The organism is Pseudomonas extremorientalis, assembly GCF_001870465.1.
Lineage (GTDB): Bacteria > Pseudomonadota > Gammaproteobacteria > Pseudomonadales > Pseudomonadaceae > Aquipseudomonas > Aquipseudomonas extremorientalis.
In genome coordinates, this window is the sequence record NZ_MDGK01000024.1 from 56798 (window position 1) to 167845 (window position 111048).

Genomic DNA, 111048 nt, shown 5'->3' on the forward strand with positions numbered 1-111048 from the left:
AGCGCGGCACCGCCACCAGCTCCACTTCCAACCCGGGGTAGCGCTCGAACAGCCCGCCCATGCGGCTGGCCAGGAACATCACGCCCAGGCCTTCGGCCACACCCAGGCGGATCTTGCCCAGGGGCGCGGCAGCATGAGTCAGCTCGTCTTCGGCCAGCAGTGCGACGTTTTCCATGGCCTCGGCATGTTTTAGCAGGGCCTCGCCGGCGGGGGTCAGTTCGTAGCCCTGGGCATGCTGCACGAATAGCGCGGTGCCGAGACTTTTCTCGATCGCCTCGATATGCCGGGCCACAGTGGCGTGGGTGGTTTTCAGGCGTTGCGCGGCGGTGAGCAAGCGACCGCTGCGCTGCAGCTCGAGAAAGTACCGCAGGTCATTCCAGTCGAACATGACGCCTCCATTGCCTATCCCTGGGCTACGCTGTTTAAAAACGCACAGCAGCTGGGTAAAAACTAACATTTTTAAGACGAAAACTAACAACTAGGATGGGGCCAATAAGAAAAACAAGCGAGACCTTCAGATGCCCATTGCAACTGCTGAATACGATTACATCGTCGTAGGCGCCGGCCCAGCGGGCTGCCTGCTGGCCAATCGACTGTCCGCCAACCCCGCCCACCGCGTGCTGCTGCTCGAAGCCGGTGGCCGCGACAATTACCCCTGGATCCATATCCCCGTCGGCTACCTGTTCTGCATCGGCAACCCACGCACCGACTGGTGCTTCAAGACCGAAGCCCAGGAAGGCCTGCAAGGCCGTGCGCTGAGTTATCCACGGGGCAAGGTGCTGGGCGGCTGCTCCTCCATCAACGGCATGATCTACATGCGTGGCCAGGCCCGGGACTACGACGGCTGGGCGGCCGCAGGTAATGAAGGTTGGGCGTGGAAGGACGTGCTGCCGCTGTTCAAGCAGAGCGAGAACCACTTTGCCGGCGGCTCGGAATTTCACAGCGACGGCGGTGAATGGCGAGTCGAGCAACAGCGTCTGCACTGGCCGATCCTCGATGCGTTCCGCGATGCGGCGGCGCAGAGCGGCATCGCCAACATCAGCGATTTCAACCAGGGCGATAACGAAGGCTGCGGCTACTTCCAGGTCAACCAGAAGGCCGGGGTACGCTGGAACGCGGCCAAGGCGTTTCTCAAGCCGGTGCGCCAGCGCCCCAACCTCACCGTGCTGACCGAAGTGGAAGTGGACCGCGTGCTCCTGGAAAACGGCCGTGCCTGCCAAGTGGTCGGGCGTCAACACGGCCAGCAAGTGAGCTGGAAAGCGCGCAAGGAGATTGTGCTGTGCGCCGGTGCAGTGGGTTCGCCGGGCATCCTGCAACGGTCAGGGATCGGTCCCGCCAACGTGCTTAAGCCACTGGGCATCGAAGTGCTGCATGAACTGCCCGGCGTCGGCGGCAACCTCCAGGACCACCTGCAACTGCGGCTGATCTACAAACTGGAAAACGCCCGCACCCTCAACCAGATCGCCGGCACCCTGTGGGGCAAGATGGGCATGGGCCTGCGCTACCTCTACGACCGCAGCGGCCCGCTGTCGATGGCGCCCAGTCAACTGGGTGCGTTTGCGCGCTCGGGTCCGGAACAGACCTCGGCCAACCTGGAATACCACGTACAGCCACTGTCCCTGGAGCGTTTCGGCGAACCGTTGCACGGGTTCCCGGCGTTTACCGCGTCGGTCTGCGACTTGCGTCCGCAGAGCCGGGGCCGTATCGACATCCGCTCGGCCAACCCGGCGGACGCACCGCTGATCCGCCCCAACTACCTCAGCCATCCGGAAGACCTGCGCGTGGCCGCCGATGCGATCCGCCTGACGCGCCGCATCGTCGCCGCACCGGCCCTGAGCCAGTTCAAGCCGGTGGAGTATCTGCCGGGCGATTCGCTGCAGACCGAAGCGCAATTGCACGAAGCCGCCGCACGCATCGGAACGACGATCTTCCACCCGGTCGGCACCTGCCGCATGGGCAACGATAAAGACGCAGTGGTCGACGCCCAACTGCGGGTGCACGGCGTGCCCGGCTTGCGCATCGCCGACGCTTCGATCATGCCGCGCATCACCTCTGGCAATACCTGTTCACCCACGCTGATGATCGCGGAGAAGGCCGCGCAGCTGATCCTTTCGCCGAATACAAGGAGTCTCGCCCCGGAGAAAGAACTGGTTCATGCAATCTGAATAGCGGCGCCGAACCTGGCGCCGACAGTGGAACAACAATAAATAATCACTGTGAGGGCTACCCGATGTCAGAACATGCTCAAACCCTGGGCTCGCCGGTCGACGCGAGCACCAGCAACGACTCAAAGAAAGTCATCTTCGCCTCGTCCCTGGGGACGGTGTTCGAGTGGTATGACTTTTTCCTCTACGGCGCCCTGGCGGCGGTGATCAGCAAGCAGTTCTTCGCCGGGGTCAACGACACCACGGCATTCATCTTTGCCCTGATGGCCTTTGCGGCCGGCTTTGTAGTGCGGCCCTTCGGTGCGCTGGTGTTTGGTCGGTTGGGCGACATGATCGGGCGCAAGTACACCTTTTTGGTCACCATCATTCTGATGGGCGTGGCGACCTTCTGTGTCGGGTTGCTGCCAACCTACGCCAGCATCGGCATCGCAGCGCCGATCATCCTGATCGTACTGCGCATGCTGCAGGGCCTGGCGCTGGGCGGCGAATACGGCGGCGCCGCAACCTACGTGGCCGAGCACGCACCGGCCGGCAAGCGCGGCTTCCACACCAGCTGGATTCAATCCACGGCGACCATCGGCCTGCTGCTGTCGCTGCTGGTGGTGCTGGCCTGCCGTTACTTCACCGGTGACCAGTTCGAAGTCTGGGGCTGGCGCATTCCGTTCCTGTTCTCCATCGTGCTGCTGGGCATTTCCACCTGGATCCGCATGAGCCTGCACGAATCGCCCGCGTTCCTGAAAATGAAAGAGGAAGGCAAGGCCAGCAAGGCGCCGATCCGTGAGTCCTTCGGCAAATGGGAAAACCTCAAGGTGGTGCTGATCGCGCTGTTCAGCATCAACGGCGGGCAAGCGGTAACCTTCTACGCGGCGCAGTTCTACGTGCTGTTCTTCCTCACGCAGTTCCTGAAGATGGACCCGGCCCTGGCCAACATGCTGTTGATCATCAGCGTGGTGATCGGTGCACCGTTCTTTATCTTCTTCGGCTGGCTGTCGGACAAGATCGGGCGCAAGCCGGTGCTGATGCTCGGCCTGCTGCTGGCCACCGTGCTGTATTTCCCGATCTTCAAGAGCCTGGCGCACTACACCAACCCGGCGATGGACCAGGCCAGCACCCAGGCGCCGATCACCGTGATGGCCGACCCGGCCACCTGCACCTTCCAGTTCGACCCGGTGGGCAAGGCGAAATTTGACAGCCCGTGCGACAAGGTCAAGACCTTCCTGGTCAAGCAAGGCCTGCCCTACAGCAGCGTCGCCGCCCCCGCCGGCAGCCCCGTGCAAGTGAGCGTGGGCGACGTGCGTATCGATGGTTTTGACGAAAAAGCCCTGCGTGGCGCGGTGACCCTGGCCGGCTATCCGTCTTCGGCGGACGTGGCCCAGGTCAACAAGACCATGGTGGTGGTGCTGATCGTGGCGCTGATCCTGATTGCCGCGATGTGCTACGGCCCGCTGGCAGCGCTGATGGTGGAGCTATTCCCGACGCGTATCCGCTACACCTCGATGTCCCTGCCCTACCACATCGGTAACGGCTGGTTTGGCGGGTTCCTGCCGACCGTATCGTTTGCCCTGGTGGTCTACACCGGCGATATCTTCTACGGCCTGTGGTACCCGGTGGTGGTGACCGGGGTGAGTTTGATCGTGGGGATGGTCTGCCTTAAAGAGACCCGTCACGTGGATATCGATAACAACTAACCCGATCTCCTGAGCACAGAAGATCCGCTGTGGGAGGGGGCAAGCCCCTCCCACATTTGCCTTCAGGCGCCTACATAAATTGCTGTACATCCATACAGATAATGGTTGATCAATGCGCGCCGACTGAGCATCCTGCACAGCATCAACCCGATCTGTGTGACGACCATGCGCCTGTACCTCTGTGAAAAACCCTCCCAGGCCAAGGACATTGCGGCCGTGCTCGGCGCCAGCCGCCGTGGCGAGGGGTGCTGGCTGGGCAATGGGGTCACGGTCACCTGGTGCATCGGCCACCTGCTGGAAACCGCCCCGCCGGATGCCTACGACGAAAAGTACAAGCGCTGGGTACTGGCCGACCTGCCCATCGTCCCGGAAAAATGGAAGATGCGCGTCAAGCCCAAGACCGCCAGCCAGTTCAAGGCGGTCAAGCGCCTGCTGGGGGAAGCCCAGGAGCTGGTGATCGCCACCGACGCCGACCGTGAAGGCGAGATGATCGCCCGCGAGCTGGTGGAGCATTGCCGTTATCGCGGGCCGATCCAGCGGCTGTGGCTATCCGCGCTGGATGATGCCTCGATCCGCAAGGCCCTGGCGGCGCTCAAGCCGGGCGCCGAGACGTTCAGCCTGTATCACTCGGCCCTGGGCCGCTCCCGCGCCGACTGGCTGATTGGCATGAACATGAGCCGCCTGTTCACCTTGCTCGGGCGCCAATCCGGTTACCAGGGCGTGTTGCCCGTAGGCCGGGTGCAAACGCCAACCCTGCGCCTGGTGGTGGACCGCGATCGCAGCATCGCCGATTTTGTGCCGGTGGCTTACTGGGCCATCGATGTCGACCTGCGCCACGGGGGCATGACCTTTACCGCCCAATGGCGCGCGCCCGAGGACGCCTGTGACGACCAGGGCCGCTGCCTCAAACCGCAGTTGGCGCGGGACGCGGCCGACGCCATGACCAACGCCGCCACCGCCCTGCTGGTGAAACTGCGCACCGAGCGCATGCGTGAAGTGGCGCCCCTGCCCTTCGACCTGGGCACCCTGCAGGAAATCTGCTCCAGGAAGCTCGGCCTTGGCGCCCAGGAAACCCTGGATATCGCCCAGTCGTTGTATGAAACCCATAAAGTCATCACCTACCCGCGCAGTGATTGCGGCTATCTACCGATGAGCCAGCACCCCGACGCGCCGAAGATCCTGGCTGCGTTGGCACGTGCGGATACCGCAGTGAACGAGCTGATGCCGCATATCGATGCCCAGCGACGCTCGCGGGCGTGGAACGATGCCAAGGTCAGCGCTCACCACGGCATCATCCCTACCGGCGCCGGCAAGGATGTGGAACAACTCACCGGCAAGCATCGTGCGGTGTATACCCTGATCCGCGCACGCTACCTGGCGCAGTTCCTGCCCAACCATGAGTACGATCGCACCCAGGCGGATTTCGACTGTGCGAATCAGGCGTTGCGTGCAGTGGGCAAAGTAGTGATCGAACCGGGCTGGAAACGCGCCCTGCCCGAAGCCCTGGCGCCAGCCAAGGGACGTGAAGCGCCGGCTCCGCAAGCCCTGCCGCCATTGGTACAGGGCCAGGATTATGGGGTGGCCAGGGTCAACCTCAAGGACCTGTGGACCCAACCGCCCAAACCCTTTACCGAAGGTGACCTGATCAAGGCGATGAAAAACGTCGCCAAGTTGGTGGAAGACCCGCTGCTCAAGCAAAAGCTCAAGGACACCACCGGCATCGGCACCGAGGCCACCCGCGCTGGCATCATCCAGGGGCTGTTGGACCGTGGTTACCTGGTGAAGAACGGCAAGGCGCTATCAGCTACACCGGCGGCATTCAGCCTGATCGACGCCGTGCCCCGGGCCATCGCCGACCCAGGCACCACCGCCATCTGGGAGCAGGCCCTGGACATGGTGCAAAGCGGCGAAATGAGCCTGGAAGACTTCGTCGCCAAGCAGGCGGCCTGGATGAGCAAGCAGGTCGCCCGTTGCAATGGCATGCGCATGACCATCACCGGTCCCGCCAGCCCGGCAGGCCGAGGTGCCACGCCATGGAAAAAGAAACGCAAGAGCACGCCACGCAAGACGACGGCCAGTCCCAAGCGGGCCAAAAAACCGACAAATGCCGGCTAAACACCCAAAAAAACCGGCGAATGACGTTTTTCGACGGGTTTAGCGCCGCTTTGGACCTTGCAGCGCGGTGGCCGGTCTAGGATTCTGTAGTGGGACCCTGACTAACCAACAACAACACCGGAGTGGCCGCCATGAAGACCGTTGCAGAAGTGCTCAAAGCCAAGGACCAGAAAAACCAGGAAGTGCATGTCATCAAACACGACCACACCGTGTTTGAAGCCTTGGTGCGGATGTCGGAGAAAAACGTCGGGGCCTTGCCGGTGGTCCAGGATGACGTAGTGGTCGGGATCATCAGCGAGCGTGATTACGCCCGCAAAATCATGCTCAAGGGGCTGTCGTCGGTCACCACCAAGGTCCATGAGGTGATGAGCTCCCCGGTGATCACCGTCGACACCCATAAAAAGGTCGATGAGTGTATGAATATCATGACCGACAGTCACCTGCGCCACCTGCCCGTGGTCGAAGACGGCAAGCTGTTGGGGCTGCTGTCCATCGGCGACCTGGTCAAGGAAGCCATTGCCGACCAGGCTGACCTGATCAAACAGCTGGAGCAGTACATCCGCGGCGAATAGGGGAGCCCATGCTCGACACGCTGAAACACCAAGAGAACCAACTCGATACCTTGCATCGGGCCATGGCCGAACGGCACTTTCTGGTGTTGACCGGTGCGGGGATCAGCACGTCGTCGGGCATTCCCGACTACCGCGACAGTGACGGCGTGCGCCGGGGCAAGGCGCCGATGATGTACCAGGAGTTCCTCGCCACCGCGCAGGCACGCCGCCGTTATTGGGCGCGGGCGATGCTCGGGTGGCCGAGGGTCCGCATTGCGCAGCCGAACAAGGCGCACCTGGCATTGGCGACATTGCAGCAACGCGGGCGTATCAGCGGGCTGATCACACAAAACGTCGACACCCTGCATGATCAGGCCGGCACCCATGATGTAATCGAACTGCACGGCAGCCTGCACCGGGTGCTGTGCCTGGATTGCCAGTTGCGCAGTGCACGCGATGCAATTCAGCGGCAGATGGAAATCGACAACCCCTACCTGGCGCAGGTCCATGCGGTGCAGGCGCCCGATGGAGACACCTTGCTCGACCCTGCTTTTGAAGAACACTTTCAGGTCCCCCACTGCCCCCATTGCAATGGCGAGCGCCTGAAGCCGGATGTGGTGTTTTTCGGTGAGAACGTAGCACCGGCGACAGCAGCCAGGGCAATGGCCGCCGTCGGCCATGCCGAGGGCTTGCTGGTAGTCGGTTCGTCGCTGATGGCCTATTCGGCATTCCGCCTGTGCAAAGCCATGGTCGAACAGGGCAAACCCGTCATCGCCATCAACCTGGGCAAGACCCGCGCAGATGAGCTGTTGCAGGTGAAGATCGAAGCCGAGTGCGAGCGACTTTTGCCGCGTTTGGTCGAACGGTTACGGTAACTCAATCAAGCGCAGATCCTTTGTGGCGAGCGGGCTTGTCCCGCGTTGGGCTGCAGAGCAGCCCCAATCCAGGCGCTGAAAAGTTCCTGATGCTGCGCAGTGTTCTTATTGGGGCCGCTTCGCAGCCCAACGCGGGACAAGCCCGCTCGCCACAACAGGCGTTATACAGCCTGACCTGCACTTCCAGAAAATGACGCCCAAGTCACGTTTTCCCGCATTCTCCCGTCCCCACGGCAATTTATGTAGTGAGCAAAAATAATCACTACATAAGCGTTGACGTAACCATTTTGTCCTTGCATTATCGAGACGTCTCCCGGATCGGGAGCGTTGGCAACAAGCGTTTTGAACAAGTTCGTCTGACCGCCGAGCTGTTTTTTCCGGATGTGCACTGCCCACAAGGCAGATTGATGAAGCTGACCGGCCCTAAGGGCTCGGTACAAGGCGCTCAAATGCGGCTTGTCTTCGTTATGAATGCATTGCGTAGCAGTTCATCAGCAAGACTACATGCATCAGGTTCAAGACCCTGCCCGTATTCGGCAGACCGTCGCTGACGCCCGGTTTTCGCAACCGGAGACAACTTACGAAGTATTAACGAACCAACTGATAGATCGCCAACTGGTCAAGGGGCTTACACATGAATCTGAACAACCAACCAACTATCGATGAATTGGCTGAGATGTTCGCAGCGCAGAAAGACACACTCGACGACCATATCCTGTGGATTGGCAAATCGGGCGAAGTGCAAATTGACTGCCTGGCGCCCCACACCGAAGAAGCCGAGTTCGACCGCAATAACCGTGAACTGGCGGCGCGCCTGAAGATGTACCGCCGTGGCCAGGGTTATGTCGGCAAGAAAGCAGCCGCCGATCGCAACTTTATCGAGCAGGTCTTCCACACACTTAATACCGAATGGCAGAATCTCAAGGGCCAATCGCAAGTTAAAGTGATTGATAGATACTGCTGATAACACCGCATTAAACATTTAAGCCCGCTTGTTGATTCGAGCGGGCTTTTTAATTGCGGCTCTACAACACTGCGGGAAATCGTCCCTTCTTCGCTTCGTCGCAAAAGATATCAAACAACACCTGCGCTGCCGCCGAGAGTTCATGGCCGGGTTTGGTCAGCACCCCAATCGGTCGTTCAATGACCGGATCGGTCAAGGTGATGCAATGAGCCCCCGCCTCCTCCATCTGCCGCGCACACAATGCGGGGACGGCGCTGACACCCAACCCCGTCGCTACCATCTTGCCTACAGTCGCCAGTTGATGGCTTTCCAGCGCCACCGGCAACTTCATCTGCCGCGCCCCCAGATGCTCCTCCAGCATCACCCGCACCGTCGAAGGTCGCTGCAACGTGATGAACGGCTGCTCCAGCAAGGTTTTCCAGTCGATTTCATCAAGCTCGACCAACGGCGAATCCCCCGGCACCACGGCAATGAAGCGATCCAGGTACAACGGCGTGAACGCCAGCGACGAACCGTCTGAAGGCTCGAACGCCACGCCCAGCTCCACCTGGCGGTCGCGCACCATTTCCAGCACCTGCTCGTTGATCAAGTCGTGCACGGTGACATTCACCTGCGGGTAACGCGCGCGGAATATCTTCAGGATCGGCGGTAGCAAGTTGCCCGCGAACGATGGCATCGCCGCCACCGTGACCCGCCCGCGTTGCAGGGTAAAGCGCTGGCGCAGTTCGTCCTCGGTGTTGTCCCAGTCGGCAATCAAGCGGCGCGCCAACGGCAGCAGGGATTCCCCCTCGGGTGTCAACGCGACGTTGCGCGTATTACGGCTGAACAGGCGCCCACCCAGGCCTTCTTCCAGACCCTTGATGGTCAAGCTCAGTGCCGACTGGGAAAGGTGCAGGCGTTCGCAGGCGGCGGCGAAACTCAGGCTCTGGGCCACGGCGAGAAACGCGCGCATCTGTTTAACTGTCATGACGCTACTCCAAATGGCCAGGCGACTATGCTGTTTTTTAAATCAATCAACCTTAAAAAACAACTTAACAAATCAATCCGTCGGAGCAACACTCGGTTCATTGGCTGGCCCACAAACAATAAAAGAGGTGCATATGGCAGGTTTCGATAAACGCGTGGCGTCCTACGAGGAAGCACTGGCGGGCCTGGAAGACGGCATGACCGTACTCTCCGGCGGTTTTGGCCTGTGCGGCATTCCGGAAAACCTCATTGCCGAGATCAAGCGCAAAGGCACCCGCGACCTCACCGTGGTATCCAACAACTGCGGCGTCGACGGCTTTGGCCTGGGCGTGCTGCTGGAGCAGAAGCAGATCAGCAAGGTGATCGCCTCCTACGTGGGTGAAAACGCCCTGTTCGAGAAGCAGTTGCTCAGCGGCGAAATCGAAGTGGTGCTGACCCCCCAGGGCACCCTGGCCGAAAAAATGCGCGCGGGCGGCGCCGGCATCCCGGCCTTCTTCACCGCCACCGGTGTTGGCACTCCGGTGGCCGAAGGCAAGGAAACCCGTGAATTCAATGGTCGTCCGTACCTGATGGAAGAATCCATCACCGGCGACTTCGCCATCGTCAAAGGCTGGAAAGCCGACCACTTCGGCAACGTCATCTACCGCCACACCGCCCAGAATTTCAACCCGCTGGCTGCCACCGCCGGCAAGATCACCGTGGTCGAAGTCGAAGAAATCGTCGAACCGGGCGAGCTGGACCCGGCGCAGATCCACACCCCTGGCATCTACGTCGACCGGATCATCTGCGGCACGTTCGAGAAGCGCATCGAACAGCGCACCGTACGCAAATAATCCGCCCCCAGCCCGAACAATAAGGACACATAAAATGGCTCTTACCCGCGAACAAATGGCTCAACGCGTCGCCCGCGAAATGCAGGACGGTTTCTACGTCAACCTGGGCATCGGCATTCCGACCCTGGTGGCCAACTACATTCCGGAAGGCATGGAAGTGATGCTGCAATCGGAAAACGGCCTGCTCGGCATGGGCCCGTTTCCGACCGAAGACACCATCGACGCCGACATGATCAACGCCGGCAAGCAGACCGTGACCGCGCGTATCGGCGCGTCGATCTTCTCGTCCGCCGAGTCCTTCGCGATGATCCGCGGCGGCCACGTCGACCTCACTGTACTCGGCGCGTTTGAAGTCGACGTACAAGGCAACATCGCCTCGTGGATGATCCCCGGCAAGCTGGTCAAGGGCATGGGCGGCGCCATGGACCTGGTGGCCGGTGCAGAAAACATCATCGTGATCATGACCCATGCCTCCAAGGACGGTGAGTCCAAGTTGCTCAGCCAATGCAGCCTGCCGCTGACCGGCGCCCACTGCATCAAGCGTGTACTGACGGACCTGGCGTACCTGGAAATCGAAAATGGCGCTTTTGTCCTCAAGGAACGCGCACCTGGCGTCAGCGTTGAAGAGATTGTGCGCAAGACCGCCGGTAAACTGATCGTCCCGGACCACGTTCCAGAAATGCACTTCCAGTGAGGACAGATTCCATGCAAGACGTCGTGATTGTTGCTGCCACCCGCACCGCCGTGGGCAGCTTCCAGGGTTCGCTGGCGAACATTCCGGCACCGGAACTGGGCGCCGCCGTGATCCGTCGCCTGCTGGAGCAGACCGGCCTGGACCCGGCCGAAGTGGATGAAGTGATCCTCGGCCAGGTCCTCACCGCAGGCTCAGGCCAGAACCCGGCGCGCCAGGCGTCGATCCTGGCCGGCCTACCCCACGCGGTGCCCAGCCTGACCTTGAACAAGGTTTGCGGCTCGGGCCTCAAGGCCCTGCACCTGGGCGCCCAGGCCATCCGTTGCGGTGACGCCGACGTGATCATCGCCGGCGGCATGGAGAACATGAGCCTGGCTCCGTACGTACTGCCCGCCGCGCGCACCGGTTTGCGCATGGGCCATGCCAAAATGATCGACAGCATGATCACCGATGGCCTGTGGGACGCGTTCAACGACTACCACATGGGCATCACCGCCGAGAACCTGGTGGACAAGTACGGCATCAGCCGTGAAGCCCAGGATGCGTTCGCCGCCGCCTCCCAGCAAAAAGCCGTCGCTGCTATTGAAGCGGGCCGCTTTGTCGATGAGATCACACCGATCCTGATCCCCCAGCGCAAAGGCGACCCGGTGGCCTTCACCGTGGATGAGCAACCCCGCGCCGGCACCACCGCCGAATCCCTGGGCAAGCTGAAACCGGCGTTCAAGAAAGACGGCAGTGTCACCGCGGGCAACGCCTCCAGCCTCAACGACGGTGCCGCCGCGGTGCTGCTGATGAGCGCCGACAAGGCCAAGGCCCTCGGCCTGCCGATACTGGCGCGCATTGCCAGCTACGCCAACGCCGGCGTCGACCCGGCGATCATGGGCATCGGCCCGGTGTCGGCCACCCGCCGTTGCCTGGACAAAGCCGGTTGGAGCCTGGGCGACCTGGACCTGATCGAAGCCAACGAAGCCTTCGCCGCGCAATCCCTGGCGGTGGGCAAAGAGCTGGAATGGGACGCCGACAAGGTCAACGTCAACGGCGGCGCCATCGCCATCGGCCACCCGATCGGCGCCTCGGGCTGCCGCGTGCTGGTGACGCTGCTGCATGAAATGATCAAGCGTGATGCCAAGAAAGGCCTGGCGACGCTGTGCATCGGTGGCGGCCAGGGGGTAGCCCTGGCGCTCGAACGCATCTGATTCAAAGAGCAACATGGAAAGGGCCTGGTTCCACGAAAACCAGGCCTTTTCTTTACCCTTCAACCTCGCGTCTGCGGCACCGCTTTAATCCCCGTCAAATTCCCCCATACCTCCCAAGGAACCGCAATGCGCCATCTGGACGGCAAGCCAAAATCCTATCTCCTGTTCCTGCTGGCAGCCCTGGCCGTGGCAGGCTGTTCACCCAAGGATCAGTCCCGCGCACGGGCGATCAACGGCGAACAAAGCTCGTTCCTCTGATGGTGCGAACCTGTGGCGAGCGGGCTTGCCCCGCGTTGGGGTGCGAAGCAGACCCGCAACGAGCCGCCGAGTGGTATGTGATACACCGCATTGTGCTTGATTGGGGCTGCTGCGCAGCCCGACGCGGGGCAAGCCCGCTTGCCACAACAAGCCCGGTCATCACAACAAGCCTGCTTGCCACAGCAAGCCCGGTCACCACAGCAAGCCTGCTCACCTCGACGCTGATCAGCGCTTCAGGCAGCGCTGATAACGCTCGTCGACCCGCTGGGCAAACCACGCCGTGGTCAGGTTACGGGTGATCTTGGGACTCTTGAGCACGATGCCCGGCAGGATGGCCCGTGGCATCGGCTTGCCGGCGGCCTTGTCGGCCAGGGCAAATACGCGCTTGTAGAGGGTGGTGTCCTCGAAATCCAATTGCTCGCCCTGCTCCAGCTGACTGCGGATGCTGGGGTTGCGCATGTCCAGCCTGGCCCCCAATGAACGCACCGCCAACTCGGTGGTGCCGGGCAGCAGCGAGCCGTAGCGAATCAGATCTCCGTCCAAGGCCAACTCGGTGCCCGAAGCACGGCTGACGGCAGCCTGGAACGCGGCATTACGGCTGGCGTACCACCCGGCATTGAAATCGGCAAAGCGATACAGCGGCCGGTCGTAGCTCACCGGGTAACCCAGCAAGTGCGCGATGCCGAAGTACATGCCGCCACGACGGGTGAAGATTTCGCGACGAATTGTGCCATCCACCGTGTAGGGATAACCCCGCGCCTGTTTCTGCGCAAAGTCGATACTTACCTGCATCGGGCCTGCGGTATGCACCGGGTTGAAACCACCAAACAACGTGTTGCCCAGGGGCACCATGCTGATGAAGTCATCGAAGATGCCACTCAGGTCCTTCTCCGTGCGCGCAGCATTGAGGCGGTCGGCGTAGGTCTTGCCGCTGGGCGAGCGCAGTTGCAGGGCGCTGCGCACGACAAACGCCGGCACATGGACTTTGCCGGCACGCCGCAGGATTTCATCCTGGGCGATCTTGCCCATGTCTGGCACCGGTGGGTCGACCTGATAGGTCGACTCCTGCTCGGTCACCGCCAGCACGGCGCAGATGTTTTCCGTGCTGGGGTAGATGTTCTGGGTGTCAAAGGCCGTGTAGATGTCCTGGGCCCAGCCCTCGCGGTCAGCCACCTTGGTCGGCAGCAGGCGCACGATCTGCGCTTTCACCTCGGCCTCGCTGCGCTGCGGCTGTTGCGGGTTGCGCGTGGTGGAGCAACCGGCCAGTACCAGCAAAGTGGCAAGGCACAGGATCAGGCGGCTTGAATACATGGGGCTTCCTTGGCGACGATGGGCCGGGCATTGTTGATGTGGGAGGGGGCAAGCTCCCTCCCACATTTTACCTGTTGTGGTTCTAGATCCCCGCCAACGCCAGGTCCATCGCGAAGTAGGTGAAGATCAAGTCCGCACCCGCGCGCTTGATCGAGCCCAAGGTTTCACGCACCACACGGTCCTCATCAATCGCCCCGGCCTGGGCACCGAACTTGATCATCGCGTACTCGCCGCTCACCTGGTACGCCGCCACCGGCAGGCGCGAGGCTTCGCGGATGTCGCGGATGATGTCGAGGTAGGCACCGGCCGGCTTGACCATCAGCGCATCCGCGCCTTCCTGTTCATCCAGCAGCGATTCGCGTATGGCTTCGCGGCGGTTCATCGGGTTCATCTGGTAGCTCTTGCGGTCGCCCTTGAGCGCACTGCCGCCGGCTTCGCGGAACGGTCCGTAGAGGGCCGAGGCGAATTTGGTCGAGTAAGCCATGATCGGGATATGGGTGAAGCCCGCATCATCCAGGGCGCGGCGGATCGCCTGGACCTGGCCGTCCATCGCCGCCGAAGGGGCAATGACATCGGCACCGGCACGCGCGGCGGCCACGGCCTGCTTGCCGAGGTTGACCAGCGTCGCGTCGTTGTCGACATGGGCGCCGTGCATCACACCGCAGTGGCCATGGTCGGTGTATTCGCAGAAGCAGGTGTCGGACATCACGATCATTTCCGGCACAGCGTCCTTGATGATCGACGACATGCGCGAGACCAGGCCGCGCTCTTTCCAGGTGTCGCTGCCGCTGGCGTCCAGGTGGTGGGACACGCCGAAGGTCATCACCGACTTGATGCCGGCACGGGCATAGCGCTCGATCTCGCCGGCCAGTTTCTTCTCAGGGATGCGCTGCACGCCCGGCATGCTGGTGATTGGCACGAAGTCGTCGATTTCTTCTTCGACGAAGATCGGCAGCACCAGGTCGTTGAGGGTGAATTCGGTTTCCTGGAACAGGCCACGCAGCTCCGGGGAGCGGCGCAGGCGGCGTGGGCGGGCTTGGGGGAACTGGCTGGTCATGGTGGTCCTATCGCAAGGCAGAAAATCTTTGGGGCGAAAGCTTATGCCCCCAGGCCCCGGCAGCACAAACGCCGAGGGGCCAATAGTGTATTGCGGGGGCGGTAATAATTTATTGATCTAGAGCTGTACACGCCCGTCGATGCACACCGACACGGCGCCACCCATCCATATTTCAGTGCCCTGGCGCTCAACGTGGATCCGCCCTGCCCGGCCAATTGCCGTGCCCTGGCTGACCACATAGCGCTCGGGGGCCAGGCCCTCGCCGAGCAACCATTGCGCAAGCCCCGCATTCAAGCTGCCGGTGGCCGGGTCTTCCTGCGCGCCATCGCCTGCGATAAAGGCACGCACCTCAAATTGCGCATCCACATCGTCGCGACCGCCGTCACAGGGGGCGATCACGCCCACGGCCAGCCCCAGCAGTTGCGAATAGTCCGGCTGCAACGCCAGGACCTGGTCACGGTCTGCCAGCATTACCGCGAGCCAGCCAGCGCCATTGTCCACCCACTGGCTGCGCACGATGGCCCCGGGCTCCAGGCCCAAGCCCAGGCGCACGCGCTCCAGCAACGGCGCGTCCACGGCACCGGCGCGCAATAATGGCGGCGCGATAAATGCCAGTTCATCGCCTTGGCGACGGATACGCACCAGGCCGATTTCGCACTCCTGGATTATCTCCTCGCCCTTGGGAATACCACCTGCCTGCAGCCAGGCATAACAACTGCCGAGCGTCGGGTGTCCAGCAAAAGGCAGCTCCGTCAAGGTGGTGAAAATTCGCACCCGGTAGTCAGCCCGAGGATCACGCGGCGTCAGTAAAAACGTGGTTTCACTGAGGTTGGTCCAATTGGCGAAGTCCGCCATCTGTTGGTCGCTCAGGCTGTCGGCGCCAAACACCACCGCCAGCGGGTTGCCTTTGAGCGCCACGCGGCTGAACACGTCCAGCTGTTTGAAATCGAATGTCGGCATGCTTCAACTCGGAATATTAAGGCCACGGATCACCGCCGGCCGTGCGACGAAACCGTCCAGAGCGCGCAGTACATTGGGAAAGTCGGCAATGCCTACAAGGTCACCGGATTCGTAGAAGCCGATCAGGTTGCGGACCCACGGAAAGGTGGCGATGTCGGCGATGCTGTACTCGTCGCCCATGATCCACGTACGGCCCAGCAGGCGTTTTTCCAGCACGCCCAGCAGGCGCCGGGATTCGGCGGCGTAACGGTCGCGCGGGCGTTTGTCTTCGTAGGCCTTGCCGGCAAATTTGTTGAAGAAGCCCAACTGGCCGAACATCGGGCCGATACCGCCCATCTGGAACATCAGCCACTGAATAGTTTCATAACGTGTCGCCGGATCCTCGGAGAGCAACTGGCTGGATTTTTCCGCCAGGTAGATCAGGATCGCGCCGGACTCAAACAACGCCAACGGCTGGCCGCTGGGGCCATTGGGGTCGATGATCGCGGGGATCTTGTTGTTGGGGTTCAGCGACAGGAACTCGGGAGAGAGTTGGTCCTGGGTCTCGAAGCTGACCTTGTGCGCTTCATAGGGCAGGCCGAGCTCTTCGAGCATGATCGACACTTTTACCCCGTTGGGGGTCGGCAGCGAGTACAGTTGCAGGCGCTCCGGATGCTGGGCAGGCCATTTGCTGTTGATCGGGAAAGCAGCGAGTGGGTTCATCGGGAAGCCCTGTGTGTGTGTGCTGAAAGCCCCCATGATAGTCATCCGGCGAGCGTCCTGCATGGGTCATCAATACGCAACAACCGCCAGCTATTATGTCGTCAGGGCGAACCAATACGCCCTCGTGCACTCTTAACTGAGCTCAAGCGGTGAATGGAGGCACCTCGCTATCTCGACAGGGAACACCGCAGGCGCCCCAGGCGTCATAGTGGCCAGGCGTGTCTGCCTTAACGTGACGCATGAAGACTCGAACTTACAATGACGATCAAGCCTCTGCGCCTTGTGCAACGACTGAAACGCTATTCATACATCCTGTTGCCGCTCTTGTTGGTTGGCGGCGCTATCGATCTGAGCCTGGAGTCACGGATCAGCAACGCCGACCAGGTTGACGGCGTGCAAACCCTGGTCTTCCTGCGCCACGGTGAAAAACCCGCCGGTGGCCTGGGCCAGCTCAATTGCCAGGGCCTCAACCGGGCGATGAACCTGGCCACGGTTTTGCCAGAGAAGTTCGGCAAGGCCAATTTCGTGTTCGCCGCCAACCCGACACGCAATGTGGAGGAAGGCGAACTAGACAATTCCTACAGCTATATTCGCCCGCTGATGACCATCAGCCCCAGCGCGATCAAGCTCGGCCTGCCGGTGAACATCAAGTTTTCCGCGAATGACACCAGTGCCCTCGCCGACGAGCTGGTGGAAGACAAGTACCACAATTCCATCATCTACACCGCCTGGTCCCACGGCTATCTGCCGGAGCTGATCAACAAGGTGGCGAGCGAAGCGTCCGGCGAAAAACACACCATCACCGACGACTGGTCCGGCAGCGACTACGACACGCTGTATGTGCTGACGCTGACCTGGCACAACGGCAAAGCCTCGTTGCTGAGCCGCAACTATAAACAGGGCCTGAACAACGGCGAAGAAACCTGCCCTGAACCTACCCAGGTGAGCGCCGAGAGCTGAGGGCGTATGATGCGCCGCTATTGACTCACCTGCGGATCATCACCATGCCCAACCTCGCCTCCACCCAGCCCAACCGGGGCTGGTCGTTCTGGTGGAAACCAGCGCTGTTCCTGCTGGTCGCCTGCGTCGGCCTCTACTACGTGAAGTGGTCGCCTTACTACCTCAAGGCCTTCGTCGCCGCCGATAACCACAGCATTGGCGCCTCGATTCTCAACGATCAGCAAAGCTCGCCCCTGGCGGCCGCGCTGGCGTACGCCCAGGTGTACTTCCTGGCGATCTGGAAAGCCGCTGTGCTGGCGGTGATCCTGGGCTCCCTCCTGCAAGTGCTGATCCCCCGCGACTGGCTGCTGCGCCTGTTCGGCCGCGCCGGGCTGGGGTCGACCCTGCGGGGCGGGCTGTTCGCCCTGCCGGGGATGATGTGCAGTTGCTGCGCGGCACCGGTCGCGGCCGGCATGCGTCGGCAGCAGGTCTCGGTGGGCGCGGCACTCGCGTTCTGGATCGCCAACCCCGTGCTGAACCCGGCGACGCTGGTGTTCATGGGCTTCGTGCTGGGGTGGGGCTTCACCGCATTGCGGCTGGTGGCGGGCATTGTGCTGGTGGTGGGCGTGTCCCTGATCGCGCAACGTATCGCCCGCCCGGACCAGGTGCCGGAAGCGGCTCTGGGCGCGGTGGCCGAGGTCAGTGTGGTTGAGTCCCAGCCGTTCCTGGGCCGTTGGCTGCGGACCCTGTGGCAGTTGTTCTGGAGCACGATCCCGGTGTACATCCTGGCCGTGCTGATCCTGGGTGCCGCGCGCGTCTGGCTGTTCCCCCATGTCGACGGCGCCATGGCCAACAGCCTGGCATGGCTGGTGCCTCTGGCGATTGTCGGCACGTTGTTCGTGATTCCCACCGCTGCCGAAATCCCCATCGTACAAACCATGATGACCCTGGGCATGGGCACCGGCCCGGCCGTGGCCTTGCTGATGACCCTGCCGAGTGTGAGCCTGCCGTCGCTGCTGATGCTGCGCAAGGACTTCGATGCGCGGGTGCTGGTGACGGTGGCGGGGTTGACGATGCTGGTTGGGGTGGTGTGTGGGTTGATCGGCGCGGCTATCCTCTGATCGGCGCGCGTGCGCGCAAATATTCCACCACGGCGCCCTGCTCCCCTGCGAACTCGATCCGTGCGCCTTTGTTTTCGCGCTGGAAGGCGTACATCGGGTCGTAATACTCGCGCAGAAGCCCTTCGATCCAGGCGCGATGCAGGTCCACATCACCGCTGCGCGCCTGCTCCGCCAGGGCCGCCTGCAAGATCGCCTGCAACCGCTGGAAGCGTTCGCCGCCCAGGCGTTTATGGATATTGCCCAGGCTCTGGGTCAGGCGCTCGGCAAACAGCGCCTGGCCGGTGTCGCCAAACACCGCGATAAATTCGGCGCACAGGTCCACCACATAGTCGCGCAGGATGCGCTCGACCCGCCCTTCTACGCTGTCCTGCAGCCACACCATCGGGAACGTCTGCATGCCCTTGTGCAACGCCAGCGGCAGCGCGCAACTGCCGATCATGCGGCTCTCATCCTCGACCACGAACTGCTCGATACCCGCAGCACGCTTTTTCAGCAGGTCCACGGCCAGGCGGTTTTCGAAGTCGATGTTGGACGGCTGCGCCGTGGCGCGTTTGCCGAAGCTGGAGCCGCGATGGTTGGCATGACCTTCCAGGTCCAGGGCATTGCGCAACTGGCCGAGCACCTCGGTCTTGCCGGTGCCAGTCATACCGCCCAGCAGCACGAAGTCACACTGCGTGGCGGCGTGCTCGACGGTCTCCAGCAAAAAGGTGCGCATGGCCTTGTAGCCGCCACCGACACGGGGATACTCGATGCCGGCTTCGGTCTTGAGCCATTGCTGCACGATCTGTGAACGCAGCCCGCCACGGAAACAGTAGAGGTAACCCTCGGGGTTGGCCTGGGCGAACCGCGCCCACTGCTCGATACGCTCGGCCTTGATAGCGCCGGACACCAGCTCATGCCCGAGCACGATGGCGGCCTGCTGGCCCTGCTGCTTGTAGCAGGTGCCGACGCGCTGGCGTTCGTCGTCGGTCATCAGCGGCAGGTTGATCACCCCCGGGAACGCGCCCTTGGTGAACTCGATCGGCGCGCGGGTATCCATCATTGGCCGATCATTGAGGAAAATGTCGCGGTAGTCGGTGATATCGGTTGCCATCAAATCACCTCAACCGCGTGGGTCTGTCGTTCGAGCAGCTCGCCGATAGGTTCCAGGACCAGGCCCAGTTCAGCCGCCATGCGGTGGAATTCGGCGTCGCCCTCGGGCGTGACGGCGATCAACAGGCCGCCGCTGGTCTGCGGGTCGCACAGTACGCGCTTGTGCAGCTCCTGCAGGCGTCCGAGCTTGCTCGAATAGCTGTCGAAGTTGCGCAAGGTGCCGCCGGGCATGCACCCCTGGTCCAGGTAGTCCTCGATCCCGGCCAGGCGTGGGACCTTGTTGTACTCGATGCGCGCCGTCAGGCCGCTGCCGTCAGCCATTTCCACCAGGTGGCCCAACAAGCCGAAACCGGTGACATCGGTCATTGCGGTCACCCCCGCCAACTTGCCGAAACGGCTGCCGGGCTTGTTCAGGGTGCACATCCAGTCCCGGGCCAGGCCGATATCCGCCTCGCGCAATTTGCCCTTCTTCTCGGCGGTGGTGAGGATGCCGATGCCGATGGGCTTGGTGAGATACAACCGGCAACCGGCGGTGGCTGTGTCGTTGCGCTTCATATGGCGCTTTTGCACGATGCCGGTCACGGCCAGGCCGAAGATCGGCTCCGGGGCGTCGATGGAATGCCCGCCCGCCAGAGGAATCCCGGCTGCGTCGCACACCGAGCGGCCGCCGCGGATCACTTCGCGGGCAATCTCCGGCGCCAGTACGTTCACCGGCCAGCCCAGAATGGCGATGGCCATCAGCGGATCGCCACCCATGGCGTAGATATCACTGATGGCATTGGTGGCAGCAATCCGGCCGAAATCGAAGGGATCATCGACAATCGGCATGAAAAAGTCGGTGGTGGAGACCACGCCGCGCTCGTCGTCGATGGCGTACACCGCCGCATCGTCACGCGAAGCGTTGCCCACCCACAGCTTGGGGTCGAGGTTCTGTGCGCCGCTGCCGGCAAGGATCACTTCCAGCACCTGGGGCGATATCTTGCAGCCACACCCCGCGCCGTGGCTGTACTGGGTAAGACGAATCGGCTCGTTCATGTAGGACCTCACGCTATCAAGTGCGCGAATTCTAACAGACAGCAAAAAGCCGGCTGGGCTCATCTGAGCGCAGCCGGCCGTTTGGTTTCAGCGGTTACTGCCGGGCAGCGAGCAAACGCTGGTGGCGGTTACGCCGGGCAATGTTCAAGCATTCGATAGCCGCCGAGAACGCCATGGCCGCATACACGTAGCCTTTCGGTACATGGGCGCCGAAGCCCTCGGCGATCAGGGTCATGCCGATCATGATCAGGAAGCCCAGGGCCAGCATCACCACGGTCGGGTTGTCGTTGATGAACTTGGCCAGCGGTTCGGCCGCCACCAGCATCACGATCACCGAGGTCACCACGGCAATGATCATGATCGGCAAGTGCTCGGTCATGCCCACGGCGGTGATGATGCTGTCGATGGAGAACACCAGGTCGAGCAACAGGATCTGCCCGATGGCCGCGGCAAAACCGATGGCCACCACGTTGCCAGCATTGGTTTCCTTCTCTTCGGGTTCCGGGTCCATGCTGTGATGGATTTCGGTGGTGGCCTTCCACACCAGGAACAGGCCACCGGCGATCAGGATCATGTCCTTCCACGAAAAGGCCTGGCCGAACACTTCGAACACCGGCGCCGTCAGCTGCACGATGAACGCGATGGTGCTGAGCAGGCCCAACCGCAACACCAACGCCATGCTGATACCGATGCGTCGCGCCTTGGCCCGATGCTTCTCCGGCAACTTGTTGGTGAGGATCGAGATGAAGATCAGGTTATCGATGCCCAGCACGATCTCCATCACGATCAGGGTTGCCAGGGCAATCCAGGCGGTGGGGCTGGCGGCCAGTTGTAAAAGGTAATCCATAGGTCAGTCCTGACGTTGAGCGGAAATTAGGCTTCTTTACTGTTCGATTCGGTTTCGTTCTCTTCCTGATCATCCTTTTTCTGCGGGTTGATCAGGCCGTTGGTCGCTTCACTCAATGCCTGTTCGGCAGCCTTGTGGGTGTCATCGATGGCTTGCTTGGCCGATTCGGTGGCCTTGCCCAGTACCTGCTGCGCGCTTTTCTCGACCTGATCGCAACCGCTGATCACTACCAATGAAAGCGCAAGCAAGGATGCCGCGCCCAGGGAATTGAGTTTCATGATGTCTTCCTCGTTAGAACCCTTGGGTCCAAATAGTGGCCCCGCGATAGCGACGCATTCTATGCAGGCAAACAGTTCAGGAAAATTCGTATTTTTCTCGCGTATACTTCGTTTTTTACGAAGTGAAGGCTGCCATGCTCAATTACCGACAACTGCACTACTTCTGGGTGGTGGCCAAGACCGGCAGCATCGTGCGTGCGTGCGAGCAGTTGAACCTCACGCCCCAGACCATCAGCGGGCAGATCAGCCTGCTCGAGCAAACCTTCGGTATCGCGCTGTTTCAGCGCGTCGGCCGCCAACTGGAACTGACCGAAGCCGGGCGCCAGGCCCTGCCCTATGCCGAGCAGATGTTCCAGACCGGTAATGAACTGGAGGCCATGCTGCGCGCGCAGCCCGACGAACAGCAGATCCTGTTCCGCGTCGGCGTGGCGGACGTGGTGCCCAAGTCCATCGTCTACCGGCTGATCGCACCGACCATGGAGTTGAGCGAGCCGATCCGCATCACCTGCCGTGAGGACAAACTCGAACGCCTGCTCGCCGACCTGGCGATCCAGCGCCTTGACCTGGTGATTTCCGACAGCCCCATGCCCACTCACCTGGACATCAAAGGCTACAGCCAGAAGTTGGGCGAATGCGGCATCAGTTTTTTCGCCACCCAGGTGTTGGCTGACGAACACCGAGGGGATTTCCCACAGTGCCTGCACGGCGCGCCGCTGTTGATTCCGGGCGCGGAAACCGTGGTACGCAGCCGTTTGCAGCGCTGGTTTGCCGAACAACAGATTCAACCGAAGATCATCGGCGAGTTCGACGACAGCGCCTTGATGCAGGCATTCGGCCAATCCGGCAGCGGGATCTTTATCGCCCCCAGCGTGATTGCCGACGAGGTGGTGCGCCAGTACGGCGTGGCGCTGATTGGCCAGACCGTGGCCGTGACCGAATCGTTCTACGCGATCTCGGTGGAGCGCAAGGTCAAGCACCCCGGCATCGTGGCGATTACCGAAGGCGCCCGGCGCGAGCTGTTCACCACCCTGCCCTGACGGCTCAGGCGCCGGAGGCGAGCGGTTGCCTGGCGGTCATCAGCCACAACGCCAGCAGGATCGACACCAGGATAAACCCGGACGCCGCAAAGCCCAGGCTGCCCAGGCCGAGGGTGTCGATCACGTGCCCGCCAACCATGGCGCCCAGGCCGATGCCCAGGTTGGCCCCGGCGATGTTCAGCGACGCGGCAAACGCCGGCGCATGGGGTGCAGCCTTCATCAGGCGCACATGGCTGACCAGGAACATCGCCGCCTGGGTCACGCCCCACACGGCCATCGCCGCCGCCAGGCCGATGGTCGAATGAATCGCCGGGACCAGCGCCACCATGCCTGCGATCATGAAGCCGCAAAACACCATGGAGGCGATCAACGGGTGACGATCCACCGCACGCCCGCCCAGCGAATTGCCAATCAGACCGACCGCACCGAAGCCCATCAGGCACCAGCCCACCAGCGTACCGTCGAATCCGGCCAGGCGCTCGAGGATGTCCGCCAGGTAGGTGTAGGCGGTGAACATGCCGCTGAACACCAGGATCGACAGCAGGATATGCCCCTGCATCAGCGGGTTGCGCAGGATCTTGAACTGCGAGCGCAACGTCACTTCATCGTTCTTCGGTTGGGTCACCGGCAGGTAGATAAACAGCAGCAAAGCCTTGGCCAGCGCGATCACCGCGAGGATGGCAAACGCGCTGCGCCAGCCGAACATATCCGAAATCAGCGTGCCCACCGGAATGCCGAACACCGTGGCACAGACAATACCGAAGCCGATTTTTTCAATCGCTCGGCCAGCGAACTCAGGGCCGACGATGTCCACGGCGGTTTCACTGGCCAGGGCCCAGAACACTGGCAAACCCAGGGCCGGGATCAACCGTGCCAGCGCCATCACCCAGATATTCGGTGCCAGGGCCGCCACGGTATTGGCCACACCGAACAGGATCAGGATGCTGATAAACAGGCGCTTGCGTGGGAAACGTGCGCAATACGCCGTCAGAAACGGACCAAACGCCGCCACGGTAAATGCGAACAAGGTCACCAGCAGCCCGGCTTGGGACACAGTGACGTTCAAGTCGCGGGCGATGGACGGCAACAGGCCGACGATCACGAATTCTGTGGTCAGCACGGTAAAGCCGGCGGCCGACAGCAGGAGGATGGGAAACAACATGAAAACTCCAGAAACGACGACATCAACGACAGCCCGAAGGGCCCGCTGACAGAGAGGAAAGATGAGAGGACAGAATCTTAACAGAGTATGTCCGGATTTGGCCAAGGCCTGGGCAAGCGGGTGACGCAATGCCGCACCGCCAGGGACTTTTCCCACAGCATGCTAGACTTCGCGATCCGCGTCCTACAGCCCTTTCCGAGTCAGTAGCTGCGCCCTAAAAAAAACCAGAGACAAGTGTTTATGACTACTGCCCCCTCTCTCCTGCAACGACTGGCCCGCGTCAGCCTGGTCACGCAAATCGTCATCGGCCTGATCGCCGGCATCCTGTTGGCCTTGCTGTTGCCCGAGGCGGCCAAGGCTACCGGGTTCATCGGCAAGGTATTCGTCGCGGCACTCAAGGCCGTCGCACCGATCCTGGTGTTTGTGCTGGTGATGGCATCCATCGCCAACCATAAACATGGCCAGGAAACCCATATCAAGCCGATTCTGTTCCTGTACCTGCTGGGCACCTTTGCCGCCGCGGTGGTGGCGGTAGTTGCGAGCATGTGGTTCCCCTCTTCGCTGGTGCTGGCGACCCATGACGCAGCGGTGACCGCGCCCGGCGGTATCGGCGAAGTGTTGCAGAGCCTGTTGCTGAGCGTGGTGGACAACCCGATCAGCGCGCTGATGAATGCCAACTTCATCGGCATCCTGGCGTGGGCCATCGGCATGGGCATTGCCATTCGCCACGCCGCGCCGACCACGCGGGCGGTGCTGGAAGACCTGTCCAACGGCGTGACCCTGATCGTGCGTGTGGTGATCCGCTTTGCACCGCTGGGCATTTTCGGCCTGGTTGCCTCGACCCTGGCGACTTCCGGCTTCGGCGCCCTGCTCGGCTACGCCCACCTGCTGGTGGTGCTGATCGGCTGCATGCTGTTCGTGGCGCTGGTGATCAACCCGGCCATCGTGTTCTGGAAACTGCGCCGCAACCCGTACCCGCTGGTGCTGATGTGCCTGCGCGAAAGCGGCATCACCGCATTCTTCACTCGCAGTTCGGCAGCGAATATCCCGGTGAACCTCGCATTGAGCAAACGCCTGGGCCTGCATGAAGACACCTACTCGGTGTCGATCCCGCTCGGTGCCACCATCAACATGGCCGGCGCGGCGATCACCATCACCGTGCTGACCCTGGCCGCCGTGCATACCCTGGGCATTGCCGTCGACCTGCCCACTGCCGTGCTGCTCAGCGTGGTCGCGGCCATCTGTGCGTGCGGTGCTTCCGGCGTGGCCGGCGGTTCGTTGTTGCTGATTCCGCTGGCGTGCAGCCTGTTCGGCATTCCCAGTGAGATTGCGATGCAGGTGGTAGCAGTCGGTTTCATCATCGGTGTGTTGCAGGATTCGGCGGAAACCGCGCTTAACTCGTCCACCGATGTGTTGTTCACCGCCGCCGCGTGCCTGGGCAAGGAAGAACAGCCGGCTTAACAGTCGCGCACAAAAAAACCGGGACGGTTCCTTTAGGAATCGTCCCGGTTTTTTTATGCGTGCTTAGAAAGCGCCCATGTAATCGCGCTTGCCCACTTCCACGCCGTTATGGCGCACCAGCGCGTAAGCGGTGGTGACGTGGAAGAAGAACTGCGGCAGGCCGTAGGTCAGCAGGTAGGACTGGCCGCTGAAGCGTTTCTCTTTCGGCGTGCCAGGGCGAGTGACGATCTCGATGCCTTCATTGCCGTCGATCTGCTCCGGGGTGATGGTGTCGACAAAGGCCAAAACCTTGGCGATCAGCGCTTGCAGGTCGGCGAAGGTCACTTCGCTGTCTTCGTACTTAGGCACTTCGATCTCGGCCAGGCGCGCGGAAACCCCCTTGGCGAAGTCGACGGCGATCTGCACCTGGCGCACCAGTTGGAACATGTCCGGAAACAGGCGCGCTTGCAGCAAGGCGTTCGGTTCGATGTTCTTGGCGCTGGCGTGGGCTTCGGCCTTGGTCAACACACCGCTCAGGGCGGTGAGCATTTGCTTGAAGACCGGGATGGAGGCGGCGTACAGGGAAATAGTCATGGCAGTCTCATGGTTATGGCACGGTTTGAACCAGCGGCGATTATAGACATGCCGGGCGCTTGTCTTTTAATTTTTCAGGATTACGCTAAGGACCTCCACTGCATAGGGAACGCGCGATGACCGCCGAGCACGACACCGACACCCCTGAGCCGCGCCTGAACAGCACGGAAATCCGCATCCTGGGCTGCCTCATCGAAAAACAGGCGACCAACCCGGAAACCTACCCCTTGACCCTCAACGCCCTGGTGCTGGCCTGCAACCAGAAGACCAGCCGCGAGCCGGTCATGAACCTGAGCCCGGGCCAGGTCGGCCAGAGCCTGCGCGCACTCGAAGGCCAGGGTTTCACCCGCCTGGTGATGGGCAGCCGCGCCGACCGCTGGGAACACCGCGTGGACAAGGCGCTGGAACTGGTGCCGGCCCAGGTGATCCTGACCGGGCTGCTGTTTCTACGCGGGCCGCAGACTGTCAATGAGTTGCTGACCCGCAGCGGGCGCATGCACGATTTCGAAGATGCCGAGCAGGTCGTGCACCAGCTGGAACGCCTGATTGCGCGGGGGCTGGCGTTGCTGGTGCCGCGCCAGGCCGGCCAGCGCGAAGATCGTTATACCCATGCATTGGGCGATCCGCAGGATATCGAGGCGATTATCGCGGCGCGAGGCAATTCGATGGAGCGCGGGGGTGTCAGTGGCGTGTCTGTCGAACGCATCGAAGAACTCGAAGCGCGCATTGCACTGTTGGAAGAACGGCTGGCCAAATTGGAACCGCTGTAACGCGGAAAAAATGTGGGAGGGGGCTTGCCCCCGATGACGGTGTGCCAGTCAATAATTTCATTGTTGAGCTACCGCTATCGGGGGCAAGCCCCCTCCCACATATGATATTCAGGGTTCTTCAGGTTCGGGCGAACGCCACGGCTTTGGCGAACTGCTCCGGCGTCGGTCGCACCCCGGTATAGAGCACAAACTGCTCAAGCGCCTGGATCGCAATCACTTCGAGCCCGGTAATCACGCGTTTACCCTTGGCACGTCCACGCACGATCAACGGCGTTTCAGCGGGGATCGCCACCACGTCGAAGATCGTCTCGGCAACATCCACCGCTTCGGCATCGAAGGCCAACGCATCTGCCTCAGGCCCTCCCGCCATGCCGATGGGCGTCACGTTGATCAGCATCTGTGGGCGCAGGTCGCCCAGTTCGGCCAGCCATTCATACCCCAGGTTCTGCGCCAGCGCCCGGCCCGCTGGCTCGTTGCGCGCCACGATCACGCCCTTGGCGTAGCCGCCATCGCGCAAGGCACTGGCCACAGCCTTGGCCATGCCGCCGCTGCCACGCAGGGCAAAGGTCGATTCCTTTGGCACCGCGTGCTTCTTGAGTAACTGCTCGATTGCGATGTAGTCGGTGTTGTAGGCCTTGAGGTGCCCATCGGTGTTGACGATGGTGTTCAGGGAGTCGATGGCTTGAACCGAATCGTCGAGCTCGTCCACCAAGGCAATGGCGGCTTCCTTGAACGGCATGGAAACCCCGCAACCGCGTACCCCCAGCGCCCGGATACCACCGATCGCGCCGGGCAAATCCCGGCTGCTGAAGGCTTTATAGTAGAAGTTCAGGCCCAGCTGTTCGTACAGATGGTTATGAAAACGCAGGCCGAAATTCCCGGGGCGCGCCGACAGCGACATGCACAGTTGGGTGTCCTTGTTGGGGTGCATCTGCATGGGTAACTCCTTTGAGTAAGCAAATCGGTACAGACCTTACACAACCTTTACCTAGCGGCTGTGCTGTTTTTCAGAAATACGTTGTCTTAAAAGTATCCCCGCGACATTACTTGAGTCTATTGATTGCAGACCACAAGCGCTGGGGCTAACCGAGGAATGACCATGATTCGTACAATCCCCAAGATCGCCTTGCTGGTTGGCGCACTCGCGATGGCAGGCCAAGCCTCCGCCCACGGTGGTGGTTGGGGTGGCCCGGCTGTATTGGGTGCTTTAGTCGGCGCTGCAGTCGTGGGCTCCGTGGTTGCCAGCCAGCCGCGTGAGGTCTATGTGCAGCAGCCGGTGTATGTGCAACCGCAGCCGGTATATGCCGCTCCGCCGCCGGTTTATTACGCACCGCCACCGCCGGTGTATGTGCAGCAACAGGTTTACTACCGCCCGGCGCCGGTCTATTACGGCCCACCGCGTGGCTATTACGGGCCACCCCGCGGCTACTACGGCCCTCCCCACGGTTACTACGGTCGCGGCTGGTAACCGCACCGTCTGAAACAGGCCTCGCGTGATCGCGGGGCCTTTTTTTGCCTGGAAAGTCCGGATTCAGGGCGTCAAGGTCGCTCTGAGGACAATGCCCGGCGCGCAATCGCACATCATCAACACCAATGTCTACTTGCCCGAACAGGCCTTGCGCTGTCATGTTTGTGTCACGAAACACTTCCACTATCGAGACTGTCCACCCAATAACAACAAGGACGACTGACCATGCCCACGCAAAACCCGCACCGCGCCGCCGGCCTCTGTACATCCAGCAAGGTCTACAGCGCCCTCACGGAACTCAAGCACCTGGAAGGCCACCGCAGCGCCAAGTTCCTCGCGTTGCTCGCGGAAAACCTGGTGCGCAAGGGGCTGCTCAGTGAGCAGGAAGTGGTGAACATGCTCGATCAGGTCGTGGACTGACGCCTCGCGTCGATGTCGACTATCGAGACGGGTGATTTTTCCTGCGCCAGCCCGCCCCGTAAAGTGACCCCCATAGCGATTGGAGGTCTTTATGCCCACTGTACAAATCATGTCCGTCATCGGCAGCGCCGTCCCCGCCCCGCTTCGCAAGTCGGGTCTTCTCGCCTGCTGGTACCTGGTACGCGATGGTGAAGCCATCAGCGGCCCACTGACATCCCTGTCGGATGCCGAAAAACAACTGCAACACGTATCGAACTTCAGGCTCCACGCCTGAGGTCAGGGCAATGGCAGTTTGACTCGCGGCTTGCTCTCCACAAACAACGCCCAGCTGGACATGAACAGCGCCGCCACCAGCGGCCCGATCACAAAACCATTGAGGCCAAACACCGACAGACCGCCCAGGGTCGAGATCAGGATCAGGTAGTCCGGCATCTTGGTGTCCTTGCCCACCAGGATCGGGCGCAGCACATTGTCCACCAAGCCAATCACAAACACGCCGAACAGCCCCAGCACCACGCCCTGCCAGATCGCACCGCTCAGCAGGAAGTAAACGGCCACCGGCCCCCACACAATCCCGGCGCCCACGGCCGGCAGCAACGACAGAAACGCCATCAGCACCGCCCAGAGCAACGCACTGGGAATGTCCAGGAACCAGAAGATCAGCCCGCCCAGCGCACCCTGGGTTACCGCCACCAGCACATTGCCCTTGACCGTGGCGCGCACCACCCGGTTGAACTTGAGCTGCAACCGCCGCTTCTGCGGCTCGGCCAGCGGCACCGCCGTACGCACCTTGCGCACCAGCTCCGGGCCGTCGCGCAGCAGGAAGAACAGCAAGTACAGCATGATGAAAAAGCTCACCAGGAAATCAAACGTGCCCTGGCCGAAGCTGAACGCCTGGGTCGCAAAGAACTGGCTGCCCTGCATCGCGCTCTTGACGATCTTCTCGCGCAAACCCTCCAGGTTGCCCATGCCGAAACGGTCCAACAGGTGCTGGAAATACGGCGGCAGCACGTTCTTGAATTGCTCGATGTACCCCGCCACATCCAGCTTGCCGCTCTCGACATTCTTGTAGAGCGTCGCGCCCTCTTGCACCAGCAAGGCACTGGTGATGATCACCGGCAGGATCGCGATGACCAGGCAGGCGCTCAAGGTCGCCAGGGAAGTGAAATTGCGGTTCCAGCCAAAGCGCTGCTGCAGGCGGCGCTGCATCGGGGCAAAGATGATGCCGAGGATCACCGCCCAGAACACGGCGCCGTAGAACGGCAGCAATATCCAGATAAACGCGACGGTCACCAGGCCCAGCAACAACAGCAGGGTCTTGAATTGCAGGTTGGTTTGATTCATGTCCGGTCCATGTCAGAAAAGCACAGGGCCGGTATAGGCCCTGTTGCTTAGTCCGCAGCGATTCCTGGGAGTGCCGTTGGTTATCGAACAAGCGTAGACCCTATCACTGCGTGGCCTTGGCCTCATTCAACAACGTCTGGATCATCTGCTCCTGGGCCTCGTACCGGCCTTCACCAAAATGCGTGTCGCGCACCTGCCCGTTGGCATCGATCAGGTAATGGGCGGGCCAGTACTGGTTATCGAAGCGGCGCCAGATCGCGTAGTTGTTGTCGATCGCCACCGGGTACGTAATACCCAACTTGCGCACCTGCTCCTTGACGTTGCCGATGATGCGCTCGTAGCCGTATTCCGGAGTGTGCACGCCGATCACCACCAGGCCGTCCTGCGCGTACTTTTTCGCCCAGGCCTTCACGTACGGCAGGGTGTGCTGGCAGTTGATGCAGTCGTAGGTCCAGAAATCCACCAGCACCACCTTGCCTTTCAAGGATTCGCGAGTCAGTTCAGGTGAATTGAGCCACTCGACCGCGCCGCCCAGCGACGGCATGGCACCCCGTGCATTGTCCTGCGGGTCGGCCTTGACCTTGCTCACCACGTAATCCACCACCTTGGGCACGTTTTCCAGCAGCCCTTTTTCCAGGCTGCTGACGCCTTCGGACGAAGTGCCGGCGAGCAGGGTCTTGTCAGCACCGGTAGAAATCACCACGGCCGCGGCCAGTACCGCCACCCCTGCCCCACGGCGCAGCCAACCGGTCAGCGGAATGGAGGCCTTGAGTCGATTGACCAGGCCGCGCCCGGCAACGATCAGGGTGCCCAGGGACAGCGCACTACCCAGCCCGTAGGCCAGCAGCAACAGACTGGTCTGCGCATTGGCGCCTTGCAGCATCGCACCGGTCAGGATCACACCCAGGATCGGCCCGGCGCACGGTGCCCATAGCAGGCCTGTGGCGACACCGATCATGAGCGACTTGAGCGGACCGGACAGCGCACGGCTGTCAGGATCGATACGGTTGCCCAACAACACGAACGGCCGCGCCAGCCAGCCACCGACCCGCGCCGAGATCAGCGACAGCGCAAACAGCCCCATCACGATCAGCGCCACATGACGGCCGGTGTTATTGGCCTGTATCACCCACTCCGAGCTGACCACCGCCAGGCTGGAAACCAGCGCGAAGGTCAGCACCATGCCGCCGAGGGTCAACAGGATCGAACGACGACTGCGGTCGACACCGGCGAACAGAAACGGCACCACTGGCAGGATGCAAGGGCTGAGGACGGTCAGGATGCCGCCCAGGAATGCGACGAAGAGCATGGTGATCACCTTATGGATACGGGAAGCCCATTAAGACCGGATGAGGTATCGCGCCTGTGTCGGAAAACCGTGCGGATAAATCGATACGTATCCACAGCCCCCGTCGATACACAGCGATACAAAAATGCGCAAAGCACGATCTGGATCAATGAACCGCCCTCGCCGCTCGGCTACCTTCGCGACCTTTTGCGACCCGTGCCCATGCCTCCCATCCTCGCCCCCGAACTGCTCGCCCCTGCCGGCACCTTGAAAAACATGCGCTACGCCTTCGCCTATGGCGCCGATGCGGTGTATGCCGGCCAACCGCGCTACAGCCTGCGGGTACGCAACAACGAGTTCGACCACGCCAACCTGGCCCTCGGCATCCAGGAAGCCCATGCCCTGGGCAAGCGTTTCTACGTGGTGGTGAACATTGCGCCGCACAACGCCAAGTTGAAGACCTTCCTCAAGGACCTCGCCCCGGTGATCGCCATGGGTCCGGATGCGCTGATCATGTCTGATCCCGGGCTGATCATGCTGGTGCGCCGGCACTTCCCGCAGATGCCCATCCACCTGTCGGTGCAGGCCAATACGGTGAACTGGGCCAGCGTCGAGTTCTGGCAGCAGCAAGGGATCTGCCGGGTGATCCTGTCGCGGGAGTTGTCCCTGGAAGAAATCGATGAAATCCGCCAACAGGTGCCGGCCATGGAGCTGGAAGTGTTTGTGCACGGCGCCCTGTGCATGGCCTATTCCGGGCGCTGCCTGCTCTCGGGCTACATGAACAAGCGTGATGCCAACCAGGGCACCTGCACCAATGCGTGTCGCTGGAAATACCAGGCGACCCCGGCGGTGGAAAACGCCACCGGCGATATCGTCCAGCACTGCGAGCCGACCCTGGGCATTGGCGCACCGACCGACCAGGTGTTTCTGTTGCAGGAAGCCAACCGCCCCGATGAACAGATGCCGGCCTTCGAAGACGAACACGGCACCTACATCATGAACGCCAAGGACCTGCGCGCGGTGCAGCACGTGGAACGCCTGACCCACATGGGCGTGCACTCGCTGAAGATCGAGGGCCGCACCAAGTCGCACTTCTATTGCGCGCGCACCACCCAGGTGTATCGCCAGGCCATCGACGATGCGGTGGCCGGTCGTGTCTTCGACCGCAGCCTGATGATCAACCTCGAATCCCTGGCCCAGCGCGGCTACACCGAAGGGTTCCTGCGCCGGCATGTGCACGATGAGTACCAGAACTACCAGAACGGCAGCTCGGTGTCGGAGCGCCAGCAGTTCGTCGGCGAACTGACCGGCGAGCGCCGGGGCGAACTGGCCGAGATCAAGGTGAAGAACCGCTTCGCCGTGGGCAATCACCTGGAATTGATGACCCCCGCCGGCAACTTCCACTTCGACCTGGCCACCCTGCACAACGCCAAGGGCGACGCCATCGAGGTCGCGCCGGGAGATGGGCACACGGTGTATCTGCCACTCCCGGCGGCGATGGACCTGCGCTTCGGCTTGCTGATGCGCGACCTCTAGCGCATCGCCGCCCAGCCCCTCAGCGCTAGATCCTGAACTGGCCGACCAGCTGCCCCAGGCGCTGGCCCAGGTCCGCGAGGCTGCGGGAGGTCTGGGCGCCCAGCTGGGTCTCGTCGGCCACGCTGTCCACCGCCACGGCAATCTGATGCACGCTGCGGTTGATCTCTTCGGCGACGGCAGTCTGCTCTTCGGCGGCGCTGGCGATCTGGGCGTTCATCGAATTGATGGTGCCGATCAACTGCGCCATGGTGTCCAGGGACGCGCCGGCTTGGTTGGCCTGGGCCGAGGTGCCGTCGCCAGCGTCGCTGGAGCGGCGCATGGCGTCCACCGCGGCTTCGGTGCCTTTTTGCAGGCGGTCGATCATGCCCTGGATTTCCTGGGTGCTGGTCTGGGTACGGCTGGCCAGGGCGCGCACTTCGTCGGCGACCACCGCAAACCCACGGCCGGCCTCCCCGGCCCGTGCGGCTTCAATTGCGGCGTTGAGCGCGAGCAGGTTGGTCTGTTCGGCGATGGAGCGGATCACGCTGAGCACACTGACGATGGAGGCCACGTCCTGCTGCAGGCTGTCGAGGGACACGCCGCTGCTGCGGATGTCGTTCACCAGCGCATGGATCTGCGCGATGCTGCCGTCCACCACGCGCTTGGCGGCCTGGCCTTCGGCGTCGGTCTGCTGGGCCGCGACCGACGCGCCCTGGGCACTGCGCGCCACTTCCTGGGCGGCCGAGGACATCTGGTTGATCGCCGTGGCAACCTGGTCGGTCTCATGGCGCTGGCGCTCCATGGCCTGTTCGGAGCGCTGGGCCTGCTCGGACACCTGGCTGACCAGGCCGGTGAGTTGGCCTGTCATCTCGGTGATCTGGCGCACCAGGCCGTGGATCTTGTCGACAAACCGGTTGAACGCGCCCGCAAGATCGCCCAGCTCGTCCTGGCTGGTGATGGCCAGGCGGCGGGTCAGGTCGCCTTCACCGGCCGCGATATCGTCGAGGTTGGCTTTCATCAGGTGCAGCGGACGCAGGATGGTATTGGCCAGCAGCATGCCCACGGCGGCGATCACCAGCAGCACCACCACGGCCACGCCGAGGATGCTCAGCAGCACGCCTTCCATGCGTTTCTCGACCTTGGCCTCGACCACCGCGACCCGGGCTTCGATGCCGTCCAGGTTCACCGAGGTACCGATGACCATGTCCCACTTGGGCAGGTATTCGGTGTAGCCCATCTTGGGCACCAGTTCGGTCTGGCCCGGTTGGGTCGAGCTGTATTGCAGGTAATGGGTGCCGTCCTTGCCGACCTTGACCAGGTCGCGGTTGACGTACACCCCGTTGGGGTCGCGGTTGTCCTTGAAGCTCTTGCCCACGCCGTCGGGGCTGTTGCCCTTGAACAGGCGGATGGTCTCGGAGTCATAGCCGAAGAAGTAGCCGTCCTTGCCGTAACTGGTGTTGGACAGCAGCTTGACCACCTCGGCGCGCGCCGCGTTATCACCGGGGGCTGCCGCGTCGTAGAGCGGCTTGATGGTGGTCATGGCCACTTCGACGTAGCTTTGCAGGGTGGCCTTGGCGTCGTTGAGCAGGCGCTGGCGGGTCTCTTGCACCTCATTGCGCGCCTGACCCTGCAGGATCCACACGGTGGTCAGGCTGATGACCACGGCAAACAACAGCACCGGCACTACGGCGAGGGACAGGACTTTGGCCTTGAGGCTCAGACGCATGGGTTTTCTCTCTTATTAGTGGCGACTTGAGAGGTTAACGGCCGCGTAGGATGTTTCTGTAGTAAGCCCGCTGCGGTCAGAGGGTCATGGCAGCCAGCCAGCCGAATGCCAGCAACGGGAGGTTGTAGTGCAGAAAGGTCGGCACCACGGTGTCCCAGATGTGGTGATGCTGGCCATCGATGTTCAGGCCGGAGGTGGGCCCCAGGGTCGAGTCCGAGGCCGGCGATCCGGCATCACCCAAGGCGCCGGCCGTGCCGACGATGCACACGATGGCCATGGGGCTGAAGCCCAGTTGCACGCACAGCGGCACAAAGATCGCCGCAAGGATCGGCACGGTGGAAAACGACGAGCCGATGCCCATCGTCACCAACAGCCCCACCAGCAGCATCAACAACGCCCCTACCCCACGGCTATGGCCGATGAAGGCTGCCGAGGTTTCCACCAGCGAACGCACATCGCCGGTGGCCTTGAGCACTTCGGCAAAGCCCGAGGCGGCGATCATGATGAAGCCGATCATCGCCATCATCTTCATGCCTTCGGTGAACAGGTCGTCGGTGTCGCGCCAGCGCACGATGCCCGACACCGAGAAGATCAGGAACCCGGCCAGGGCGCCGATGATCATCGAGTCCAGCCACAGCTGAATGATGAACGCCGAGGCAATCGCCAGCCCGGCTACCAGCAGGGTCAGTGGGTTGTACTGCACCGCCACCTGCTCGACCCGCTCGATCTTCTTCAGGTCGTACACGCGTTTCTTGCGGTAGCTGATGAACACCGCCACCAGCAGGCCGACGACCATGCCCAGCGCTGGCAGGCTCATGGCGTGAGTGACGTTGACCTGGCTGATGTCCACGCCGCTCTTGGCCACGTTGGCCAGCAGGATCTGGTTGAGGAAGATATTGCCGAAGCCTACCGGCAGGAACATGTACGGCGTGATCAGGCCGAAGGTCATCACGCAGGCGATGAGGCGGCGGTCCAGTTGCAGCTTGGTCAGCACGTACAGCAGCGGCGGCACCAGCAATGGAATGAACGCGATGTGGATCGGCAGGATGTTCTGCGAGGCAATCGCCACCCCCCAGAGCAGGCCGATCAGCAGCCATTTGACGTGGCTGCCACCGCTGGCTTCCTGGCGGTCTACCAGCAGCAGGGCCTTGTCGGCCAGCGCGTGAGCCAGGCCGGACTTGGCAATCGCCACGGCGAAAGCGCCGAGCAAGGCGTAGGACAACGCCACCGTCGCCCCTCCACCCAAGCCGCCATTGAAGGCCTTGAGCGTGGCCTCGATCCCCAGGCCACCGGTCAGGCCGCCCACCAGGGCGCCGAGGATGATGGCGATGACCACATGCACGCGGGACAGGCTGAGCACCAGCATGGTACCGACCGCGGCAATGACTGCGTTAATCATGGTTACCTCAAGCAAAAAACATAAAAAACAGGCATGCCCGCGCCCGGGCGGCCATTGGGTGGCAACCGGCGTGCAGGCTTGAAGGAGGTCTTATTAGAGGGCGCGCACTTTGCAGCAGGCGGGCGCGCATGTCAAAAAACGGCGCCGCTTTCAGGTTTAAATCGATCGTTTGAATAAAGAAAAACCTGAAACCGCCGATACAGGGGCTCTCTGTGTTTTCAGGTAAGGATGTACCGATGTCGCTCAGGCAGCTCTCCATTCAATGGAAAATCACCCTGCTCGCTGGCTTGTGCCTGCTGGGAATCGTGACCCTGCTGGTGGGTCTGTCGCTGTATCGCATGGCGCAGAGCTCGCAGCAGGTCAAGGCCTCGAGCATGCAGATGCTGGATGAAGCCGCCCAGGCGCGCATCGAAGCCCAGGGTGAGGTGCAGGCGCTGGGCATCCGTCGCCAGTTCATGGACGCCTATCAGTACGGCCATGGTTTTTCCCGCCAGGTACTGTTCCTGCGCGAGCAGGCCGAGAAGCGCTTTCTCGACGCCTTCGACACCCGTGAAGACCTGACCCGCCAGGTCAAGGCCGCGTTGCAGGCCAACCCGGATCTGCTCGGTCTGTCCCTGGTGTTCGAAGCCAATGCGCTGGACGGCAAGGATGAGCTGTTCGCCGGCCAGGCAGAGTTGGGCAGTAACGACAAGGGGCGCTTCGCCCTGTACTGGTCGCAGCCGACACCCGGCAAGCTGGAGTCAATGGCACTGCCGGAAAGCGACATGTCCGACACCCGCGTCGGCCCCAGCGGCGAAAAGGCCAATGCCTGGTTCACCTGCCCGCGCACCACGCTCAAGCCATGTGTGATCGAACCGTACTTCTACACGATCAACGGGCAAAACGTGCTGATGACCAGCATTGTCTTCCCGTTGATGGCCAACGGCAAAGTCATCGCCTCGCTGTCGGTGGACATCAACCTCAACAGCCTGCAGGCCGTGAGCCAGCAGGCCAGCCACAAGCTGTATGACGGCCAGACCCAGGTCAGCATCCTCAGCCCGACCGGTTTGCTCGCCGGCTACAGCCCCGACGCCAGCAAACTCAGCCAGCGCCTGGACCAGGTCGACACTGCCAACGGCGCACAGTTGATCAGCGCCCTGGCCGGCAGCTCGCAGATCCGCAGCCTGCGCACCGATCACCAGCTCAAGGTGCTCGCGCCGTTCGCACCGATCCCGGACGGCAAGCCGTGGGGCGTGCTGCTGGATGTGCCGGAGAAGGTCCTGGTGGCCCCCGCCGAAGCGCTGAAAAACCGACTGGATGCCGACAATGCCAAGGGCACCCTGCTGGAGCTGAGCCTGGGCCTGCTGGCCGCCGTGGTCGGCTTGATCCTGGTGTGGTTGATGGCACGTAGCGTGACCCGGCCGATCCTCGGCGTGGCGCACATGCTCGAAGACATCGCCAGCGGCGAAGGCGACCTGACCCGGCGCCTGGCCTACGACAAACAGGACGAGCTGGGCCAATTGGCTGGCTGGTTCAATCGTTTCCTCGACAAGCTGCAACCGATCATCGCCGAGGTCAAACGCTCGGTGCAGGACGCCCGTGGCACCGCCGACCAGTCCGCCGCGATTGCCACTGAAACCAGCGCCGGCATGGAGCAGCAGTACCGCCAGGTCGACCAGGTGGCCACCGCCTCCCACGAAATGAGCGCCACCGCCCAGGACGTGGCCCGCAGTGCGGCGCAAGCAGCCCAGGCCGCACGCGATGCCGACCAGGCCACCCGCGACGGCCTCACCGTGATCGATCAAACCACACGCAATATCGGGGAGTTGGCGGCGGACATGAGCACGGCCATGTCCCAGGTCGAAGGTTTGGCGGCCAACAGTGAAAAAATCGGCTCGGTGCTGGAAGTGATCCGCGGCATCGCCGAGCAGACCAACCTGTTGGCGCTCAACGCCGCCATCGAAGCAGCCCGCGCCGGTGAAGCCGGGCGTGGCTTTGCGGTAGTGGCCGATGAAGTGCGCAACCTGGCGCGACGGACCCAGGAATCGGTGGAAGAAACCCGCCTGGTCATCGAGCACCTGCAAAGCGGCACCACCGACGTGGTCGGCGCCATGGGCAACAGCTACCGCCAGGCCCAGGGCAGCGTCGAACAGGTCGGACAGGCGGTGACCGCCCTGCGCCAGATCGGCGATGCGGTAACGGTGATCAGCGACATGAACCTGCAGATCGCCAGCGCCGCCGAAGAGCAAAGCGCGGTGGCCGAGGAGATCAACAGCAACGTGGCGACCATTCGCGACGTGACCGAGTCACTGTCCGAGCAGGCCAACGAATCGGCGCGGGTGAGCCAGGCGTTGAACAGCCTGGCGAATCAGCAGCAGGGGTTGATGGATCAGTTCCGCGTCTGAAAATGCAAGGCTATCCAATGTGGGAGGGGGCTTGCCCCCGATTGCGGTGTATCAGCCAATCTGTTTTTTGACTGGAATACCGCCATCGGCGGCAAGCCCCCTCCCACAGGGCAGTTCGATCAACACTTTCAGGCCGCCCAGTTCAGACGCCTGCAACTGCAACACCCCACCCCACACCTCGACAATATCCCGCACGATCCCCAGCCCCAGGCCATGGCCATCGATCTGTTCGTCCAGGCGTGCGCCACGGCTGAACACCTGGTCTCGCTGGCTTTCAGGAATGCCGGGGCCGTCATCTTCCACCGCCAGCAGGTAATGGTGCTCAGTCTCGGTGACGCTCAGGCGCACGTCGGCATCCGCCCATTTGCAGGCGTTATCCAACAGGTTGCCGAGCAGCTCCAATAGATCTTCGCGGTCCCAGGGCAGTTGCAGGCCGGGCGCGGCGCGGTAGCTCAGGTCCAGGTGTTCGCCGTGGATCATGGTCAGGGTGGCAAGCAGGCCGGACAGTTCTTTATCACAATCGAACAACGCGCCGGGCAAGGTTTCCCCGGCCAGGCGGGCGCGATTGAGTTCGCGGTTGAGGCGTTGCTGTACCTGCTCCAACTGATCACGCAGCAGTTTGCTCAGCTCAGGATGTTGCTTGAGCGTCTCGCTCGATGCCGCGCTCAACAGCACCGCCAAGGGCGTCTTGAGGGCGTGGCCGAGGTTGCCCAGGGCATTGCGCGAACGCTTGAGGCTGTCTTCGGTGTGCGCCAGCAGGTGGTTGATCTGCGCCACCAGCGGCTCCAGTTCCAGGGGCACCTGGGTATCGAGTTGCGAGCGTTGCCCCTGTTGCAGCTGGGCAATCTGGTTGCGCGCGGTTTCCAGCGGGCGCAAGGCGCGGCGCACGGTCAACCGTTGCAGGATCAACACCAGCAGCAACGCCGCCAGCCCCAATACCAGGCCGATCTGGCGCATCAGCCGGAAGCTTTCGCGCACCGGGGTGTAGTCCTGGGCCACGCTGATGGAAATCGATTGGCCAAACCGCTTGTAGTCCGCACGCAGCACCAGCAGTTGCTGGCCTTCCGGGCCGAGTTGCAGGTTGCCCTTCAGCCCCGCCTCGGGCAGGCGCGGCAGTTCCTGGTCCCACAATGAGCGGGAGCGCCAGTGGACGTCGGCGAAATCAATGCGGAAGTAATGCCCGGAAAAAGGCCGTTGATAGGCTGGCGACAGGCGTTGCTCATCCAGCTGCACGCCGTTCGGCCCACGCACCAGCGCCACCAGCAGGTTCTCGGCGTCGTTGCGCAAACCGGCTTCCAGGTAGCGCTGCAAGCCGGCCTCGAACAACCACAGGCTGGTCTGGGCCAGCACCACGCCGACGATCACCATCACGCTGATCAGCCCCAGGCTCAGGCGCCGCTGGATCGACCTCATGCAGGGCTGGCGCCAAACCGGTAACCCTGGCCGCGCCGGGTCTCGATCACGCTGCGGCCCAATTTGCGACGCAGATGGTTGACGTGAACTTCCAGCACATTGGAGTCGCGTTCGGTCTCACCGTCGTACAGGTGCTCGGCCAGGTGGCTTTTCGACAGGATCTGTTCGGGGTGCAGCATGAAATAGCGCAACAGGCGGAATTCGGCGGCGGTCAGCTGGATCTCATCGCCATCACGCAGCACGCATTGGCGACCTTCGTCCAGATGCAGGCCGGCCGCCTGCAACGTCGGTTGGTTCGCCTGGCCGTGGGAACGGCGCAACAGCGCCTGGATGCGCAGGTGCAGCTCTTCGGGGTGAAAGGGTTTGGCCAGGTAATCGTCGGCGCCGGCCTTGAGCCCTTCGATGCGCTCGGCCCAGGAGTCGCGGGCGGTGAGAATCAGTACCGGAACGGCCAACGCGGCGGCTCGCCATTGGGCCAGCACCTCAAGCCCAGGCAGGCCCGGCAGGCCGAGGTCGAGGATGATCAGGTCGTAGGGCTCGCTGCGGCCCTGATACACGGCATCGCGCCCATCGGCCAGCCAATCGACCGCATAGCCCTGGCGCTGCAGGCCAGCCATCAGTTCATCGGCCAAGGGTACGTTGTCTTCCACCAGCAGCAGGCGCATCAGTCTTCCTCGTCTTTGATCAGCACACCGGTGCGTGCGTCCAGCTTGATTTCGCGCACCACCCCTTCGGTGGTCACCAGTTCCACTTCATAGGCATATTGGCCGTGTTTCTTCTCCAGCTCGGCCTCCAGCAGGCGCGAGCCGGGGTAACGCGCCATGGCCTGCTGCAACAATTGCTCAAGTGGCAGGATCACCCCCTGCTGGCGCAGCGCCAAGGCTTCATCCTGGTTGAGGTCGCGGGCCGCCAGGCTGGAGCAGAATGCCAAGAGCACCAGCGCCACTCGACTGCCGACGCGTAAATTTACCTTCATTACGTATCCTGATGATTCTTGAGGACCTGCCCGGTGAGCGCGTCCAATTCAACGTCCCATTCGATGCCGTGGGCATCCTCCAACTCGACCTCATACACATACTTGCCGTAGGCCTCGTCCAGGTCGGTGTCCAGCAATGTCGAACCGGGGTGCAGGGCCAGGGCCGTGGCTTCCAGTTGATCGAAAGCGACAATAGTAACAGTGGCCGGCACTTTCAGTGGTTTGTCGGGGTCCACGGCTCGGGCCTGGGTCGCCGTGAGGGCGATGATACCGGCGGCGGCCAGCGCGGTAAGGCGCTTCATGATAAGTCTCCGTTACAGGATGTTTTCCTACGCCGGCCACCGTACGCCCTGCAACTTAACTGAAACTGAATTGCCACCATGGCAATTCTCACCCAGGCCTTTGCCCCACATTCCACGAGATTTTCTATAATGCCCCGCTCGCTCGGACAGAGACCGGTATGACAGCCATCCATATCAAGTTTCCCGCCTTGACCCTCAAGGCCGGCAAACGCGCCTTTGCGCGCATTCGTGAACAAGGCCTCACGCCTGCCGAGGTGGGCATCCTGCCCGGCGCGGCCGGCGGCCCGAAGGCACTCGGCATCCAGGGCCTGGACCTGGCGCTGTTCGGCGACTGGCTGCCCCGCGCACCACGGGAACGTGCGCTGATCGGGGCCTCGATTGGCTCCTGGCGGTTTGCCAGCGCCTGCCTGCCCGACCCGGTGCAAGGCTTGCTGGACCTGGGCCGCCTGTATAACGAACAGCGTTTTGCCAAAGGCGTGACCATGGCCGAAGTCACCCAGAGCTGCCAGCGCATGCTCGACGACTTGCTCGTCGGCCGCGATGCACGGGTACTGGACAACCCGGATTACCGCCTGAACATCATGGTGGTCAAGAGCCACGGCCTGCTGGCCGACGACCATCGCGGGCGGCTCGGGCTGGGGCTGTCATCGGTGATTGCCGATAACCTGCGCGGCCGCGCACGGCTGTCGCGGCACTTCGAACGGCTGATCATCCACGACCCGCGCCAGGCGCCACCGGTGCATCCGCTGAAGGACTTCCCCTCGCGCTTCCTGCCCCTGGAACTGGGCAACCTGCGCCAGGCACTGCTGGCATCGGGGTCGATCCCCATGGTGATGCAAGGCGTGCGCGACCTGCCGGGCGCAGGCGCCGGCACCTACCGCGACGGCGGCCTGCTGGACTACCACCTCGACCTGCCCTACCACGGCGATGACATCGTGCTGTACCCGCACTTCACCGACCGGGTCATCCCCGGCTGGTTCGACAAGGGCCTGCCGTGGCGACGCAGTAACCCGCAAGGCTTGCAGGACGTGTTGCTGCTGGCTCCCTCCAGGGACTACCTGGCCCGCCTGCCCCACGGCAAATTGCCGGACCGCAGCGACTTCAAGCGCTTCATGGGCGACGACGCGAGCCGCAACCAGTACTGGCAGACCGCGATGAGTGAAAGCCGAAGGCTGGGCGATGAGTTTCTGGAGCTGGCGGATAACGGCGGATTGGGCGAGCGACTGCAGGTCCTGTAGACGCGGGCCGGAATCCGGCAGGGGTTTGGGGGGGACCACCCGATTAAGTGTGAACACTGCGACTGTGCCGAGCGGGCTTGTCCCGCGTTGGGTTGCGAAGCGACCCTGGAAGGAGGAATGCGGTGAGTCAGGCACTCTTCGGCTGCTGGTTGTGGGGCTGCTTCGCGGCCCAACGCGGGGCAAGCCCGCTCGCCACAGGCAATCTTTATTCGCCGGCAAGCCGGCGTGTACAGAGGGACGGTATGCGCGGCGAGGGATCAAGCTGTTAAACTCGCCGGCTGCCAGATACCTGACCGAGCTGAAAATACCGTGGAAATCTTCAAAGAGTTTACATTCGAATCCGCCCACCGCCTGCCCCACGTACCGGAAGGCCACAAATGCGGGCGCCTGCATGGGCATTCGTTCAAGGTGGCGATCCACCTGAGCGGCGACCTGGATCCCCATACCGGCTGGATTCGCGACTTCTCGGAGATCAAGGCGATTTTCAAGCCGCTCTACGAACGCCTCGACCACAACTACCTCAATGACATCCCCGGCCTGGAAAATCCCACCAGCGAAGTGCTGGCCAAGTGGATCTGGAATGAGTTGAAACCCCTGCTGCCTGAGCTCAGTGCGATTCGTATCCACGAGACCTGCACCAGCGGTTGCATCTATCGCGGCGAATAAGCCTCCGGTAGGAAAAAGCCACCCTCGCGGTGGTTTTTTTGTGCCTGGTATTGCACCCTTCGATCTGCCCGCCTTTCGCACACCGATGAGGAATGTATGGAAAACACCTGGCTGGCCCAGGCCAAACGCTTGCAGGCATTGGCCTCCACGGGCCTGCACTTCTGCACCGATGATTTCGAGCGTGAACGCCTGGAGGAAATTGCCGAGATTGCCCACAGCATGCTTGCGCAACTGGGCAATGTGCCCCTGGAGCGTATCACCGGCTTGGTCAGCGACTTCGCCCAGCGTTACTCGACGCCGATGATCGACGTGCGCGGCGCGGTGATTGAGGGTGACCGGATTCTGCTGGTGCGCGAATTGACCGATGGCTGCTGGGCGTTACCAGGCGGTTACGCCGATATCGGCTTGTCGGCGGCGGAAAACATCGTCAAGGAAATTCGCGAGGAAGCCGGGCTGACGGTGACGGCCCGGGCGTTGTACAGCGTCACGCACAAGGCCAAGGGCTTGTATCGGCCGGACGTACGGGATTTCTACAAGCTGTATTTCCTGTGCGAACCCGTGGATCAGTCGGCACCGATGGCAGGCTTCGAGACCACCGAGGTGGGTTTTTTCCGCCTGGACGAGCTGCCGCCGCTGTCCCGCGGGCGCACCATCGAAAGTGATCTGGAGGCAGCGTTCGCCTTCCATCGTGGCGAGACCACCCACACGCTGTTCGACTGATCCAATTTGTATCACTGCTGCACCGCTTTCGTGCCCGATTGGGCACTGCGACCGTTTCTCGAGGCATTTGCCCCCTGTTTGGCTATAAATACTGTGCACGGTGCACAGCGCCCATCGTGCGCTCGCCACTGCTGCCGCCTTGGCACGCACGGTGCAATAGGCCTGCGTCACTCATTCAGGGAGCAAGGCACATGACGCAGCAAGAACCGGGCAACGATTACCCCCTTAGCGAAGTCCCGATGCATGCGCGCAAAGGCCTGGCGTCGACCGCCATGGTGCTGTTGGGCTTTACGTTTTTTACCGCGACCATGTTTGCCGGCGGCAAGCTAGGAGTGGCGTTCAGTTTCACCGACATGCTCGGCGTCGTGGCCCTGGGTAACCTGCTGTTGGGCATCTACGCCGCAGGCCTGGGTTACATCGCGTTCAAGAGCGGGCTGAACTCGGTGTTGATGGGGCGTTTCTGCTTTGGCGAAGTGGGCAGCAAGCTCAGCGATTTGATCCTCGGCTTCACCCAGATCGGCTGGTACGCCTGGGGCACGGCCACCGCCGCAGTGGTGCTGGGCAAGTATTTCGAACTCAGCCAGGGCAGCGTGCTGGCGTTGATGGTGGTATTTGGCCTGGTGTTCTGTGCCACGGCCTACATTGGTTATCGCGGGCTGGAGATTCTGTCCTACATCGCGGTGCCGGCCATGGGCATCCTGCTGTTTCTGTCGATGTGGGTAGCCACGGTAAAGGTCGGCGGGCTGGATGGGCTGCTCGCGGTGGTGCCCACCGGTGAGTTGGACTTGTCCACGGCAATCACCCTGGTGTTCGGCACCTTTGTCAGCGGTGCGACCCAGGCCACCAACTGGACACGCTTTTCGCGCTCGGCCAAGGTGGCGGTGCTGGCCAGCCTGATCGGTTTTTTTATCGGCAACGGCTTGATGGTGCTGATCGGTGCCTACGGCGCCATCGTCTATCAGCAACCGGACGTGGTCGAAGTGTTGCTGCTGCAAGGCTTTGCCATGGCGGCAATGGCCATGTTGCTGCTCAATATCTGGAGCACCCAGGACAACACCATCTACAACTTCGCCGTGGCCGGCTGCAATCTGCTGCGCACCAAACGCCGCAAGACCGTAACCCTGGCCGGTGCGGTGATCGGCACCCTGCTGGCGTTGCTGGGCATGTACGACATGCTGGTGCCGTACCTGATTCTGCTGGGCACGGTGATCCCACCGATTGGCGGGGTGATCATGGCGGACTTCTTCTACCGCTATCGCGGCCACTATCCACGCCTGGCCGACGCACGCCTGCCAGCGTTCAACTGGCCAGGGCTGGTGGCCTACGCGGTGGGCACGGTGCTGGCGTTCAACTCGCCCTGGGTCGCGCCGTTGGTGGGTATCGTGGCCGCGTCGCTGACCTACATCGCGCTCACCGCCGTGCTGCGCGTGCGGGCACCCTTGGTTGACGCCCAGGCATGAGCCTGACCATCGCCGATGTGCTGGCCCTGCCGGGCCTGGAATCCATGCGCCTGCGCGCCGGCACGGCCGGCCTGGAGAACGGCGTGCGCTGGCCCTACGTGGCGGAAAACAGCGGGATTGCCGAGTGGGTATTGGGCGGCGAGCTGGTATTCGTCACCGGGATCAACCACCCGCGCGACGAAGGCAACTTGATGCAACTGCTGGAGGAAGCCTGCGAGCGTCAGGTGGCCGGGTTGGTGATCCTCACGGGGCCGGCGTACATCCAGGCGATCCCCCAGCGTTTGCTGGAGGCTGCCGAAGCCGCCGGCATGCCGCTGATCGAACAGCCCTACTCGCTGAAAATGGTGCTGGTGACCCAGGCCATTGGTTCGGCGCTGATCCAGTCCGAGCAGTTGGGTCGCTCGCGGGACGATGTGCTGGAGCGTTTGCTGACGGGCGATTATCAGTCCCTGGATTTGCTGCTGCACCGTGGCGGACAGTTGGGTCTGTCGTTGGCCGGGCATTGGCAGGTGGTGCAACTGCAGTTGGAAGGCAGTGAGTTGCTGTTTGCCCAAGGCGACGCGGCGGCGGTCGAGGTACAACTGGCGCGGCAACATGACGCCATCAACCGGCGCTTGCGCCAGGTGTCGGCGGGGTTGCCGGTACTTGGGCGGGCCGGCCAATGGACGCTGCTGCTGCCGGCCTCGGACGCCGTCGCCGCCTTGGTCAACCGCCAGCACCTGGCCAACTGGCTCAACCCGTTGAATCTGCGACTGGCGCCGCTCAAATTGTTTATCGGCCTCAGCGCCGCCGCGCATCCACCGGCACGCCTGGCCCAGGCGCAGGATGAAGCACGCCAGGCACTGGCGGCTGCGCGGCGTTTCAGCGAGCGCGCCGGTCTGTGCGTGTACGACGAATTGGGCGTACTCAAGTTACTCAGTGGCGTGCGTGATCGCGCCCTGCTCGATCAATTCCTCCATGAACGCCTCGGCCCCTTGCTGCGCCACGACGCGCAGCATGGCCCCAACCTGATGCCGACCCTGGAAGCCTGGTTTCACGAGAATGGTAACCTGGTGGCCGCCGCCCAGCGGCTCGCCGTGCACCGCAACACCCTGACACACCGTGTCCAGCGCATCGAAGCCTTGTGCGGGCTGACGCTGGATAATTCATATGATCGCCTGGACATCGGCATTGCGCTGATGATCTGGCGACTGTCTGCCTGATTGTTTTTAGCCAAGAGGAACTTGCCCATGCACATCATCAACGCCCGCCTGCGCAACCGTGAAGGCCTGCATGATCTGCACCTGGAACATGGCCGGATCGCCAGTATCACCGCGCAATCGACAGTACCGCACCTGGGCGCGGGGGACCTGGACGCCGCCGGCAACCTGGTGATCCCGCCCTTTGTCGAACCGCATATCCACCTTGACGCCACGCTGACCGCCGGCGAACCACGCTGGAACATGAGCGGCACCCTGTTCGAAGGCATCGAGTGCTGGGGCGAACGCAAGGCCACCATCACCCAGGAAGACACCAAGACCCGCGCCAAAAAGACTATCCAGGCCCTGGCTGCCCACGGTATCCAGCATGTACGCACCCACGTCGACGTCACTGACCCGGACCTTACCGCGCTCAAGGCCATGCTGGAAGTACGCGAGGAAAGCACACACCTGATAGACCTGCAGATCGTCGCGTTCCCCCAGGAAGGCATCGAGTCGTACCGCAATGGCCGCGAACTGATGGAAGAGGCCATCCGCCTGGGCGCCGATGTGATCGGCGGCATCCCGCACTTTGAATACACCCGCGACCAGGGCGTGAGCTCGGTGAAGTTCCTGATGGACCTGGCCGAACGCACCGGCTGCCTGGTGGATGTGCACTGCGACGAAACCGACGACCCACATTCGCGCTTTCTCGAAGTACTGGCCGAAGAGGCCCGCAGCCGCGACATGGGCGCCCGCGTCACTGCCAGCCACACCACCGCCATGGGCTCCTACGACAACGCCTACTGCGCCAAGCTCTTTCGCCTGCTGGGACATTCCGGTATCAGCTTCGTTTCCTGCCCCACCGAGAGCATTCACCTGCAAGGTCGCTTCGACAGCTTCCCAAAACGCCGTGGCGTCACCCGGGTCAACGAACTGCTCGAGGCCGGCATGAATGTGTGCTTCGGCCAAGACTCCATCGTCGATCCCTGGTACCCACTGGGCAACGGCAACATCCTGCGGGTACTCGAAGCCGGTTTGCACATCTGCCACATGCTCGGCTATCGCAACCTGCAAAGCGCCCTCGACCTGGTCACCGACAACAGCGCCAAAGCCATGGCCCTGGGTGACCGCTACGGTCTGGAGCAGGGACGCCCGGCCAACCTGTTGATCCTCTCGGCGGACAGCGACTACGAGGTGATCCGCAGCCAGGGCCTGCCGCTGTACTCGATCCGCAACGGCAAAGTGTTGATGACACGCCGGCCAGCCCAGGTAGAGTTTGCGTAAACACCTCGGTCAGACGATCGAGTCGATATCCAGCGTATGTGCCCTCCCCCTGTCGTTATCCAGGGCGGGAGGGATACGGGCGACCTGCGACAGCTCGCGATTTTCACGGTGGCTGAACCAGCGCTTGAGGCTCGTTGCCAAGTGGGCACCATGGGCATGACTGCCATAGACATCACGGGCTTCAAGACGGCGCCAACGCAGGGTCGCAAGGCGCTCGCGACTGCTGTGCAAACGGTCGATTTCGGCGTTCAAGGCTTCGTTATGCTCATAGCCCCGGTCGTTGGCCGCCTTTAGACGGGTCAACTCCCTACGCTTGTTGCGCAATTGCTCGCGCATGCTCTCGAGTGCACGGTCGAGCAATTCGAATTCCCTCGGCGTTACCAAGGGCCCATTGCTTTCCTGGGTTTGCTGCCAGCGCCGGAGTGTTGCCCAGGCGGCCGGAATGTAGCTGGCGGTCATGAAGTGCTGGCTGGCCTGGAACAGCTGCTTGAGCAGGTTGTCACGTTCAGGCATGTCACCGCTGAGTTGCAGCGCCCGGTTGCAGCCGGCCTCCTGGATGGACTCACAACCGGGTTGCCACAACACCGAAGAATGCGTGCCGTCCGCGAGCGTGATTGGCATGAAATGGTATTGTTCGCCATGGTGCTCGTAGGGGTTGCCACCGAAACGTACCAGGCCGGCGGCGAACAGCAACCCACCCGGCGCGGGGGCGCTGAACAGCGTGACGGCACCTGGGACCCAGAGCTTGGCGGTGGTGTTCATCCATGGGGCCGGGACGCTGGGGACGGGGTCGTTGTGGTTGACGATGCGGTGGTGGACCAGGGTTGAGGCACCTGCGGTGAATTCGGAATCGGCGGCGCGGGGGGCGCCGTAGGTGTAGAGGAGGATGTTGTAGTTTTGATCAGGAATACGACGTAGCCCTTCTGCCAATAACAACGCAATCGCGCCGCCCAGGCTGTGTCCGCAGATGACGATTCGTTGCCCTATATGAAACTGAGTGAGGTAGTGCAGCACGAAATCACGCATCGCCCGGTAAGCCTGATAGAAGCCCTCGTGTGCCTTGCCGACACCCTCGGCAAAAGCCACCTGATGGGCGTTTGCATCCCGTAGTCCATCGGCGGCGCTGGCGGTACCTCGCACAGCAATCAGGATCACCTCATCGTGATGACTGATAAATGCCTGCGTATCAGTACCAAACGCTTCATCATCAAAAAAATGCAAACTCGCTGGGTGCTCCTGCTTATCACCCAAGTCCGGTCGATTTTTTGGATACAACACAGGATCGAAAGGCAAAATCTCGAAGCGTCGGGAATACGGGACCTCTTCGTAGATCGGATAGAAACGTTGCTGTTCCTCCGAATCGACTCGCCAGGCCTCGTGATAACCCGAAAGTTTCTCAGCAAAAAAATGACCGACGCTGGGGTCGAGTGGAAAATGAACCTCCTCTTGAGGCTGTTGAGGTGGCTCCTGGCCGAAATTGCAGTAACTCAAGGTGGCCATCAACGCTAGCTGATACAGGTTCAAGGCACAGAAGCTGTCTTCGGTTGAAAGCATCGGGCGCAAAGCCCGCAGCGGTCTAACCTCAAGAGCAGTATGGCTGTTGGGGAATAGCACGATCCCTGCCAAGGTTGTTTCGGGTGGCCCAAATCCAAGGTCGGCCAACATTTTTAACGCATGCCGTCGAGGTTGATGAGCTCTCTGTTCAATCGGGGGTAAATGGGCGGCGTGGCGGACTAAATCGCGAACCTCAACTTGATAAAAATGGCTGGCTTTTTGTTGAGCAGGATTACCTTCGGTACGGCGACCATCATAGGCCGCAAATCTAGTCTGTTCAGCCCGTCGTTGAAGCTCGGTAATAGGAAGTTTGTAAGCGCTGCGCCCCCTTAGATACTTATACGGTTGCTCAACTCCCGAGTAAGGCTCGTCAAAAACAAGGACCACAGGTCCGCAGTAAATATTGGATAGCTTGGCAAAGCCCTCACCGTTCAGCCTGCCCTTGTACTCTTGCCCTGCGCTATCGTGGATTGTGTAAGGCAATCCACCGTACGCCCCACCAACACCGAGTTCATCGACCAGACAAAAGCTTACCCAATGCCCGCGCAATGCACAGGCCGGCTTGATATCACTGAAAAAAGCTTGCTTCCTTGCATCCATCTTCATGAACTTGCTCCCTGCTACTTGCACGATGGGTAGACATCACAGATGCGGCCATCCGGCATTTTTATAGGTTTAAAGTCGCTAGTATTGCCGTTGCAAAACGCATACAGGTCCTCATGGTTTTTACCTTTGCAACGCCGCCATCCACCGGGAACGACCACCCAGCTATCGTCAAAATAGGGTTCCTCATCATCAGTCAATGTCAGAACCAGCCTGAGAGTCTTCCCAGGTAACTGATCCCTTTGCACAACTACGCCTGCTCGTTGTTCTTTCGGCTGACTCGCCCCCCCAAAAGCGCTGCATGTAAGGACCTTAATGATTGCGTGCTGTGGGCCCGCAGTCCGAAACATCCACTGACATTGTCGGTGTAGTTCCTGAACTCCCGTCTCTGGCATCCCCGGTACATCAGGATCCGAATAATCTCGCACTGAAAAGCTTGAATTATCTCCTCCAACGTCTGAATCTCGAGGCCCCCACTTTGCATAAGTTCTGAAATCCACACTCCGCAAAACCGTAGGGCACCCTTCAATGACTTCAGTCAGCGGCAGTTCAAAACTCACGCGTTCAGCCACCGGTTTGTAATGCGCAATAAAGATCTTTCTCTCGGGCCTCTTGCCTCGACGCCTGGGCAACGTGCAGGTTTCCCCCGTCGCTGGACCGTAATTGGCGCCACCGATGAAGCGGAATTGCGCCGGCAAATCCACCTCCAACGTAAATCGATCCACAGGCTTGCCCCCACACCCCGTCAGCCCGAGTACCCCCAGCACCATCACCCCCGCCCACCTTCGCCTACTCATGCTTTCCCCCCATCAATCGCCACTGTTCCACTACTCGCTCAAAGTGCTCCCCAGGCGCTTCACCGACCCTGGGCTGCCACTGCAAAACACTGCTCCGAGTCGCCTCTTCCAGTCTTCGCACCACCAGAAACTCAAGCTGCTCCGGCCCCTGCCACTGCCAGGCACGCGCCTGCTCCAGTACCTGTGCCAGCCAGGTTCGCGGGTCCTGGAATTCCACCAATGTCGCCAGGTCCTCACTGTGTTCGGTCAACAGGTAACGCAGGATATTGGCGTGCAGGATGGCCGCTGCGTTTGGGTTGGGCGCATCCAGCCAGGGCGCGGGATCCGGCACCGGATACTCGCCGGGGGCCTGGTTGTCAGCCGTGTGCCAGCGGTTTTCGTGCCAATAGCACACGCTGATCAATGGCCCGAGAAATGCCGGCCAGCGGTCCTGGCCCAGATGGGCCAGGGCACGCGCCAGGGTACGGTTGTCGTGGAAGCGGTACAGCGATTGAGCGCCTTCAGGGCCCACCAGCAGCCTGTCACGCCAGTGTCGAGTCACTGCCGTCAGGTCTTCGCCGGGTAAACTGCCCAGCCAGCCCCAGTTCGTCTCGGGTTGCTGCAATAGGCCAAGCAAAGCGTGCTCGTTCAGCGGGCCCAGCAGCACAATCAATGGGCCTTCTGCCGCCAACTCCGCTACGGCAGTCTCGGCGTAAACACTGCGGTACGCCGGCAAGTCGCGTACCTCCAGCAGCGGTGCGCGCGCGTCGCTCTGCCCTTCAAGGATCAAGCACAGTCGCCGTCCCCGCTGTTGCTGTTGGTCCATCCACTGGCCTGGCATGCTTGGCATCAAGCGGCCCTCCCTGGCAGTTCACACCGTCCTTCACGGCAGCGCTCGCACACCGGGCAGTAATCGGCCCCCAATTGCTTGGCCAGGTTCATGAGGCTGCCTTGCACCAGGGAGATCCTGGGTGTGTCGATCGCCGCCGAGGCATTCGCCGCCAGGGTGACGGACGGCGCTCCACCCAGGGTAACGGGGCGACTGCTGAAGATGCCGCCGGCCTGGATGACCAGATGCTCGCCCCCCGCCTTGAGGCTCAGTTGCGCCCCGGCGTCGATCACCAGGCTGGCACCGGACTTGAGATGAAACTGCTGCCCGGCCTCCAGGATCAGGGTCTGCCCCACATGGGTCCGGCTGTCACCTTGTACATCGAGGTAGTCGCTCGCCTTGAGCACGATCCTGCGATCGCCGGTGATGTGACGATGCTCCTCGCTGGCCAGGTGAGCCGTACTCAATCCATGAATGACTTCCCGTCGCTCCCCCGCCACTTCCAACCGACTGTCATGGCCGACCTGCTGCTCCAGGTCCCGCTGTGCACGAAGGTAAATGAGCTCCTCGCCACGACGATCCTCCAGGTACAACTCGTTGGCGCCCTCGCCCCCCTGCGTACTGCGGGTGCGCAAGACGCTGCGGGTCTTGTGCTGCGGCAAGGGGTAGGCCGGCCGGTGCGACGCGTTGGGCAGGCAACCGTTGATCAACGGCTGGTCCGGGTCCCCTTCAAGGAAGGTCACCAGCACTTCCATGCCCACACGCGGGATCATCGTTGTACCGAACCCGTCACCGGCCCATCCGGATGCAACCCGAACCCAGCAACTGCTTTTATCATCCGCCTTGTCCAGGCGGTCCCAGTGGAAGCGCACCTTTACCCGGCCATAGGCGTCACAATGCACGTCTTCCCCCGGCGGCCCGGTCACCGTTGCGGTCTGGCTGCCATGGATGGTCGGCTTGGAATGTTTGAGGGGCGGTCGATGCACCGCTTGCCAAGGCGTCGCGGTGAAGCGATTGCGATACCCCTGGAAGCCATCAGTCGTGGGCGTCGCCTCCTCCAGCACCTGCGGCTGATGACCTTCGTGACGCACCGAGGTGATCAGCCACAAGTCATTGCAGGACGGATCGGGGTGATCGCGCAAGTCAAGGAAATGCCCGCTGCGCAGCGCCGGTTGATCACTGCGGCCCAATGCGCGAAGACGGTCGCGCTGGTGACGCTCCAAGCCCCGCCGCGCCAAGCGCTTGCCCCGGGCATGACCCGTGAATCCCGCTGGGTAACGATAGTCCTCGAGAGGTTGCGCCGGAGCCGAGCCGGCGCAGTCCTGCAGCAGCAATGAAGGTTGTTCGAAGTCATGATCGCGACGCACCGTCTTCTGGGTGCGCGTGGCCAGGCGCACATCAAAACGCTGGACGACCTGCGTAGCGGCTTGCGGCCCGCCAGCAGGGCAATAGCGTTGCTGGGGCAAACGGCGAAACACCGTCTGGTCATCACCGAACACCAGCAGATGGGCATCCGCGCTGTGACGGAAATGGTAATGAATGCCCTCCTCTTCACACAGCCGCTGGATGAAGTGCAGGTCGCTCTCCGCATACTGCACACAGAACGTGCGTGGCGGATACACCACGGGACCAAGCTCGAATGCATGGGCGTCCGCCAGGATGCCATGCCGCTCAAGCACCGCCGCGATAATCTGCGGCACGCTGCGTTGCTGGAAGATCCGCTGGTCGCGCCGGTGTGCAAGGTAGGCCAGGCGCGGTGCCAGGGTCAGGTGGTAGAGCGTGATGCGCCGGCCAGGGTCGTCCCGGCCGATTGCGTAAACCTGACCATGCAGCCCTTCGCCCATTCCGAAATCCAGGTAGGCGGGTTGATGGAGCAACCTCTCGAGGTCAAGGGAAGGATTTTCACTCACCACCTGCACCTGGATGAAAAAAGGCTGGTCAAGGCGCTCGCGGCCGTTGAATGCCAGCACCTGAAAGTCCGTTTCCATGCAGGGAAGAATCAGTTTGAAACGTGACGAAACAAACGCGTTAACCATCCGTTGTTACCCGCCATAAATGAATGAGCACGCAGGAATGCTTTGCCTCGTTAAGTGTGCGAATAAACTGCCGAGAAAAAGCCCCTGAACGCCTCAAAGCTTAGCGATTACGGGCGAAAATCGGCTGTTTTAAAATAAAAAAGAAGATTCGTACAAAGAAGTTGGAAGTGTCTTTTACAAAATAATAAAACGAGTCAATGCGCCACTTCTTAACAATAAGAAATGCCCTACATCAACCTTCTTAATAACAACTAACTGACAAAGAAACAGCCGACACTGAATCACAGCGTCGGCCGTTAAAAAACCTCAGGCCTGCAGCCGTGCGGTCCCGAACAGACTGACGCCGAACAGCGTCTCGCCCTGGGTGTGCAAGCGTACCGGCGCAACGCCACCCGGCATCACCACCGCGACATCACCGCTCTCGACCCAGCCCGCACGCCATGCCGCGCAGGCGACGGCGCTGGCACTGGTGCCGGAAGACGCGGTCGGCCCCTCACCGCGCTCGAACACCCGCGCTATGACCCGGTTGCCAGGCTGGCGCGCCGCCCATTGCAAGTTGACCCCCGCCTCACAAGGCAGGCCACCGCCCGCAGGGGGCGCGAAGGCGATCGCCTTCAAGGGCTGGAACAGGTTTGGCAGCAGCATCTGTGCGTTGTCCGGCAACGTCGAGAGCTGCTGGACCAGCGTCACACAATGGGGGTTGCCCACCCGCACGAATTGACTGGCAGCCCACTGTGGACTGATCGCCGCCAGCTCGGTGACATGGCTCAGTTCAGTGCCCTCCTGAAACACCTGGCCAACCCCCTGCGCGCCCACCGCCGCAGGTCCGAAGGCGGGCACTCCGAGGTCAAGCCAGAACCCTGCGACGTCGTCACGAACGGCTGGCTCCACCCGAGTGGCGACTGGCGAGACCGCATCCGATTTGTCGTGATGCACCCGTAACTCGCAGGCTTCGGTCATCAAGCCCCGGTCGGTGAGGGCCTGGGCGAAAATCGTCAACCCATTGCCGCTGCGCTCGGCCAGAGTGCCGTCGGTGTTAACGATCAACAGGTCGAACGGCGGCTCGTCCTGAAACGGCCCCACCAGCAGACCATCACAACGGTGGGCCTTGCCATCGACCGGACGCGGCAACAAGCCCCAACTGCATTCCGAGGCGACGGCCGACGCTGCCCAGGCACCACGAGTGCGCGCGGCACACTCAGCGCTCTCGGGTACATTAATGCCCTTGCTGCTCAATGAAGCCGGGCTGACCACACCATAGATATTGCCGCGAGCGTCGTAGAACAGAGTCATGAGGTCATCCACCGAGGTATGCGCTGATCGCAAAAAAGGAGTTGCTCGATTGTGTGGGATCCCGCCGTTGCACACCACCCGCCTGACGCAGTTTCAGAAGCGGCCTGGAAGGTGGTAATCCACCGCGAGAACCCTGGGGTTCAATCGTTCCCGCAGGGATTACACACCTTCCAGACCGCCTCCTACAAACTCGATACGACTTATGTGGCTGCAACCCGCCCTGGCGTTCCAGCTTGTAAAAATAAAATTCAAGGCAGCTCGAATCCCAACGGAACCCGGCTCGCACACCAAGGCCTGATGTGCAAGGATGTCGCGCCGGACATCGTTCGTTGAACGCAAAACCAAGGACTTTTCATGACTGCCATCCCCACCTCAGCGCCCGTGGTTCCCGGGCGGCTGGAGCAAATGTCGACCCGTATCGCCTTCTTCATTGCCGGCTTCGGCATCGCGGCCTGGGCGCCGCTGGTACCGTATGCCAAGGCTCGCGCCGGTCTGAGCGAGGGCACGCTGGGGCTGTTGCTGCTGTGCCTGGGGGTCGGTTCGATCATCGCCATGCCCGCCGCGGGTGCCTTGGCCTCACGTTTCGGCTGCCGACGCGTACTGAGCGCCGGGACGATCATGATCTGCCTGGCATTGCCGCTGCTGGCGACGGTCAGTTCGATTCCGCTGCTGATGGCTGGGTTGTTCCTGTTCGGTGCCGGCCTGGGCACGGTGGATTCCACGGTCAACTTGCAGGCGGTGATCGTTGAACGCGCCAGCGGCAAAACCATGATGTCGGGCTTTCATGGGCTGTTCAGCCTGGGAGGGATCGTCGGTGCAGCGGGTGTCTCGGGTCTGCTCGGGCTGGGCCTGTCGCCGTTGCAGGCGACCCTGGTGGTGATTGTCATCACATTGGCAGCACTGCTCAAGGCCGCGCCGCATCTGCTGCCTTACGGCAGTGAGAGTTCGGGCCCGGCGTTTGCCGTACCTCACGGTGTGGTGCTGTTCATCGGTTGCCTGTGCTTTATCGTGTTCCTGGCAGAAGGTGCGGTACTTGACTGGAGCGCGGTGTTTCTCAGTGCCGAGCGCGGCCTCGATGAAGCCTATGCAGGTCTGGGTTACGCAGCCTTTGCCCTGACCATGACGGTCGGACGATTGACCGGAGATTCCATCGTGCGCCGGCTGGGTGCTACCCGGGTGATTGTGGGCGGCGGTGCACTTGCGGCCGCCGGCACATTCCTGGCTACCCTATCCCCCGCCTGGGAAATGGCCTTGCTGGGTTACACATTGATAGGCGCCGGTTGCTCCAATATTGTTCCGGTGCTGTACACAGCCGTCGGTAAACAGACTGTCATGCCAGAACATATTGCCGTACCGGCCATCACTACCCTGGGCTATGCCGGGATATTGGCCGGGCCGGCCGTGATCGGCTTCATCGCCCACGGCAGCAGCCTGGCAACCGCCTTCCTGTTGGTCGGTATGTTGCTGGCGGTGGTGGCAATCAGTGGGAAAATACTGCGGGTATGAGAGCGAAGCGGCATGGGCCGTTTGAGTATTTCAAACCGCTCATGCTCGCCTGCAGGGCCTATCGCCCTTTTTCTTCCTTGTCGTTTTTCAGCCAGCGATCAAGGCTGTAGTTTTTCAACCATCCATCGTCGTTATGGCTGCCGAAAATGTTGTGACCATTGGCTTTGGAACTGTCTAGAGAGGCCATCAACCCTGGCCTCTCCATAAGATTCTTGGCAAGGTATACCTGTTGCTCGCTGTATTTCTTTAAAGGAAACCCAGTACGCGCATCTCGTAAAGGCTCACCGTTCTTATCGGTTTGGTCTGGGTCCTTGCTCATTTCGATGATCGTGTCTTTTTTCACGTAGCGATGTTTTTCGAAGAAGAACGTCCGGTCTTCCGACTTGTCGCGTAAATCGTCAAACATGCCCCTGAAAATCTGGACGACCTGCGCATCGGTCTTCGCATGGAACGGGTCCGCGCTTTGGGTGTTGGGGTTGGTGTTGCCAACCTGCAAGTCGGCGGCTTTGCCGAGGCTGTCATGCGTGATCTTACCGCCCTTTTCCAAGATAGCTTCGTTCAGCCGAGGACGGTTGAGTATCTCTCGCGCCAACATGATGGTGCGCTCCGAGACCTTACTGCTGCTGGGTTCCTCTTTAGCTATCTCCAGCAAGGAAGCCTGGGTCAACTGACCATCTTTCTTGAACGCGTCCAGTAATGACAGGTTGTTCTTCAGGTCCGTCGCCAACAGGTGGTCGTCTGAACTGACAAAGGGGTTGCCGGCCTTCGTCATGCCGCCATACAAATTCTGACCGTCAAAGTGCCTTGAGGCGCCATTCAAAAAACTGGCGCCGAATGACGGCGCCGCCGGCAGCGGCTTGCCCAGCGCACGCGTATCGATTGCATCGCGAGCCTGACCGTTGCCCGTGCGCCGCCCCGCGCCTGCCGAAGAAGTATTCAGTGTACTTGACACTATCGACTGCAAATAGTTATTGACACTACCGACCATGATTAACCTCCACCCTATCTAGATTACGTAACCCGTGCCTTGGTCGACTGATCCTCGAAAACACCTTGAAATCAACGTGGCACAAGCTCTGGTTGAGTGGCTCCGAGAAAACGATGGTTCCGAAGACCGCCGTCCAAAACGCCGCATATACCCGAATGAATCTTGAGCGTTTGTAACCAGTTCACCTTGTCGAGCCTCCATGCCCTAAAAAATTGTGTCGATGTGAAACTGCAAGGCCTAGCGGCGGACCAACTTGTTCCAAAGACTGGAAAACATTGAAATAACCGAACCGGGGGTCGACTCTTCCATGAGGGCTCGAGAGCCTTTGTCAAAATCTTCCGCGGTGGGCGCCTTGAAGCTGAACCGGGGCGAGGATGTGAGATAGAGTCCCAGAGGTTCTCTCGGGTTTTCCGCCTCCTGCGCAGGTGCGGCCAACGTCGAGATTTTGTACTGAGCATGACGGGATTCAAAAGATGTCGAATTCATAGTCCAGATCCGGTCCGGTATGATGAAGGCTCCATCGGCAGGCAATGACCGATGGATATCTTCTTTGTGATACACACTCGCATACAGCTCTTGCATGACTGGATTGTATGGGCTGCGCCGAGCGCTCACCAACCTCTGCTGCGCGGTGCAGCAGAGGGCAGCCTCAGGTCTAACGAAGCAATGCGTTCAGTTCCTGTCGAGAAATCTTGCCATCGCGCCGCCAGCTTTCAACGTTGTCCATAGTCGCCATCAGGTTCGAGCGCGCCATGACTTCCCGTGCCAGGAGGGTGAGATGGTCGTTGCGGGAGTTACCGGTCAATGGTTGCATCGCGCGGGCGTGAAGGTCCCTGAGCTTGATCGTGCTACTGAAATACCCTCCTTTCAACTCATTGAAATGGTTGAGCATTTCCTGGACGAGTTGCTTATCGTCCTTCGATTTCAATGGATTATCGGACTGAATGAAGCTCTTGATGTCGTCCTTGGACAAACGACCGTTCAGTTCACCGGTGCTGCCATTTCGATCGAGCGCTTGCAGCAGCCCAGGACGTCGCAGCAGTTCCTTCGCCAACCGAATATTCGCGTCTTTGGCAGGATCACCGGTCAACGGTTGATTGGCCATTTTCTGCACACTCTTTCGCGTGACAGAGCGCGAAGGCCAGCGGCCCCTGAACGCGTCATAGCTGTTCAAAAGCGCCTGGGCCAATTGCTCGTTGCTTTGCTTTGAAAGATAAGGGTCCGGCAACGCAGGGTTCGGACGTGGAGGTGGGCCTGGGTTCGGGCGCACATTCTCGGGGAGTGGGCGCGGCGGCGGGCCACCGAATACCGGGCCGCAATGACTGGACTGCGAGGCGAAATGGATCCCTGCCGAGACCAGGGCCCTTGATGTGATGGCAGACCGTTCGCTGCTGCGCGTTTCTTCCCCCGGAGAGGCATTATCAAGGTTAGGGGCGACGCTGTGATTGTATGGCGATACCGACATTCCTGTTCTCCAGTTCGGTCTATTCAGGCGCCTGACATCACTGCTCCAGCGTCCTTGGGCTCTATTAGTCGTCAAGGAAACCAGCGCACGCAGGCCTATCCTGTGTGGCAGAACTGTGGGAGCCGGTTCCTGAGAAGGCTGAAAGTTTCCAGAAACCTGGTAGGAGGAACATTTGAAGGCATGAAAAACAAACCCCTCTATCGGTAGGTTTTGCCGCTCAACCCGGGCAGGAAGAGCGGCAGTGTTTCGATCAGAACCCGACGCTGGCCTGTACAAAGAACGTTCGCGGCTCGCCAAGGTACAGTCCAGCATTGTTGTCACTGGAACGGGTGTAGTGCTGTTGGTCGAAGACGTTTTTCACACCAACGCCCAGTTTCAGGTTGGACAACTGCTCGCCAAAGTCATAGCCACTGCGCACGTTGACCGAGACGTAGCCCGGAATATCACCGTACTGGCCGTCAGCCGTACCTTGGGTGATATAGGTGCTGGTTGTACCTGGCGCACGCTGGCCGGACTGGGCGTATACATCCAGGTTATGGGTCCAGCGGTTGACGTCGTAACGCAGGCCCAAGGTGGCCACCTCACGGGAATACAGCGGCAGGTCACGGCCCTTGAACGGCACGTCACCTTCGGACGTGGCCTTGGTGTAGGTGAAGCCGGCATTGGCGGTCAGGCCATCCAGGCGCGGGTCCAGGTTCGACAGGTCATAGTGCGCCGAGGCTTCGATACCGGTGTGCTTGGTGGCGCCGAGGTTTGTCCAGCCCACGTCGTTGCTGACGTATTGCAGCTCGTCCGAGAAGTCGATGTAGAAGAACGTCAGCTCACCGCCCCAGACATTGTCGTTGTAGCGCGTACCCACCTCGTAGGTCTTGGCTTTTTCCGGGTTCAGGCCGTTGGCGGTCTGGTCGCCGGTGCCGCCCTGGCCCAGTTGGAAGTACTGCAGGCTGCCAAAGGAGGTCTCGTAGTTGGCGAACAGTTTCCAGGCGTCGGAGACGTGGTACATCACGCTCAATGCAGGCAGCGGTTCGTTGTTGTGGACTTCGCGGCGTTTTTCCTGGGTGCGGGTGCCGTTCAACGCGATCACCGGACGGTCGTGCCATTCGGTGCGGATATCTTCGAAACGGATCCCCGGAGTCACCGTCCACTTGCCGATATCGATCTTGTTATCGATGTAGAACGCGTTGGCCTCGGTACCCCCGGTGCGATCCTGATAGACATGGCCGTCACTCTGTCCGCCCGGCGTCGGTACATTGTTGACCAGATTCAGGCTGGTCGCCTGCTCATGCATGCCTTCCTTGAGGTAGCGATAGCCCAGGCTGACTTCCTGGGTGCTCGGGCCTACATCGAATACACGGGAGACGCGTGGCTCGATGCCGAAGGTGTAGTAGGTGCGCGGGTAGGAACCGAGGGTCTTCAGGTCACGGTTGGCGATGTTGCTGCCGCGAAAGCTGTCGGAATAATAGGTCAGCACCTCGGCCTGGGTACGGTCGTCGATCTGGCGGATGTACTTGAACGATACGTCCTTGCGGCGCCCGCTGAAGTTGTCCCAGTCGCGTACCGATTGGTACGGGTTGGCGTCGAACTGCTTCTGCGTCAGGCCGCCGGGCATGTCGGCGCTGGCGTCGTAGTAATGGAAGTTGAGCGAGAAGTCGTCCTGATCGGTCGGCGCCCAGTGGGTCTTGAAGATCACGTCGTCGATGTCGTTGGAATTGTTGCTGTTGCGGTAACCGTTGCCATTGACCCCGGAGTACAGCAAGGCGGCGCCGATGCCGTTGTCGGCGGTGCCGCCGATAAATGCATTGTCGATGTGCTTCCAGCCGCCATGGGCGGAGGTTTGCAGGGTGGTGCCGACTTCACCGGAGAATTTCTCGGGGATGGCGCGGGTCACGAAGTTGATTACGCCGCCGACGTTTTGGGGCCCGTAGCGTACGGAACCGGCACCGCGCACCACGTCGATACTGTCCAGGTTACCGGCGGATATCGGCGCCATCGACAATTGCGGTTGACCGTACGGCGCGAACGCTGCCGGTACACCGTCGATCAACACGGTGGAACGTGGCGACAGGCGCGACGTCAGGCCACGTACGCCAACGTTGAGGGAAATATCGCTGCCGCCGGTGCCGTTGGATTCCTGCACCTGCACACCCGGCACACGGCGCAGCACGTCGCCGACGTTCATCGCGCCCTGCTCCACCATGGCTTCGCGGCGGATCACCGTACGTGCGCCGGGGTGGTTCTGCACCACTTCGGCGTTGGCGTCGCCGAGCCAGTCGCCCACCACCTTGATATCGGTGGCGCCCAGTTCCAGCGGCGAGCCGGCTTCACCGGTGCCGCTGTTCAGCGGGCGCAGGGTCACGGAGCCGGCATCGATCTGGTAGTCCAGGCCGCTGCCTTGCAGCAACTGGCGCAGGGCTTGTTCGGGGGAAAGGTTGCCGTCGACCGCCGGCGCTTGCTTGCCCGCAACCAGTTCGGGGCTGAAGAACACTTGCAGGGACGTCTGCTGGCCCAACTGGCTCAGCGCTGTGCCCAGGGACTGGGCCTTGATGTGGATAGCCTCGGCGGCATAGGCCACAGGCAGCGCGGCACTGACCGCAAGCGCCAGGGCCAGCGGCGCCCAGCGGGAGATTTTATTGTTGTTCACGGCGAGTTTTTTCACGTCGAACCTAGTCCTGTGATCGCAAGAGTGTGCGGCTGTTAATGCAAACCAGTTGCAGTTGCAGGAGAAGACGAAGAACTCGAAAAAAACCTGAATGTCAGCGTGAAATAATTTCCTGGCTGCCGTCCGGCAAGGTGCGCAAGGCTACCGGCAGGATGTGCGGTAACGCCTTGAGCAAGGCATCGGTGTCGTTGGACTTGAATACGCTGGTCAGGCGCAGGTTGCCCACGGCCGGCGTGCTGACCCGCAGCGGTTGCTCCCGATAACGCGAGACTTCCCGGGCCACTTCGCCCAGCGAAGCGTTGTTGAAGACCAGTTTGCCGGTACGCCAGGCGGTCAATTCTTCGGTGTTCACCGCGTAGGCCGCGGCTACCCGCCCCTGGTTGTCGACATGGCTGCCCAGGCCCGCTGTCAGCGTCACCATCTTGTCCGGCGCACGGCCTTGTACTTTCACGGTGCCGGCTTCGACCATGACGCGGGTCTGGTCGTCATCGCGGCGCACATCGAATCGCGTGCCGGTCACGGTCACCTGCCCTGCCCCGGCCGCCACGACAAAGGGCCTGCTGGTGTCATGTTCGACGCTGAACATCGCTTCGCCCTGCTTGATCTCGACGCCACGCCGACCTTTTTCGTAATGCACCGTGACGATGCTGCGGCTATTGAGGTCCATCACCGAACCGTCGGGCAAGGCCACCTGGCGATGTTCCCCCAGACGCGTACTGAACTCGGCGCTGTAGGGCTTGGGATGATCCAGCCCGCTGAACAGGCCCAGCCCCAGCGCGACTGCAACCACACTGGCGGCCACCGCATAACGCAGGATGGCTCGGCGCCTGGGACGTTCCGCGGGCGCTTCGCACAGCGCCTGCAGGCGGGCGTTGGGCAGCAAGTCAGCGGCGCTCCACACGCCCTGCAATACATCGAACTCATACTGGTGATCGGGATGCTCAGTGCGCCATGCGTCGAAACGCTGGCGTTCGGCAGCATTCAATTCGGCGTCTTGCAGGCGCACAAACCATTGCGCGGCTTCGTCTCGGGCACGGTTATCCATCATGGATGATCCTGTTTCAGAGCGGGCGATCATGGCGCCATCGCGTCCAGGCGGTCGCGCAGATGCCGCAGGGTGCGGATCATATACTTTTCCACCATGTTTTTAGACAGCCCCAGGCGGTCGGCGATTTCCTGCTGGGTCAGGCCCTCGATTTTCTGCCAGATGAAAATCCTGCGGCAATTGAGCGGCAGCTCGGCCAAGGCTCGCTCGATAGAGTTCGCCAACTGGATCGCGTGCATGAAATGTTCCGGGTCGCCGGTGTGCGGCGAACGCTGATCAAAGGCTTCCAGGGTCATGGCCTCGCGACGGTCTTCGCGTCGAAAGGCGTCAACGGCGATATTGCGCGCCGTTTGATGCAGATAGGCGCGAGGTTGCTCGACCTCGGAGGATTTTGCCTCCAGCACCCGCACGAAAGTGTCATGGGCCAGGTCTTCGGCCTGCTGGCGATTTCTCAGGCGGCGCGTCCAGGTCCCGATCAACTCTTCGTAGTGTTCGAAAAAGCCTGTTCTGCGGGGCGGCTGAGGGATCATCGCGGGAGCACTGGGGAGGCGGGGCGTGAATAGTAATGCTTCCTATTAAGCAGGGCAATTGCTACTCGCCATGGGCCCTCAATGCGCCGTTTTGCCACCCACCTGTCTGAGCCGGCTGAGTTTCTCCCGGCTGCCGCACACGCTCATCTGGCACCACTTGCGCTGTTTGTTCTTGGAGATATCCAGGAACACCCAGTCGCAGTCGGTAGCGCTGCAACTGCGCAATGCGTGCAGATCACCGGATACCAGCAATTGCGTGGCCTCGATGGCCAGGCGACCCAGCACCATGGCCGTGAGCTCCTGCGCCGTGGTGCAAGGCATCCACGCCCAGGCAGGTTTGCCCTCGACAGAACGCAGCACCCGCCGTGCTGCGCCTTGCTGGAAGGCCTCGTTGATCTGCTGCAAGGCGTGGTCGGGCGCGGCAGCTTGCAAGGACAACGGATAAAACACTGCGTACAGGCATTCCCTGAACGCAATGATCGCGTCGAGGTTCGGTTGGTAGGCCATCGATGACTCAAACACCATCGGCTTGTAGTCATCGAACTCCCGGGCGGAGATCAACGACGCATGCAGGGCCCATTCAAAGAAGAACTGAAAACTGGTGAGCCGTTCTTCCATGACCTTGAGCGAAGTGCCGGGGCGACGCCCATTGGTGGTATTGATGAAGTCCAGGACCCGGGCCCCGCCAATCAGGCGAATTGATTTTGCAGTGCCCGTAAAATGTGTCATGCCTGCTCCCGAAAAAACGCGTTCTCCCTGCGATGGCGCAGATTACCCTGTTTTTTCGAGTTACAGATATTGTCATCCCGGCGCAAAGCCGACGCAAAGACAGACGGCTAACCGCGACTGTCGTTGTGCCCCACCCAATCCAGAATCGCCTCGACCGACTGCTCCACCGAAAGCGCCTGGGTATTCAAATGCACTTCAGGAAACACCGGCACGTCGTACTGGGAGTCGATCCCGGTGAAGTGTTTGATCTGGCCCGCACGGGCTTTTTTATACAGGCCCTTCGGATCACGTTGTTCAGCAACTTCCAACGGTGCATCCACATGCACTTCGACAAAAAACTCATTGCCGATGATCGAACGTGCGTAATGCCGACTGGCCGACGAAGGTGAAATCAGCGCGACAATCACCATCAGCCCCGCCTCCATCATCAAGCGGGACACTTCGGCGACCCGCCGGATATTCTCATCGCGGTCGCTGTCGGTAAAACCCAGGTCGCGGCACAACCCGCCACGCACCGAGTCGCCATCAATGATCGCGGTCATCCGCCCCTGTTTCTGCAAGGCGATGTCCAACGCATCAGCGATCGTCGATTTGCCGGACGCCGAGATACCCGTCAGCCAGATGACCGCAGGCTTGTGCCCGTGTCCGGCGCGCCGATGGCTGAACGCAAACGCGTGCAGGTTCTGGCTTGGACTGTCTGGAAAATAACTCATGGCCGCACGCCCTCCTTCGCCGCAGTCGGCGGTTTACCCAACATGAACACCATCACGCATTGCACGAACAGCAACAGCGCAACCACCCAGTAGACCGTCGAGAACGACCCAGTGAGGTCCTTGGAAAAGCCACCCAGGAAGTTGCCGCACATCCCGCCCAAGCCGATCAGCACATTGGCGATGCCAAAGGCCTGGGTCAGCCGGCTGACCGGCACGATCTGCCCGATGTAACTGGGGACCAGCCCGAAAATGGGATAGAACGCCAGCGCAAACAGGAACGCGGCCAGGTAGAACGGCGGGAGGCTGTTGAAACTGAACACCAGGGTGGCGGCCAGTCCTGCACTGAGGAAACACATCGCCAGCGACGCCCGCACACCGACCTTGTCGGCAATCCACCCCACCAGAAAGCCCGAGGCCATGCCCACCGCACCGATGGTGGTCCAGATAAACCCGGCGTCTTGAACCGATACGCCCAATTCATCGCGCAGGAAGGGCGCCAGGTAGGTCTGGAACGGCAGCAATGCCATGCCATTGAGAAACGCGATGGCCCAGGTCAGGTACAGCGAGCGGCTGAGCCACGGCTGATGGCTGTCAAACGCTACGGCGCGCTCGCCGGCAAACCCGGTGTCCTGGCTCGCGGCCAGGTTGCGCAACAGAAACCAGGCCACCAGACACAGGGCCACCGAGATCAGGCCGGCAGTGAGCCAGATCGAGCGCCAGCCACCATTCAAGGTCAGGAACGACACCAGCAAGCCATTGATGAACACACCGTAGCTGGTGCCACTGGAGATCAGCCCCATGACCCGCGAGCGATTGCCCGGGCTGAAGCCCTTGGTGACGATTTCCGCCAGCGGGATGTACACCGAGGCGGAGCAACCACCGAGCAGGATCAACAAGGCCCCCGACAACCAGATGCTGTCGCTGACGCTCAGGCCCAGCAGCGCCAGGGACGTCATCACGGTGGACACCAGGCTGATTTTCCAGCCGTCGAAGAAACGGCTGATGTAACTGGTCACCGACGAAAACAGCAGGAAGCCAATCTGCGCGCCGCCGGTGATCAGGCCCACCGTGGTGTAGTCGAATCCGATGTCGCGGCGCATGTCCACGACAAGGTTGGCGAACAGGTAAACCCCAAAGCCGTAGGTACTGGCCACGAACCCGGTGAGGACGATCGCCAGCACGACACTGTCCAATGGGCGGGCATTGCTCTGTACGAGTGTGCTCATCAAGCCTCCCTATTCGGCGCGCGCAGTGTGGATGACAAAATCACAATCCATCATGTCGTAGTCACGCTCGAAATCACCGTAGCTTTCATGGTCGGTAAATCCGGACTTGAGCACTTCCCCCTTCAATTCCCCCGGCAACAGGGGGTAAACCTGCAGCCTGTACTGCTGCGCATCATCGAAGGAATAGATGAACTCACACAGGCGTTCATCGACCTGGCCCAAGCTCACCGAAGCGTTCGTACCGCAGTAATAGTAATGACCGCTGGCTTTGAATTTACCGGCACGGATGGCGAAGAAATTGCGCTGGTCCACAATCAGCAACCCGCCCGGCTTGAGCAAGGCCCTGAATTTCGCCAGCACCCTCAATCGATCATGGGCTTCAAACACATGGCACAGCGAACTGCCCAGGCACACCACGGCGTCGAATTGCCCCAGTTCCTGTGGATCCAGTGAATGCCAGTCACGGTAATGGGACTGGATATCCAGGCCATGTTTGCGAAAGTTCGCCCGCGCCTTGGTCAACATGGTGCTGCTGCCATCGGTGGCGACCACGTCAAAGCCGGCCTGCTTGAGCTGGACGGCATGAAAACCACTGCCGGTCGAGACGTCGATCACCGACTGCACGCCGTGGCTTCGCAACAGGTTTTCAAAGAACCCGCCCTCCCCCGCCTTACGCTTCTCCCAATCGATCAACTCATCCCAACGTTCGACAAATTCCGTCGAGTACTGCGCGGAGTAACTGGCCACGTCGTTGTGCTTGTTTCTGGTCATCTGATTCATGACATACCTACCAGGTCGAATTCTTGAAGGACAGGTACTTGCTCGCCAACTCACGGGCAAACTCGGCGGACTGTTCGATGGACATGCTGTGCTTGGAGTAGCCCAGCATCGATTGCATGACGGCCATGCACTGCGGGTTGTACGTGACGGAACCATCGCAATGGATTTCGTCGATACCGTCCTGGCTCTGGCAGATGCTGTTGATGCGCACCGCCTCATCCCGTGGGCAGGCCTCGGAGAACTGCACCTCGATCCGCCCCTCATGCAGCCGCACCGGATAGCCACCCGGAAGCCCAAGTGGGCCAGGCGCATGCACCCACGCCGGCGTGGGTGAAAACAGCCCTTCGATAACCGTGACGGCGGAGCACGCGGTCAGGAACTGCCCATCCACCCCGCCCAGGCGACGGAACTCGGATTTCACCGTAGAAAAAATCGCCTCGGCCGGCAGGCGTGCCACCTGTGGGCGGTCGCGCACTTCATACAGCAGGCGGTAGCTGGCACGCGGTGGCAGGCCGCCGCGCGGCACGTAGTGGCTGAAGTAGTGCTGGGCATACAACTGCACCTGCACATCGGCGGGCGAACATTCGAGCAACCGCGCAATGGAAAGACGCACGGCGGGAATCAGGTTGGCCACGTTCCCCACACCGATATCGGGTGCCAGGCCGACGCGAGCCAGGATCGGGTTGACCGCATCGGGGAACGCCGCGTTGACGGTTTTGGCCGAGATGCCGGAAGCCTTCACCGCCTGCATCAGGCAGTGCATCAACGTCAGGTGCATGGGCAGCCATGGCCCGAACTGGGCCTGATCGAGCTTTTCGAACGACAACTTGGGCAACCCGGTAATCACCCGCCACGACTGCAGCGACGCGCAGTTCACCAGGATATCCGGAGCTTCTTCACGCAGTAGCTGCGTCACCCGGCCGATGTCCGTGAGGTCAGCAATCACCGGCTTGATAGCAATGAATTGCCCCAGTTGCGCGCACGACAGCGCCACCAGGTTGCACAGCCGGATCGTCGCCTCTTCATTGCGCCCCAACACCACAAACTCGAACGCGTTTTTCGGCCCGAGAATCTTGAGGATCTGCAGGCACAGGTTGCCGGCGCCCACCAGCAGCAGTTTTTTCTTGCGCATCGAATGACTCACCGTGGGTAGGCTCCGTTGTCGACCGAAATCACCCTGCCGGTGCTGTGACGCAGGGCATCGCCGACCAGCAGCAAGATGACCTCGGCCACGCCGCCAGGCTGGATCGGATCCTTGAGGACTTCCTGGCGTGCGTACTCGGCGCGGCGGTATTCGGGGATGGTGTCGTAGATGGCGGTGTCATGGATCAGCGCCGGGGACACCGCGTTTACCCGTACGAACGGCGCAAAGTTCCAGGCGTTGGCCTTGGTCAGGCCGATCACCGCCGCCTTGGTGGCACCGTAGAGGGCATCGCAGCTGCCCACTTCACCGGCCACCGAAGCAATGTTGACGATGCTGCGCGGGGCTTCGTGGGTCATTTCCCGTTCGGCGAAGTCCTTGGACAGATACACCAGTGCCTTGAGATTGACGGTGAGGATCTCGTCGATCTGCTCATCGGAATAGGCGTAGACACTTTTACCGTGGTAAAGCCCGGCGTTATTGACCAAGCCATAAATGGTTGCATGACGCTTATACAGTTCAGGAATAAAACCCTTGATAACCGCCATATCGGAAAAGTCGGCGATATGCGCTTCAAATACTTCAGCACCGTAAAGCCGCTGCAATACGTTGAGGCCTTCGGCATCCTTGTCGGCGCCGATAACGAAGTAACCCTGTTGAATCGCCATTTCCACCGTGGCCCGACCAATGCCATTGGCCGCCCCGGTAACAATCAACTTCTTCATACAACCATCCTTATTGGCAAAATTCGTTCATGCGCGCGTAGAAAGTCCGATGGTATTCATACATCGCTTTTAACTTCGGATATTGGTCGAAGGCTTTCATATCGATGTGGTGTTTATCCGGCGTCACAATGCGCTCACTGTTTTCCGCCGCCGCATGCCAACGACGCCAGGTTTTCCATTGTTGCGGACACTCTCGCTTCCACGTCATGGCATGCGGCAGAAACTCAATGCCCAAGTAATCACACAACTTACGAATCACCCGTTCCGGTTCAGCGGCCAGATCATCAGCGTTAATCACATAAGGCACTTTGCCCGTGAGTTTTGTGACCACGCAAAAGATCTCGTAGAGCGCTTTATGCCCAATGGCCTGCAATGGCATATCCGGGTGCACCCGATGATGGGAAATAATGCTGCTGGCCGGCTCGCGGATAAGAAAGATATTGTCCTGTTGCGCGAGAAACTCACTGTCAACTTTCAAATTATCCAGACAGTGGTAACACATGTCTTTATGAACTACGTGTGTGCGCTCACGGGCGGTCAACAGATGCTGTTTTATATCCTGGTACGTCGTGGGCAAACTGTGATCCCACTCATCCGACGGGATCGCCGAGTCCTCGTAAAACGCCATGTGCGCAAAGGGCTCATGGAAAACCTCAAAATCGCCCCTCTCGATAAACACACGTTCCAGCACGGTGGAGCGCGAACGTGGGTGGGCCCACAGCCCGATCATCCGGTTCATGCGACCACCCCGAATTCAGCGGCCAGCAGTGCGTTGAGCGCGCGCTTGAAAGGCTTGGTCACCGGGCAAAGCCGCACGCAGTAATCGGTCAGGCGCCGGTGCGCGCTGTTGGCTTCGTTGCAGGCGTTGATAAACGCCTCATGATTGCCAAAGTCATACGGCTCGATGCTGTCGACAAAGTAGGCCTCGTAGAAATACGGGATACGGATCAGCTTGGCGAAGGTCGACGCGGGCGGTTTCTGTGGTTTCAAGGCGGGCACCACCGGTTTGCCGTGGCTTTCGCGCTCAATGAGGAACTCCACCACATCCGGCGTCAGCGTGTAGCAGGTTGCCGCATGCCCGGTCTTTTCCAGGTGCCAGCAATGCTTGTTGCCTCGCTCGTCCACATCGACTTTGATGCTGGACAGCAAGGTTTTGACCGGCACGCTCGCGGCCGCCACCAACGCCTGGACCTGCTCGTAGATCATCAGCTCGGCCCAGCGCAGCTCCTCGGCGCTGAATGCCAGGCCACGCTCCGCGGCCTGCAGCGTGAGTTCGGGCTGACAGGCGAAACGCCCGATCATGAAGGTGATCACGTACTTGCAGTGGGCAGTGTCGATACCGTTGCTGCGCGCGGTCGCCATGCCCCGCTCGATGGCCTGGATACCAGCCTGGAACTGCGCAACCGTGAAGCAGAAGGTGATATTGATCGACGCGCCCTGGGCGACCAGTTGCTCGACGGTCACCAACCCCTCCAGGCTGCCCGGCACCTTGACCATCACATTCGGTGCGAGGCGATGCAGTTCCAGGCCCCTGACGGTCATGCGCTCGGTGCAGCGCACATCCACCGGGTCGACCTGGGCGGAAATCCAGCCTTCGACCTGTGCCGATTGAACCCACAACGGCTGGAGCGCCGACGCCCCCTCAACGATGACCTCGTTGTACAACTGCTTGTGCAATTCGCTGGGAGTCAGGCTCGCCAGGTTGAAGCGCGACGACCAGTACTCGCGTTTTTCAAGGATAACGGCGGTCACCAGCCGGGGATTGGTGGTCACACTGCACAAGCCCCGGGGCTGGGAGAAATCGTCTGGCATCAACGCATCTATATAAGCTGCGGCGGCCGGGTACTTATCCAGCAGATGCTGTTTGTAAGGCAGGTAAACGGCAGGCGATGAATCCCACCATAGCTGTGAAGATTGATCGTTGCGTTTAAGTCTTTCCAGGTAACCCAGTGTGTTCACAACGCCTCCTCCCTGAGTAATAAGATCAATTAAAAATCGCCAGTACTTCACGCATGTCGGCGATCGGTAATGCGCCGGCAGCCGCCAACTGTGCACGCCGGTGCGGTGGACCAAAACCCAAAACCCTTATATTGGCAGCGACGGCCGCCTGAATACCCGTAACACTGTCTTCAATAACCAGCGCATCACTCACGGCAATATCGTAAGTGTCACAAGCCGTCAAAAACACCAACGGATCTGGCTTCCAGCGACCCAGTTCATAACAACTGAATATTCGCCCTTCGAAATAAGAAAACAGACCGGCAATACGCAAGCAGTGTTCTATCTTGCTACGGGGTGCGCTGGAGGCAACGCAGTACGGGACCTGCAAACTGTCCAGCACTTCAACAATCCCATCCGTCGCTTTTAAATCAAGCGTCAAGGCATCCAGCGCGCGCTGACGAAAGTGTTGCTCAAACTCATTGTCCAAATGAATATCTAAAATACATTCAGCTTCCCGCAAGCACTCCGCAATTCTGCGTCCGCGGAAGTGTTCGATAAAACGTGTCACATCAAGTGTCGCACTGCCAGGTGCACGTGCATTTAACATGGAGATCAACACAGACAGGGTGATCTCTTCACTTTGGACGAGTACCCCGTCGCAATCAAAGATCACTAACTTCGGCATGCCAACTAAGGCAGCGGTTTTTCCCTGAACTGGTAGTTCCCCTATATCGGCCGAAAGGCACATAGATACCTCTTGTAAGTGGCCCCGCGATGACTTCCGAACTACCAACGGAGCGGGTTGAGGTGTGCCTATAAGACACGGGCACAAAAAGCCTGTCAAACGCTTTTAAGCGGTTTTTTAGTATCTTATGGTTATTTTTTATAGTTCTGTTATTCCATTTTCCACCATGGTTGTAGTCGCTAAATTCACACGGCTGAACTTCCCTTGCGCACCGTCAGTCAGCTACTTGAACTCACGAAATAAAGGTCGGTGAGCAATGCGTATCTCGTTGGAGCAACAAGTGGCGCTGGTAACCGGCGCCAGTTCCGGAATCGGCGCCGGCGCGGCCAAGGCTCTGGCACAAGCCGGAGCGGCCGTGGTGCTGAATTACAACAGCCAGGCTGCCCCGGCCGAGGCATTGGCCAAGCAGATCAACGCCGAGGGTGGCCGGGCGATTGCCATCGGCGCCAACGTCTCTATAGAAGAAGAGGTAGAACAGTTGTTTGCCCAGGCCCTCGATGCCTTCGGCCACCTGGACATCCTGGTGGCCAACTCCGGCCTGCAGAAGGACGCCAACCTGGTGGACATGAGCCTGGACGACTGGAACACGGTGATTGGCGTCAACCTCACCGGCCAGTTCCTGTGTGCCCGGGCGGCCGTGCGCATTTTCAACCGCCAGGGCGTGCGCGAGGGTGTGTCGCGGGCAGCCGGCAAAATCATCCACATGAGCTCGGTGCACCAGCTGATCCCCTGGGCCGGGCATGTGAACTACGCAGCGTCCAAGGGCGGCGTGGACATGCTGATGCGCACCCTCGCCCAGGAAGTCAGCGAACAGCGCATCCGCATCAATGGCATTGCGCCGGGAGCGATCCGTACGGCGATCAATCGTGCGGCCACTGAAGGCGCCGCAGAGACGGAACTGCTGAAGCTGATTCCCTATGGACGGGTCGGCGATGTGGAAGACGTGGCCAACGCCGTGGTGTGGCTGGCCAGTGATGCGTCCGACTACGTCGTGGGCAGCACACTCTTTATTGATGGCGGCATGAGCCTGTATCCGGAGTTCCGTGGCAATGGTTGATTTGAAGAACGAGCAACAAAGCCCCATCGATGCCCACGGCATCATCGGCGACATGCGCAGCGCGGCACTGGTGAACGACAAAGGCAGCATCGACTTCTTCTGCTGGCCGGAATTCGACAGCCCGTCGATCTTCTGCTCGCTGCTGGACAGCCCCGATGCCGGCATCTTCCAGCTCACCCCGGACCTGCCCAACGCGCGCCGCGAGCAGATCTACCTGCCCGACACCAACGTGCTGCAAACCCGCTGGCTCAGCGACGACGCCGTGGTAGAGATCACCGACCTGCTGGCCATCAGCGAAGAAATCGACGACCTGCCACTGCTGATACGCCGGGTGCGGGTGGTCAGCGGCACGGCCGAGATTCATCTGCGCTGCGCCGTGCGGCATGACTATGCGCGCACGCCCACACACGCGACCGTCGACAACGGCACCGTGTGCTTCAGTGCCGACGGCCAGCCCGGCCTGCGCCTGTCCGGCAGCCATCCGCTGCAGATCCAGGACGGCGCTGCCATAGCCCGCTTCACCCTGGACCAGGACGAAGGTGCCGAGTTCGTCCTCGGCGGCCAGGACGACGAACGCGTAGACAGCGGTTGCACCGACCTGGCCCTGGCCCACACCTTGAAATTCTGGCGCGGCTGGATCGCACAATCGAACTACCGTGGGCGCTGGCGCGAAATGGTCAACCGCTCGGCCCTGGCCCTCAAGCTGCTGACGTCGCGCAAACACGGCGCGATCATCGCCGCCGCCACCTTCGGCCTGCCGGAAAGCCCCGGCGGAGAGCGCAACTGGGACTATCGCTACACCTGGATCCGCGATGCGTCGTTCACCGTCTACGCCTTCATGCGCCTGGGTTTTGTCGACGAAGCCAACGCCTATATGCGCTGGCTCAAGGGCCGCGTCAGTGACTGCTGCGGCCAGCCGACCAAGATCAATATCCTGTACGGCATCGACGGTCGCCAGGAGCTGCCGGAAGCCGAGTTGGAGCACTTCAAAGGCCATGGCGGCGCGAAGCCGGTGCGCATCGGCAACGGCGCGTTCGACCAGATCCAGCTGGACATCTATGGCGAGCTGATGGACGCGGTGTACCTGGTCAACAAGTACGGCGAAGCCATCTCCCACGAGGGCTGGAAGCACACCGTGGAAGTCACTGACCAGGTCTGCGAAATCTGGAATACCGAGGATGTGGGTATCTGGGAAATGCGCGGCGAACAGCACCACTTCCTGCACTCGCGGCTGATGTGCTGGGTGGCGCTGGACCGTGCCATCCGCCTGGCATCCAAACGTTCGCTGCCGGCGCCGTTCGCGCGCTGGGACCAGACCCGCCAGGCGATCTACGCAGATATCTGGAGCAACTTCTGGAACGAGGAACGCGGGCATTTCGTGCAGCATATCGGCAGCACGGCGCTGGACGGTTCGATGCTGCTGATGCCGTTGGTGCGCTTTGTCGCGGCGACCGATCCGCGCTGGCTCTCGACCCTGGAAGCGATCCAGAAAAGCCTGGTGCGCGACGGCATGGTCTACCGCTACCGCAACGACGACAGCCAGATCGATGGCCTGCAAGGCACCGAAGGCGCGTTTGCGGCCTGCTCTTTCTGGTACGTCGAATGCCTGGCCCGCGCCGGCCAGGTGGAAAAGGCCCACCTGGAATTCGAACAACTGCTGCGCTACGCCAACCCCCTGGGGCTGTACGCCGAAGAGTTCGACAACCAGGCCCGGCACCTGGGCAATACGCCCCAGGCCCTGAGCCACCTGGCGTTGATCAGCGCGGCGACGTTCCTGGACCGCAAGCTCAGCGGGGAGAAAACCACCTGGCAACCCTGAAAAGCCCTGTGCACAATGAGCAACTCTCCCGGCCACGGACAGGAACATCATGACCAACCCGTTCCCGCTGCTGTACGCACGCACGCCCCTGCTTGACGTGGCCTATGAAGCCCATGGTCCCATCGACGGCAAACCGGTGATCCTGCTGCACGGTTTTCCCTACGACCCACGTGCCTATGACGCGATTGCCCCGGTACTGGCCGGGCATGGCTGCCGTGTGCTGGTGCCGTACCTGCGCGGTTACGGCCCGACACGGTTTATCAATGCGCAGGTAATGCGTTCAGGCCAGCAGGCGGCGCTGGCCAAGGACCTGCTGGACTTCATGGATGCATTGGCGATCCCGCAGGCCACGCTGGCCGGGTACGACTGGGGCGGGCGCGCCGCGTGTATCGTCGCGGCGCTGTGGCCCGAGCGCGTGCATGGGTTGGTGACCGGGGATGGCTACAACATCCAGGACATCGCCCAGTCGCTGAAGCCCAGGGCACCTGTGACGGAACATCGCTTGTGGTACCAGTACTACTTTCATACCCCGCGCGGTATGGACGGCTTGACCGCCAACCGGGGCGAACTGTGCAAGCTGTTGTGGTCGCTGTGGTCGCCGTCCTGGGCCGAGGGGCCGGGGCTGTATGCGCAGACGGCAGCTTCGTTTGATAACCCGGATTTTGTCGAGGTGGTGATTCACTCCTACCGCCACCGCTTCATGTACGCACCTGGCGACCCGGCGCTGGAAGCCATCGAGCAGGCACTGGCGTTGCAGCCGGCGATCTCGGTACCGAGCATTTCATTGTGCGGTGCCGATGATGGCGTGGGTCCGCCGCCTGAAGTGGATGACGACGTGGAGCATTTCAGCGGGTTTTACCAGCGCCGGGTGTTGCCAGGCGTGGGTCACAACATCCCTCAGGAAGCGCCGCAGGCCACACTGGACGCGGTGTTGGAATTGCTCGGCGAAAAACGTTCACGATAAGCCTGAGGCGTCACCGACAAGGCGCGCAGAAAGCTGCGACGCAGGGTTTCCTCGCAACCGAACCCACATTGCACCGCAATGCGTTTGACCGACGCCGTGCTATCGGCCAATTGCCGACGCGCGGTTTCGACGCGGATGAGCTCGACGGCACGTGCCGGGGTCTGGCCGGTTTCGGCGCGATAGTGGCGTACAAAGCTACGCTCGCTCATGCCGGCCTGGGCGGCCAGGGTCGAAATGTTCAAATCCAGGGTGAGGTTTTCGGCTATCCAGGCGTGCAGTTCGGCGAAGCGGCTGTCATCTTTTTGCAGGGACAGCGTCACGCTGAATTGCGACTGGCCACCGGGGCGCTTGAGAAACACCACCAGGTGCCGCGCCACTTCCAGGGCCACGGCGCGGCCCAGGTCCTCCTCCACCAGCGCCAGGCACAGGTCGATACCGGCGGTGACACCGGCGGAGGTCCAGACGGCGCCCTGCTGGATGAAGATCGGGTTGGACTCCACCGTCAGCGCAGGGAACTTGCGCGCCAACTCTTCACAACGCGTCCAGTGGGTGGCGACGCGGCAGCCGTCGAGCAGACCGCTGGCGGCCAACAGGAAAGCGCCGGTGCACACCGAGGTCATGCGCCGGGTGTATCTGGCTTTCTCACGCACCCAGTCCACCAGCGCCGGGTCTTCGGCAGCGCCGTACACGCCCCAGCCGCCGGCAATCACCAGCGTATCGCACGGCGCATCGACAGCGGGCAGCGGCTCGGCGACCAGCGCCAGGCCGGCGGAGGTCAGCACCGGCTGCGATTGCGCGGCGATCACCGATACCGCGTAAGGCAAAGGTTCGCCGCGCTGGCGCGCCAGGTCATTGGTGGAGGCGAACACCTGCAGCGGCCCGGTGACGTCGAGCACCTGGGCGTTATCGAAAGCGAGTACATGGACGATTCGAGGCATGATTGGCGTGTTTCGTGGGCTTAATGGCGTATCCGCCAAAGCCTAGGCCTCTACAGTGAAGCCGTCCACCCCTTTATCGGAGCTTCATTCATGACCTTGCAGATCGGCTTTCTGTTGTTCCCCGGCATCCAGCAACTGGACCTTACCGGCCCCTACGACGTGCTCGGTTCCCTGCCGGACGTGAAGTTGCACCTGGTTTGGAAAGACCTGGCCCCCGTCACCTCCAGCACCGGCCTGGTGTTCACCCCGACCATGACCTATGCCGACTGCCCGCCCCTGGATGTGATCTGCGTGCCCGGCGGTTCCGGCGTCGGCGCGTTGATGGAAGACCCGCAGACCCTGGATTTTCTCAAGGCCCAGGCACAAACCGCACGCTACGTGACCTCGGTGTGTACCGGCTCGCTGGTGCTCGGTGCGGCGGGTTTACTGCGCGGGCGCAAGGCGACGACACACTGGGCCTACCACGACCTGCTCGCCCCGCTCGGCGCCATTCCTGTGCAAGAGCGCGTGGTACGCGATGGCAACCTGCTGACCGGTGGCGGCATCACTGCCGGGATCGACTTCGCCCTGACCCTCGCGGCAGAGTTGTACAGCGAAGCAGCGGCGCAGTTGGTGCAACTGCAGATTGAATACGCGCCGGCACCGCCGTTCGATGCCGGTCGCCCGGACACCGCCCCCAGGCATGTGCTGGACGAGGCCAACAAGCGCACCGCCGAATCACGCAGGGTACGCGGGGAGATCGTCGCACGGGCGGCTGCTCGGTTGGGTTGATACGCTTTCTGTGTGGCGAGCGGGCTTGCCGCAAAAAGCTGGCCCAACACGTTTAGTCAGGCCGGACGCGACATCACCGCCAGGCGCACCGCCAGCACTGTCAGCACCGTCGCCAGTCCCCATTTCTGCAACCAGGCGCCTTTCGAGCGCCTGGCGAAGAACCGGCTCAGCGCCCCGCCAAACATGCCCAGCAGCAGATGAAACACGCCCGCAATCAGGGTCAACACGCCCCCCAGCACCATCAACTGCACAGCGATGGCCCCCGCCTCGGGCCTCACGAACTGTGGCAGGAACACCACAAAAAACAGCAGCGCCTTAGGGTTGAGCAAACTGTTGAGCATGGCTTGCAGGAACACCCGGCCCAGCGGTACCCGGCTGACGGGGCCAGCATCCAACCCAGGTTTTTTCTGCAAGGTCTTGAACACCAGCCACAGCAGGTAGATCACACCCGCATACCGGATCACGTCAAAGGATGGCGGCCAACTGGCAACCAGCGCCGTCACCCCGGTGGCGGTCAAGGCGGTCAGCAGCACGTCGGCCACGCCAATGCCCAGGGCAGACGCCATCCCGCCGCGCCAGCCGTGGGTCACGCCGTGGCTGATCACAAAGGCCATGTTCGGCCCCGGGGACAACAGCAACAGCAGCACAGCACCGGAAAAAACCGCCAGGGTCGCCAGGTCGATCATGCTCAAGCCTTCCACCGGGAAAAGCCTGCAGATTAGTCGGTGCACCGGCGGCAAACAAAAAATTGTGCTGGATACAGTGCGCGCCGGGAATTGCGAAGGGCCACGACCAACGTCTAGAATGCGAAACATTATCAATTAAGACAGCTGTGCCAGGATGCCCATGTCGAGCGATCACCCACTGGACCACGCCGCCATCGGCCAGCTTTACCACGCCCATCATTCCTGGCTGCGCGGCTGGTTGAGCCGGCGCACCGGGTGCCGTGAACACGCCGCCGACCTGGCCCAGGAAACCTTCGTGCGCCTGCTCAACGCGCGCAAACAGCAAACCTTGCAGCAGCCGCGCGCCTACCTGAGCAGCATCGCCCGCAGCCTGATGATCGACCAGTACCGCCGCCGCGAACTGGAGCGCGCCTACCTGGAAAGCCTCGCGCATTTTCCGCAACTCGAAGTGCCGTCGGAAGAAACCCGCCTGCTCATTCTCGATAGTCTGGAACGCATCGACCGCTTGCTCGACCAGCTCAAGCCGCGGGTGCGCGAAGCCTTCCTGCTGGCGCAACTGGACGGCCTGACCTGTGCGCAGATCGCCCTGCGCCTGGGTGTGTCCAAGGCCACGGTGGAGCGTGACCTGTCCAAAGCGCTGCATGCCTGTTACCGCTTGCGTTATGCCGAAGGCTGACCCGCGCCTGGTGGACCAGGCCATCCAGTGGATGATCACGCTGCGCTTCAACGTGGCCGACGACGCCAGCACCGCCGCGTTCGAACGCTGGCTGCACACCAGCGCCGAGCACCAGTTGGTGTGGCAGCGGGTGGCCGCAATGAATGACGATTTCAGCCAACTGCCGCCCCAGGTCGGCCGGCACGCCCTGCACGGCGCGCGCCGACACATCTCCCGTCGTGAAGGCTTGAAACTGCTCGGCCTGGTTGCAGGTGCGGCCGGTTTGACCTGGCTCGGCCGCGACTACACGCCACTGCCTGCACTGATGGCCGACTACCGCACGGCCACCGGCGAGCGGCGCTGGGTGGCGCTGGACGATGGCAGCCGGATCCAGTTGAACAGCGCCAGCGCCCTCGACACGGCCTTCGATAAAGAGCGTCGCCTGGTGCGTTTGCGCCAGGGTGAAATACTGGTCAACACCGGCACCGATCACCGACCGTTCTGGGTACAGACCCGCGACGGCTACCTGCGCACCCGTGGCGCGCGTCTGCTGGTCCGCGAAGAAGCCCAAGGCACACAGCTGGCGGTGCAACAGGGCACGGTGGCGGTGTTTGCCGACAGCCATGCGGGCAATGCCCGCCAGGTACTCAAGCCTGGCGAGCAGGTGCTGTTCAATCGCAGCGGCATTCGTCCGGTTGTCGGCAACGGCCTTGACCCCTGGGCCTGGAGCGACGGCGTGATCAGCGCCCAGGCGATGCGGCTGGACGACTTCCTCGCCGAACTGGCGCGCTATCGCAACGGCCTGGTGCGCTGCAGCGAGGCGGTGGCTGGGCTGCGGGTGTCGGGGACTTATCAACTGGACGACACCGATCAAGCGCTAGGCCTGATCGCGCAATCACTCAAGCTCGATCTCACGTACCGCAGCCGCTATTGGGTGACAGTTTCCGCGCGCGCGTAACACTTCAAAAATAAATGAGGTGAATTCTCATTGCCGTTCGACCTGTAAGGAAAGGCCGATCAACAGGCCGGTTCTGTCCCACTTCCTTCAGGAGCACCCCGCGGTCATGCAAGCGTTCCCCTCCCAAGTTTCACCCCTCAAGCGCGCCATGCAGGCCGCCTTGCTTGGCGTCTGCCTGAGCAGTGCCCTGCCCCTGGCCGTGATGGCCGATACACCGTCCAGCGACACCCAGGCCCGTGACTGGAACATCGCGGCCGGCGCCCTCGCCGCTGCATTGGATCAGTTCGCACGCCAGGCCGGTATCAGCCTGTCCTACGACGCCACCAGCGTCGCCGGCAAGACAAGCCCGGGCTTGAGCGGCCGCCTGGATCCTCAGCAAGCGCTTGAGCAATTGCTGCGCGGCCAGGGCCTTGAAGCCCAACGCCAGGGCAACAGCACCTGGATGCTATTGCCGCAAGTGGCCGACACCGGCGCGCTGAGCCTGGGCGCTACCCTTATCAACGGCGAACGCCTGGGTGCCACCACCGAGGGCACCGGGTCATACACCACCGGTGCAGTCACCATCGGCAAAGGCGAACACAGCCTGCGGGAAACCCCACAATCGGTGAGCGTGATGACCCGCCAATTCATGGACGACCAGAACGTCACCACCATCGACGACGTAATGGAGCGCACGCCCGGCATCACTTCCTACGAGTCGCCCATGGGCGGCAAGTATTTCTACTCCCGTGGTTTCAAGATGCTCGGCCAGTACCAGTACGACGGCGTGCCCCTGGACATGGGCAAGGACTATGTCCAGGCCGACAGCTTCAGTGCGAACATGGCGATTTATGACCGCGTGGAAGTGCTCAAGGGCGCCGCCGGCATGCTCAAGGGGGCCGGCACCGCCAGCGGCGCGGTGAACTTTGTGCGCAAACGGCCACAGGCCAAGCCCACCACCAGCCTGTCGCTGTCGGCCGGCACCTGGGACAATTACCGCGCCGATCTCGACACCGGCGGCCCGCTGAATGACAGCGGCACGCTGCGTGGCCGCGCGGCGGTGAGCCAGCAGGATCGCGGGTCCTACATGGACATCGCCAAGCGCAAGGACCAGGCGTTCTACGGTGCGCTGGATTTTGACCTCACACCTGACACGACCCTGGGCGTCGGCGCCAGCTACGAGGATGTCGATGCCTCCCCGTGCTGGGGTGGCCTGCCGCGCTACGCCGACGGCAAAAGCGCCAACCTCAGTCGCTCGACCTGCCTGGGCCAATCCTGGAACGACTGGCAAAGCCGGCGTGCCACGTTCTTTGCCGACGTCACCCACCACTTCAACGATGACTGGAAACTCAAGGTCTCGGCAGTGCACAGCCGCAACCTGCAAGACACCAAATACGCCGCCAGCGAAGGCACCATCAACTATGGCGACCCGGCGCCGACGGCCAACTCCTATGCAGCGCTGATGGACTACGACCACAGGGACTACGGCCTCGATGCCTATATCGACGGCAAGTTCGAAGCCTTCGGCCTGGAACACGAAGTGATCCTCGGCGCCAACGGCAGCCGCGGAACCCAGGACGACGTCTATGCAATCCAGAACCTGCCCAAACGCCAGAGCATCTACCAGCCCGACCACCACTTCCCGGAACCGGCCAACAGCACCTTCTGGCCGAACATGTACCGTGGCGGCACGGTCAAGGAAACCGCCACCCAATACGGTACTTATGCCACCTTGCGCCTGCGCCTGGCCGAGCCGTTGATGTTCATCGTCGGCAGTCGCGTAAGCTGGTACGACAACCGTCGCGAGTCCTATAACCTGGGCTGGGGCGAGTGGTCCCTGCAAGATGCGCACACCAAGGAAACCGGCGAGGTCACACCGTTCGCCGCACTGATCTACGACCTCAATGAGCACCTCTCGGTGTACGCCAGCTACGCTGATATCTTCCAGCCGCAGAGTGCCTACGCTACGGCCGATGGCGCGGCGCTCAAGCCGAAAATCGGCGACAACTACGAGCTGGGTATCAAGGGCGAATGGTTCGATGGGCGCTTAAACAGCTCCCTGGCATTGTTCCGTGCCATCGAGAAAAACGGCGCCGAAACCGACTACAACAGCTTCTGCCCGACCTCGGCCGATGGCTATTGCTACACCGATAAAGGCAAGGTGCGCGCCCAAGGCGTGGAGGCCGAAATCAGCGGTGAAGTGCTCGAGCGCCTGCAACTGTTCGGCGGCTACACCTACACCCAGACCAAATCCCTGAACACCATTGACAGCACAAAAGAAGGCGGCGTCTCCAACACCTATGTGCCTCGGCACATGCTGCGCGTGTGGGGTGACTACCAGCTCGACGGCGCACTGTCGAAATGGAGCGTGGGCACCGGCGTCAACGCCCAGAGCAGCAACTACCGCGTGCAAACCATCAAACTGGAACAGGCCGGCTACGCCACCTGGAACGCGCGCGTGGCGTATCGTCTCGATGACACCTGGACCGTGGCGCTCAACGGCAACAACTTGTTCGATAAACGTTATTACAACACGGTCGGCACCGCCTCTTGGGGCAACTTCTACGGTGAACCGCGCAATTTTACCGTCAGTTTGAAAGGCAACTTCTGATCCGGTGAAAGCCCCGGTGGCAGGGTACTTAGTGCGCCCTGCCCCTCCCTTTTTGTCCCCCTTTCCTACCTCGCATTGAAAAAGGTTTTTCCTTTAAGCAGGAAAAATCTGACATTTGTTCCTACACTCAAAAACACACCCAATCACCGAGTGTTCGGACAAGGAACGTCAATAAAATGCCTAAGAAAAAGCCAGTTAACCTGTCTAACACGCCACCTCCGCACCATCGTCAATTCATTGACTGAACACATATCAAAGGAACACTCCTTTAGTCACTACCCCGCAAAACCCACTCAAATGGATAGCTGCATTTGGAATGGCTAGTTGCGTATTACCCAGCGTAGTCGTTCGACCCTAGTTCTAAAGCCAGTCACCGCTTATTGAACAAACCGTCGAACAGTGAAGCCTGGAGTGCAATGAGGGATGTTTGTATGCGAGAGAAGTCGTCCGTCGACAGCCTGTTCTTAACGCGCGCCGGTTTTGTTGAGTTCTTTGTTGTTTTCGTCAAGTTGGTCCATGGCCTGACGGCCATTCTGCCCCCCCTGGTCCTGGTGCTCTTGCTGGACCCGATGGCCCCTGAGCTGCGCGCCCACTTCCTGGGCCTGCTGGTATTTTTTGCGGTCCTCACCATTATTTTGTTCCAGGCGCTGGGCATCTATTCCGAAGAACTGTTCAGCAATCGCCTGCGCCTGAAAACCAAGATCAAGGCCTGGTCGGCGGCGTTCTGCATCCTGCTGTTCATGTACCAGATCCTGCAAATGTTCCCGCAGTTGACCCCGCGCAACCTGGTGACCTGGTACGTCGCCAGCCTGGCACTGTTCTGCCTGGAGCGCCTGCTGATGCTGCGCCTGTATCGCAAGCTGATGCGTGCCGGCAAATTCCTGCAACGCACGGTGATCCTGGGTTTTACCGACACCGCCGTACACGTTGCCGATCACCTGCTGCGCAACGGTGACATCCGCTCCGGCCTGGTCGGGTTCATCGACGACCGCACCGAACGCATTCCCAAGGAACTGAGCAACCTGCCCCTGCTGGGCAACACCCGCGACCTGGAAAAGCTGATCCGCGCCGAGCAGGTCAACCAGGTGATGATCTGCCTGCCCTGGGCCGCCGAGCAGCGCATCCATGGTTTGGTCAACCGCCTGCGGCAGCTGTCGGTGAACGTGATGCTGGTACCAGACATGGCCGCCCTGCGTTACGGCCACAGCAAGATTACCGACGTGGGCGGCATCCTGATGTTCAACACCTCGCAATTGCCGTTGCGCGGCTGGTCGCCGGTAATCAAGCGCTGCGAGGACTTGCTGCTGGCCAGCCTGGCGCTGGTATGCCTGTCACCAGTGATGCTGATGACGGCGATTGCGATCAAGCTCGATTCCAAAGGCCCGGTGCTGTTCCGCCAGAACCGCTATGGCTACAACGACAACGAAATCCGCGTGTTCAAGTTCCGCTCGATGTACACCGACCAGAGCGACTTCACCGCGGAACGCCAGACCACCCGCGAAGACCCGCGCATCACCCGCGTCGGCCGCGTCATCCGCAAGACCAGCATCGACGAGCTACCGCAACTGTTCAACGTGCTGCTGGGCAACATGTCCATGGTCGGCCCGCGCCCGCATGCCACTGCGACCAAGGCTGCGGGCATTCCCTTCGAAGTGGCGGTCAGCGAATACAGCTCGCGGCACCGGGTCAAGCCGGGCATCACCGGCTGGGCGCAGATCAACGGCTACCGGGGTGAGACCGACACCCTGTTCAAGATCCAGAAACGGGTCGAATACGACCTGGAGTACATCTCCAAGTGGTCGGTGTGGTTCGACTTGTACATCGTTTTCATGACGGTCCCGGCCGTCCTTTCCACCAAGGAAGTCTATTGATGAACACACTCAACGGATTGATTCCCTGCATTATTTCCGGTGGTTCGGGCACGCGGCTGTGGCCGGTGTCCCGGCAGAACATGCCCAAGCCGTTCATGCGCATGCGCGACGGCCAGAGCCTGCTGCAGAAAACCTTCCAGCGCGCGGCCAAGCTGCCGGGTGTGGAAAGCGTGCTGACAGTGACCAACCGCGACCTGCTGTTCCGCACCCTGGATGACTACCGCCTGGTCAACAAGGCCCATCTGCCCCTGGACCTGCTGCTGGAGCCGTTCGGCCGCAACACGGCGGCGGCGATTGCCGTGGCGGCGTTGCATGTGCAGGAGCATTTCGGCGGTGACGCACAGTTGCTGGTGATGCCCGCCGACCATCTGATCCTCAATGAAGTGGCGTTCGCCGAGGCCGTGACCCAGGCCCGCGACCTGGCCGAAGCCGGCTACCTGGTGACCTTCGGCATTCAGCCGGATCATCCGGAAACCGGCTTTGGCTACATCGAACAGGGCGAGGCGCTGGGCACCGGCCATCGGGTCAAGCGTTTCGTGGAAAAACCCGACCTGGCCACCGCCCAAGGCTACCTCGACGGCGGCAAACACCTGTGGAACGCCGGCATGTTCTGCTTCAAGGCCAGCGCCCTGGTAGACGAACTCGCCGCCCATGCACCGGACGTACTGGACGCTGCCCGCGCCGCGCTGGAACACAGCCAAAGCCTGCAGAACAAGACCTCACGCCAGCGTGAGCTGGACGCGGACGCCTTCGGCAGCGCGCCGGATGTGTCCATCGACGTGGCGCTGATGGAGAAATCCAGGCAAGTCGCCGTGGTGCCCTGCGACATCGGCTGGAGCGACATCGGCTCGTGGGAAGCCCTGCGCCAGCTCACCCCCAGCGACGCCCATGGCAACCAGGTCAACGGCGAAGCGATTTTGCACGACGTGCATAACTGCTACATCGACTCGCCCAAGCGCGTACTCGGTGCCGTGGGCGTGCGCGACCTGATCATCGTCGACACCCCCGACGCCCTGCTGATCGCCGACGCCCAGCGCAGCCAGGACGTGCGCTACATCGTCGCCGAGCTCAAGCGCCAGAACCACCCGGCGTACAGCCTGCACCGCACCGTCACCCGGCCATGGGGCACCTACACCGTGCTGGAGGAAAGCAGCCGCTTCAAGATCAAGCGCATCGTGGTCAAGCCCCAGGCGTCGCTGTCGTTGCAGATGCACCACCACCGCAGCGAACACTGGGTGGTGGTCAGCGGTGCGGCGCAGATCACCAACGGCGAGCGCGAATTCCTGATCAACGCCAACGAGTCCACCTACATCCCCGCCGGGCACAAACACCGCCTGACCAACCCCGGCATCATCGACCTGGTGATGATCGAGGTGCAGAGCGGCGAGTACCTGGGCGAGGACGACATCGTGCGTTTCGACGACATCTACGGGCGCGCGCCTGCAGAAGTGAAGAAATGACATGCTCACCTCACTGATCATCCCGACCCGTAACGCTTCCAGCCATCTGGGCCGCCTGCTGCCGGCGCTGAAGATGCAAACCCTGCAACCCGACGAGATGCTGGTGGTGGACAGCGCCTCCAACGATGACACTGTGGCGCGCTTTCGCGAATTCGGGGCGCGGGTCGAGGTGATCGACGCGCGTGACTTCAACCACGGCGGCACCCGGCGCTGGGCCAGTGGGCAGGTGAGCGGCGACGCGCTGATCGTGATGACCCAGGATGCGATCCCCGCCACCCCGGAAACCTTCGCCAACCTGCTCGCCGAATTGCAGCAGGACCCGCTCAACGGCGTGGCCTACGGTCGTCAGTTGCCACACCCCGACGCCGGAGTACTGGGTGCGCAATCGCGGCACTTCAACTACCCGGAGCAAAGCCGCAGCAAGAGCCTGGCCGATGCGCCGGAGCTGGGGATCAAGACCTGCTTCAGTTCCGACTCGTTTTCCGTGTACCGGCGCAGCGTGCTGGAGGCGGTGGGCGGTTTCCCGGCGGATGTGATCGGCAGCGAGGACGCCTATGTGGCGGCGCGCATGCTGCTCGAAGGCTACAAGGTGCGCTACGCCGCCACGGCGCTGGTGCATCACTCGCACGATTACAAGCTCATGGATGAGTTTCACCGCTACTTCGATATCGGCGTGTTCTACGGCCGCGAACCGTGGATCAAGCAGGCCTTTGGCGATGCCGGTGGTGAAGGCAAACGCTACGTGCTGGCTGAACTGGCGGCCTTGCGCAAGGCCGGTGCCTTGCACCGTGTTCCCGAAGTACTGGTGCGCAGCGCGTTCAAACTGCTCGGCTACCGGCTGGGCCATCTGGAGCGCCGCCTCCCCCTCGCCCTCAAGCGGCGCATCAGCATGTTTCCCGGTTATTGGAGGTGAGCATCATGACCCACAGGAAGTCCCCCTTGATGAAACGAACCCTGCTCGTCGTGGCCATGGTGGCCCTGGCCGCCTGCAATACGCCGGCACGCATCGTCCCGCCCGACAGTGACACCGTCGAGGCCGGCAAACGCGCCCTCGACCAGCTGGCACAATTGCCGCCGGCGGTGGAGCGCATCCGCATCGGCGACCAGTTGCGCATCGTCCGCGATGCCGGCGAGATGCCGACACTGTCGGCGTTCAACGTCAGCACAATCTATGAGCTGACGCTGTACACGGTGCAGACCGACGGCAAGATCAACTACCCGTTCCTGGGGCCGGTGCAGGTCGCCGGTCGCCAGCCGTCGGAGCTGGCCACGGAGTTGACCGGCAAACTCGCGCCCATCTACCGCGAACCGCGTGTGACGGTGAACATCAACCAGGCGCCGAGCGGCTCGATCATCGTCGGCGGCGCGGTGAACAACCCGACGGCGGTGCAGATCGCCACGGCCAACACCCTGGAACAAGCCATCATCGGTGCCGGCGGGGTCAGCCCGGCGGGCAACGCCAGCATGGTCGCCCTGCTGCGCGAAGACGCCCAGGGTGCCTATCGCGCGTACTTCCTGGATTTCAGCCAGTTGCTCAAGACCGGTCCCAACGGGCGCAAACCCGTGCGCCTGCAACGCGGCGATGTGGTGTTCGTGCCCAAGTCCAACGTGGGCGAACGCATCCAAGGGGTGGATACCTACATGAACCAACTGATCCCGTTCACCAAGTCGATCGGGGTTGGCTACAACTACACCCGAACCAGCGGCGGCAACAACTAAAGGAGCGACATCCCAATGATCGAGATCCGTTCTTTTCGTGATCTTCTGCGCTTGTTCTTCATCTTCCGGCATGAGTTCAAGCTGGCGGCGATTGCCGCGCTGGTGATCATCCTGCTGGGGGCGTTCCTGCTGCCGGCCAAGTACGAGTCCACCGCGCGCCTGTTGGTCAAGCCTGGGCGTGATTCGACCTTGCCCATCGAGATCAGCAACCGCCAGGCGCTGGTAATGCCCAGCACCCAACGCGACCCGATTGTCGACGAAGAACGCCTGCTCACCGGCCGGCCGATCGTACGCGCGGTGGCCGAGCATTACCTGGAAGTGATTGAAAACGCGCCGCCGCCGGAAGGTTTCTGGAAGCGCACCAAGTACTACGTCAAGAGCGGCGTGGGCGCGGTGTTCGATGGCCTGCGCGTAGTGCTTGAAACCGTCGGTATCGTGGAGAAAACCACGCCGGTGGAACGCCTGGCCGCCAGCCTGGAGAAAAACTTCGAGGTCAGCCACGCCGTCGGTTCCACGGTGATGGACATCAGCTTCAAGTGGGGCGACCCCGAGATCGCCCAGGCGGTGGTCAAGGATTGGGTCGAGACCTACATCAACGAGCGCACCGAGGCCCTGGGGCGCAAAAGCCTGTACGCGTTCTACGAAGGCCAGGTGGCCAACAGCGCCACCGAGATCAAGAGCTACAAGGAGCAGATCCTCACGCACCTGAACCAGATCGGCGCGGCGAGCATCACCGACCGCCTGGAGGATCTGTCCGAGCGCATCAACGTGCTGCGCGGTGAGACCTTCAACACGACGCGGTTGATCGCCTCGTCCGACAGCGCGATCCAGAGCACGCGCACCCAGCTCAAGGGCCAGCCCAAGGAAGTCACCACCGTACGCCAGATCGCCCTGAACCCGCAGCAGCAGGATTTGCGTCGCCTGCTCAACCAGAAGCTGCTGGAAAAGGCCGACATGATGCGTACCTATACCGACAATGCGCCGCCGGTCAAAGCCCTGGACGCGTCGATCCGGGCCATGCAGATGCAGGTCAACAGCGAGAGCAACACGGTGCAAGCCTCGGAGAACCGTGCGCCGAACACCCTGGAAATTCACTTGCAGCGCGTGTTGCTGGATGAAACCAGCAACAACGTGGCGCTGCGTACCCAGTTGGTGCAACAACAGAAACAACTGTTGAACCTGGAAGAGCAACGCAAGCAGGCCCTGGAGATCGAGCCGGAGCTGGCTCGCCTTTCCCGCGAGCTGAACACCACCGAGCGCAACTACGCGCTGTACGTGGATAACCTGGAAAAATCGCGCATCGATCGTGAGCTGGACAACAGCCAGATCAGCAACATCGCCGTGATCGAAGAAGCCACCCTGAACCCGGGCCGCATCTTCCCGAAAACCCTGGTGATGCTGGTGTTGGCGATCCCGTTCGCCATCGTGGTCGGCCTGCTGGTGATCTACCTGTGCTACCTGCTCGACCAGCGGATTCACGACGGTGGCCTGGTGGAGCGCAAGTTCGGCCTGCCGCTGTGGACCACCCTGCCGGAGCTGGACACCTCCACCGCGCAAAGCACCAACGCGTTCAATGCGAGCATCTACCGTTTGTACAGCCTGCTGCAGCCCGAGCGCATTGCCGAACAGGGCGTGACCCTGGGCCTGACCTCGGCGCGTCACGGCGAAGGGGTGACCTTTGTGGTTGAACAACTGCGCCAATTGCTCAGTGAAAACGGCATCAACGTGCGCGTCGGCGGGCCGCACGCTGCTGCGCCGGGTGAAGTGGTGCTGCTGGATGCCTCGGCCCTGCTGGACAACCGCGAGGCGTTCGTCGATCTGCGTCGCGCCGACCTGATCGGGCTGGTGGTGGAAGCGCGCAAAAGTACCGTGCCGGTGGTGGAGCATGCGCTGTCGATCCTCAACACCGCGTTCGGCAAGGTGGACGGCATTATCATCAACCGTCGCAAGTTTGAAGTGCCGGGCAAAGTGCTGCGCACCATCGGCAAGTACCGGGGAGCGTTCTGATGCGAATCGCCCTGCTCGCCCCTTTGCCGCCGGAGAAAAACGGGATCGCCGACTACGCGAACCATTTCCGCACGGCCTTGGAACACCTTGGTGTGACGGTGCTGACGCCGTTGGCCGGGGTGACGGGCAACTCCGGAGCGATCAAACAGGCCATCAACGCGTTCGACTGGCAGGCCGTCGACCTGGTACACGCCGAACTGGGCGGCGGGCGCCTGGGGGAATTCCTGGCCTTGCGTGAATTGCGCAAGGCTTATCCCCAGTTGCCGCTGACCGCCACGGTGCATGACCCGGAACGCATCGTATGGCGCCGCGAGCACCTGCCGTTCCCCTTGAACCTGATGGAAAGTTTGCCCAGCCCGCTGCCGCAGGCTGCCGTGGTGCTGGCCGACCCGCTGACCCTGCGCGAAGAGCGCCAGGTCGCCAAGGGGCTGACCCGGCTGGTGACCCTCACCCGCCTGGGCGCCGACTGCCTGAGCCAGCGCATGCACTTGCCGGCCGGCAAAGTCGCGGTGATCAACCATGCCAACCTGCCGATCCCGGCGGCACCGTTGCCGCCCCTCGCCACGCTGCGCCTGCTGTATTTCGGGTTTATCTACCGAGGCAAAGGCATCGAAGACCTGGTACAGGCACTGGCGGATGTGTTCAAGCAAGCCCCCGAATTGCGCGACCGCGTGCGCCTGACCCTGGCGGGCGGCACCGCCGCGGAAATGGCGTTTGGCGCAGGCGGTAACTACCTGGAGCAGTTGAACGCACAGATCGCTGCGCTGGGCCTGACCGACGCCATCGACTGGCGCCTGAACCTGCCGGCGGATGACATCGCCCAGACCATCCAGGCGCACCACGTGATGGTGCTGCCCTACCGTGAATCGAAAAAACTCGGCCTGCTGGGGCGCCAGCGTGGCACCAGTGGCGCACTGTCCTGGGCCACCGCCTGCGGGCGCGGCGCGATCACCTCCGACGCCCGCGCGTTTGCCGAGGAAGTCGCCAGCGGCAACGGCGCGATCTACCCCGAGGGTGATGTAGCCGCGCTCGGCGAACAGCTGCTGCGCCTGGCGCGTACGCCGCTGCTGGCCCGGGATTGGGCCGAACGCGCCGGCGAAATCGGCCGTGAGCGCGTGTGGCCGTTGACCGCGCAGAAATTCAAGCAGCTCTTCGAGCAGGCCATCACCGGAGCCCCCTATGGCGCGTAAACGCACCTACCTGGCCACCCTCGCGGTGGTCGCCGCCCTGGGCCTGACCGCATTCTTGTGGGGACGCCAGGCGGATGCCGAAAGCCATGTGCTCAAGGGCAGCAAGGAGGTGGTCTGGAAGGACTTCCTGGGGGTGAATGCGCAGTTCCTGTGGTTCAGCCCCGAGCGCTACCAGAAGCAGATCGACCGCCTCAAGGCCCTGGGCCTGGAGTGGGTGCGCCTGGATCTGCATTGGGATCAGCTGGAAACCGCGCAGAACCAATACAAGCTCGCCACCCTCGACGAGTTGGTGGGCAAGCTGCAGCAGAACCAGATCAAGTCGGTGTTTTACCTGGTGGGGTCGGCGCGTTTTATCAGCAGCGCCCCGCCGCTGTCGATGTACCCGGACCAGTACCCGCCGAAAGACCCCAATGTGTTTGCCAACCGCATGGCACTGCTGTCGCAGCGCTACCCCAGCGTCGAGGCCTGGCAAGTCTGGAACGAACCGAACCTGCTCGGCTTCTGGCGCCCGGCGGCAGACCCTGCCGGGTACGCGAATCTGTTGACCGTCACCACCAACGCCTTGCGCGCAGTGAACCCGAGCAAACCGGTGGTGGCCGCCGGCATGGCGTTCTTCAGCGAAATGCCCAGTGGCCAGACCATGTTCGACGCCCTGGGCGCACTCGGCGTGGCCAGCCTGAATACAGTGATCTCCTACCACCCCTATACCCAATTGCCCGAAGGCAACGACCCGGCCAACCTGGACTTCATCGCCAAGACCACCCAGCTCAACCAGGCCCTGCGCCACGGCGGCGTGAACACGCTGTGGAGCACCGAGTGGGGCTGGTCAACCTACAAGGGGCCAAAAGACGCCCAGGACATCATCACCCTCCAGGCCCAGGCCGACTACGTGGTCCGCCGCCTGGCGCTGATGAGTGCGATGGATTTCGACAAGATTTTCCTGTTCACCTTGAGCGACCTCGACCAGCGCGCCAGCGTGCGTGACCGCTCCTATGGCTTGCTGGATATCGACACCAACCCCAAGCCCGTCTACACCGCCTTGAAGAACTTCCTCGACGTCAGTGGGCCGACGCTCACGCCGGGCGATCCGCCGGTTGCCGACCAGTTGCCCGACGGCCTGTTCAGCATCGGTTGGACCCGCGCCGACGGGCGCAAGCTGTGGTTCTTCTGGTCGGCCCAGGGCGGCAACGCCCACTTGCCGGGCCTGGCCAGCGCCACCCTGTACGACCCGCTGCGCGGCACACAAACCCCGGTAAGCGGCACCAGCGGCCTGACCGTTCCGGTCAAGTCGAACCTGCAAATTCTGTTATGGGACTGAGGCCTGCCATGCGCATTTTATGGATCCTGCCCTACTCACCCTGGCCCGCCACCAGCGGCGGCAAGACGCGCCAGTTCCATCTGCTGCGCAACCTCGCCGCGCGCGGGCATCGGATCACCCTGCTTTTGCATGACAAACACCCGGTGTCGCTCAGCGACCGCCAGGTGCTGGAAGCGTTTCTCGAACAACTGATCATCCTGCCGCGCCGCCCTCTGCGCAGCGTCACGACCCTGTTGGCCGGGCTGTTTGCGCCGTACCCGCTGCTGGCCAGCGTGAATGGTTTGTCGGGTGAATTGCAGGACACCTTCAATTGGTTGCTGGGTGACCCTTGGGACGTGGTGCAAATCGAACACAGCTACAGCTTCCAGCCGTATGAAGAGGTGCTGGCGCGCAAGTCCCAACCCTTTGTGCTGACGGAACACAACGTTGAATCGGCCCTTGGCGCCGCCACGTATGACCGTTTGCCGGGCTGGTCGCTGCCGTTCATTCGCTACGATCAATGGCGCTACGCCCGCTGGGAACGCCGCGTGATGCGCCAGGCCGCCCAGGTGGTCGCGGTGACCGACAGCGATGCGCAGGTGCTGGAAAAAATCGCCGGCAAGCCGGTGTCGGTGGTGGTCAACGGCGTGGATTGCGATCACTTCGCCGCCGCCCGTCCAGACCCCAGCACCCAACGCGTGCTGTTTCTCGGCAACTACGAATACGCGCCCAATGTGGACGCCATCGAATGGGCCCTGGATGAAATCCTGCCCCAGGTCTGGGAACGCTGCCCCGACGTACGCATGAGCGTGTGCGGCTTCGGCATGCCCGATAGCTGGCGCGCACGCTGGCCGGACCCGCGTATCGAGTGGCAGGGTTTTGTGCCCGACCTGCTGAGCCTGCAATCGAGCTGCTCGGTGTTCCTGGCGCCGTTGCGCCATGGCGGCGGCTCCAAGCTCAAGGTACTGGAAGCCTTGGCCGCCGGCTTGCCGCTGGCAAGTACCGAGCAAGGCGTATCGGGATTGGACCTGGTGGAAGGCCTGGATTACCTCGGCGGGCAAACCGCTGCGAGCCTGGCGGATGCCGTGGTGCGCCTGCTGCAATTTCCCGATGCCGCCACGACCATGGGTGAAGCCGGCCGCGCCTATGTGCGTCGTGCCCATGACTGGAACGTCGCAGCCAGCCAGCTGGAAAAGGTCTACACGACCCTTTTGCCCCAGAATCAAAAGGAGCCCGCATGCGTGTAGGCCTGGATTACCGCACCGTCGGCACCTCGCCGCAATCGGGCATCAGCCGCCAGGTGTACGCGCTGGAAAGCGCCCTGCACGGCCTGCCCGGCATCGAGCTCGAGCGGTTTACCGTGGCGCCCCTGGGCGATGAAACCCGCTTGCAGGCGCACTGCCCGGCCTGGGGTTGCGCCAAGACCGCCATGCACCAGCCGCAGAATCGCCTGCGCTTCGAAGCCGGGTTTCTGCCACGGGCGCTGCGCGAGCACCACATCGACCTGTACATCAGCACCTTCAACATGGGCCTGCCGTTGCCGCCCAAACCCAAGGGCCTGCGCACCGTGGTGCTGTTGCATGACCTGTTCCAGATCACCTTGAACAACTACCACGCCAACCGCTTGAAGGCGCTCATCTATAAGACCAGCGATCGCCTGTCGATCACCTACGCGGTGCACAGCGCCGACCGGGTGTGGACGCCGTCGCAGTACAGCGCCGATGAAACCGCGCGGTTGTTTCCCAAGGCCGCGGGCAAGATTCGCGTGCTGCCCAATCAGGTCGACGGCTTTACCGAACTGGCGGCGGACCTCGGCCCGCGCCAATTGCCCGAGCGCTATTGGTTGCTGGTGGGCACCCGCGAGCTGCGCAAGAATGTGCCGTTCCTGGTGGAGGCCTGGCACCAGGCGCGGCGCCAGTCCCCCGGCGTGCCGGAGTTGGTGCTGGTGGGCAGCCTCGATCATTTGCCTGAAAACCAGCGCAGCCTGCCTGGGATTCGTGCACTCAGTGGCGTGTCGGATGCCGAACTGCATGCGCTGTACCGCCAGGCGTCGCGCCTGTGGCAACCGTCTTACGCCGAAGGTTTTGGCCTGCCGGTGATCGAAGCCCTGAGCGTCGGCACGCCGGTGGCGGTGGCCAGCGGCACGTCGCTGGATGAAATCACCCCGCCGTCGGCACCGCGCTTTTCGCCCACCAATGGTCCAGCGCTGACGCAGCTGATGATCAGCCTCGGCGAGCGGGCCGCCGAGGAATCGCCCGAACAATGCCGGCAGTGGGCAGAACGCTTTAACCATCGCGCCTATCGCGGGCGCCTGGCCGAACTGATCGAGGAGCTGAAGTGAACGTGAACCTGCCCAGCCTCGTCGCCATACTGTTCGGCCTGTTGTTCGGCGCCGCCGCCCTGCTGCTGTCGCCGGCCAAGGCGTTCCTCGCCGTGATCGGCCTGGCCGGTGCGGTGACCATCCTGCGTTTTCCGTTCTGGGGCCTGGTGCTGTTCGCCCTGGTCGCCACGTTCATGCCGTATTCCACGGTCAACCTGGGCATTCGCAGTACCGTCAGCGAAGCGATCCTGGCGCTGACCTGGGGCGCGGTGCTGTGGCACAACTTCCTGGCGCGCCTGCCGGATACGCCGAGCCTCGCCCGTCGGCCCACCGACCAGATGCTGTTGTGGCTGATGCTGTTCAGCGTGTTCCCGTTCATCGTCGGCCAGGTCACTATTCACGCCGACACCAGCGGCGTCGCCAACTGGCTGCGCTGGTTGCTGAGCCTGTCGGCGGTGTTCCTCTGTGCCAAGTTGCTGGTGGACCGCAAGCACCGTGAATCCCTGGTAATCGCCCTGCTGCTGGGCAGCCTGGCGATGCTGGTGCTGTCGATTGCGGTGTTCGTGCGCACACGCTCCGGGGCCGGTATTGCACCGGTGCTGGCGCTGTTCAACTACGGCAACTTCGACATGCTCAAATTCGGCCTGGAGGCGATGTCGTCGCGCATGGGCTCGCCGTGGATGCACCCGAATGCCATCGGCGGGATCATGGCGTTGCTGCTGCCCCTGGCGTTCTGCTTCGGCATGACCGAGCAAGGCTGGAAACGCGCACTGGGCCTGGGCGTGGCGTGCCTGGGCGCCGCCGCCTTGCTGTTGGCCAGTAGCCGTGGCGCGATGGTCAGCCTGGCGCTGGTGCTGCTGTGGATGGCCACGCGCCGGGTGCCGTACACCGGGCGCCTGCTGATGATCGGCGCGGCGCTGACGGTGGCGCTGGTGATCGCGTATCCGCCGTTGCAGGAGCGCCTGGCGACGATTTTCTCATCGAGCAACGCCAGTACCGAAGTGCGTTTCGACGAGTACCGCATGTTCCCGCAGGCGGTGATGGCGTACCCGTTCGGCATCGGCTTCAAGGTCGACCCGCCCGTACCCGACACCCACTTGCTGGGCATTTCCAACCTGTGGCTGAACTTCATCTACAAGACCGGCATCGTCGGCATGCTGTTCTTCGTGGCCGTGACCGTGCGCTGGTGGCGTGAAGCCCGCCCGGAACGCGGCCCGATCCGCCTGACCAAGGACAACGCGCTGTGGCTGGGCACCACCGCCGGGATTCTCTCGGCACTGGTCAGCGGCCTGTTTGACCACTACTTCAGCTTTGCCGTGGTGATGGTCGCGCTGTTCTGGCTGATGGTGGGCATCAATGTGCTGGAAGCGCGGCGTCTGTTTCCGGCGCGCCTGCCGCAGGTGAAAAGCATAACGTCGCGCAAAACGCTGCTCGACGGCGTACAGCGCTGATGCTGGGCTCTGCCGCATGGCTGACGCTGGCGACGCTGCTGGGGCTGTGCCTGGGCTTTGCCCGTGAGTGGTTGCTGGTGGCGGCCTGGGGCGCGGGCGAGCGCAGTGATGCGTTCCTGATCGCGCTGTTCTTGCCGGAGGCGCTGCGCATGTCGTTGGCCGGCGGTGTGCTGAGTGCAGCGGCGCTGCCGCTGTACCTGGCGCGCCAGGACGACGAGCGGCTCGGCTGGCTGGCGGTGTTGTTCCCGGCGTTGCTGTCGATCGCGCTGGTCACCAGCCTGCTGTTGACTGTATTGGCGCCGTGGCTGGTGCAACTGCTCGGGCCCGGCCTGGCGGCCAGTGCCACGGCGCTCGCCAGCAGCAACTTGCAGATTGTCGCCTGGTGTGTGCCGGGGCTGATGCTGCATGCGCTGTTCAGCATTCCGTTGCAAGCCAGCGAGCGCTTTGTACTGGCGGGCCTGGGCTCGTTGCTGTTCAACCTGCCCCCCGTGGCCTACCTCGCCTTCGCCGGCACCGCCACTCAACCTCACTCATTGGCCCTGGCCTGCCTGGCCGGCAGCCTGTTGATGCCGTTGGCGTTGCTGCCGTCGATGTGGCGCCAGGGCTGGCGGCCGTGGCATTGGCAGCGGTCGTGGGCACCACTGCGGGAGCTGGGCCAACGCATCGGCCCGCTGCTGTTGAGCAACGGCGCCAGCCAGGGCCTGGCCTTGATCGAACGGCTGGTGGCGTCCTTGCTGGGCGAAGGTGCGGTGACCTGGGTCAACCTGGCGCGCAAGCTGATGAACCTGCCGCTGATTGCGCTGATGAGCCTCAACCAGGTGTTGCTGGGCATGATGAGTCGGCGCCAGGGCGACGCGCGCCTGGCCCTGCTCAAGCGTGGCCTGGAAACCGCCAGCGTGCTGACCCTGCCCGCCGGAGTCGGCCTGGTGGCGGCGGCGCCGAGCCTGGTGGCGTTGCTGCTGCCCAAGCAATCGCTGGACTCGCCGTTGCCGCTGCTGCTCGCCTGGTTTGCCGTACCACTGGTGTTCGGCGCCTGGAACGCCCTGCTCGCGCGCTACGCCTACGCTGCAGGCGATACGCGCCAGCCATTGCGTTGTGAACTGCTCGGCAGCCTGGCCAATGTGCTGTTGCTGGGCGTGCTGCCGTTTGTGTTCGGCCTGGCCGGGATTCCGCTGGCTGCGCTGGCCGGCGTGCTCTGCACCGCGTTGTTGTTGATGCAACGCCAGGCCTTGCTCGGCGCCCTGCCCTGGGCTCGGAGCTGGCTGCTCAGCGCGGTGCTGATGGGCGTGGCGGCGTTGGCGCTGTTTCGGATTGAAGGCGTGTGGCTGCAACTGGGGCTGAGCACCCTGGCTGGCGCGGTGGTATTGCTGGGCATGGCACTCTGGCTGAGACCGTGGCGCAAGGCATGAATGATCGATCAGGACAACTCATATGAAACATCGCTGGATTCAAATGGATATCGCCAAAGGCATCGGCATCCTGGTGATCGTGTTTGCCCACAGTTGGTTCGTCGCCACTTCGCCGGACTTGCTGTACCCGGTGCTGGCGTCGTTCATCTTGCCGCTGTTCTTTTTTCTGTCGGGCGTGTTCTTCAAGCCCGAGCAGCCGTTCGTGGAGATGGCGATACGCAAGGCCGATGGCCTGCTCAAACCGTTTTTCTTCACCATGCTCACCTATGTGATCGTGCGCAGCATTCTGCGTGGCCAGCCGCTGTTGCCGGATATCGGCGGTGTGCTGTACGCCTCGGTGGATACCATTCCGTGGCAGGCGCTGTGGTTCCTGCCGCATTTCTGGGTGGCGATCCTGTTCAGTTGGGTGATGCTGCGCCTGATCCAGCGCCTGAAGCTGTCACTGTTGCTCAGTTGCGCGCTGGTAACGCTGCAGTTGATTGTGGGCGTCTGGATGCTGCCGTGGTTCTGGCAGTTGCCAGTCGCGTTCGGCGGGCATACCTGGGTGCTGCCGGGCCTGCCGTTCAGCCTGGATATCACCTTGATCAGCAGCACTTATTTCATTGTCGGCTACCTGCTGCGTGATTGGCTGCGCACCCACGCGGGCTCCTGGCTGACCCTGTTGATTTCGATTGCATTGTTCGTTGTGGTATTCACCTTCACCTGGGACACCATGGACCTGGCGCAGCGACGCTACGACCACTGGTTCTGGACCACCCTGCCGGCCGTGATCGGCGTGTACGCTTGCTGGGCGCTGGCGCGCGTATTGATGGTGTCGACCTGGGTCACGCGGGCCATGACCTATATCGGTCAGAACACCTTGATCCTGCTGATCTTCCACGGCGAGATCCAGCACAAGACGGTCGACCTGCTGGAGCGCCTGGGGCTGCCCGCGTTTGTCGCGGCCTGCGTGGGGTTTGTGGTGGCGGTGGTGGTGCCGTTGTTGATCGGGGAAGTGATCAAGCGGGTGGCGTTCCTGCGGTTTTTCTACTTTCCGTTTCCGGTGCGCAAGGCGCCTGTCGCAAAAACGGCGCCTTGAGGGCGCCGTTCAATCATTGCGTCAGAAAGCGTATTTGACACTGGTCATCAGGTTGCGCGGCGCTCCGTACATGCCGTGGTTGCCGGCGTAGCTGAAGTACTCGCGATCGAACAGGTTATTGACGTTGACCGAGGCGCTCAGCTTGGACGTCAGGTCATAGCGCACCAGCAAGTTGGTGATGGCGTAGCTGCCCTGGCTGAAGGTGTGCAGGTCTTCGCCGACCTTGCTCTGCCAGTTCACTCCGCCGCCCACGGTAAGCTTGTTGAACGCGCCGGGCAAACGGTAGGAAGTGAAGGTCTTCAGGCTCTGGCGCGGCAACGTCGTGACGATGCGTTTGTCGTCGGCATCGGTGCTCACCGCATAGGCATAGCCAGCGGAGGCTTGCCAGCCGTCAGCCAGTTCGCCGTTGAGCTCCAGCTCCACGCCTTCGGTGGTGGTGCCTTGCTCGTTGCGATAGGTGTTGCCGCCCGGGGTGTCGATCCAGATGGCCAGGTTGTCCTGCTCCAGCTTGAACAGCGCCAGGCTGGTGTTCAGCCGCTCGTCGAAGAAGCTGCCTTTGAGGCCGACCTCATACCCTTTGCCCTCCATCGGCGGCAGCGCCTTGTTATTGATGTCGCGCACCCAACTGGCCTGGGGATTGAAGATCTTGGTGTAGCTGGCGTAGGCCGACCAGTTGTCGGTGAGGTCATATACCACGCCGGCGTAAGGGATGTAGACGCCAGTTTCCGATTCGTCAGTGCGGGTCGCCGTGCCGCCGTAGGGTCGATCTTCGGTCTCGCGCTTCCAGTCGATCACCCGGCTGCCGAGGATCACGCTCAAGTCATCGGTCACTCGCAGTCGCGTGCTCAAGTAAGCAGCATATTGGCTCTCATCCACCGAGGATTTACCGGTGACATTGAACGCGGGCTTGACCGACTGGCCATCCCAATTGAACAGGTTGTCGATGGCACCGGCCGGCGAGCCGGAATAGTCGTAATGCCAGCCGCCGTAACTCGGCACGCTTTCATTGTATTTGGACAAGGTGACGCCCGCGATCAGCTCGTGCTCACGCCCGAGCAGGTCAAAGGGGCCGGTGGCGTAGAGGTCGATGTTGTCCTGGCGCGGCGTACCGGAGAAACGCACCGGCAATTGAGTGGTACCACTGCCGTTCGCGTTGAGCGAACCGTTGACGTAGTTGAAGACTTCATCGAACTGGTTTTCAGTGTGGGTGAATTCGGCCTTGGCGCTCCAGCCGCTGTCGAACGTCTGCTCAATGGCGGTGAAAAAGCTCGTCTGCTCATGATCGTTGTAGGACCACGCCGGCGCGGTGTTTAGCGAGCGGCTAAGGTTACTGCGCGAATCGTCGGTAAAGCGTGTGGGCAAACCGGAACGCGCCGGCGAATCGACGTCGGTGCGCAGGTAGCTGAAGCCCAGTGTCAGCAGCGTGTCTTCGCTGAGGTCGAACTCGGTGATGCCATAGAGCAGCTGCGTTTCCTGCTTGTAGCGATCGATCCAGGCGTGTTCGGTCTTGTAGTCCGCGACCAGGCGCCCGCGCACATTGCCGGTTTCGGTCAGCGGGCCGGAGACGTCCAGGCCGGTGCCATAGCGGTCCCAGGTGCCGCCTTCCGCCGTGACGCTGGCGCGCGTCTCGGTCGTCGGGCGCTTGCGAATCAAGTTGATGGTCGCCGCCGGGTTGCCCATGCCGCTGATAAGGCCGGTGGCGCCGCGTACGATTTCAACGCGGTCATACATGGCCATGCTCTGGGTGTAGTTGTCCATGCGTGTGGCGGTGGGCACGCCGTCGATTTCGAAGTTCTGGATCTGGAAGCCGCGCGAGAAATAACCGTCACTCTCCGCCCCAAGGCCATCGCGCAACACGATGATGCCGGGAGTGGCATCGAGGGTGTCACTGAGATTGGTGAGACGTTGGTCATCCAGGCGCTGGCGGGTCATTACGGTGAGCGACTGCGGGGTTTCCCGAGGCGTCAGGTTCAGGCGCGTCGAACTGCTGGAGGACTGCGTGGTGTAAGAGCCAGTGCCCTCGGTGGTCGAGCCGGGTGCCTTGCCCGAAATGGACACGGTGCCCAGCTGCAATGCGCCATCGCTCGGGCGCCGCGCCAGTGAGTAAGTGTTGCCGCTGCCATGCACGGCTTGCAAGTTGCTGGTACTGAGCAGGATCGCCAGGCCGGTATCCAGGTCATGCCGCCCGCGCAGGCCTGGGCTGGTCTGGCCGTCGGTGAGCGCGGCCGGATAGGACAGCAGGATCTGGCTGGCCTGGCCGAACTGGTTGAGCGCCTCCGCCAGCGAACCTGGCGGGATGTCGAATTCCACTTGCGGTGCTGCGTGCACCCAGGCCGACGCCAGCAACAGCGGCGTGACCACAGTGACGCTGGCAATGCCCTGCATGACGGCAAGGGCCAATGATGTCTTCAAGCGTATGTTTTTCTTCGGTGTGTGCGGCTGCATGCCCTATTCCCCAGTGAAGGTAGTGTCTGGGGATATAAGTCTCGTGAGATTCGCAAACGGACCACCCAAGCGCGAAATAAATTCACACAAGCTTCTGGCGCGGCTTGAGGGCGACCCAGAAACGGGTGAAATGCTGCACGTCCAGCTTCAGGGTTTGCGCCAGCGCCGCGATAATCCGGTCGGTGTCGGACAGCGGATAGGTGCCGGATACGCGCAAGCCGCGCACCGCGGGATCACACGCCAGGCGCCCGCGACGGTAGCGGCTCAGCTCTTCGAGGAAGTCCTCCAGGCGCATGCCCTGAGCGACGATCATTCCACGGCTCCACGCCAGTTCACCGTCCCGTTGCGGGCGCCGGGCGAGCAAGGTGTGGGCATCAAAACTGATGAGTTCGCCCGCCTGCAGCAGCAGGCTGCGCGACGGGATCTGTGCCGACAGCGCGCCCTGGTCTGCGCCCAATTGGGTAAAGCCATCGCGCTGGCGCACACTGAAGCGACCACTGACCGCACGGGTCAGGCCTTCGGCGGTTTTCACCCACAGCGGGCGGATATCCGTGGGGTTGGGGTCCACCAGGATTTCACCACGCAGCACATGGATCTGGCGTACATCCGCGGTGTATTTGACGTCGATGGCGGTGTCGGTATTGAGCTGCACTTGGGTGTTGTCCGCCAAACCGATGCGCCACTGCTCGCCGACGGTGGTGCTGAAGTCGCTGGTCCAGTGTTGCAGCAGCGCCGCGTCTTTGATGCTCCAAGCGGCGGTGCCTGACGCCAGCAACACGGCGAGGTGCTTGACGACCTGGCGACGTGACAACGCCGGCAACAGCGTCGCGCGGGCCAAGGCTTGATGGGTCGGTGTGCGCACATCCTGCAAACGCTGGAAAAATCGCTGGGAATTTTGCCAGGCCTGTTCATGGGCCGGGTCCTGCTCACGCCAGCGCTGCCATTCGGCGCGGGTCTGCTCGCTGACGTTCGGCACCTGCAGCTCCAGTTGCCAGTGCATCGCTTGCTCGGCGACCTCGATCGATAACGGCACCGGATTCATGACCGCTGGCTGTCCAGCAAGATGCATTGTGCACCCGCCTTGACGATGTAGCGTTTGACCGTGGTGATGCTGGTACCGAGGCGCTCGGCGATCTCGCCGTGGCTCAGGCCATCGAGCTGCGACCACAGGAACGCCTGGCGCACGGGCAAGGCCAGGCGGCTGAGCACTTCATCGAGGGCCATCAGGGTTTCGAGGAGGATCCACTGGGTTTCGGCGTTGGGCGCGGCGTCTTCCGGCAACAGGGCCAAGGCCTGCAAGTAGGCTTTTTCGAGTTTCTGCCGACGGAAGTGGTTGGACAGCACGCTTTGCGCCACTTTCGCCAGGAAGCTGCGCGGCGCGTGGATTTCAAGGGGCTGGTTCTTCGCCAGCAGCCGCAGGAAGGTGTCCTGGGCCAGGTCGGCGGCGCTCTGCGGGCAGTTCAAGCGACGCCACAGCCATTGCTGCAACCAACGGTGTTGCTGGCGGTACAAGGTGGCCAGTTCAGTGGGGCTTACCGCAGGAGTCGAAGACATGGAGGCCGCGCGCGAAGAATAAGGCGTAAATGATAACGGTTATCATATTCTTCGCAGAGCTGTTACTGCAAGTTTCTGCTACGGGAGCCGGCTGCCCGGCTCCCGTACAGGGTCAGTCATCCAATGGCTGCGCTGCATGCTTGGCGGGCTTGCCAGGTTTGGCGCCAGCCTTGGCACCCTGCTTCTCCGCTGGTGCGGCAGCGGGTTCAGGCTCGGCCGGTGCAGCGGCTTCTTTCTCGGCCATCGGCATCTGGTCGATGGCGCTGAAGAATGCCTTCAGGTCGAGGGTATCCGGCGGTACGGTCTTCTCGAGTTTTTTCTCGCCGTCCTTGCCCACCAGGATCACTTTGGTGCCGCTGCCGGCGCCCAGCTTGAGGGCACGGATCAGCGCGTTGGTTTCCGGCGGGGTGAGTTTCCTGCTGTCCTTGGGGTCCTTGGCGAATTTCTCGCCTTCAGCACCGATGCTGCCGAACTTCACGGTGTAGAACACCATGCTGCGTTCTTCAAAGGACTGCTTGGTCGCAGGCTCGTCCAGCTGATTTTTGACCTTGGCCAAGGTGTCGTTGCCGGCATCAAGCTCCACCACCACCAGCGGCCGGGCCTTGCCCAAGTCCTGCTTGAGCGGGTTGATATCATCAGCAGCCAACAGCGGCCCCGTAAAAGCCATCAAGGTAGCCAGGGTCAGCGACCGGATGAGCATGCGCACCTCCTTTGAATTCCATGCAGGGTTCTTGAGTTTCATGTCTGCGACAGTCAAATTCAAGGATGATTCCTACACCACTTTAAGAAAGCGTAGGACAGGACGCCCGCCACGCAAGGGTTTGATGGCTGCGACTGTCATTGTTTCCACTGATTGCGGAAACATCATGAGACCTTCCACTCCGGCCAATGCCGAGCAAATACGGGCGCGACGATGGGGTCGGCGTCCACTTGTGCCAGGCTCTGGGCAAAGCCTGGCGCCAGGCCGCTCAACGCGTCGCGTGCCTCATCCCAGCGCGACACCGCCGCCGCCATCAGGCCCAGTGCATTCGGCGTGTTGTCCGGGGCAAACAACTGGTCGGCAAACTGATCGGCGAACACCACCCAGGCCTGGTGAAGGTAGCGTCGTGTGCCGGTGACAAGCTGGGCCTGCACGGTTTCGTTGACGTTACCGAGCCAGCGTTGCGGGTAGTCGATGATGCCGATCGCCGAGTAGCAATTGGCGGCGATATACACCAGGCCGCGAATGATCTGCGCGCGGTTGCCGGCCAACAGGTGGGAGGCGGGAAACTCCAGGCCCAGGTGGATCAGGATCGCTGCGCTTTCCGTCAGCACCTGGCCGTCAGGCGTCACAAGGGTCGGCACCTGTTTGAGCGGGTTGATACGAGCCAGTTCGTCACTGCCCTCGCCCTCTGCCCAGGAAGCCGCGTCGACCCTGCGCCACGGCACCGCACAGCGCTGCAGGGCAATTTCGATCATGCAGGAGCCGGATTCGTCGATGCCGTAGAGCGTATACATGGACCTGTCCTCCTAGCGTTGCAGTTTGGCCTGCAGGTTGGCTTTTACCTGCGGCCACTCCGAGTCGATGATGCTGAAACGCACCGAGTTGCGCTTGCGCCCGTCGGGCATGATGCGTTCGTGACGCACGATGCCTTCCTGCACGGCGCCGAGGCGCAGGATCGCGGCGCGGGACTTTTCGTTGAGTTCATCGGTGGTGAATTGAACACGCACACAGCCGAGTACTTCGAACGCGTAGGTCAGCAGCAACAGTTTGGCTTCAGTGTTGATGGCGCTTTTCTGGGTGGACAGCGCCAGCCAGGTGTGACCGATTTCCAGTTTGCGGTTGACCCGGTCGACCTTCCAGAACCGCGTGCTGCCGACCACCTGGCCGGTGTCGCGGCGCACCAGGGTGAACGGGATCACGCTACCGGCATCGCGCCCGGCCAGGGCGGTGTCGATGTACTGGTCGACAGTGTCCGGGCCCGGCACGTTGGTGACCTTGAGGTTCCACAATTCGCCATCGGCGGCGGCCTCGAGCAAGGCGGCCTTGTGTGCCCGTTGCAGGGGCAGGAGTTCGACCGTGGTGCCGGTCAAGGTAAGTTCGGTCATGGGGCTGCGCCGTCAGGGTGATCGTCAGTGACCAAGAGTGCAGGCTCGCGCACGGACGAATCAAGCGTTTTAAAACAGACCCATTTGCCCGCCGACCAAGGTACTGAAATCGTCATTCACGAATGGCAGGATCGCATCGGCCACCGGCTGCAATTGCCGGGTGACGTAGTGATCGTAATCGATGGGCGCTTGCCGCACCTCCATCGGCTCGGGGCCGTTGACGCTGATCACGTAGCTGATCCAGCCGCCGCGCTGGTATTGGCGCGGGCGGTTCAAGCGGTCGTTGTACTCATCGGCCAGGCGCGCGGCGCGCACATGGGGCGGCACGTTGCGTTCGTAGTCGTCCAACCGGCGGCGTAGGCGTTTGCGGTAGATCAGCAACTCATCGAGCTCGCCGCTCAGGGTGCGGCGCACGTAGTCGCGGATGTAGTCCTGGTGCGGCTGGCGATGGAAGATGCGCTGGTAGAGTTCCTGCTGGAAGCGGCGGGCCAGGGGCGACCAGTCGCTGCGCACGGTTTCCAGGCCCTTGTAGACCATGTCCTCGCTGCCATCGCTGTGCACCACCAGGCCCGCGTAGCGCTTTTTGCTGCCCTCCTCCGCGCCACGGATGGTCGGCATGAGGAAGCGCGTGAAGTGGGTTTCGTATTGCAGTTCCAGGGCGCTTTGCAGGCCGAACTCGGTGCGCAGGTGCTCGCGCCACCAGTCGTTGACGTGCTGGACCAACGCCTGGCCGATGCGGCCGGCCTCGACTTGGCTGTGGGCTTTGCCGAGCCAGACGAAGGTGGAGTCGGTGTCGCCGTAGATCACCTCGTAGCCTTGGGCTTCGACCAACTGGCGGGTCTGGCGCATGATCTGGTGCCCGCGCATGGTGATCGACGAGGCCAGCCGTGTATCGAAGAACCGGCAACCGCTGGAGCCAAGCACGCCATAGAAGGCGTTCATGATGATTTTCAGGGCCTGGGACAACGGCGCGTTGTGTTCGCGCTTGGCCACTTCGCGGCCTTCGGAAACTCGCGCAACGATGGACGGCAAGCAATGTCGGGTGCGGGAAAACCGCGCGCCGCGAAAGCCTTCCACCGATTCACTGTCGTCGGGGTGCTTGAGGCCTTCGACCAGGCCGACCGGATCGATCAGGAAACTGCGGATGATCGACGGGTAGAGGCTTTTGTAATCGAGCACCAACACCGATTCGTAGAGGCCGGGCCGTGAGTCCATGACGAAGCCGCCCGGACTGGCCTGGGGTGGTTTGTCGCCCAGGTTAGGCGCGACGAAGCCCTGGCGATGCATCAACGGCATGTACAAATGGGTGAACGCGGCGACGGAGCCGCCGTTGCGGTCGGCCGGCAACCCGGTGACGCTGGCGCGTTCCAGCAGGAACTTGAGCAGTTCGGTCTTGGCGAAAATCCGCGTGACCAGCTCGCAGTCCTTGAGGTTGTAGCGAGCCAGGGCGGGCTTGTCCTCGGCGAACATGCGGTTGATTTCGTCCATGCGCTGGTACGGCGTGGAGATATCCTTGCCTTCGCCGAGCAGGGTTTGCGCGACGTTTTCCAGGCTGAAGGATTCGAAACTCCATGTCGCTGAGCGCAAGGCCTCGATGCCGTCGATGATCAACCGCCCCGCTGCCGCCGCGAAGTAATGGTTGCGGCTGCCGTGTTCGCGCCAGGCCATCGGCTCGTCGCCCCGCCCGAGCATCAGCGGCACGTTGAGGCGCTGGGCGTGTTCGTGGAGCACGCGCAGGTCGAATTGCACCAGATTCCAGCCGATGATCGCGTCGGGGTCGTGCTCGGCGAGCCATTGATTGAGGCGCTCGAGCAGTTGGGCGCGGGTGTCGCAGTAGTCGAGCTTGAAATCTACCGTGTCAGTTTTGTTCGGCGGGCCGAGCATGTACACCTGGCGTTCGCCGCAGCCTTCGAGAGCGATGGAATACAGATCGCCCTGGGCGGTGGTCTCGATGTCGAGGGACACCAGTTTCAGCGGCGGGCGGTAGTCGGGCGCGGGTTTCATCTGCGCATCGCAGAGTGCGCCGGTAGCGTCGGGGGTGCCGCCGAACCACACGGGCGCGGTGATGAAGCGCTCCATCATGTAGCGCTCGGGTGGGCGCACATCGCCCTCATAGACGTCGACGCCCGCAGCGCGCAGGCGTTTTTCCACGTCCATCGCCTGGCGGTGCTGGCGGGTGTACAGACCCAGGACCGGGCGGTGATGGAAATCGCACAACTGCAACGGGCGCAGTTCGATATCGCGCTCGCCCTTGAGCAGCCAATCCAACGGCTTGCGATGGGCTTCGGGGATGAACATCACCGAGGTCTGCACAGGTAGGCGGATAAACCTCGGACCCTGGTCGGTGGCCAGCCAGAAACTGACCTCCGTGCCCGCCGGGGTATCGCGCCAATGCCGGGTCAGGACAAAACCCTGCTGTAAATCCACCGTACCGCACCTCAGGAATCGCTTTCAGGGCGTGATTCTACTCGGCATCCGAGCGCGCGGACCTTAATCTCACAAAATTGTTGCACGACGTTAATAATAATTACTATCATTTGCACTGGAGTTGTATCCGCGCAGTGAGGAAGCGCAACCATTGTTGCCCTTTCCCTCTCCATTGACGGTTCACCGTCAGGATCGACCATGCCCGCCCGTATTCCATTCGCTGTGCCGTATCGCCCCACCCTGCTCGCCCTGTGCTGTTCCCTGAGCCTCTCGGCTCACGCCAGCCAGGAAACCGGCACGCTGGAACTGGGCGCCACCACTGTCAGCGCCGACGCCCCTGCGCCAGGCGCCCTGCCCCCGGTATACGCTGGCGGCCAGGTCGCACGTGGCGCTCAGTTGGGGGTGCTGGGTAACCAGGACATCATGGACGTGCCGTTCAGCATGTCCTCCTATACCGAGAAATTGATCCGCGACCGGCAGGCCGAAACGATCGGCGATGTACTGCTCAATGATTCATCGGTGCGCCAGGCGTCTGGCTATGCCAACCAGGCACAGACGTTCATGATCCGAGGCCTGCCGCTCGCCGGTGACGACATGTCCTTCAACGGCCTGTACGGCATCCTGCCGCGTCAGATTATGTCCATCGACGCCCTGGAGCGTGTGGAAGTGTTCAAGGGGCCGAATGCTTTCATCAATGGTGTGACACCGACCGGCTCCGGAATCGGCGGCGGTGTGAACCTGCAACCCAAGCGCGCCGATGACCTGCCACTGCGTCGCTTCAGTACCGATATCAGCAGCGATGGCCGGGTGGGCGAGCATCTGGATATTGGCCAGCGCTTCGGCGAGGACAACCAGTTTGGTGCACGCGTGAACCTGTCCCAGCGCGAAGGCGATACCGGCATCGATGATGAAAATCAGCGCTCGAAGCTGTTCACCGTGGGCCTGGACTACCGCGGTGATGCGTTGCGTCTGTCCAGTGATTTCGTGTATCAGAAGCAGCGCATCAACGGTGGGCGTAATTCGGTATTCCTTGGCACGGCCACCCATGTGCCAGATGCGCCTTCGGCAGACACCAACTACGCGCCGAGCTGGAGCAGCACCAGCCTCGAAGACACCCTGGGGATGCTGCGCGCCGAGTATGACCTGAACGACAACTGGACGGCCTATGCAGCAGGCGGTGCCAAGCACACCCGGGAAATGGGGCGCTACTCGTCGGTCACGCTGACTGACAACAGCGGCAATGCCCTGGCAAGCCGCTCGACCATCGCCCACGAAGAAGATAACCGCAGCTTAATGGGCGGGCTGAACGGCAGTTTCCAGAGCGGCCCTGTCAGCCATCGACTCAACTTTGGCCTGGCCGGTATCTGGACTCAAGCACGCAATGCCTATGTGTTCAACGCCTCGTCGACGGCTACCCGAACCAATATCTACGACCCTGTGACCGGCGCTCCGCCCACCCTGAACAACCCGCGCAATACGCCAGGCACTGATTTCAGCGACCCGACCATTACAGGCAAAACATTCGTGCGCAGCGCAGCGGTGTCCGACACCCTGGGCTTCTTCGATGACCGCCTGTTGGTCACGCTGGGGGCGCGCCGCCAGCAGATGGTGGTACAGGCTTACAACTACATGAGCGGTACGCGCACTTCCAACTATGACGAGTCAATTACCACGCCAGTCTACGGCCTGGTGTTCAAACCGTGGCAACACGTGTCCTTCTACGCCAACCGCATCGAAGGCCTTGCGCAAGGCCCGACGTCGCCGGTCAACTCGGGCAACCGGACGATCATCGGTGGCGGCCAGGCGTTTGCGCCCGCTCGCTCCAGACAAATCGAAGCGGGTGTGAAGGTGGACATGGGCACCTATGGCGCCACGCTGGGTGTATACCGTATCGAACAGCCTGGGGCCGGCTACGTTCAGGTCATCGATGCGACTACAGCGCGCTATGTGCGTGAAGGCCAGCAGATCAACAAAGGCGTGGAACTGAACGTCTTCGGCGAGCCCCTCAGCGGCCTGCGTTTGCTGGGCGGTGTGACGGTGATGAAGACCGAACTCAAGGACACGCAAAACGGCGCCAACGACGGTAACCGAGCAATCGGCGTGCCTTCGTTCCAGCTCAACGCCGATGTGGAGTGGGATGTGCCTGGCCTGCAAGGCGTAACCCTCAATGGCCGCTGGCTGCGCACGGGCGGGCAGTACGCCGACGCCGCCAACAATTTGAGCTTGCCGACGTGGAACCGCTTCGATGTAGGCGCGCGTTACAACTTCAAGGTTGCCAAGCGTGATGTCACCCTCGGCGCCACCGTGGAGAACGTCGCCAACACGAAGTACTGGGAATCGGCCCAGGGCGGTTTCCTGAGCCAGGGCGACCCGCGTGTTGCCAAGTTGTCGGCGACTGTAGACTTCTAAAAAGCACTACAACGAAGTGAGCCCGTTGTTGCAGTCATGCCTGGCGGGCTTGGTTCAGGTAGTTTTCGATGTTGCCCATTTGTTCATCCCAGCCCCGGGAGTTCATCTTGAAGGCCTTTTGCCGACGGGCTTCTGGCACCGTGTCAAAGCCGGACTCGACCACCCGCAATAGAATGCCTGGAGCACGGTCTTCAAGGGTGAACTCCACCAGCGTGGGGGTTTCCTGGTCATAATCGACACTCGCCTCGACTGCGAAAGGGTGCCACCAGAAGGAGAACAGCGTTTGCGGCAGGATGCGTTCGATCCTGGCCTTCCAGATCACATGTTCATAACCCGGATAGGTGATAGGTGCCTTGATGGTTTGCCCGGCAACAAAGGCTTTGCCTTCGAGGGCGATACCAAACCATTGGCCGAACTGCTCGGCATCGGTGAGGGCTTCCCACACCTGTTTGCGTGAAGCGTTGAGCAGGACTTTCCGTTCGATTCGATCCAATACGTGCATAAGTCACCTCCTCCATTGACAGTAGGTGACATCGAACAATGCGCAACCTGGGATTGTAAGCAATGATGATGACCCCTTTATTGATCCGGCAATTACGTTATGACTGACCCATTGAATGGAAGTTGCTTCTGCAAGGGCGTGCGGTATCAGGTGAGGCGTCTGGACATGCCGATCAGCCACTGCCATTGCGACAGCTGCCGCAAGGTGCATGCGGCGGCATTTGTCGCGACAGCCGGCGTGATGCGCGAACACTTTCGTTGGACCCAGGGCGTGGAGTTGCTGGCGTCTTTCGAGTCGTCGCCGGGCAAGCTCAGGCATTTCTGCTCGCGTTGCGGCTCGCACCTGATGGCCGAACGAGGGCATCAACCTCACGTGATTGTGCGGGTGGCGACGCTGGACGATGATCCGGGCGTCAAACCCACCGCGCACATCTGGATGGCCCATGATGTGCCCTGGCTCGCCCATGAAGGCGTAGAGCAATGGGACGAGTGGAAAGCCTGATTTAAACCTTTGGGTCTCCAGGTGCTTTGGCCGGCGTTGCGTATTGCGGTTTCAAGTGACCTTCCTGGTCGAGCAACCAGGCGTCCATGATCTGGCGTACGACCGGCCCAGCAACGCGACCGCCGGCTTCACCGTTTTCGATCATCACCGAAATCACAATTTTCGGGTGTTCGGCTGGGGCGAAGCCGACGAACAACGCGTTGTCGCGGTGGCGCTCCAGGGTTTTCTCACGGTTGTAACGCTCGCCCTGCTTGATCGCGACCACCTGTGCGGTACCACTCTTGCCAGCGATGCGGTATTGCGCGCCTTGTGCGGCAGCACGGGCGATACCGCGTGGGTCGTGCATCACCAATTGCATGCCATGGTTGACCTGCTCCCAATCACGTGGATCCTTGAGGACCACATTGGGCATAGGGTTTTCATCCACCGGTGGCACGCCGTTAATGGTCTTGGCCAAGCGGGGTCGGTTCCACACGCCTTTGTTGGCGATCAGCGCGGTGGCTTGGGCCAGTTGCAGCGGTGTGACCTGCATGTAGCCCTGGCCGATACCGAGGATCACGGTCTCGCCCGGGAACCAGGGTTGGCGGCGAGTGGCGCGCTTCCAGGCCTGGGAGGGCATCAAGCCAGCCGACTCTTCAAACATGTCCAGCGACACTTTCTGGCCCAGGCCGAATTCAGCCAGGTAGTCGTGCAGGCGATCGATGCCCAGCTTGTGGGCCAGGTCGTAAAAGTAGGTATCGTTGGAGCGCATGATAGCGGCATCCATGTCGACCCAGCCGTCACCGCTGTGGTTCCAGTTGCGGTATTTGTGGTCGAAATCAGGCAGTTGGTAGTAACCGGGATCGAACACACGGGTCTGTGCAGTAACGACACCGCTGTCGAGACCGGCGATGGCGACTTCCGGCTTGATGGTCGAGCCCGGCGCATAGAGCCCGCGCAGGACGCGGTTGAACAATGGCCGGTCGATGGAGTCATGCAGCGCGGCATATTCCTTGAAGCTGATACCGGTGACGAACAAGTTAGGGTCGAAACTCGGTTTGCTGACCATGGCCAGCACTTCGCCTGTTTGTGGGTCGAGGGCAACCACCGAGCCACGGCGATCGCCCAAGGCTTCTTCTGCCGCCTCCTGAAGGTGGACGTCGAGGCTCAGTACGATGTTTTTGCCGGGGATCGGATCGGTGTGCTTGAGCACACGCAGCACACGGCCCTGGGCGTTGGTCTCGACCTCTTCATAACCTACGTGACCATGCAGCTCGGACTCGTAGAAGCGTTCGATGCCGGTCTTGCCGATGGATTGAGTGCCGCGGTACTCAACCGAATCGAGGGCTTTGGACTCTTTCTCGTTGATCCGTCCCACGTAACCGATGGAATGCGCAAAGTGGGCGCCCAGGGGATAGTGGCGAACGAACTGAGGTTCTACATCAACCCCTGGCAGACGGAACTCGTTCACCGCCAGCAACGCGATCTGCTCTTCGGTCAGCTCGTAAAACAATGTCACAGGGACAAAGGGGTGGCGTGCCTGCTTCAGCGCCTTGTCGAACATCGCGCGATCCTCGGCGGGCAAGTGCAGCAAACTGACGATGGCGTCCAGCTCGCCCTTGAGGTCGGTGGTGCGCTCTCGGGTGATGGTCAGGTTATAGCTAGGGCGGTTGTCGGCCAACACGACGCCATTGCGGTCGTAGATCAGCCCACGCGTCGGCGTGATGGGTAATACGTGGACGCGGTTGTTTTCGGAAATCGTGGAGTGATAGTCGAACTGCACGACCTGCAGGAAGTACATGCGCCCCACCAGGGCGCAGGAAATGCCAATCACCAGCAGCGCACAGGCGAGCAGGCGCTTGTTGACCAGACGGTTTTCTTTTTCGTGATCTTTGATAGGTATCGGTTCAGGCATTTCTACAGCATCTCGTTGAAGAAGGTCGACGCCGCGTCCTGCGGTTGAAAGATCAATCCCTGTGAAAATGTGCTGCACCATACCAAAAATGCAGAAACACTTTGCATCGATTTCCCCAACGGTAAGGTATTTATCGAGGATGAGCAGCGCTTTTGAGTTTCCGACCGCCCAAAACAAAACCCCTGACTGCGTTAGCAATCAGGGGTTCTGAAATTTAATCTTGACGATGACCTACTCTCACATGGGGAAACCCCACACTACCATCGGCGATGC

The 111048-nt window shown here is 61.8% G+C and carries 98 protein-coding genes and 3 pseudogenes (1 of these 101 running past the window's edge); 49 read left to right on the forward strand and 52 right to left on the reverse strand.

Translation table 11 applies throughout. The features are described 5' to 3' along the window. Positions 1–388, reverse strand: the start of a protein-coding gene (locus tag BFN10_RS10680) for a LysR family transcriptional regulator (RefSeq protein WP_071489657.1). It extends 503 nt beyond the left edge of the window; 388 of the gene's 891 nt are visible here — the first part of the coding sequence; the start codon lies at positions 386–388; its stop codon lies beyond the left edge, outside the window. Between the two features lie 130 nt (positions 389–518). Here BFN10_RS10680 and BFN10_RS10685 point away from each other — a divergent pair, with 130 nt between their 5' ends. From BFN10_RS10685 to BFN10_RS10710, 6 genes are all read left to right on the forward strand, one after another. Further along, the gene (locus tag BFN10_RS10685; RefSeq protein WP_071489658.1) at positions 519–2165 is read left to right on the forward strand and encodes a GMC family oxidoreductase; all 1647 of its coding nucleotides are present in this window, start codon (positions 519–521) and stop codon (positions 2163–2165) included. 65 nt (positions 2166–2230) lie between these two features. Further along, positions 2231–3853, forward strand: coding sequence for an MFS transporter (locus tag BFN10_RS10690; protein WP_071489659.1), 1623 nt, complete (start codon positions 2231–2233; stop codon positions 3851–3853). Between the two features lie 165 nt (positions 3854–4018). Then, positions 4019–5968, forward strand: a complete 1950-nt coding sequence (locus BFN10_RS10695) for a DNA topoisomerase III (RefSeq protein ID WP_071489747.1) — start codon at positions 4019–4021, stop codon at positions 5966–5968. Positions 5969–6099: 131 nt separating this feature from the next. Then, positions 6100–6540: a CBS domain-containing protein gene (locus tag BFN10_RS10700; protein WP_071489660.1), complete on the forward strand. Its 441-nt coding sequence runs from the start codon at positions 6100–6102 to the stop codon at positions 6538–6540. Positions 6541–6548: 8 nt separating this feature from the next. Beyond that, positions 6549–7394, forward strand: a complete 846-nt coding sequence (locus BFN10_RS10705) for an NAD-dependent protein deacetylase (protein ID WP_071489661.1) — start codon at positions 6549–6551, stop codon at positions 7392–7394. Positions 7395–8028: 634 nt separating this feature from the next. Then, entirely contained in the window at positions 8029–8358 is a 330-nt protein-coding gene (locus BFN10_RS10710; protein ID WP_025854475.1) for a hypothetical protein, read from the forward strand. Between the two features lie 61 nt (positions 8359–8419). Here the strand turns inward: BFN10_RS10710 and BFN10_RS10715 are convergent, their stop codons facing one another. After that, on the reverse strand, positions 8420–9325 hold the full coding sequence (locus BFN10_RS10715) for a LysR family transcriptional regulator (RefSeq protein ID WP_071489662.1): 906 nt from the start codon (positions 9323–9325) through the stop codon (positions 8420–8422). Between the two features lie 133 nt (positions 9326–9458). Here BFN10_RS10715 and BFN10_RS10720 point away from each other — a divergent pair, with 133 nt between their 5' ends. The 4 genes from BFN10_RS10720 (at position 9459) to BFN10_RS29895 (ending at position 12302) form a co-directional block, all read left to right on the forward strand. Then, entirely contained in the window at positions 9459–10157 is a 699-nt protein-coding gene (locus BFN10_RS10720; protein WP_058425579.1) for a CoA transferase subunit A, read from the forward strand. A 34-nt stretch (positions 10158–10191) separates the two neighbouring features. Beyond that, positions 10192–10851 (forward strand): CoA transferase subunit B, encoded by a 660-nt coding sequence (locus BFN10_RS10725; RefSeq protein ID WP_071489663.1) that lies wholly within the window; start codon positions 10192–10194, stop codon positions 10849–10851. Positions 10852–10862: 11 nt separating this feature from the next. Then, positions 10863–12044 carry an acetyl-CoA C-acetyltransferase gene (locus tag BFN10_RS10730; protein WP_071489664.1) on the forward strand — a complete coding sequence of 394 codons (1182 nt, stop codon included), beginning with the start codon at positions 10863–10865 and terminating at the stop codon, positions 12042–12044. Positions 12045–12170: 126 nt separating this feature from the next. Then, on the forward strand, positions 12171–12302 hold the full coding sequence (locus BFN10_RS29895) for a hypothetical protein (protein WP_256575431.1): 132 nt from the start codon (positions 12171–12173) through the stop codon (positions 12300–12302). Between the two features lie 225 nt (positions 12303–12527). Here BFN10_RS29895 and BFN10_RS10735 read toward each other — a convergent pair whose 3' ends face one another. The 4 genes from BFN10_RS10735 to BFN10_RS10750 all read right to left on the reverse strand — a co-directional run bounded on the left by BFN10_RS10735 (position 12528) and on the right by BFN10_RS10750 (position 16332). Then, entirely contained in the window at positions 12528–13613 is a 1086-nt protein-coding gene (locus BFN10_RS10735; protein WP_071489665.1) for a DUF1615 domain-containing protein, read from the reverse strand. A gap of 82 nt (positions 13614–13695) precedes the next feature. After that, positions 13696–14670: a porphobilinogen synthase gene (gene hemB, locus BFN10_RS10740; protein WP_071489666.1), complete on the reverse strand. Its 975-nt coding sequence runs from the start codon at positions 14668–14670 to the stop codon at positions 13696–13698. 117 nt (positions 14671–14787) lie between these two features. Continuing rightward, positions 14788–15630: a PhzF family phenazine biosynthesis protein gene (locus BFN10_RS10745; RefSeq protein ID WP_071489667.1), complete on the reverse strand. Its 843-nt coding sequence runs from the start codon at positions 15628–15630 to the stop codon at positions 14788–14790. A gap of 3 nt (positions 15631–15633) precedes the next feature. Next, a complete protein-coding gene (locus BFN10_RS10750) occupies positions 15634–16332 on the reverse strand; it encodes a glutathione S-transferase N-terminal domain-containing protein (RefSeq protein ID WP_071489748.1) in 699 nt (232 codons plus the stop codon). Positions 16333–16590: 258 nt separating this feature from the next. Between BFN10_RS10750 and BFN10_RS10755 the strand changes: the two genes are divergently transcribed. Both BFN10_RS10755 and BFN10_RS10760 read left to right on the forward strand, forming a co-directional pair. Then, entirely contained in the window at positions 16591–17292 is a 702-nt protein-coding gene (locus BFN10_RS10755; protein WP_071489668.1) for a histidine phosphatase family protein, read from the forward strand. Between the two features lie 44 nt (positions 17293–17336). Further along, positions 17337–18392, forward strand: coding sequence for a permease (locus BFN10_RS10760; RefSeq protein WP_071489749.1), 1056 nt, complete (start codon positions 17337–17339; stop codon positions 18390–18392). On the opposite strand, the gene mnmH is transcribed toward BFN10_RS10760, so the two are convergent. The 4 genes from mnmH to BFN10_RS10780 form a co-directional block, all read right to left on the reverse strand. Beyond that, the gene (gene mnmH, locus BFN10_RS10765; protein WP_071489669.1) at positions 18382–19485 is read right to left on the reverse strand and encodes a tRNA 2-selenouridine(34) synthase MnmH; all 1104 of its coding nucleotides are present in this window, start codon (positions 19483–19485) and stop codon (positions 18382–18384) included. The genes BFN10_RS10760 and mnmH overlap by 11 nt on opposite strands. Then, positions 19485–20519: a selenide, water dikinase SelD gene (gene selD, locus BFN10_RS10770; RefSeq protein ID WP_071489670.1), complete on the reverse strand. Its 1035-nt coding sequence runs from the start codon at positions 20517–20519 to the stop codon at positions 19485–19487. The genes mnmH and selD overlap by 1 nt, the downstream gene beginning before the upstream one ends. 94 nt (positions 20520–20613) lie before the next feature. After that, positions 20614–21366: a TerC family protein gene (locus BFN10_RS10775; RefSeq protein ID WP_058425591.1), complete on the reverse strand. Its 753-nt coding sequence runs from the start codon at positions 21364–21366 to the stop codon at positions 20614–20616. 26 nt (positions 21367–21392) lie between these two features. Continuing rightward, positions 21393–21644 (reverse strand): hypothetical protein, encoded by a 252-nt coding sequence (locus tag BFN10_RS10780; protein WP_071489671.1) that lies wholly within the window; start codon positions 21642–21644, stop codon positions 21393–21395. Positions 21645–21778: 134 nt separating this feature from the next. Here BFN10_RS10780 and nhaR point away from each other — a divergent pair, with 134 nt between their 5' ends. Continuing rightward, positions 21779–22681: a transcriptional activator NhaR gene (gene nhaR, locus BFN10_RS10785; protein ID WP_071489672.1), complete on the forward strand. Its 903-nt coding sequence runs from the start codon at positions 21779–21781 to the stop codon at positions 22679–22681. Between the two features lie 4 nt (positions 22682–22685). Here the strand turns inward: nhaR and BFN10_RS10790 are convergent, their stop codons facing one another. Next, on the reverse strand, positions 22686–23843 hold the full coding sequence (locus tag BFN10_RS10790) for an MFS transporter (RefSeq protein WP_071489673.1): 1158 nt from the start codon (positions 23841–23843) through the stop codon (positions 22686–22688). 240 nt (positions 23844–24083) lie between these two features. Here BFN10_RS10790 and sstT point away from each other — a divergent pair, with 240 nt between their 5' ends. After that, positions 24084–25304, forward strand: a complete 1221-nt coding sequence (gene sstT / locus BFN10_RS10795) for a serine/threonine transporter SstT (protein WP_071489674.1) — start codon at positions 24084–24086, stop codon at positions 25302–25304. 63 nt (positions 25305–25367) lie between these two features. On the opposite strand, the gene BFN10_RS10800 is transcribed toward sstT, so the two are convergent. Then, positions 25368–25877 carry a DUF1993 domain-containing protein gene (locus tag BFN10_RS10800; RefSeq protein WP_071489675.1) on the reverse strand — a complete coding sequence of 170 codons (510 nt, stop codon included), beginning with the start codon at positions 25875–25877 and terminating at the stop codon, positions 25368–25370. A 116-nt stretch (positions 25878–25993) separates the two neighbouring features. Here BFN10_RS10800 and BFN10_RS10805 point away from each other — a divergent pair, with 116 nt between their 5' ends. Beyond that, the gene (locus BFN10_RS10805) at positions 25994–26647 is read left to right on the forward strand and encodes a YceH family protein (protein WP_071489676.1); all 654 of its coding nucleotides are present in this window, start codon (positions 25994–25996) and stop codon (positions 26645–26647) included. A 118-nt stretch (positions 26648–26765) separates the two neighbouring features. Here BFN10_RS10805 and BFN10_RS10810 read toward each other — a convergent pair whose 3' ends face one another. Beyond that, positions 26766–27584, reverse strand: coding sequence for a shikimate 5-dehydrogenase (locus BFN10_RS10810; protein ID WP_071489677.1), 819 nt, complete (start codon positions 27582–27584; stop codon positions 26766–26768). A 156-nt stretch (positions 27585–27740) separates the two neighbouring features. On the opposite strand from BFN10_RS10810, the gene BFN10_RS10815 reads away from it, so the two are divergent. From BFN10_RS10815 to BFN10_RS10825, 3 genes are all read left to right on the forward strand, one after another. Then, complete coding sequence (locus BFN10_RS10815) at positions 27741–28115, forward strand: hypothetical protein (RefSeq protein WP_016980060.1); 375 nt, start codon at positions 27741–27743, stop codon at positions 28113–28115. Positions 28116–28340: 225 nt separating this feature from the next. Continuing rightward, complete coding sequence (locus BFN10_RS10820) at positions 28341–28535, forward strand: hypothetical protein (RefSeq protein ID WP_071489678.1); 195 nt, start codon at positions 28341–28343, stop codon at positions 28533–28535. 91 nt (positions 28536–28626) lie between these two features. Further along, positions 28627–28809, forward strand: coding sequence for a hypothetical protein (locus tag BFN10_RS10825; RefSeq protein WP_071489679.1), 183 nt, complete (start codon positions 28627–28629; stop codon positions 28807–28809). A gap of 2 nt (positions 28810–28811) precedes the next feature. Here BFN10_RS10825 and BFN10_RS10830 read toward each other — a convergent pair whose 3' ends face one another. Beyond that, the gene (locus tag BFN10_RS10830) at positions 28812–29879 is read right to left on the reverse strand and encodes an AI-2E family transporter (RefSeq protein ID WP_071489680.1); all 1068 of its coding nucleotides are present in this window, start codon (positions 29877–29879) and stop codon (positions 28812–28814) included. 103 nt (positions 29880–29982) lie between these two features. Beyond that, positions 29983–31188, reverse strand: coding sequence for a cytochrome c biogenesis protein DipZ (locus tag BFN10_RS10835; protein WP_071489681.1), 1206 nt, complete (start codon positions 31186–31188; stop codon positions 29983–29985). Positions 31189–31389: 201 nt separating this feature from the next. On the opposite strand from BFN10_RS10835, the gene trhP reads away from it, so the two are divergent. Further along, the gene (gene trhP, locus BFN10_RS10840; protein ID WP_071489682.1) at positions 31390–32703 is read left to right on the forward strand and encodes a prephenate-dependent tRNA uridine(34) hydroxylase TrhP; all 1314 of its coding nucleotides are present in this window, start codon (positions 31390–31392) and stop codon (positions 32701–32703) included. Positions 32704–32728: 25 nt separating this feature from the next. Here the strand turns inward: trhP and BFN10_RS30125 are convergent, their stop codons facing one another. The 3 genes and pseudogenes from BFN10_RS30125 to BFN10_RS10850 all read right to left on the reverse strand — a co-directional run bounded on the left by BFN10_RS30125 (position 32729) and on the right by BFN10_RS10850 (position 35804). Next, a complete protein-coding gene (locus BFN10_RS30125) occupies positions 32729–33550 on the reverse strand; it encodes a methyl-accepting chemotaxis protein (protein WP_371914412.1) in 822 nt (273 codons plus the stop codon). Positions 33551–33586: 36 nt separating this feature from the next. Further along, a pseudogene (locus BFN10_RS30130) lies at positions 33587–34408 on the reverse strand (cache domain-containing protein); the annotation flags it as partial. 76 nt (positions 34409–34484) lie between these two features. Then, the gene (locus BFN10_RS10850; protein ID WP_162276418.1) at positions 34485–35804 is read right to left on the reverse strand and encodes a Na+/H+ antiporter family protein; all 1320 of its coding nucleotides are present in this window, start codon (positions 35802–35804) and stop codon (positions 34485–34487) included. A gap of 458 nt (positions 35805–36262) precedes the next feature. Here BFN10_RS10850 and BFN10_RS30135 point away from each other — a divergent pair. Then, a pseudogene (locus tag BFN10_RS30135) lies at positions 36263–37333 on the forward strand (methyl-accepting chemotaxis protein); the annotation flags it as partial. Positions 37334–37597: 264 nt separating this feature from the next. Beyond that, positions 37598–38191 (forward strand): annotated as a pseudogene (locus tag BFN10_RS30140) (methyl-accepting chemotaxis protein); the annotation flags it as partial. Between the two features lie 51 nt (positions 38192–38242). On the opposite strand, the gene BFN10_RS10860 reads toward BFN10_RS30140, so the two are convergent. The 4 genes from BFN10_RS10860 to BFN10_RS10875 are packed head-to-tail and all read right to left on the reverse strand — an operon-like array spanning position 38243 to position 40882. After that, positions 38243–39604 carry a sensor histidine kinase gene (locus BFN10_RS10860; protein ID WP_071489686.1) on the reverse strand — a complete coding sequence of 454 codons (1362 nt, stop codon included), beginning with the start codon at positions 39602–39604 and terminating at the stop codon, positions 38243–38245. Next, the gene (locus BFN10_RS10865; protein ID WP_071489687.1) at positions 39601–40269 is read right to left on the reverse strand and encodes a response regulator transcription factor; all 669 of its coding nucleotides are present in this window, start codon (positions 40267–40269) and stop codon (positions 39601–39603) included. The genes BFN10_RS10860 and BFN10_RS10865 overlap by 4 nt, the downstream gene beginning before the upstream one ends. Then, positions 40269–40580, reverse strand: coding sequence for a PepSY domain-containing protein (locus BFN10_RS10870; protein ID WP_071489688.1), 312 nt, complete (start codon positions 40578–40580; stop codon positions 40269–40271). The genes BFN10_RS10865 and BFN10_RS10870 overlap by 1 nt, the downstream gene beginning before the upstream one ends. Beyond that, complete coding sequence (locus BFN10_RS10875) at positions 40580–40882, reverse strand: PepSY domain-containing protein (protein ID WP_058425612.1); 303 nt, start codon at positions 40880–40882, stop codon at positions 40580–40582. Before BFN10_RS10875 ends, BFN10_RS10870 begins: the two co-directional genes overlap by 1 nt. Before the next feature lie 158 nt (positions 40883–41040). On the opposite strand from BFN10_RS10875, the gene BFN10_RS29450 reads away from it, so the two are divergent. The 6 genes from BFN10_RS29450 to codA all read left to right on the forward strand — a co-directional run bounded on the left by BFN10_RS29450 (position 41041) and on the right by codA (position 47431). Continuing rightward, the gene (locus tag BFN10_RS29450) at positions 41041–42120 is read left to right on the forward strand and encodes a patatin-like phospholipase domain-containing protein (protein ID WP_071489689.1); all 1080 of its coding nucleotides are present in this window, start codon (positions 41041–41043) and stop codon (positions 42118–42120) included. 309 nt (positions 42121–42429) lie between these two features. Beyond that, the gene (gene queD / locus BFN10_RS10885) at positions 42430–42786 is read left to right on the forward strand and encodes a 6-carboxytetrahydropterin synthase QueD (protein WP_003190259.1); all 357 of its coding nucleotides are present in this window, start codon (positions 42430–42432) and stop codon (positions 42784–42786) included. A gap of 96 nt (positions 42787–42882) precedes the next feature. Beyond that, on the forward strand, positions 42883–43506 hold the full coding sequence (locus tag BFN10_RS10890) for an NUDIX hydrolase (RefSeq protein ID WP_071489690.1): 624 nt from the start codon (positions 42883–42885) through the stop codon (positions 43504–43506). Positions 43507–43697: 191 nt separating this feature from the next. After that, positions 43698–44966 (forward strand): cytosine permease, encoded by a 1269-nt coding sequence (codB, locus tag BFN10_RS10895; RefSeq protein WP_071489691.1) that lies wholly within the window; start codon positions 43698–43700, stop codon positions 44964–44966. Further along, the gene (locus tag BFN10_RS10900) at positions 44963–46168 is read left to right on the forward strand and encodes a PucR family transcriptional regulator (protein ID WP_071489692.1); all 1206 of its coding nucleotides are present in this window, start codon (positions 44963–44965) and stop codon (positions 46166–46168) included. Before codB ends, BFN10_RS10900 begins: the two co-directional genes overlap by 4 nt. A 27-nt stretch (positions 46169–46195) precedes the next feature. Next, positions 46196–47431 (forward strand): cytosine deaminase, encoded by a 1236-nt coding sequence (gene codA / locus BFN10_RS10905; RefSeq protein ID WP_071489693.1) that lies wholly within the window; start codon positions 46196–46198, stop codon positions 47429–47431. Positions 47432–47440: 9 nt separating this feature from the next. Here the strand turns inward: codA and BFN10_RS10910 are convergent, their stop codons facing one another. The 5 genes from BFN10_RS10910 to BFN10_RS10930 form a co-directional block, all read right to left on the reverse strand. Beyond that, entirely contained in the window at positions 47441–49591 is a 2151-nt protein-coding gene (locus BFN10_RS10910; RefSeq protein WP_071489694.1) for a lipase family protein, read from the reverse strand. Between the two features lie 14 nt (positions 49592–49605). After that, a complete protein-coding gene (locus BFN10_RS29730; protein ID WP_083351563.1) occupies positions 49606–50385 on the reverse strand; it encodes a hypothetical protein in 780 nt (259 codons plus the stop codon). Then, positions 50378–51214, reverse strand: coding sequence for a DUF4123 domain-containing protein (locus BFN10_RS10920; protein ID WP_071489696.1), 837 nt, complete (start codon positions 51212–51214; stop codon positions 50378–50380). Before BFN10_RS10920 ends, BFN10_RS29730 begins: the two co-directional genes overlap by 8 nt. Further along, positions 51214–53229 (reverse strand): type VI secretion system Vgr family protein, encoded by a 2016-nt coding sequence (locus BFN10_RS10925; protein WP_071489697.1) that lies wholly within the window; start codon positions 53227–53229, stop codon positions 51214–51216. Before BFN10_RS10925 ends, BFN10_RS10920 begins: the two co-directional genes overlap by 1 nt. Before the next feature lie 306 nt (positions 53230–53535). Beyond that, complete coding sequence (locus BFN10_RS10930; protein ID WP_071489698.1) at positions 53536–54522, reverse strand: diaminopimelate epimerase; 987 nt, start codon at positions 54520–54522, stop codon at positions 53536–53538. 354 nt (positions 54523–54876) lie between these two features. Between BFN10_RS10930 and BFN10_RS10935 the strand changes: the two genes are divergently transcribed. Further along, positions 54877–56028, forward strand: coding sequence for an MFS transporter (locus BFN10_RS10935; protein ID WP_071489699.1), 1152 nt, complete (start codon positions 54877–54879; stop codon positions 56026–56028). Positions 56029–56086: 58 nt separating this feature from the next. Here BFN10_RS10935 and BFN10_RS10940 read toward each other — a convergent pair whose 3' ends face one another. From BFN10_RS10940 to BFN10_RS11010, 14 genes are all read right to left on the reverse strand, one after another. Next, complete coding sequence (locus tag BFN10_RS10940) at positions 56087–57016, reverse strand: hypothetical protein (RefSeq protein WP_231999489.1); 930 nt, start codon at positions 57014–57016, stop codon at positions 56087–56089. A 655-nt stretch (positions 57017–57671) separates the two neighbouring features. Next, on the reverse strand, positions 57672–58481 hold the full coding sequence (locus BFN10_RS29735) for a hypothetical protein (RefSeq protein WP_231999488.1): 810 nt from the start codon (positions 58479–58481) through the stop codon (positions 57672–57674). 250 nt (positions 58482–58731) lie between these two features. Continuing rightward, positions 58732–61137 (reverse strand): TonB-dependent siderophore receptor, encoded by a 2406-nt coding sequence (locus BFN10_RS10955; protein WP_071489702.1) that lies wholly within the window; start codon positions 61135–61137, stop codon positions 58732–58734. Positions 61138–61234: 97 nt separating this feature from the next. Beyond that, complete coding sequence (locus BFN10_RS10960; protein WP_071489703.1) at positions 61235–62188, reverse strand: FecR family protein; 954 nt, start codon at positions 62186–62188, stop codon at positions 61235–61237. Between the two features lie 26 nt (positions 62189–62214). Further along, a complete protein-coding gene (locus BFN10_RS10965) occupies positions 62215–62715 on the reverse strand; it encodes a sigma-70 family RNA polymerase sigma factor (protein WP_071489704.1) in 501 nt (166 codons plus the stop codon). 78 nt (positions 62716–62793) lie between these two features. Beyond that, positions 62794–63444 carry a CGNR zinc finger domain-containing protein gene (locus tag BFN10_RS10970; RefSeq protein WP_071489705.1) on the reverse strand — a complete coding sequence of 217 codons (651 nt, stop codon included), beginning with the start codon at positions 63442–63444 and terminating at the stop codon, positions 62794–62796. Positions 63445–63551: 107 nt separating this feature from the next. Next, on the reverse strand, positions 63552–64157 hold the full coding sequence (gene cysC / locus BFN10_RS10975; protein WP_071489706.1) for an adenylyl-sulfate kinase: 606 nt from the start codon (positions 64155–64157) through the stop codon (positions 63552–63554). After that, positions 64154–65383, reverse strand: a complete 1230-nt coding sequence (locus BFN10_RS10980; protein WP_071489707.1) for an MFS transporter — start codon at positions 65381–65383, stop codon at positions 64154–64156. Before BFN10_RS10980 ends, cysC begins: the two co-directional genes overlap by 4 nt. A 9-nt stretch (positions 65384–65392) precedes the next feature. Next, entirely contained in the window at positions 65393–66163 is a 771-nt protein-coding gene (locus BFN10_RS10985) for a class I SAM-dependent methyltransferase (RefSeq protein WP_071489708.1), read from the reverse strand. 7 nt (positions 66164–66170) lie between these two features. Further along, positions 66171–67307 (reverse strand): SDR family oxidoreductase, encoded by a 1137-nt coding sequence (locus BFN10_RS10990; protein WP_071489709.1) that lies wholly within the window; start codon positions 67305–67307, stop codon positions 66171–66173. Then, entirely contained in the window at positions 67304–68029 is a 726-nt protein-coding gene (locus BFN10_RS10995) for an SDR family NAD(P)-dependent oxidoreductase (RefSeq protein ID WP_071489710.1), read from the reverse strand. The genes BFN10_RS10990 and BFN10_RS10995 overlap by 4 nt, the downstream gene beginning before the upstream one ends. A gap of 10 nt (positions 68030–68039) precedes the next feature. Then, the gene (locus BFN10_RS11000) at positions 68040–68768 is read right to left on the reverse strand and encodes a sulfotransferase-like domain-containing protein (protein ID WP_071489711.1); all 729 of its coding nucleotides are present in this window, start codon (positions 68766–68768) and stop codon (positions 68040–68042) included. Further along, positions 68765–69988 (reverse strand): transaldolase family protein, encoded by a 1224-nt coding sequence (locus tag BFN10_RS11005; protein ID WP_071489712.1) that lies wholly within the window; start codon positions 69986–69988, stop codon positions 68765–68767. Before BFN10_RS11005 ends, BFN10_RS11000 begins: the two co-directional genes overlap by 4 nt. Before the next feature lie 25 nt (positions 69989–70013). Continuing rightward, positions 70014–70718 carry an HAD family hydrolase gene (locus BFN10_RS11010; protein WP_071489713.1) on the reverse strand — a complete coding sequence of 235 codons (705 nt, stop codon included), beginning with the start codon at positions 70716–70718 and terminating at the stop codon, positions 70014–70016. A 253-nt stretch (positions 70719–70971) separates the two neighbouring features. Here BFN10_RS11010 and BFN10_RS11015 point away from each other — a divergent pair, with 253 nt between their 5' ends. The 3 genes from BFN10_RS11015 to BFN10_RS11025 are packed head-to-tail and all read left to right on the forward strand — an operon-like array spanning position 70972 to position 74555. After that, entirely contained in the window at positions 70972–71772 is an 801-nt protein-coding gene (locus tag BFN10_RS11015) for a glucose 1-dehydrogenase (RefSeq protein WP_071489714.1), read from the forward strand. Continuing rightward, on the forward strand, positions 71765–73591 hold the full coding sequence (locus BFN10_RS11020; protein WP_071489715.1) for a glycoside hydrolase family 15 protein: 1827 nt from the start codon (positions 71765–71767) through the stop codon (positions 73589–73591). The genes BFN10_RS11015 and BFN10_RS11020 overlap by 8 nt, the downstream gene beginning before the upstream one ends. A 49-nt stretch (positions 73592–73640) precedes the next feature. Further along, a complete protein-coding gene (locus BFN10_RS11025) occupies positions 73641–74555 on the forward strand; it encodes an alpha/beta fold hydrolase (protein ID WP_071489716.1) in 915 nt (304 codons plus the stop codon). Here BFN10_RS11025 and BFN10_RS11030 read toward each other — a convergent pair. After that, positions 74489–75493 carry a GlxA family transcriptional regulator gene (locus tag BFN10_RS11030; RefSeq protein ID WP_071489717.1) on the reverse strand — a complete coding sequence of 335 codons (1005 nt, stop codon included), beginning with the start codon at positions 75491–75493 and terminating at the stop codon, positions 74489–74491. The two genes, BFN10_RS11025 and BFN10_RS11030, sit on opposite strands and share 67 nt — an antisense overlap. A 90-nt stretch (positions 75494–75583) precedes the next feature. Between BFN10_RS11030 and inhA the strand changes: the two genes are divergently transcribed. After that, on the forward strand, positions 75584–76264 hold the full coding sequence (gene inhA / locus BFN10_RS11035; protein WP_071489718.1) for an isonitrile hydratase: 681 nt from the start codon (positions 75584–75586) through the stop codon (positions 76262–76264). Between the two features lie 56 nt (positions 76265–76320). On the opposite strand, the gene BFN10_RS11040 is transcribed toward inhA, so the two are convergent. Then, positions 76321–76950 carry a LysE family translocator gene (locus tag BFN10_RS11040; protein ID WP_071489719.1) on the reverse strand — a complete coding sequence of 210 codons (630 nt, stop codon included), beginning with the start codon at positions 76948–76950 and terminating at the stop codon, positions 76321–76323. A gap of 160 nt (positions 76951–77110) precedes the next feature. On the opposite strand from BFN10_RS11040, the gene BFN10_RS11045 reads away from it, so the two are divergent. From BFN10_RS11045 to BFN10_RS11115, 15 genes are all read left to right on the forward strand, one after another. After that, positions 77111–77626: a sigma-70 family RNA polymerase sigma factor gene (locus BFN10_RS11045; protein ID WP_071489720.1), complete on the forward strand. Its 516-nt coding sequence runs from the start codon at positions 77111–77113 to the stop codon at positions 77624–77626. Then, a complete protein-coding gene (locus BFN10_RS11050; RefSeq protein WP_071489721.1) occupies positions 77613–78563 on the forward strand; it encodes a FecR domain-containing protein in 951 nt (316 codons plus the stop codon). The genes BFN10_RS11045 and BFN10_RS11050 overlap by 14 nt, the downstream gene beginning before the upstream one ends. 106 nt (positions 78564–78669) lie before the next feature. Then, complete coding sequence (locus BFN10_RS11055; RefSeq protein ID WP_071489722.1) at positions 78670–81153, forward strand: TonB-dependent siderophore receptor; 2484 nt, start codon at positions 78670–78672, stop codon at positions 81151–81153. A 431-nt stretch (positions 81154–81584) separates the two neighbouring features. Beyond that, positions 81585–83024, forward strand: coding sequence for an undecaprenyl-phosphate glucose phosphotransferase (locus tag BFN10_RS11060; RefSeq protein ID WP_071489723.1), 1440 nt, complete (start codon positions 81585–81587; stop codon positions 83022–83024). Beyond that, complete coding sequence (locus tag BFN10_RS11065; RefSeq protein ID WP_071489724.1) at positions 83024–84484, forward strand: mannose-1-phosphate guanylyltransferase/mannose-6-phosphate isomerase; 1461 nt, start codon at positions 83024–83026, stop codon at positions 84482–84484. Before BFN10_RS11060 ends, BFN10_RS11065 begins: the two co-directional genes overlap by 1 nt. A 1-nt stretch (position 84485) precedes the next feature. Next, a complete protein-coding gene (locus BFN10_RS11070) occupies positions 84486–85397 on the forward strand; it encodes a glycosyltransferase family 2 protein (RefSeq protein WP_071489725.1) in 912 nt (303 codons plus the stop codon). 29 nt (positions 85398–85426) lie between these two features. Beyond that, positions 85427–86203 (forward strand): polysaccharide biosynthesis/export family protein, encoded by a 777-nt coding sequence (locus BFN10_RS11075; RefSeq protein WP_071489726.1) that lies wholly within the window; start codon positions 85427–85429, stop codon positions 86201–86203. Between the two features lie 15 nt (positions 86204–86218). Next, on the forward strand, positions 86219–88210 hold the full coding sequence (locus BFN10_RS11080) for a GumC family protein (protein WP_071489727.1): 1992 nt from the start codon (positions 86219–86221) through the stop codon (positions 88208–88210). Further along, positions 88210–89400, forward strand: coding sequence for a glycosyltransferase (locus BFN10_RS11085; protein WP_071489728.1), 1191 nt, complete (start codon positions 88210–88212; stop codon positions 89398–89400). The genes BFN10_RS11080 and BFN10_RS11085 overlap by 1 nt, the downstream gene beginning before the upstream one ends. Next, on the forward strand, positions 89390–90718 hold the full coding sequence (locus BFN10_RS11090; RefSeq protein WP_071489729.1) for a GH39 family glycosyl hydrolase: 1329 nt from the start codon (positions 89390–89392) through the stop codon (positions 90716–90718). The genes BFN10_RS11085 and BFN10_RS11090 overlap by 11 nt, the downstream gene beginning before the upstream one ends. Before the next feature lie 8 nt (positions 90719–90726). Continuing rightward, positions 90727–91944: a glycosyltransferase family 4 protein gene (locus tag BFN10_RS11095; RefSeq protein WP_071489730.1), complete on the forward strand. Its 1218-nt coding sequence runs from the start codon at positions 90727–90729 to the stop codon at positions 91942–91944. Continuing rightward, positions 91935–93038 (forward strand): glycosyltransferase family 4 protein, encoded by a 1104-nt coding sequence (locus tag BFN10_RS11100; protein ID WP_071489731.1) that lies wholly within the window; start codon positions 91935–91937, stop codon positions 93036–93038. Before BFN10_RS11095 ends, BFN10_RS11100 begins: the two co-directional genes overlap by 10 nt. Positions 93039–93040: 2 nt before the next feature. Further along, positions 93041–94468 (forward strand): O-antigen ligase family protein, encoded by a 1428-nt coding sequence (locus BFN10_RS11105; RefSeq protein WP_071489751.1) that lies wholly within the window; start codon positions 93041–93043, stop codon positions 94466–94468. Beyond that, positions 94468–95877: a murein biosynthesis integral membrane protein MurJ gene (gene murJ / locus BFN10_RS11110; RefSeq protein ID WP_071489732.1), complete on the forward strand. Its 1410-nt coding sequence runs from the start codon at positions 94468–94470 to the stop codon at positions 95875–95877. The genes BFN10_RS11105 and murJ overlap by 1 nt, the downstream gene beginning before the upstream one ends. 22 nt (positions 95878–95899) lie before the next feature. Next, positions 95900–96955 carry an acyltransferase family protein gene (locus BFN10_RS11115; protein ID WP_028619520.1) on the forward strand — a complete coding sequence of 352 codons (1056 nt, stop codon included), beginning with the start codon at positions 95900–95902 and terminating at the stop codon, positions 96953–96955. A 21-nt stretch (positions 96956–96976) separates the two neighbouring features. Here the strand turns inward: BFN10_RS11115 and BFN10_RS11120 are convergent, their stop codons facing one another. The 7 genes from BFN10_RS11120 to BFN10_RS11150 all read right to left on the reverse strand — a co-directional run bounded on the left by BFN10_RS11120 (position 96977) and on the right by BFN10_RS11150 (position 105469). Then, positions 96977–99340, reverse strand: a complete 2364-nt coding sequence (locus BFN10_RS11120; protein WP_071489752.1) for a TonB-dependent siderophore receptor — start codon at positions 99338–99340, stop codon at positions 96977–96979. 142 nt (positions 99341–99482) lie between these two features. Continuing rightward, positions 99483–100469 (reverse strand): FecR domain-containing protein, encoded by a 987-nt coding sequence (locus tag BFN10_RS11125; RefSeq protein ID WP_244159048.1) that lies wholly within the window; start codon positions 100467–100469, stop codon positions 99483–99485. Continuing rightward, positions 100439–100954: a sigma-70 family RNA polymerase sigma factor gene (locus tag BFN10_RS11130; protein ID WP_028619517.1), complete on the reverse strand. Its 516-nt coding sequence runs from the start codon at positions 100952–100954 to the stop codon at positions 100439–100441. Before BFN10_RS11130 ends, BFN10_RS11125 begins: the two co-directional genes overlap by 31 nt. Positions 100955–101066: 112 nt before the next feature. Next, complete coding sequence (locus BFN10_RS11135) at positions 101067–101654, reverse strand: DUF4174 domain-containing protein (RefSeq protein WP_028619516.1); 588 nt, start codon at positions 101652–101654, stop codon at positions 101067–101069. Positions 101655–101818: 164 nt separating this feature from the next. Next, the gene (locus BFN10_RS11140; RefSeq protein WP_071489734.1) at positions 101819–102451 is read right to left on the reverse strand and encodes a glutathione S-transferase N-terminal domain-containing protein; all 633 of its coding nucleotides are present in this window, start codon (positions 102449–102451) and stop codon (positions 101819–101821) included. A gap of 12 nt (positions 102452–102463) precedes the next feature. Then, positions 102464–103042 (reverse strand): GNAT family N-acetyltransferase, encoded by a 579-nt coding sequence (locus BFN10_RS11145; protein ID WP_071489735.1) that lies wholly within the window; start codon positions 103040–103042, stop codon positions 102464–102466. A gap of 69 nt (positions 103043–103111) precedes the next feature. Beyond that, on the reverse strand, positions 103112–105469 hold the full coding sequence (locus tag BFN10_RS11150) for a DNA polymerase II (protein WP_071489736.1): 2358 nt from the start codon (positions 105467–105469) through the stop codon (positions 103112–103114). 198 nt (positions 105470–105667) lie between these two features. On the opposite strand from BFN10_RS11150, the gene BFN10_RS11155 reads away from it, so the two are divergent. After that, complete coding sequence (locus tag BFN10_RS11155) at positions 105668–107878, forward strand: TonB-dependent receptor (RefSeq protein WP_071489737.1); 2211 nt, start codon at positions 105668–105670, stop codon at positions 107876–107878. Positions 107879–107912: 34 nt separating this feature from the next. On the opposite strand, the gene BFN10_RS11160 is transcribed toward BFN10_RS11155, so the two are convergent. Further along, positions 107913–108380 (reverse strand): SRPBCC family protein, encoded by a 468-nt coding sequence (locus BFN10_RS11160; RefSeq protein WP_071489738.1) that lies wholly within the window; start codon positions 108378–108380, stop codon positions 107913–107915. A 99-nt stretch (positions 108381–108479) separates the two neighbouring features. Here BFN10_RS11160 and BFN10_RS11165 point away from each other — a divergent pair, with 99 nt between their 5' ends. Further along, a complete protein-coding gene (locus BFN10_RS11165) occupies positions 108480–108881 on the forward strand; it encodes a GFA family protein (protein ID WP_071489739.1) in 402 nt (133 codons plus the stop codon). A 1-nt stretch (position 108882) separates the two neighbouring features. Here the strand turns inward: BFN10_RS11165 and mrdA are convergent, their stop codons facing one another. Next, a complete protein-coding gene (gene mrdA, locus BFN10_RS11170) occupies positions 108883–110775 on the reverse strand; it encodes a penicillin-binding protein 2 (RefSeq protein WP_071489740.1) in 1893 nt (630 codons plus the stop codon). Positions 110776–111048 lie beyond the last annotated feature (273 nt).

What these genes read in the sequence shown, in the direction of transcription:
- BFN10_RS10685 (WP_071489658.1), top strand. Translation starts at nt 519, where the DNA reads ATGCCCATTGCAACTGCTGAATACGATTACATCGTCGTAGGCGCCGGC.
- BFN10_RS10690 (WP_071489659.1), top strand. Translation starts at nt 2,231, where the DNA reads ATGTCAGAACATGCTCAAACCCTGGGCTCGCCGGTCGACGCGAGCACC.
- BFN10_RS10695 (WP_071489747.1), top strand. Translation starts at nt 4,019, where the DNA reads ATGCGCCTGTACCTCTGTGAAAAACCCTCCCAGGCCAAGGACATTGCG.
- BFN10_RS10700 (WP_071489660.1), top strand. Translation starts at nt 6,100, where the DNA reads ATGAAGACCGTTGCAGAAGTGCTCAAAGCCAAGGACCAGAAAAACCAG.
- BFN10_RS10705 (WP_071489661.1), top strand. Translation starts at nt 6,549, where the DNA reads ATGCTCGACACGCTGAAACACCAAGAGAACCAACTCGATACCTTGCAT.
- BFN10_RS10710 (WP_025854475.1), top strand. Translation starts at nt 8,029, where the DNA reads ATGAATCTGAACAACCAACCAACTATCGATGAATTGGCTGAGATGTTC.
- BFN10_RS10715 (WP_071489662.1), bottom strand. Translation starts at nt 9,325, where the DNA reads ATGACAGTTAAACAGATGCGCGCGTTTCTCGCCGTGGCCCAGAGCCTG.
- BFN10_RS10720 (WP_058425579.1), top strand. Translation starts at nt 9,459, where the DNA reads ATGGCAGGTTTCGATAAACGCGTGGCGTCCTACGAGGAAGCACTGGCG.
- BFN10_RS10725 (WP_071489663.1), top strand. Translation starts at nt 10,192, where the DNA reads ATGGCTCTTACCCGCGAACAAATGGCTCAACGCGTCGCCCGCGAAATG.
- BFN10_RS10730 (WP_071489664.1), top strand. Translation starts at nt 10,863, where the DNA reads ATGCAAGACGTCGTGATTGTTGCTGCCACCCGCACCGCCGTGGGCAGC.
- BFN10_RS29895 (WP_256575431.1), top strand. Translation starts at nt 12,171, where the DNA reads ATGCGCCATCTGGACGGCAAGCCAAAATCCTATCTCCTGTTCCTGCTG.
- BFN10_RS10735 (WP_071489665.1), bottom strand. Translation starts at nt 13,613, where the DNA reads ATGTATTCAAGCCGCCTGATCCTGTGCCTTGCCACTTTGCTGGTACTG.
- hemB (WP_071489666.1), bottom strand. Translation starts at nt 14,670, where the DNA reads ATGACCAGCCAGTTCCCCCAAGCCCGCCCACGCCGCCTGCGCCGCTCC.
- BFN10_RS10745 (WP_071489667.1), bottom strand. Translation starts at nt 15,630, where the DNA reads ATGCCGACATTCGATTTCAAACAGCTGGACGTGTTCAGCCGCGTGGCG.
- BFN10_RS10750 (WP_071489748.1), bottom strand. Translation starts at nt 16,332, where the DNA reads ATGAACCCACTCGCTGCTTTCCCGATCAACAGCAAATGGCCTGCCCAG.
- BFN10_RS10755 (WP_071489668.1), top strand. Translation starts at nt 16,591, where the DNA reads ATGACGATCAAGCCTCTGCGCCTTGTGCAACGACTGAAACGCTATTCA.
- BFN10_RS10760 (WP_071489749.1), top strand. Translation starts at nt 17,337, where the DNA reads ATGCCCAACCTCGCCTCCACCCAGCCCAACCGGGGCTGGTCGTTCTGG.
- mnmH (WP_071489669.1), bottom strand. Translation starts at nt 19,485, where the DNA reads ATGGCAACCGATATCACCGACTACCGCGACATTTTCCTCAATGATCGG.
- selD (WP_071489670.1), bottom strand. Translation starts at nt 20,519, where the DNA reads ATGAACGAGCCGATTCGTCTTACCCAGTACAGCCACGGCGCGGGGTGT.
- BFN10_RS10775 (WP_058425591.1), bottom strand. Translation starts at nt 21,366, where the DNA reads ATGGATTACCTTTTACAACTGGCCGCCAGCCCCACCGCCTGGATTGCC.
- BFN10_RS10780 (WP_071489671.1), bottom strand. Translation starts at nt 21,644, where the DNA reads ATGAAACTCAATTCCCTGGGCGCGGCATCCTTGCTTGCGCTTTCATTG.
- nhaR (WP_071489672.1), top strand. Translation starts at nt 21,779, where the DNA reads ATGCTCAATTACCGACAACTGCACTACTTCTGGGTGGTGGCCAAGACC.
- BFN10_RS10790 (WP_071489673.1), bottom strand. Translation starts at nt 23,843, where the DNA reads ATGTTGTTTCCCATCCTCCTGCTGTCGGCCGCCGGCTTTACCGTGCTG.
- sstT (WP_071489674.1), top strand. Translation starts at nt 24,084, where the DNA reads ATGACTACTGCCCCCTCTCTCCTGCAACGACTGGCCCGCGTCAGCCTG.
- BFN10_RS10800 (WP_071489675.1), bottom strand. Translation starts at nt 25,877, where the DNA reads ATGACTATTTCCCTGTACGCCGCCTCCATCCCGGTCTTCAAGCAAATG.
- BFN10_RS10805 (WP_071489676.1), top strand. Translation starts at nt 25,994, where the DNA reads ATGACCGCCGAGCACGACACCGACACCCCTGAGCCGCGCCTGAACAGC.
- BFN10_RS10810 (WP_071489677.1), bottom strand. Translation starts at nt 27,584, where the DNA reads ATGCAGATGCACCCCAACAAGGACACCCAACTGTGCATGTCGCTGTCG.
- BFN10_RS10815 (WP_016980060.1), top strand. Translation starts at nt 27,741, where the DNA reads ATGACCATGATTCGTACAATCCCCAAGATCGCCTTGCTGGTTGGCGCA.
- BFN10_RS10820 (WP_071489678.1), top strand. Translation starts at nt 28,341, where the DNA reads ATGCCCACGCAAAACCCGCACCGCGCCGCCGGCCTCTGTACATCCAGC.
- BFN10_RS10825 (WP_071489679.1), top strand. Translation starts at nt 28,627, where the DNA reads ATGCCCACTGTACAAATCATGTCCGTCATCGGCAGCGCCGTCCCCGCC.
- BFN10_RS10830 (WP_071489680.1), bottom strand. Translation starts at nt 29,879, where the DNA reads ATGAATCAAACCAACCTGCAATTCAAGACCCTGCTGTTGTTGCTGGGC.
- BFN10_RS10835 (WP_071489681.1), bottom strand. Translation starts at nt 31,188, where the DNA reads ATGCTCTTCGTCGCATTCCTGGGCGGCATCCTGACCGTCCTCAGCCCT.
- trhP (WP_071489682.1), top strand. Translation starts at nt 31,390, where the DNA reads ATGCCTCCCATCCTCGCCCCCGAACTGCTCGCCCCTGCCGGCACCTTG.
- BFN10_RS30125 (WP_371914412.1), bottom strand. Translation starts at nt 33,550, where the DNA reads ATGACAGGCCAACTCACCGGCCTGGTCAGCCAGGTGTCCGAGCAGGCC.
- BFN10_RS10860 (WP_071489686.1), bottom strand. Translation starts at nt 39,604, where the DNA reads ATGAGGTCGATCCAGCGGCGCCTGAGCCTGGGGCTGATCAGCGTGATG.
- BFN10_RS10865 (WP_071489687.1), bottom strand. Translation starts at nt 40,269, where the DNA reads ATGCGCCTGCTGCTGGTGGAAGACAACGTACCCTTGGCCGATGAACTG.
- BFN10_RS10870 (WP_071489688.1), bottom strand. Translation starts at nt 40,580, where the DNA reads ATGAAGGTAAATTTACGCGTCGGCAGTCGAGTGGCGCTGGTGCTCTTG.
- BFN10_RS10875 (WP_058425612.1), bottom strand. Translation starts at nt 40,882, where the DNA reads ATGAAGCGCCTTACCGCGCTGGCCGCCGCCGGTATCATCGCCCTCACG.
- BFN10_RS29450 (WP_071489689.1), top strand. Translation starts at nt 41,041, where the DNA reads ATGACAGCCATCCATATCAAGTTTCCCGCCTTGACCCTCAAGGCCGGC.
- BFN10_RS10890 (WP_071489690.1), top strand. Translation starts at nt 42,883, where the DNA reads ATGGAAAACACCTGGCTGGCCCAGGCCAAACGCTTGCAGGCATTGGCC.
- codB (WP_071489691.1), top strand. Translation starts at nt 43,698, where the DNA reads ATGACGCAGCAAGAACCGGGCAACGATTACCCCCTTAGCGAAGTCCCG.
- BFN10_RS10900 (WP_071489692.1), top strand. Translation starts at nt 44,963, where the DNA reads ATGAGCCTGACCATCGCCGATGTGCTGGCCCTGCCGGGCCTGGAATCC.
- codA (WP_071489693.1), top strand. Translation starts at nt 46,196, where the DNA reads ATGCACATCATCAACGCCCGCCTGCGCAACCGTGAAGGCCTGCATGAT.
- BFN10_RS10910 (WP_071489694.1), bottom strand. Translation starts at nt 49,591, where the DNA reads ATGAAGATGGATGCAAGGAAGCAAGCTTTTTTCAGTGATATCAAGCCG.
- BFN10_RS29730 (WP_083351563.1), bottom strand. Translation starts at nt 50,385, where the DNA reads ATGAGTAGGCGAAGGTGGGCGGGGGTGATGGTGCTGGGGGTACTCGGG.
- BFN10_RS10920 (WP_071489696.1), bottom strand. Translation starts at nt 51,214, where the DNA reads ATGCCAAGCATGCCAGGCCAGTGGATGGACCAACAGCAACAGCGGGGA.
- BFN10_RS10925 (WP_071489697.1), bottom strand. Translation starts at nt 53,229, where the DNA reads ATGGTTAACGCGTTTGTTTCGTCACGTTTCAAACTGATTCTTCCCTGC.
- BFN10_RS10930 (WP_071489698.1), bottom strand. Translation starts at nt 54,522, where the DNA reads ATGACTCTGTTCTACGACGCTCGCGGCAATATCTATGGTGTGGTCAGC.
- BFN10_RS10935 (WP_071489699.1), top strand. Translation starts at nt 54,877, where the DNA reads ATGACTGCCATCCCCACCTCAGCGCCCGTGGTTCCCGGGCGGCTGGAG.
- BFN10_RS10940 (WP_231999489.1), bottom strand. Translation starts at nt 57,016, where the DNA reads ATGGTCGGTAGTGTCAATAACTATTTGCAGTCGATAGTGTCAAGTACA.
- BFN10_RS29735 (WP_231999488.1), bottom strand. Translation starts at nt 58,481, where the DNA reads ATGTCGGTATCGCCATACAATCACAGCGTCGCCCCTAACCTTGATAAT.
- BFN10_RS10960 (WP_071489703.1), bottom strand. Translation starts at nt 62,188, where the DNA reads ATGATGGATAACCGTGCCCGAGACGAAGCCGCGCAATGGTTTGTGCGC.
- BFN10_RS10965 (WP_071489704.1), bottom strand. Translation starts at nt 62,715, where the DNA reads ATGATCCCTCAGCCGCCCCGCAGAACAGGCTTTTTCGAACACTACGAA.
- BFN10_RS10970 (WP_071489705.1), bottom strand. Translation starts at nt 63,444, where the DNA reads ATGACACATTTTACGGGCACTGCAAAATCAATTCGCCTGATTGGCGGG.
- cysC (WP_071489706.1), bottom strand. Translation starts at nt 64,157, where the DNA reads ATGAGTTATTTTCCAGACAGTCCAAGCCAGAACCTGCACGCGTTTGCG.
- BFN10_RS10980 (WP_071489707.1), bottom strand. Translation starts at nt 65,383, where the DNA reads ATGAGCACACTCGTACAGAGCAATGCCCGCCCATTGGACAGTGTCGTG.
- BFN10_RS10985 (WP_071489708.1), bottom strand. Translation starts at nt 66,163, where the DNA reads ATGAATCAGATGACCAGAAACAAGCACAACGACGTGGCCAGTTACTCC.
- BFN10_RS10995 (WP_071489710.1), bottom strand. Translation starts at nt 68,029, where the DNA reads ATGAAGAAGTTGATTGTTACCGGGGCGGCCAATGGCATTGGTCGGGCC.
- BFN10_RS11000 (WP_071489711.1), bottom strand. Translation starts at nt 68,768, where the DNA reads ATGAACCGGATGATCGGGCTGTGGGCCCACCCACGTTCGCGCTCCACC.
- BFN10_RS11010 (WP_071489713.1), bottom strand. Translation starts at nt 70,718, where the DNA reads ATGTGCCTTTCGGCCGATATAGGGGAACTACCAGTTCAGGGAAAAACC.
- BFN10_RS11015 (WP_071489714.1), top strand. Translation starts at nt 70,972, where the DNA reads ATGCGTATCTCGTTGGAGCAACAAGTGGCGCTGGTAACCGGCGCCAGT.
- BFN10_RS11020 (WP_071489715.1), top strand. Translation starts at nt 71,765, where the DNA reads ATGGTTGATTTGAAGAACGAGCAACAAAGCCCCATCGATGCCCACGGC.
- BFN10_RS11025 (WP_071489716.1), top strand. Translation starts at nt 73,641, where the DNA reads ATGACCAACCCGTTCCCGCTGCTGTACGCACGCACGCCCCTGCTTGAC.
- BFN10_RS11030 (WP_071489717.1), bottom strand. Translation starts at nt 75,493, where the DNA reads ATGCCTCGAATCGTCCATGTACTCGCTTTCGATAACGCCCAGGTGCTC.
- inhA (WP_071489718.1), top strand. Translation starts at nt 75,584, where the DNA reads ATGACCTTGCAGATCGGCTTTCTGTTGTTCCCCGGCATCCAGCAACTG.
- BFN10_RS11040 (WP_071489719.1), bottom strand. Translation starts at nt 76,950, where the DNA reads ATGATCGACCTGGCGACCCTGGCGGTTTTTTCCGGTGCTGTGCTGCTG.
- BFN10_RS11045 (WP_071489720.1), top strand. Translation starts at nt 77,111, where the DNA reads ATGTCGAGCGATCACCCACTGGACCACGCCGCCATCGGCCAGCTTTAC.
- BFN10_RS11050 (WP_071489721.1), top strand. Translation starts at nt 77,613, where the DNA reads ATGCCGAAGGCTGACCCGCGCCTGGTGGACCAGGCCATCCAGTGGATG.
- BFN10_RS11055 (WP_071489722.1), top strand. Translation starts at nt 78,670, where the DNA reads ATGCAAGCGTTCCCCTCCCAAGTTTCACCCCTCAAGCGCGCCATGCAG.
- BFN10_RS11060 (WP_071489723.1), top strand. Translation starts at nt 81,585, where the DNA reads ATGCGAGAGAAGTCGTCCGTCGACAGCCTGTTCTTAACGCGCGCCGGT.
- BFN10_RS11065 (WP_071489724.1), top strand. Translation starts at nt 83,024, where the DNA reads ATGAACACACTCAACGGATTGATTCCCTGCATTATTTCCGGTGGTTCG.
- BFN10_RS11070 (WP_071489725.1), top strand. Translation starts at nt 84,486, where the DNA reads ATGCTCACCTCACTGATCATCCCGACCCGTAACGCTTCCAGCCATCTG.
- BFN10_RS11075 (WP_071489726.1), top strand. Translation starts at nt 85,427, where the DNA reads ATGAAACGAACCCTGCTCGTCGTGGCCATGGTGGCCCTGGCCGCCTGC.
- BFN10_RS11080 (WP_071489727.1), top strand. Translation starts at nt 86,219, where the DNA reads ATGATCGAGATCCGTTCTTTTCGTGATCTTCTGCGCTTGTTCTTCATC.
- BFN10_RS11085 (WP_071489728.1), top strand. Translation starts at nt 88,210, where the DNA reads ATGCGAATCGCCCTGCTCGCCCCTTTGCCGCCGGAGAAAAACGGGATC.
- BFN10_RS11090 (WP_071489729.1), top strand. Translation starts at nt 89,390, where the DNA reads ATGGCGCGTAAACGCACCTACCTGGCCACCCTCGCGGTGGTCGCCGCC.
- BFN10_RS11095 (WP_071489730.1), top strand. Translation starts at nt 90,727, where the DNA reads ATGCGCATTTTATGGATCCTGCCCTACTCACCCTGGCCCGCCACCAGC.
- BFN10_RS11100 (WP_071489731.1), top strand. Translation starts at nt 91,935, where the DNA reads ATGCGTGTAGGCCTGGATTACCGCACCGTCGGCACCTCGCCGCAATCG.
- murJ (WP_071489732.1), top strand. Translation starts at nt 94,468, where the DNA reads ATGCTGGGCTCTGCCGCATGGCTGACGCTGGCGACGCTGCTGGGGCTG.
- BFN10_RS11115 (WP_028619520.1), top strand. Translation starts at nt 95,900, where the DNA reads ATGAAACATCGCTGGATTCAAATGGATATCGCCAAAGGCATCGGCATC.
- BFN10_RS11120 (WP_071489752.1), bottom strand. Translation starts at nt 99,340, where the DNA reads ATGCAGGGCATTGCCAGCGTCACTGTGGTCACGCCGCTGTTGCTGGCG.
- BFN10_RS11125 (WP_244159048.1), bottom strand. Translation starts at nt 100,469, where the DNA reads ATGCATCTTGCTGGACAGCCAGCGGTCATGAATCCGGTGCCGTTATCG.
- BFN10_RS11130 (WP_028619517.1), bottom strand. Translation starts at nt 100,954, where the DNA reads ATGTCTTCGACTCCTGCGGTAAGCCCCACTGAACTGGCCACCTTGTAC.
- BFN10_RS11135 (WP_028619516.1), bottom strand. Translation starts at nt 101,654, where the DNA reads ATGCTCATCCGGTCGCTGACCCTGGCTACCTTGATGGCTTTTACGGGG.
- BFN10_RS11140 (WP_071489734.1), bottom strand. Translation starts at nt 102,451, where the DNA reads ATGTATACGCTCTACGGCATCGACGAATCCGGCTCCTGCATGATCGAA.
- BFN10_RS11145 (WP_071489735.1), bottom strand. Translation starts at nt 103,042, where the DNA reads ATGACCGAACTTACCTTGACCGGCACCACGGTCGAACTCCTGCCCCTG.
- BFN10_RS11155 (WP_071489737.1), top strand. Translation starts at nt 105,668, where the DNA reads ATGCCCGCCCGTATTCCATTCGCTGTGCCGTATCGCCCCACCCTGCTC.
- BFN10_RS11160 (WP_071489738.1), bottom strand. Translation starts at nt 108,380, where the DNA reads ATGCACGTATTGGATCGAATCGAACGGAAAGTCCTGCTCAACGCTTCA.
- BFN10_RS11165 (WP_071489739.1), top strand. Translation starts at nt 108,480, where the DNA reads ATGACTGACCCATTGAATGGAAGTTGCTTCTGCAAGGGCGTGCGGTAT.
- mrdA (WP_071489740.1), bottom strand. Translation starts at nt 110,775, where the DNA reads ATGCCTGAACCGATACCTATCAAAGATCACGAAAAAGAAAACCGTCTG.